General features: G+C 62.7%; 89 protein-coding genes (1 of these 89 running past the window's edge). 38 read left to right on the top strand and 51 right to left on the bottom strand.

What is annotated here, in order from left to right:
- Positions 1-459: 459 nt before the first annotated feature.
- From ACIP02_RS10910 to mcpP, 11 genes are all read right to left on the bottom strand, one after another.
- Positions 460-1,188, bottom strand: coding sequence for a DUF899 domain-containing protein (locus tag ACIP02_RS10910; RefSeq protein ID WP_400616134.1), 729 nt, complete (start codon positions 1,186-1,188; stop codon positions 460-462).
- 253 nt (positions 1,189-1,441) lie between these two features.
- Positions 1,442-3,643: an LTA synthase family protein gene (locus ACIP02_RS10905; RefSeq protein ID WP_400616131.1), complete on the bottom strand. Its 2,202-nt coding sequence runs from the start codon at positions 3,641-3,643 to the stop codon at positions 1,442-1,444.
- A 135-nt stretch (positions 3,644-3,778) separates the two neighbouring features.
- On the bottom strand, positions 3,779-5,059 hold the full coding sequence (locus ACIP02_RS10900; RefSeq protein WP_400616128.1) for a hypothetical protein: 1,281 nt from the start codon (positions 5,057-5,059) through the stop codon (positions 3,779-3,781).
- A 46-nt stretch (positions 5,060-5,105) separates the two neighbouring features.
- Positions 5,106-5,864 carry a hypothetical protein gene (locus ACIP02_RS10895; protein WP_400616126.1) on the bottom strand — a complete coding sequence of 253 codons (759 nt, stop codon included), beginning with the start codon at positions 5,862-5,864 and terminating at the stop codon, positions 5,106-5,108.
- 45 nt (positions 5,865-5,909) lie between these two features.
- Positions 5,910-6,590 carry a C39 family peptidase gene (locus tag ACIP02_RS10890; RefSeq protein WP_400616123.1) on the bottom strand — a complete coding sequence of 227 codons (681 nt, stop codon included), beginning with the start codon at positions 6,588-6,590 and terminating at the stop codon, positions 5,910-5,912.
- A 62-nt stretch (positions 6,591-6,652) separates the two neighbouring features.
- Positions 6,653-8,182, bottom strand: coding sequence for a heme utilization protein (locus tag ACIP02_RS10885; protein ID WP_400616121.1), 1,530 nt, complete (start codon positions 8,180-8,182; stop codon positions 6,653-6,655).
- A 51-nt stretch (positions 8,183-8,233) separates the two neighbouring features.
- Positions 8,234-8,812, bottom strand: a complete 579-nt coding sequence (locus tag ACIP02_RS10880; protein WP_400616119.1) for an adhesin — start codon at positions 8,810-8,812, stop codon at positions 8,234-8,236.
- Position 8,813: 1 nt separating this feature from the next.
- On the bottom strand, positions 8,814-9,254 hold the full coding sequence (locus tag ACIP02_RS10875) for a hypothetical protein (RefSeq protein ID WP_400616117.1): 441 nt from the start codon (positions 9,252-9,254) through the stop codon (positions 8,814-8,816).
- A gap of 297 nt (positions 9,255-9,551) precedes the next feature.
- Complete coding sequence (locus ACIP02_RS10870) at positions 9,552-10,121, bottom strand: AAA family ATPase (RefSeq protein WP_400616114.1); 570 nt, start codon at positions 10,119-10,121, stop codon at positions 9,552-9,554.
- Positions 10,118-10,684: a nicotinamide riboside transporter PnuC gene (gene pnuC, locus ACIP02_RS10865; RefSeq protein WP_400616112.1), complete on the bottom strand. Its 567-nt coding sequence runs from the start codon at positions 10,682-10,684 to the stop codon at positions 10,118-10,120. Before pnuC ends, ACIP02_RS10870 begins: the two co-directional genes overlap by 4 nt.
- 279 nt (positions 10,685-10,963) lie before the next feature.
- Positions 10,964-12,598, bottom strand: coding sequence for a methyl-accepting chemotaxis protein McpP (gene mcpP / locus ACIP02_RS10860; RefSeq protein ID WP_400616109.1), 1,635 nt, complete (start codon positions 12,596-12,598; stop codon positions 10,964-10,966).
- Between the two features lie 299 nt (positions 12,599-12,897).
- On the opposite strand from mcpP, the gene ACIP02_RS10855 reads away from it, so the two are divergent.
- Together ACIP02_RS10855 and ACIP02_RS10850 are read left to right on the top strand one after the other, a co-directional pair.
- Positions 12,898-13,728 (top strand): undecaprenyl-diphosphate phosphatase, encoded by an 831-nt coding sequence (locus ACIP02_RS10855; RefSeq protein ID WP_400616107.1) that lies wholly within the window; start codon positions 12,898-12,900, stop codon positions 13,726-13,728.
- Positions 13,721-14,134, top strand: a complete 414-nt coding sequence (locus ACIP02_RS10850; protein ID WP_400616105.1) for a DUF1294 domain-containing protein — start codon at positions 13,721-13,723, stop codon at positions 14,132-14,134. Before ACIP02_RS10855 ends, ACIP02_RS10850 begins: the two co-directional genes overlap by 8 nt.
- Positions 14,135-14,258: 124 nt before the next feature.
- Here ACIP02_RS10850 and ACIP02_RS10845 read toward each other — a convergent pair whose 3' ends face one another.
- The gene (locus tag ACIP02_RS10845) at positions 14,259-14,618 is read right to left on the bottom strand and encodes an MmcQ/YjbR family DNA-binding protein (protein WP_400616103.1); all 360 of its coding nucleotides are present in this window, start codon (positions 14,616-14,618) and stop codon (positions 14,259-14,261) included.
- Positions 14,611-15,513 carry a LysR substrate-binding domain-containing protein gene (locus tag ACIP02_RS10840; protein WP_400616101.1) on the bottom strand — a complete coding sequence of 301 codons (903 nt, stop codon included), beginning with the start codon at positions 15,511-15,513 and terminating at the stop codon, positions 14,611-14,613. Before ACIP02_RS10840 ends, ACIP02_RS10845 begins: the two co-directional genes overlap by 8 nt.
- Before the next feature lie 133 nt (positions 15,514-15,646).
- Here ACIP02_RS10840 and ACIP02_RS10835 point away from each other — a divergent pair, with 133 nt between their 5' ends.
- Positions 15,647-16,258 (top strand): FMN-dependent NADH-azoreductase, encoded by a 612-nt coding sequence (locus ACIP02_RS10835; protein ID WP_400616099.1) that lies wholly within the window; start codon positions 15,647-15,649, stop codon positions 16,256-16,258.
- A gap of 195 nt (positions 16,259-16,453) precedes the next feature.
- On the opposite strand, the gene ACIP02_RS10830 is transcribed toward ACIP02_RS10835, so the two are convergent.
- Both ACIP02_RS10830 and ACIP02_RS10825 read right to left on the bottom strand, forming a co-directional pair.
- Positions 16,454-17,053, bottom strand: a complete 600-nt coding sequence (locus ACIP02_RS10830) for a helix-turn-helix domain-containing protein (RefSeq protein WP_400616096.1) — start codon at positions 17,051-17,053, stop codon at positions 16,454-16,456.
- 39 nt (positions 17,054-17,092) lie between these two features.
- A complete protein-coding gene (locus ACIP02_RS10825) occupies positions 17,093-19,045 on the bottom strand; it encodes an FAD-dependent oxidoreductase (protein ID WP_400616094.1) in 1,953 nt (650 codons plus the stop codon).
- 177 nt (positions 19,046-19,222) lie between these two features.
- Between ACIP02_RS10825 and ACIP02_RS10820 the strand changes: the two genes are divergently transcribed.
- From ACIP02_RS10820 to ACIP02_RS10795, 6 genes are all read left to right on the top strand, one after another.
- A complete protein-coding gene (locus ACIP02_RS10820) occupies positions 19,223-20,266 on the top strand; it encodes an ABC transporter substrate-binding protein (RefSeq protein ID WP_400616092.1) in 1,044 nt (347 codons plus the stop codon).
- 23 nt (positions 20,267-20,289) lie between these two features.
- Positions 20,290-21,045, top strand: coding sequence for a class II aldolase/adducin family protein (locus tag ACIP02_RS10815; RefSeq protein ID WP_400616089.1), 756 nt, complete (start codon positions 20,290-20,292; stop codon positions 21,043-21,045).
- A gap of 241 nt (positions 21,046-21,286) precedes the next feature.
- Entirely contained in the window at positions 21,287-22,171 is an 885-nt protein-coding gene (locus tag ACIP02_RS10810; RefSeq protein WP_400616087.1) for an EamA family transporter, read from the top strand.
- A gap of 194 nt (positions 22,172-22,365) precedes the next feature.
- Positions 22,366-22,686, top strand: coding sequence for a YbjQ family protein (locus ACIP02_RS10805; RefSeq protein WP_400616084.1), 321 nt, complete (start codon positions 22,366-22,368; stop codon positions 22,684-22,686).
- Between the two features lie 138 nt (positions 22,687-22,824).
- The gene (locus ACIP02_RS10800) at positions 22,825-23,013 is read left to right on the top strand and encodes a hypothetical protein (RefSeq protein ID WP_003253897.1); all 189 of its coding nucleotides are present in this window, start codon (positions 22,825-22,827) and stop codon (positions 23,011-23,013) included.
- Positions 23,014-23,153: 140 nt separating this feature from the next.
- Positions 23,154-23,465: a hypothetical protein gene (locus ACIP02_RS10795; protein WP_400616081.1), complete on the top strand. Its 312-nt coding sequence runs from the start codon at positions 23,154-23,156 to the stop codon at positions 23,463-23,465.
- Between the two features lie 46 nt (positions 23,466-23,511).
- On the opposite strand, the gene ACIP02_RS10790 is transcribed toward ACIP02_RS10795, so the two are convergent.
- Positions 23,512-23,844 carry a hypothetical protein gene (locus ACIP02_RS10790; RefSeq protein ID WP_284353762.1) on the bottom strand — a complete coding sequence of 111 codons (333 nt, stop codon included), beginning with the start codon at positions 23,842-23,844 and terminating at the stop codon, positions 23,512-23,514.
- Positions 23,845-24,143: 299 nt separating this feature from the next.
- Positions 24,144-25,286 (bottom strand): class C beta-lactamase, encoded by a 1,143-nt coding sequence (gene ampC, locus ACIP02_RS10785; RefSeq protein WP_400616078.1) that lies wholly within the window; start codon positions 25,284-25,286, stop codon positions 24,144-24,146.
- A gap of 119 nt (positions 25,287-25,405) precedes the next feature.
- Here ampC and ACIP02_RS10780 point away from each other — a divergent pair, with 119 nt between their 5' ends.
- Positions 25,406-26,398 (top strand): bile acid:sodium symporter family protein, encoded by a 993-nt coding sequence (locus ACIP02_RS10780; protein ID WP_400616075.1) that lies wholly within the window; start codon positions 25,406-25,408, stop codon positions 26,396-26,398.
- A 166-nt stretch (positions 26,399-26,564) separates the two neighbouring features.
- Here ACIP02_RS10780 and ACIP02_RS10775 read toward each other — a convergent pair whose 3' ends face one another.
- A complete protein-coding gene (locus ACIP02_RS10775; protein WP_400616073.1) occupies positions 26,565-27,158 on the bottom strand; it encodes a DUF4157 domain-containing protein in 594 nt (197 codons plus the stop codon).
- A complete protein-coding gene (locus tag ACIP02_RS10770; RefSeq protein ID WP_400616071.1) occupies positions 27,145-27,708 on the bottom strand; it encodes a TetR/AcrR family transcriptional regulator in 564 nt (187 codons plus the stop codon). Before ACIP02_RS10770 ends, ACIP02_RS10775 begins: the two co-directional genes overlap by 14 nt.
- A gap of 89 nt (positions 27,709-27,797) precedes the next feature.
- Between ACIP02_RS10770 and ACIP02_RS10765 the strand changes: the two genes are divergently transcribed.
- Both ACIP02_RS10765 and ACIP02_RS10760 read left to right on the top strand, forming a co-directional pair.
- On the top strand, positions 27,798-28,529 hold the full coding sequence (locus tag ACIP02_RS10765; protein ID WP_400616069.1) for an SDR family oxidoreductase: 732 nt from the start codon (positions 27,798-27,800) through the stop codon (positions 28,527-28,529).
- Between the two features lie 29 nt (positions 28,530-28,558).
- Entirely contained in the window at positions 28,559-29,173 is a 615-nt protein-coding gene (locus ACIP02_RS10760) for a 2-hydroxychromene-2-carboxylate isomerase (protein WP_400616066.1), read from the top strand.
- An 88-nt stretch (positions 29,174-29,261) separates the two neighbouring features.
- Here ACIP02_RS10760 and ACIP02_RS10755 read toward each other — a convergent pair whose 3' ends face one another.
- The 4 genes from ACIP02_RS10755 to ACIP02_RS10740 form a co-directional block, all read right to left on the bottom strand.
- On the bottom strand, positions 29,262-29,807 hold the full coding sequence (locus tag ACIP02_RS10755) for a cupin domain-containing protein (RefSeq protein ID WP_003248033.1): 546 nt from the start codon (positions 29,805-29,807) through the stop codon (positions 29,262-29,264).
- A gap of 81 nt (positions 29,808-29,888) precedes the next feature.
- Positions 29,889-31,094: an MFS transporter gene (locus ACIP02_RS10750; RefSeq protein WP_400616062.1), complete on the bottom strand. Its 1,206-nt coding sequence runs from the start codon at positions 31,092-31,094 to the stop codon at positions 29,889-29,891.
- 85 nt (positions 31,095-31,179) lie between these two features.
- On the bottom strand, positions 31,180-31,713 hold the full coding sequence (locus ACIP02_RS10745) for a cytochrome b (RefSeq protein WP_400616060.1): 534 nt from the start codon (positions 31,711-31,713) through the stop codon (positions 31,180-31,182).
- Complete coding sequence (locus tag ACIP02_RS10740) at positions 31,710-32,762, bottom strand: catalase family peroxidase (RefSeq protein WP_400616437.1); 1,053 nt, start codon at positions 32,760-32,762, stop codon at positions 31,710-31,712. The genes ACIP02_RS10745 and ACIP02_RS10740 overlap by 4 nt, the downstream gene beginning before the upstream one ends.
- Before the next feature lie 123 nt (positions 32,763-32,885).
- On the opposite strand from ACIP02_RS10740, the gene ACIP02_RS10735 reads away from it, so the two are divergent.
- Positions 32,886-33,407 (top strand): sigma-70 family RNA polymerase sigma factor, encoded by a 522-nt coding sequence (locus ACIP02_RS10735; RefSeq protein WP_201203885.1) that lies wholly within the window; start codon positions 32,886-32,888, stop codon positions 33,405-33,407.
- Positions 33,404-34,156 carry an anti-sigma factor family protein gene (locus ACIP02_RS10730; RefSeq protein ID WP_400616058.1) on the top strand — a complete coding sequence of 251 codons (753 nt, stop codon included), beginning with the start codon at positions 33,404-33,406 and terminating at the stop codon, positions 34,154-34,156. The genes ACIP02_RS10735 and ACIP02_RS10730 overlap by 4 nt, the downstream gene beginning before the upstream one ends.
- Positions 34,157-34,499: 343 nt before the next feature.
- Here the strand turns inward: ACIP02_RS10730 and xthA are convergent, their stop codons facing one another.
- Positions 34,500-35,312, bottom strand: coding sequence for an exodeoxyribonuclease III (gene xthA / locus ACIP02_RS10725; protein WP_400616056.1), 813 nt, complete (start codon positions 35,310-35,312; stop codon positions 34,500-34,502).
- A 305-nt stretch (positions 35,313-35,617) separates the two neighbouring features.
- Here xthA and ACIP02_RS10720 point away from each other — a divergent pair, with 305 nt between their 5' ends.
- The 3 genes from ACIP02_RS10720 to ACIP02_RS10710 are packed head-to-tail and all read left to right on the top strand — an operon-like array spanning position 35,618 to position 41,734.
- A complete protein-coding gene (locus ACIP02_RS10720; RefSeq protein ID WP_400616054.1) occupies positions 35,618-36,268 on the top strand; it encodes a GNAT family N-acetyltransferase in 651 nt (216 codons plus the stop codon).
- Positions 36,269-36,320: 52 nt separating this feature from the next.
- Positions 36,321-38,063, top strand: a complete 1,743-nt coding sequence (locus ACIP02_RS10715) for an autotransporter assembly complex family protein (RefSeq protein WP_400616052.1) — start codon at positions 36,321-36,323, stop codon at positions 38,061-38,063.
- A complete protein-coding gene (locus tag ACIP02_RS10710) occupies positions 38,060-41,734 on the top strand; it encodes a translocation/assembly module TamB domain-containing protein (RefSeq protein WP_400616050.1) in 3,675 nt (1,224 codons plus the stop codon). Before ACIP02_RS10715 ends, ACIP02_RS10710 begins: the two co-directional genes overlap by 4 nt.
- A gap of 19 nt (positions 41,735-41,753) precedes the next feature.
- Here the strand turns inward: ACIP02_RS10710 and ACIP02_RS10705 are convergent, their stop codons facing one another.
- The 4 genes from ACIP02_RS10705 to ACIP02_RS10690 all read right to left on the bottom strand — a co-directional run bounded on the left by ACIP02_RS10705 (position 41,754) and on the right by ACIP02_RS10690 (position 44,181).
- The gene (locus ACIP02_RS10705; protein ID WP_400616048.1) at positions 41,754-42,308 is read right to left on the bottom strand and encodes a DUF2589 domain-containing protein; all 555 of its coding nucleotides are present in this window, start codon (positions 42,306-42,308) and stop codon (positions 41,754-41,756) included.
- A gap of 75 nt (positions 42,309-42,383) precedes the next feature.
- Entirely contained in the window at positions 42,384-43,031 is a 648-nt protein-coding gene (locus ACIP02_RS10700) for a DUF2589 domain-containing protein (protein ID WP_400616045.1), read from the bottom strand.
- Positions 43,032-43,090: 59 nt separating this feature from the next.
- Positions 43,091-43,471, bottom strand: a complete 381-nt coding sequence (locus ACIP02_RS10695) for a Mor transcription activator family protein (RefSeq protein WP_400616043.1) — start codon at positions 43,469-43,471, stop codon at positions 43,091-43,093.
- A 251-nt stretch (positions 43,472-43,722) separates the two neighbouring features.
- The gene (locus ACIP02_RS10690; RefSeq protein WP_400616040.1) at positions 43,723-44,181 is read right to left on the bottom strand and encodes a hypothetical protein; all 459 of its coding nucleotides are present in this window, start codon (positions 44,179-44,181) and stop codon (positions 43,723-43,725) included.
- Between the two features lie 151 nt (positions 44,182-44,332).
- Between ACIP02_RS10690 and ACIP02_RS10685 the strand changes: the two genes are divergently transcribed.
- On the top strand, positions 44,333-44,521 hold the full coding sequence (locus tag ACIP02_RS10685) for a hypothetical protein (protein ID WP_003248064.1): 189 nt from the start codon (positions 44,333-44,335) through the stop codon (positions 44,519-44,521).
- A gap of 36 nt (positions 44,522-44,557) precedes the next feature.
- On the opposite strand, the gene ACIP02_RS10680 is transcribed toward ACIP02_RS10685, so the two are convergent.
- On the bottom strand, positions 44,558-44,932 hold the full coding sequence (locus ACIP02_RS10680) for a fe2+ zn2+ uptake regulation protein (protein WP_400616036.1): 375 nt from the start codon (positions 44,930-44,932) through the stop codon (positions 44,558-44,560).
- A gap of 217 nt (positions 44,933-45,149) precedes the next feature.
- On the opposite strand from ACIP02_RS10680, the gene ACIP02_RS10675 reads away from it, so the two are divergent.
- The gene (locus tag ACIP02_RS10675; RefSeq protein WP_400616435.1) at positions 45,150-47,438 is read left to right on the top strand and encodes an acylase; all 2,289 of its coding nucleotides are present in this window, start codon (positions 45,150-45,152) and stop codon (positions 47,436-47,438) included.
- Between the two features lie 122 nt (positions 47,439-47,560).
- Here the strand turns inward: ACIP02_RS10675 and ACIP02_RS10670 are convergent, their stop codons facing one another.
- Together ACIP02_RS10670 and ACIP02_RS10665 are read right to left on the bottom strand one after the other, a co-directional pair.
- Positions 47,561-48,283 (bottom strand): UDP-2,3-diacylglucosamine diphosphatase, encoded by a 723-nt coding sequence (locus ACIP02_RS10670; RefSeq protein ID WP_400616034.1) that lies wholly within the window; start codon positions 48,281-48,283, stop codon positions 47,561-47,563.
- Positions 48,280-48,783 carry a peptidylprolyl isomerase gene (locus ACIP02_RS10665; RefSeq protein WP_400616032.1) on the bottom strand — a complete coding sequence of 168 codons (504 nt, stop codon included), beginning with the start codon at positions 48,781-48,783 and terminating at the stop codon, positions 48,280-48,282. Before ACIP02_RS10665 ends, ACIP02_RS10670 begins: the two co-directional genes overlap by 4 nt.
- A 248-nt stretch (positions 48,784-49,031) precedes the next feature.
- Between ACIP02_RS10665 and ACIP02_RS10660 the strand changes: the two genes are divergently transcribed.
- Positions 49,032-50,735, top strand: coding sequence for a glutamine--tRNA ligase/YqeY domain fusion protein (locus ACIP02_RS10660; protein WP_400616030.1), 1,704 nt, complete (start codon positions 49,032-49,034; stop codon positions 50,733-50,735).
- Between the two features lie 9 nt (positions 50,736-50,744).
- A complete protein-coding gene (cysS, locus tag ACIP02_RS10655) occupies positions 50,745-52,127 on the top strand; it encodes a cysteine--tRNA ligase (RefSeq protein ID WP_400616028.1) in 1,383 nt (460 codons plus the stop codon).
- Between the two features lie 137 nt (positions 52,128-52,264).
- Here cysS and ACIP02_RS10650 read toward each other — a convergent pair whose 3' ends face one another.
- The 3 genes from ACIP02_RS10650 to csiR form a co-directional block, all read right to left on the bottom strand.
- A complete protein-coding gene (locus ACIP02_RS10650; protein WP_400616026.1) occupies positions 52,265-53,656 on the bottom strand; it encodes a sensor histidine kinase in 1,392 nt (463 codons plus the stop codon).
- Positions 53,634-54,314 carry a response regulator transcription factor gene (locus ACIP02_RS10645; RefSeq protein WP_012272507.1) on the bottom strand — a complete coding sequence of 227 codons (681 nt, stop codon included), beginning with the start codon at positions 54,312-54,314 and terminating at the stop codon, positions 53,634-53,636. Before ACIP02_RS10645 ends, ACIP02_RS10650 begins: the two co-directional genes overlap by 23 nt.
- A gap of 199 nt (positions 54,315-54,513) precedes the next feature.
- On the bottom strand, positions 54,514-55,209 hold the full coding sequence (gene csiR / locus ACIP02_RS10640) for a DNA-binding transcriptional regulator CsiR (RefSeq protein ID WP_400616022.1): 696 nt from the start codon (positions 55,207-55,209) through the stop codon (positions 54,514-54,516).
- Between the two features lie 196 nt (positions 55,210-55,405).
- Here csiR and glaH point away from each other — a divergent pair, with 196 nt between their 5' ends.
- The 6 genes from glaH to proP all read left to right on the top strand — a co-directional run bounded on the left by glaH (position 55,406) and on the right by proP (position 63,301).
- Positions 55,406-56,383 carry a glutarate dioxygenase GlaH gene (glaH, locus tag ACIP02_RS10635; RefSeq protein ID WP_400616020.1) on the top strand — a complete coding sequence of 326 codons (978 nt, stop codon included), beginning with the start codon at positions 55,406-55,408 and terminating at the stop codon, positions 56,381-56,383.
- A gap of 113 nt (positions 56,384-56,496) precedes the next feature.
- Complete coding sequence (gene lhgO, locus ACIP02_RS10630) at positions 56,497-57,747, top strand: L-2-hydroxyglutarate oxidase (RefSeq protein WP_400616018.1); 1,251 nt, start codon at positions 56,497-56,499, stop codon at positions 57,745-57,747.
- A 283-nt stretch (positions 57,748-58,030) separates the two neighbouring features.
- Positions 58,031-59,422, top strand: a complete 1,392-nt coding sequence (gene gabP, locus ACIP02_RS10625) for a GABA permease (protein ID WP_400616016.1) — start codon at positions 58,031-58,033, stop codon at positions 59,420-59,422.
- A gap of 73 nt (positions 59,423-59,495) precedes the next feature.
- Positions 59,496-60,389: a PA4780 family RIO1-like protein kinase gene (locus ACIP02_RS10620; protein WP_400616014.1), complete on the top strand. Its 894-nt coding sequence runs from the start codon at positions 59,496-59,498 to the stop codon at positions 60,387-60,389.
- A 215-nt stretch (positions 60,390-60,604) separates the two neighbouring features.
- Positions 60,605-61,579, top strand: coding sequence for a porphobilinogen synthase (gene hemB / locus ACIP02_RS10615; RefSeq protein ID WP_013972900.1), 975 nt, complete (start codon positions 60,605-60,607; stop codon positions 61,577-61,579).
- Positions 61,580-61,798: 219 nt separating this feature from the next.
- Positions 61,799-63,301, top strand: coding sequence for a glycine betaine/L-proline transporter ProP (proP, locus tag ACIP02_RS10610; protein WP_400616010.1), 1,503 nt, complete (start codon positions 61,799-61,801; stop codon positions 63,299-63,301).
- Here proP and ACIP02_RS10605 read toward each other — a convergent pair whose 3' ends face one another.
- The 4 genes from ACIP02_RS10605 to ACIP02_RS10590 all read right to left on the bottom strand — a co-directional run bounded on the left by ACIP02_RS10605 (position 63,302) and on the right by ACIP02_RS10590 (position 68,117).
- Positions 63,302-64,003, bottom strand: a complete 702-nt coding sequence (locus ACIP02_RS10605; RefSeq protein WP_400616008.1) for a YoaK family protein — start codon at positions 64,001-64,003, stop codon at positions 63,302-63,304.
- Positions 64,004-64,012: 9 nt separating this feature from the next.
- Entirely contained in the window at positions 64,013-64,642 is a 630-nt protein-coding gene (locus ACIP02_RS10600; RefSeq protein WP_400616006.1) for a riboflavin synthase subunit alpha, read from the bottom strand.
- 299 nt (positions 64,643-64,941) lie between these two features.
- Positions 64,942-67,008: a maltose alpha-D-glucosyltransferase gene (gene treS / locus ACIP02_RS10595; protein WP_400616004.1), complete on the bottom strand. Its 2,067-nt coding sequence runs from the start codon at positions 67,006-67,008 to the stop codon at positions 64,942-64,944.
- 191 nt (positions 67,009-67,199) lie between these two features.
- A complete protein-coding gene (locus tag ACIP02_RS10590; protein WP_400616002.1) occupies positions 67,200-68,117 on the bottom strand; it encodes a LysR family transcriptional regulator in 918 nt (305 codons plus the stop codon).
- A 120-nt stretch (positions 68,118-68,237) separates the two neighbouring features.
- On the opposite strand from ACIP02_RS10590, the gene ACIP02_RS10585 reads away from it, so the two are divergent.
- The 9 genes from ACIP02_RS10585 to ACIP02_RS10545 all read left to right on the top strand — a co-directional run bounded on the left by ACIP02_RS10585 (position 68,238) and on the right by ACIP02_RS10545 (position 79,428).
- Positions 68,238-68,996, top strand: a complete 759-nt coding sequence (locus ACIP02_RS10585) for a 5-oxoprolinase subunit PxpA (protein WP_400615999.1) — start codon at positions 68,238-68,240, stop codon at positions 68,994-68,996.
- A gap of 86 nt (positions 68,997-69,082) precedes the next feature.
- On the top strand, positions 69,083-69,970 hold the full coding sequence (locus tag ACIP02_RS10580) for an allophanate hydrolase subunit 1 (RefSeq protein WP_400615996.1): 888 nt from the start codon (positions 69,083-69,085) through the stop codon (positions 69,968-69,970).
- Positions 69,967-70,938, top strand: a complete 972-nt coding sequence (locus ACIP02_RS10575) for a biotin-dependent carboxyltransferase family protein (protein ID WP_400615994.1) — start codon at positions 69,967-69,969, stop codon at positions 70,936-70,938. Before ACIP02_RS10580 ends, ACIP02_RS10575 begins: the two co-directional genes overlap by 4 nt.
- 309 nt (positions 70,939-71,247) lie before the next feature.
- Entirely contained in the window at positions 71,248-72,123 is an 876-nt protein-coding gene (icmH, locus tag ACIP02_RS10570) for a type IVB secretion system protein IcmH/DotU (RefSeq protein ID WP_400615991.1), read from the top strand.
- A 13-nt stretch (positions 72,124-72,136) separates the two neighbouring features.
- Positions 72,137-74,215, top strand: coding sequence for a type VI secretion system Vgr family protein (locus tag ACIP02_RS10565; RefSeq protein WP_400615989.1), 2,079 nt, complete (start codon positions 72,137-72,139; stop codon positions 74,213-74,215).
- On the top strand, positions 74,215-75,138 hold the full coding sequence (locus ACIP02_RS10560; protein WP_400615987.1) for a hypothetical protein: 924 nt from the start codon (positions 74,215-74,217) through the stop codon (positions 75,136-75,138). Before ACIP02_RS10565 ends, ACIP02_RS10560 begins: the two co-directional genes overlap by 1 nt.
- On the top strand, positions 75,135-78,362 hold the full coding sequence (locus ACIP02_RS10555) for a T6SS effector BTH_I2691 family protein (protein WP_400615984.1): 3,228 nt from the start codon (positions 75,135-75,137) through the stop codon (positions 78,360-78,362). Before ACIP02_RS10560 ends, ACIP02_RS10555 begins: the two co-directional genes overlap by 4 nt.
- Entirely contained in the window at positions 78,359-79,174 is an 816-nt protein-coding gene (locus tag ACIP02_RS10550; RefSeq protein ID WP_400615982.1) for a DUF6708 domain-containing protein, read from the top strand. The genes ACIP02_RS10555 and ACIP02_RS10550 overlap by 4 nt, the downstream gene beginning before the upstream one ends.
- Entirely contained in the window at positions 79,171-79,428 is a 258-nt protein-coding gene (locus ACIP02_RS10545; protein WP_400615980.1) for a PAAR domain-containing protein, read from the top strand. Before ACIP02_RS10550 ends, ACIP02_RS10545 begins: the two co-directional genes overlap by 4 nt.
- Positions 79,429-79,455: 27 nt before the next feature.
- Here ACIP02_RS10545 and ACIP02_RS10540 read toward each other — a convergent pair whose 3' ends face one another.
- Together ACIP02_RS10540 and ACIP02_RS10535 are read right to left on the bottom strand one after the other, a co-directional pair.
- A complete protein-coding gene (locus ACIP02_RS10540; protein ID WP_400615978.1) occupies positions 79,456-80,304 on the bottom strand; it encodes a TIGR03915 family putative DNA repair protein in 849 nt (282 codons plus the stop codon).
- Positions 80,295-81,515 (bottom strand): putative DNA modification/repair radical SAM protein, encoded by a 1,221-nt coding sequence (locus ACIP02_RS10535; RefSeq protein ID WP_201201468.1) that lies wholly within the window; start codon positions 81,513-81,515, stop codon positions 80,295-80,297. The genes ACIP02_RS10540 and ACIP02_RS10535 overlap by 10 nt, the downstream gene beginning before the upstream one ends.
- A 144-nt stretch (positions 81,516-81,659) precedes the next feature.
- On the opposite strand from ACIP02_RS10535, the gene mqo reads away from it, so the two are divergent.
- Positions 81,660-83,225: a malate dehydrogenase (quinone) gene (gene mqo / locus ACIP02_RS10530; RefSeq protein ID WP_400615976.1), complete on the top strand. Its 1,566-nt coding sequence runs from the start codon at positions 81,660-81,662 to the stop codon at positions 83,223-83,225.
- A 128-nt stretch (positions 83,226-83,353) separates the two neighbouring features.
- On the opposite strand, the gene ACIP02_RS10525 is transcribed toward mqo, so the two are convergent.
- From ACIP02_RS10525 to yghU, 11 genes are all read right to left on the bottom strand, one after another.
- Complete coding sequence (locus ACIP02_RS10525) at positions 83,354-84,907, bottom strand: ArnT family glycosyltransferase (RefSeq protein WP_400615973.1); 1,554 nt, start codon at positions 84,905-84,907, stop codon at positions 83,354-83,356.
- Positions 84,908-84,911: 4 nt separating this feature from the next.
- Positions 84,912-85,184 carry a lipid-A-disaccharide synthase N-terminal domain-containing protein gene (locus ACIP02_RS10520; RefSeq protein WP_400615971.1) on the bottom strand — a complete coding sequence of 91 codons (273 nt, stop codon included), beginning with the start codon at positions 85,182-85,184 and terminating at the stop codon, positions 84,912-84,914.
- Entirely contained in the window at positions 85,181-85,924 is a 744-nt protein-coding gene (locus tag ACIP02_RS10515) for a glycosyltransferase family 2 protein (protein WP_400615969.1), read from the bottom strand. The genes ACIP02_RS10520 and ACIP02_RS10515 overlap by 4 nt, the downstream gene beginning before the upstream one ends.
- A 34-nt stretch (positions 85,925-85,958) precedes the next feature.
- Positions 85,959-86,933 carry an NAD-dependent epimerase/dehydratase family protein gene (locus ACIP02_RS10510; RefSeq protein WP_400615966.1) on the bottom strand — a complete coding sequence of 325 codons (975 nt, stop codon included), beginning with the start codon at positions 86,931-86,933 and terminating at the stop codon, positions 85,959-85,961.
- Complete coding sequence (locus tag ACIP02_RS10505; RefSeq protein ID WP_400615964.1) at positions 86,921-88,258, bottom strand: UDP-glucose dehydrogenase family protein; 1,338 nt, start codon at positions 88,256-88,258, stop codon at positions 86,921-86,923. Before ACIP02_RS10505 ends, ACIP02_RS10510 begins: the two co-directional genes overlap by 13 nt.
- Positions 88,259-88,500: 242 nt before the next feature.
- Positions 88,501-89,745 carry a saccharopine dehydrogenase family protein gene (locus ACIP02_RS10500; protein WP_016394970.1) on the bottom strand — a complete coding sequence of 415 codons (1,245 nt, stop codon included), beginning with the start codon at positions 89,743-89,745 and terminating at the stop codon, positions 88,501-88,503.
- A 33-nt stretch (positions 89,746-89,778) separates the two neighbouring features.
- Complete coding sequence (locus ACIP02_RS10495) at positions 89,779-90,876, bottom strand: carboxynorspermidine decarboxylase (RefSeq protein ID WP_400615962.1); 1,098 nt, start codon at positions 90,874-90,876, stop codon at positions 89,779-89,781.
- Between the two features lie 322 nt (positions 90,877-91,198).
- Positions 91,199-92,116: a pyridoxal-phosphate dependent enzyme gene (locus ACIP02_RS10490; protein ID WP_400615960.1), complete on the bottom strand. Its 918-nt coding sequence runs from the start codon at positions 92,114-92,116 to the stop codon at positions 91,199-91,201.
- A complete protein-coding gene (locus ACIP02_RS10485; RefSeq protein ID WP_400615958.1) occupies positions 92,113-92,787 on the bottom strand; it encodes a transcriptional regulator in 675 nt (224 codons plus the stop codon). The genes ACIP02_RS10490 and ACIP02_RS10485 overlap by 4 nt, the downstream gene beginning before the upstream one ends.
- Before the next feature lie 185 nt (positions 92,788-92,972).
- The gene (locus ACIP02_RS10480) at positions 92,973-94,676 is read right to left on the bottom strand and encodes an amidase (RefSeq protein ID WP_400615955.1); all 1,704 of its coding nucleotides are present in this window, start codon (positions 94,674-94,676) and stop codon (positions 92,973-92,975) included.
- A gap of 294 nt (positions 94,677-94,970) precedes the next feature.
- The gene (gene yghU / locus ACIP02_RS10475; RefSeq protein WP_400615952.1) at positions 94,971-95,810 is read right to left on the bottom strand and encodes a glutathione-dependent disulfide-bond oxidoreductase; all 840 of its coding nucleotides are present in this window, start codon (positions 95,808-95,810) and stop codon (positions 94,971-94,973) included.
- 200 nt (positions 95,811-96,010) lie between these two features.
- Here yghU and ACIP02_RS10470 point away from each other — a divergent pair, with 200 nt between their 5' ends.
- Positions 96,011-96,438 carry the 5' portion of an alpha/beta hydrolase family protein gene (locus ACIP02_RS10470; RefSeq protein ID WP_400615949.1) on the top strand. It continues 610 nt past the right edge of the window, so 428 of the gene's 1,038 nt are visible here — the first part of the coding sequence; its start codon is at positions 96,011-96,013; its stop codon lies off the right edge, out of view.

Raw genomic sequence — 96,438 nt, 5'->3', positions numbered from 1 at the left:
CGTTCACCCGCGAAGAGGCCGAGCCTGCGGGCCAACAATCACCGGTCCGACACCGCCCATTGTAGGAGCGGGTTCACCCGCGAAGAGGCCGAGCCTGCGGACCAACAATCACCGGTCCGCCACCGCCCATTGTAGGAGCGGGTTCACCCGCGAAGAGGCCGAGCCTGCGGGCCAACAATCGCCGGTCCGACACCGCCCCTTGTAGGAGCGGGTTCACCCGCGAAGAGGCCGAGCCTGCGGGCCAATAATCACCGGTCCGACACCGCCCATTGTAGGAGCGGGTTCACCCGCGAAGAGGCCGTGCCTGCGGGCCAATAATCACCGCTTTGACACCTTCCATTGCAGGAGCGCGTTCATCGAGGCGTCGAACCGCCGCGAACACCGGCGCAGTCGGTGCCATGCATCGCGTGAGATTCTTCGCGGGTGAACCCGCTCCCACAGGGAACATTGCTGCCCGCTTCATTCATGGCAGCAATGGGGCTTGCCCGGCTGCCCTTCATACCGGTCATGGTGCCGCACCCAATCCATGGTCCCGCCTTCGTTGCGCCCTAGTGGCGCAATGTCGAGGAAGTTGTAGGTATTGACCAGAATGTCCAGCCCGCGGGCATAGGTCGAGTAGGTGTGGTACACGCTGCCGTCCGCTTCGCGGTAGAACGCACTCAGGCCAGGCAGCTCGCTTTCATTGCCGCTGTAGGGTTCATAGTTGTACTGCCGCTCGCCCTCAGTAGCCACACTCACACCAAAGTCCTCGTTGAAACCGCTGCCATTCGAGGAATACCAGGGGAACTGCCAACCCATGCGCCGGCGAAACGCCTGAAACTGGGCATACGGCGCCCGTGACACCGCCACCAGCGATACGTCGTGGTGGGCCAGGTGCAGGTTGGCACCGTCAAAGTGGTCGGCCAGGAACGAGCAACCGGGGCAGCCCTCGCTCCAGCCTTCGGCGAACATGAAGTGGTAAAGCAGTAACTGGCTGCGGCCGGCGAACAGCTCGGCCAGGCCCAGCTCGCCGTCCGGCCCGTGAAAGCGATAGTCGTGCTCGACCTTGACCCATGGCAGGTCGCGACGGGCTGCAGCCAGTGCGTCGCGATGGTGGGTAAAGGCTTTTTCGTGCAGCCACAATTGCCGGCGGGCCGCCAGCCACTGGCTACGGGAAACCGCCGGGTGCCTGCTTTCGCTGGTGCTCATGGTGCTGTCTCCACATTAGGGGATTCACACACTAGGGTTTGTACGAAAAGTGCCTGCGCGACGATCATGCTGCGTTGAAAACAGGCTCGGAATGCTCATTTGCAACCAGCAAAGTCGGGCGCGACCCCGGCCGTTCCTCGCCTGTTTTCGCCTTGCCTGATCACCGCTCGGCGACTTTTCGTACAAACCCTAGTCGAGCATGCTCACAACGAATCGACAGGCACCGATGGCGGGGCGATGAGCGGTAGGGCGCTCAGCCCGAATGGGCGATCTGGCCCTCGGCCAGATCCTCGCCGGCATCATCCTCGCCCGGCAGCGCCGTGATCACGCTGAAGTCGCTGACTTCCACCTTGCCGCCGCCATAGCCCAGCAAGTGGAAGGAAAACGCCTTGCGCTCGGTGGGGTTTTCGAAACTGAAGTCCATCTCCAGCGGCTGGTCGGCGGTGACTTTAACCTCGGCAGGCAGGCCCAGGGGTACGTCCTGCTCCAGTTGCTTGGCCTTGAGCTGGATATAAGCCGCGTGTCGCGGGTCCAGCGAGCGCACCTTGATGCGTACACGCGTATGCGAGCCCCCGGGCATTTCCAGGTACTGGGCGCCAATCAGGTTGTCGGCCCAGTCATCATGAATGCGCTTGCGCAACTTGATCGGCGCAGGGCCACCGAACTGGTAGCGCAGGTTGAGCGGCGTTTGCAGCAGCGACTGGTCGAGCACCCCGGCCAGGGTGCCGATCTGCTGCCCGAGCATGCTGTCGCCGCTGCCAAGGTAGCGGGCCTGCTCGGCAATGAAGCCTTCGCTGGCGTAACGGCGGCAGCGCTGCTGGAAGTCGCACTCGGTAAACACCCCCTGGCCGTTGTGGTAACGCAGCATGCCGTTGGTGTAGGCGATCATTTCGCGGCCGGTATCGTAGTCGCGGTACAGCGAGCGACCGCCCAGCGCAACGGGAATCGGCAGCGCGAAGTAGTCGAGCAGCGAGGTGGCCAGGTCGATGTGGCCGTAGGTACCGCGCTTGATGTGCGGCAACTGGGCCTGTTCCGGGGCCAGGGTCAGGTTGAAGCCCCACGACGACGCCAGGCGCACGCCGTCAATGCCATGGGATTCGTCCGAGGTCAGCACCACCAGTGTGTCCTTCAGCACGCCCTGGCGCTCGAGGTTGTCGAGGAAGGCCCCGACCGCGTCGTCCAGGTACGCCACCGCCGCCTGTTTCGGTGTGTCAAAACGTTCGAGGTATTCGGCCGGTGCCGAGTAGGGTTGGTGAGTGCCCACGGTGAGCAGGGTCAGCATCCACGGCTTGTCCTGCTTCTGCAGCTGGCTGACGTAGCCCAGGGCGCCCTCGAAGAAGGCGCGGTCATCCTTACCCCAGGGGAAGTCGAGGTAGTTCTTGTTGCGGAACCACTCCAGGCCATGCACCGAGTCATAACCGATGTGCGGCATGATGCGGTCCTTGGCCATGAAGCGCAGGCCCGCGCCCTGCAGGTAATGGGTGGTGAAGCCGGCCTGGCGCAGTTGCGCCGGCAGGCAGGCCTGGTTGCGTTCGTTCTGGGTCAGCAGTTCCACGCCCTTGGGCGTGCCGTTGGCCAGCTTGTCGTAGTCACCGCACAGCATCGCGTACAGGCCACGGATGGTCTGGTGGGTATGCAGCACGTAATCGGGCGTGTTCATGCCGCGTTCGGCCCACTTGCCGAGCCTGGGCATCAGGTCTTCGTCGAAGTGGCTGTGCAGCGCCTGGCGATTAGGCCGCAGGTACGCGCCTGGGATGCCTTCGAGGGTGATGACCAACAGGTTGCGGGCGCTGCCCGGGCCGGCAAGCAGCCGCTGCCCATGCAGGTCGGATTGGGTCAGGCCGGCGCTGGGCAGCGGGGTGAAGGGCTGCGTATGGCCCATCCAGCCTTCGACCTGGCGTTCCAGGTTGCCGACCCCGGCAGACATCAACTGGTGGGTCAGGTTGTATTGCCGCCACTGGTCGGCGTCGGACGGCAGCAACTGCTGGCTGCCCCAATGGGCGCTAAACAGCATTACCGGTATGGCCCAAGCCTTGCGCGGCAGCGGCTGGCCACGTTGCGACCGGCTGCGCCAGGCACAGGCCAGCCAGGCCAGCAGGCCGGCGCCCATGACCACGGGCAGCCAGGCATGGGCCAGCCCACCGCCAGTGGAGTTCTCCATGAACTGCGGGTCGACCAGGTACGCCAGGTCGGCGCTGGTGGGCAAGCGGCCCACGGCGCTGACCAGCTCGGCCGAGGCCACCCACAGGGCCGCCCAGGCCAGCAGTACAGGCAAGGCCAGCCACCATGGCCGGCGGTGCAAAAGCAACAGCAGCAGGCTGCCGAGGGCGAGGTCGGACAGATAACCGAGCGGGTTGGACCAACCCAGCATGGCGCGCGCACCCAGTGGGATCACCAACACCAGGCCTGCCAGTGCGGCAAGCCGGGTACGTGGGTGGTCGGACAGGTTCTTCACAAAAACTTCCCTTTTGCCATTAAATCGTCATGCATCTATGCATGATGATAACAGGCCATGGCAGGGAAGGCGGTCGGGTACAAAGCCGGTAACCAAAAGCCCGGCCCTCGAGGGGGGCCGGGCCAATAGCAAGTATCAGAAGTAGTAGGGGAATTTCAGGCTGAAGGAGAAGTCCGGCGCATCATCGGTCAGACCAATGGACAAGTTGGGCACGATGGTCAGGTTGTTGGTGGCAGCGAAGGTCAGGCCAATGTTGAAGTTGGCGGCGTTGTAGTCACTGTTGGAGATCGACTGCCAGTCGCCGCCATCCGGCTTGATCTTGCTCTTGCGGGCAAACTGGTCGGACACCGAGAACGACATACTCATTTTCTCGTTCAGGGCGAAGGCGATACCGCCGCCGATCTGCCACGAGTCACCCAGCTTGACGTCACCCGGCACCTTGCTATTGACCTGTGGGCTGATGTCGCTGAACGAGTCCTGCATGTTGTAGGTGTAGGACAGGCTGCCGAACAGCACGGCGGGGTCGAAGGTCTTGACCAGCGAGATGCCCGGCGTGATCGACCAGACGCCGTTGCCCGTCGGCAGGCTTTCCGGTACCGACAGGTTGCTGTTGCCGTCGACCTCGCGCAGCTTGATGCCATACGGGTCCTTGCCGGTCGGTGCCTTGATGCGCAAGGTGGCCACGGCGTCAGGCCAGGTTTCGTCCTCGTCGAGGAACTTGTAGGCCACCCCGACGTTGACGTCGCCGATCTCCGGGTCGCGCGTCACCGACGCATCGGAACTGGCCGCCCCGGCGCCGCCTGCGCCACCAGACGAATAGGTGGATTCGCGGTAGACCACGGGCACGTTGATGTCGAATTGCCAACGCTGCGCCAGGTTATAGCGTGCGGTCAGGTCCAGAGTCCAGTTATCAGCCTTGATCCTGTCCAGGTTGATGTTGCCGAGAAAAATGGAATCCAGCGCGAGGAAGCCGTTGAGGGTCAGCGCACGGGTGTCGTAGTGGGTATAGGTAACGCCGGTTTCCAGGCTGAACTTGCCGCCACCAAAGAAACCGCTGGCTTCGTCGTACAGGTTGGACACGCTCTGTGCTGGCTCCGCATCAGCAGCCAGTGCCTGGCCATACGAGCTGCCGGTGGTGCCCGGGGCGCCAGAGGCCACAGTCTGTGCGCCCTTGACCCCTTCGGCAGGGGATTTGACCAGGCGTTTAGGCTGCGGCGCGGCGGGCGTCTCCTCGACCTGCCGCACACGTTGCTCCAATACCATCAACGCTTGCTGCTGCGCTGCATACTGGCGCTTGAGCTCGATCAGCTCCTGTTTCAGGGCCTCCACTTGAGGGTCGGCGGCTGCGTATAGCGAGGTGGCGGGTGCCAGGGTGGTCAAACATACAAAAGCTCTGAGCGATAAAGATCGGTGCATGGAGTTGCCGTCCCTTCCGACTACTTTTGATGAGACTGAGCGTAGATCAGTATCCGAGAGTGCGAAGACCTTTGAGCTGGTCCAGATTGCCGTTGAGCGAAGCGGCTGTCGGCACGCTTTCACGCATGACCACGTTGAGCGAGGTGATGTTATTGATGTGGTTACCGTTGCCAAGCAATGTGGTGTTCTGCATCAGCCCGCCCTGAGCCAGGCGCTGTACGCTGCTGCCTTGGTTGTCACTGGCATTGATGTTGAGCTGTACGCCCACACCGGTGGATGACACGCTGAGCGCGCCGGCGCCGTTCGCTGCGGTCAAGGTCTGGCCGGCCGCCAGCACCTGGCCTTGTGGCTGGACTACAGGCGCTTCGTTGGCCTTGGTGACGTTGATGTCGACGTTGTTGTAGGCGCTGTTGTTATCGCCGGCCGCCCGGACAACCTGCGTCACACCCTCGGTGCTGCCAAGCCCCGCACCGCCGGTCACGGTGCCGGTGCCTGCGGTCGGGGCTGCGCCGCTGGCTGACGGCGAGCCAGTACCCTTTTCGTCGATCATGGATACGTAGAATTGCGGTTGGGGCGTGGACTGTTGCACGTGCAGGGTGCTAGTGGCACCGATCACGTCCCCCTTGGCATTCTGCCAGGTGCTGCTCATGACAATGCCGAAACTCACGATACGCCCGGGCATCACGTAGCGACCCCGCAAGTTAGCCAACTCTTGATCCTTCAGCTCGATCGGTTTGAAGGTCTCTGCTTGCGTAGGCAGGCTGGAAGCCAGGCAAACCATAGCCAGCCAAAAAGGGGTCTTCATGAAATGCTCCCCGGCGCCTCATGCGCCCTGTCATTGGAAGAGTCGTTAGAAGAAGTCGCTTTTGATAAAACCGAAGTCCAGCAGGTCTGTGTCCTTGACCGGGGTAAAGCCGTTTACACGGCCCTTGGCGGTCAGGGGCAACGGAGGGTCGAGCAACACGTTGCCTTTGTCGTAGCCTTGGCCGATCACCGCAAAGATGATGCCGTTCCAGCCTTTCAGGAAGTCTGCGAGCTTGTAGCGTTTGTGGCCCAATACCGGGTCACCGATATACACCCAGCCGTTGTCGACTTTCTGCATGACCACGAAGTGCTTGTAGCCACGGATATCCATCAGCACCACAACCGGGATGCGCACATTGTGCAAGGTGTCCGGAGCCACCCGGTAGCCGCGGGCACGCATGCCCAGGCTTTCCACATAGCGTTTCATGTCGAGCATCGAAAAACCCTGGGTGCGTACCAGGTCCTGATCGGCGTGGGCCAGCATGCCTTCGATGATCTGGTGTTCGTCGACATCCAGCCAGTAAGCCTGGCGCAGGATGGTCGCCAGTGCGGCGGCGCCGCAACTGAAGTCGGTTTTCTGCTGCACCAGGTCGGCGAACTTGCGTTCGCGCACGCTCTGGATCGGCTTGAATACCACGCCGCCACCCGGCAGTACGGACAGCGGCATTTGTGCAGCTTCGCTCACGCTGGCCAGGCACAGCAAAAACGCCAGGGCAATAATGCGCATGATCGGATGCCTTCCGGTTCTGTTGAAGAAAGGCCCCCCGAAGGGGGCCTTACGTGCAACGCTTAGAACGAGGTGTTGGAGATGGCCAGCGAGTTGCTCTGCTGGTTGCCTACACCGGCCGCCACGTTCACGCCCAGGTTGCCGCTGCCACCGTTCACCGAACCGCTAAGGGTTGCAGTGTTGGTAACAGGGTTGGCCCAGCCGGTCGGGGTCAGCACTTGGAAGGACACGGTGTTGCTCAAGTCGTAGGCGCTGCTTTCGCTGTAGCTCTTCGAAACGTCGTTCGAGGACTGCGACGATTGCTCGCCAGACTTTTCATACGCCGATTCCGAAGCGTTGGCGTAAGTCGACTCGTGAGCTTTCTCATACGACGAGTCGCGAGACTTGTCATACGAAGAATCACGGGTCCGGTCGTAGGACGATTCGCGACTGCGGTCGTATGCCGATTCACGCGAGGTGTCGAAGGACGAATCGAAGGCCTTTTCGAACGATGCGTCATACGCACTGTTGCTAGAGCGGTCCACATCAACATCGAGCGAGGCATTGAGCGAACCGTCGAAGCTGTCGGTGCGGGTGCGTTCGCGGCGGCCATCATCACTGGTGATGGTACGGGTAGCATCGGCTGCGGCCGCCAGCGTTGCGGTCAGGCTAGAGCTGCTGGACGAGCTGGCAGTGCCGCCAACCGAGCCGCTGGCGTTCCAGCTGTTGGAGCCGCTGGCACTGGCGCTGTTGCTGCCACTGGCACTGGAGCTATTGGAGCCGCTGGCGCTCGAGCTGTTCGAGCCGCTGGCGTTCGAGCTGCTGGAACCGCTGGAGGTCCAGCCGTTCGAGCCGCTGGAGCTTGCGCTTTGCGAGCCAGCCAGGTTGAAGCTTGACGACGAGCTGCGGTCATCGGTCGAGTCGAACGTGCCTTCGCGCGAGCTAGACCCGGTTCTGGTCGTGGTGAAGGTCAGCGTATCCACGCGGTAGGTGCGATCAGCGGCGTTGTTGACCACCAGGCCTGGGCCGTTCTGGTCAGCAGTGGCAGAGGCGGTGGAATTACCCAGGCCGGCGTTCGCATTGGCGATGGCCATGCTGTTTTTCTGCTGGTTCAGGTCGCCGCCAGCAATGTTGATACCGACGTTACCCGAGCTGCCTTCGCCCGACCCGCTCATGACCGCGGAGGACTGGGTGGACCAGTTGTCGACCCGGTTGCGGTTGCTGACCTGGCTGACTTCGGCATTGGCCTCGGCGTCACCGAAGACAAAGCTGTTGTCCAGCGTCGTATCTGCGGCCGCGTTGGCAATTGCCGATGCGTTGCCCTGCTGGTTGCCATTACCGGCCGCCACGTTGACGCCGACGTTGCCGCTGGCACCGGTAGCCGAGCTGCTCATCTCGGCTTCGTTGATGGTGCCTTGGTTGGTGATGGCATTGTCTACGCTGCGCTGGGTATCCAGGGCATTGGCAGTGGCCGAGATCGGGATCCGGGTCTGGTTGTTGTTACCGTTGTTGTTGTGACCGCCGCGGCGGTCGTTCTGGTCAGCTTGTACAGCAACAGCCATGACCGCAGCAATTGCGAACACAAGAGGCTTGATTGCCATCGAGGGTTTCATGGTGATTCTCCGTACTCTAGTTTGGTTAAGTGTCGTTCTTAACTGAAAGGGTCAGTCCGCGACCCGGATGCTCAAGGTGTTGGCCATGCGGTTTCCCACCCCGGCACTCTGGTTCAACTGGATCACCCCACGGCTACCGGTGAAGGCCTGGTCACTGGTAGTGACCTGGCGGTAGCCGGCCGGGATGTCAGTTGCGCCGGAGTTGTTGAGCAGCGTCACGTTCTGTTGCATGAGGACGCTGTCGTCGATGCTTTGCGGTTGTGCACCAATGCTGATGCTCATGGCGTTGGCTTGCTGGGTATTGGCGCCAGCGCTCTGGTTGACGCCCAGGGCGCCGCTACCGTTGCTGAAGGCGTTGCCCTGAATGGTCGCGCGGGCGTCCATTCTGGGGTCGGTGGGGGTATTGAGCCGTTGCCGGATCTGGGTGTTGGCGTTGGCTTCGGGGCCAACGGCGATAGCGCGGGCATTGGCCTGCTGTTGCTGGTCGCCGGCAGCCTGGTTGACGGTGAGGTTGCCTTGGTAGCGGCTGCCGGAGTTGTCGATATCGGCACTGTTTATGACGGGAACGGGGGACTGGGCAAGGGCCGGAACACTGCACAGGGCAGCCAGCATCAGCAGCGTGTGCTTCATCTCACTTGCCCCCGCCGGTCAGGATCTGCAGCGGCGCCAGGCCGCGTTGCACGCTCGAATTGACCATGTTGGAGATACCATTGCCCGCTCCACCGGTGCCACGGCCGCCCGACAGGTTGGGTAACTGGTTCTGGTTGACGAGGTTGCCGCCCAGATTGTTGGTCTGCTGGGTAATCATGTTGCTGATGCCAGCACCGCTGCTGATACTGGCGAAGTCGCCGTCACTGAGCTCGCTGGTCTGTTTCAGCACTTGGGCAGAAGGGTTGGCATTGACGGTGGTGGGGTTAGGGTCAGGCCTTAGCGGCGGAATCGTCGCGTTGCGCACCTGTACGTCGCGGGTGATGATGATAATCCCGTTGTCTGCTTGCGCCGTGAGGCTCAGCGTCCCCAGTACGCACCCCAGCAGCAAGACGTGATAAAGGCGTTTGTCTGTTTTCCTCACGACGGCAATTCCTTCTCTGTGCGCTGGCCCTGATCAGCGATGCGAAGGACAGAGCAGAAGCTGTGCCGCTTTTAAGAAGGGTTTTCAGATCAAGCGGTTAGGGCAGGGGGCTGACAAATGGCGGCGTCTTTTGTCTCAGCGCTGAAACAGTCAGGCGCATGCATTGCCGGCCAAGCCAGCACTGGCCTTGATTGGAAGGGTTTTTGCAGGGGTGTTTCATGCATTTGACACTGGGCCATAACCGGGGGAAACCCCCGCAATTCCGGGGGCTTTGCCCCACCGGGGTGTGTCAGTGGCTTAACACTCGGTAGGGCAGGATGGCGTATCGCTATCAATGAGCCTAGCCACTGTTTGCAGTGCCAGCAACTGGCGCTGTGGCCAATTTCCCTCAATTATTGTGTGCGCTTGGCCATGCTGCTTCAGCCAGCGCAGGCTGTCGTCGAAAAAGCGCTGGCGGTCTTCAAGTGCGGGTTGGCTGCGCTGGCCATCGGCAACCCAGTCCACGCCTTGCGGGCTTAGCAGCAGGTGCAGGTCGTAGCGCCGGGCCAGCAGTGCCTGCTCCAGCCATGCGGGGCTATCGTTGAACAGCGCGCGGCTCCAGAGCATGTTGCTGAGCAGGTGGGTGTCGAGAATCAGCAGGGGCGGTGCCTGCTCGCGGGCGTGGTCCTCCCACGTCAGTTGGCCGCGGGCGATGGTCGGGATGTCGGCGTAGCAAGTATCACGACATTCCTGGTCGATGAAATGACGCACGTACTCGCCCACCAACACGCCACCGAAATGCGCCTGGATTACCCCGCTGAGCCAGCTTTTGCCGCTGGATTCGGGGCCGCACAGGACCAGCACTTTCATCGCCTGCTGCCCGCTCATGCTTGCACCAACGCCGGGTCACGGCGCCATTCCAGCCAGCCGCGCACGGCAATCAGGGTCAGTACGATGAAGAAGCCCGCCGTGAAATACAGTTGTTGCTGCAAGTACTGGCCCACATAGATGATGTCGACCACCACCCACAGCGGCCAGCATTGCAGGCGCTTCTGCGCCATCCACAGTTGCGCGACCAGGCTGAAGCCGGTCAGGGTCGCGTCCAGCCAGGGCAGGGCGGCATCGGTCCAGTTGGCCATGGCCGCGCCGAGGGCGACGCTCAGCAGCCCCCCGGCCGCCAGGCCGGAGAACAGCGCCGGGCGTTGCAGGCGGGAAACCTGGCGGGCGTCTTCAGCGTGGCCGGGACGCTTCCATTGCCACCAGCCGTAAAGCTGCAGGACGGCATAGGCCAGTTGCAGCAACATGCCCGAGTACAGCTTTACCTCGTAGAACAGCCAGCCATAAATAAGCACCATGACCAGGCCGATCGGCCAGCACCAGGCATTCTGCTTGACCGTAAGCCAGACAGCGGTGACGCCGAGGACGGCGGCGATGAGTTCAAGGCCGGACATCGGCGATCCTTGGAGACTGCGGGGGAGGGCGCGATTGTAGCTGTTCAGTGGGGGAACGTGTAGCACGCTAGCGGCAGCATGCATATCTCTCCTGACCAGCACTGGCCCTTGTAGGAGCGGCCTTGCGTCGCGATGGGCTGCGCAGCAGCCCCAGGGTTTGCGCAGAGAGGCACAAATTGCAGGGGCTGCTGCGCAGCCCATCGCGACGCAAGGCCGCTCCTACAAGTATTGTGCCTGCCTTGAGGGTGATGCAGGCCAGGTGGAAGCCATGTTTTGGATCTACACCCGGAACTGGCGCAGCAGCTGTTCCAGCTCCTCGCTCAACCGCCCCAGCGCCACCCCGGCATCGCTGGACTGGCGCGCGGCATCGGCGGTCTGCTGGGACAGCCCGGCGGTGTCCAGCACATTGCGGTTGATTTCCTCGACCACATGCGACTGCTGCAAGGTGGCGCTGGCGATGGAGGCATTCAAGGCGGTCAGGTTGTTCAGCGCCTGGTTGATGGCGTCCAGGCTGGCGCCGGCCTCGCGTGCTTGCTCGACGGTCTGGCGCGATGCCTCGCTGCTGGTGTCGATCGCCCTCACAGCAGCGTCCGACTGGCTCTGCAGGTGCTCGATCATGGTGTGGATCTCGGCCGTGGACTGCGCTGTACGCTGGGCCAGCAGGCGTACCTCGTCGGCGACCACGGCAAACCCGCGGCCTTGTTCGCCGGCCCGGGCCGCCTCGATGGCTGCGTTCAGCGCCAGCAGGTTGGTCTGTTCGGCGATGGAGCGGATGACATCGAGCACGCCACCGATGCGCGTGCTATGCCCGGCCAGGTCGCGGATCACCTGCACGGCCTGGTCGATGGTCAACGACAACCGGTCAATCTGCACCAGGCTCCCGTGAATGGCCTGCTGGCCGTGCGTTACCTGCTGCTGTGCACTGCGCATTTCGCCGGCGGCCTGTTCGGCGGTCTTGGCCACGTCCTGTACGGCATAGGTCACTTCGTTGACGGCGGTGGCCACCTGGTCCATCTGCAGTGATTGCTGAGCACTGCGCTGTTGCGCGGCGCCGGCATTGTCGCCAACGTGCCCGGCCGACTGTGCCAGGGCATGCGCCGCCCCTTGCAGCTGGCCGACCACCCCTTGCAGCTTGCCATTGAAGCGGTTGAAGTGCTCGCCCAGGTGGGTGATTTCATCGCGACCATGAGTGTCCAGGCGCCGGGTCAGGTCACTTTCGCCACTGGCAATGTTGCCCATGGCCTGCACCGCCTCCTGCAACGGGCGAGCGATGCTGCGGGCAATCAGCATGACCACCAGCGCCATCAGCAAGGCAATGGCCAGGCCGACCAGCGAGGCGTCGCGCAGCTGGCGGGCGAATTCGGCCTGCACGTCATCGATGTACACCCCCGAACCGATGATCCAGCCCCATGGCTTGAACAACTGTATATAGGAGGTCTTGGCTACCGGCTCGCTGGCGCCGGGCTTGGGCCAGCGGTAATTGACCGGGCCAGCGTCCTGCTGACGGGCCAGGGCGACCATTTCGTTGAATACGGCAAAGCCGTCGGGGTCGCGCACGGCTGACAAGTCCTGGCCATCAAGCTTGGGGTTGGCCGGATGCATGATCATCTTCGGACCCAGGTCGTTGATCCAGAAGTAGTCGTCATGGTCGTAGCGCAGCGCCCGCACCACCTGCAGCGCCTGTTGCTGGGCAGCTTCGCGGCTCAGCGTGCCGGCCGCTTCCAGGCCTTGGTAATAGGCCAGTACCCCGGCTGCGGTCTGCACCACGTGGCGGGTCTTTTCCGCCTTGGCCTGGTACAGGTCACCGTGGATCTGGCGCAGCATCAGCAGCCCCAGCACCACCAGCATGGCCACTGCCACCACAAGGATCAGCCACAGTCGGCGGCTGATCGACATCGATCTCAGCGTCTTCATCCAGGAGCTCCCGCATTGTTCTTTTTATTCAGATGCATCCAAGCATGCTTTGCACGCACGCCCCACACGACTAATGGCTAAGTGCTATGTTTGTAACAGTCTGCAGCAAGCCGTGTAAGGCGATTGCAAAGGCGCTCTGCTAGGATTTCGGCCGCGCAAGATGAAACCTTTAGCCGACGTGAACTTTTCCACTGGCGCTGGTCCCAACAGTCGCTGTAAAACTGCCGGGCCGCGTGCGGCAATCATAAGCAAATCAAGAACAAGGGGCCTGCCACGAGCAGCGCTCCATCGGGGGAATGATGGATTTTTGGACTGCCTTCCAGGCAATCATCTTGGGCGTGGTGGAAGGGCTGACGGAGTTTTTGCCGATCTCCAGTACCGGCCACCAGATAATCGTCGCCGACCTGATAGGTTTTGGTGGTGAACGGGCCATGGCTTTCAACATCATCATTCAGCTGGCGGCAATCCTGGCGGTAGTGTGGGAGTTTCGCAGCAAGATTCTCGAGGTGGTGTTCGGCCTGGCCAGCCAGCCCAAGGCACGGCGTTTCACCGGCAACCTGCTGTTGGCGTTCATGCCGGCGGTGGTGCTGGGTGTGCTGTTTGCCGACCTGATTCACGAATACCTGTTCAACCCGATCACCGTGGCGGCTGCCCTGGTGGTGGGCGGTGTGATCATGCTCTGGGCCGAGCGCCGCGATCACCCTGTGCAGGTGGACCATGTGGATGACATGCGCTGGAGCCACGCGCTGAAGATCGGTTTCGTTCAGTGCCTGGCGATGATCCCGGGGACTTCGCGTTCCGGCTCGACCATCATCGGCGGCCTGCTGTTTGGCCTGTCGCGCAAGGCCGCAACCGAGTTTTCGTTCTTCCTGGCGATGCCGACGATGGTCGGCGCAGCGGTGTACTCAGGCTACAAGTACCGCGACCTGTTCCAGCCCAGCGACCTGCCGGTGTTTGCGCTTGGCTTCGTGACCTCGTTCATCTTTGCCATGATCGCTGTGCGGGCGCTGCTCAAGTTCATTGCCAACCACAGCTACGCGGCGTTTGCCTGGTATCGCATCGTGTTCGGCCTGCTGATTCTGGCGACTTGGCAGTTTGGCTGGGTTGACTGGTCGACCGCCCATGGCTGAGGCGCTGCGCGGGCAACGGGTGGAAGGCGTGCGCAATGTGCGGCTGAAGGCGCTGCTGTTGGCTGTGCTGTGCCTGCTGCCGGTTATGGGGGCTGCGCGCATGGCCTGGAACGACCAGGCCTGGTGGCCGTTGGCGCTGTACCCGGCGATGAGCCTGATCAGCCTGTTGCTGTATTGGCAGGATAAACAGCAGGCGCGCACGCAGGCCTGGCGCACGCCCGAAAAAGTGCTGCATGCCAGTGAGCTGCTGGGTGGCTGGCCGGGGGCGCTGCTGGCGCAGCAGCTGTTCCGGCACAAGACCCGCAAGGTTTCGTACCAGTTGGTGTTCTGGGGGATTGTGCTGGTGCACCAGGTGTTCTGGGCGGATTGGCTTTTTTTTGATGGGCTTTATCTGCCTGTAGGTTGATCGGTTGCTGTGCCGGCCCTGTGGGAGCGGGCTTGTCCCGCGAACACCGGCATAGCCGGTGCCCAAGCAACGCGTCGTTTGCTTCGCGGGACAAGCCCGCTCCCACAGGCCGGCACAGGCTGGCTCAAACCAACAACCCCACCTGCATCCGCTTCGGCAAGCGCCGCACCACCAACTGGTGCGAGCGTTGCAACAAGTCACACAACTCATCCCGCCCCATGGGGTAGGGCAGCGCCATACTGATCCACCGCGCCCTTGCCAGATAAGGCGCCGGCCGTACCCCGGGGCGGTCGCAATAACCCAGAAACAAATCGTCGGCCACTTTAAACGACAACCCCGCACCCGCCAGGTCAAGCACCGCGAACATCTTGTTGCCTGCCACCGAGAACACCCGGATGCCACCCCACTTGTAGTCTTCCCGCGCCCCCGGCAGGCTCAGGCAAAACGCCGCCACTTCGGCTTCGCTCATCTTCCTTTCAGACATATCGCTCTCCACACGCCTCGAACGACGCCGCCAGGTGATCGATCCACACCCGCACTGCCGGCAGCAAGCCGCGCCGGTGCGGATACACCGCCTGCAGGTAGCCACCCGGCAGTGACCAGTCTGGCAGCAGGCGCACCAATTCGCCGCGTTCCAGTTCTTCTTCACAGAACATGCTGGGCAAGGCGGTAAAGCCCAGGCCGGCCCGTACAGCAGCATTACGTACTACGAAATCATCGATGGCCAGGCGTGGTTCCAAGGCTATTTCCTGCTGCTTGCCGTTGGGGCCGAGCAGGCGGAAGTGGACCAGCCGGTCTGCCTCGGCGGCGCCCAGCACAGGCAACGACGCCAACTCGGCCGGTTCGCGAATGTGGTCGGCAAAGCCCGGGGCAGCCACCAACTGCATTTGGGCCTGGCGCAGGCGGCGGGTGACCAGGGCCGGGTCTTCATCCCCCAGGTCGCGCACACGCAACGCTACGTCGATCCCTTCGGAAATCAAGTCGACACGGCGGTTGAGCAGTACCATGTCCAGTTGCACCAGCGGGTACTGCTCAAGAAAGCGGCTGATCACATCCGGCAAGAAGGCATGGGCCAACGCCACCGGGCACGACACCCGCAAGCGCCCGCGCGGTTCGCTGCTCATGCTGGCCACGGTTTCATCGGCGGCTTCAGCCTCCAACAACATGGCCTGGCAATGATGCAGGTAGCGCTCGCCCACGGCGGTGAGCTTGAGCTGCCGTGTGGTGCGTTGCAGCAGGCGGGTGCCCAGGCGCTCTTCGAGCTCGGCGATACGCCGCGACAGGCGTGACTTGGGGATGCCCAACTGGCGCCCGGCGGCAGCGAAACCGCCGGCTTCGACCACGCGGGCAAAATAGAAAAGGTCGTTGAGGTCTTGCATGGGAATGTCTCACTGTTCCACTCGTGGGACAAACTAACGCATTTTTACCGGCTTATCAGTCATTAATCATCCCGGTAGGATTCTCCCCATCGTGACCGCCCACAGATGCGGTCTTCAATCACAGGAGAGTCCCATGAAACTGTTGCACATCGATTCGAGCATCCTGGGCGACAATTCCGCCTCCCGCCAATTGAGCCGCGAAGTGGTTGAAGCCTGGAAAGCCGCAGAGCCAACCGTAGAGGTGGTGTACCGCGACCTGGCCGCCGACGCCATCGCCCACTTCTCTGCCGCTACCTTGGTAGCTGCAGGCACGCCGGAAGACATGCGTGACGCCGCCCAGGCCTTCGAGGCCAAGTTGAGCGCCGAAACCCTGGAAGAATTCCTGGCTGCCGATGCTGTGGTGATTGGCGCGCCGATGTACAACTTCACCGTGCCGACCCAGCTCAAGGCCTGGATCGACCGCGTGGCCGTGGCCGGCAAGACGTTCCGCTACACCGAAGCGGGCCCGGAAGGCCTGTGCGGCAACAAGAAGGTGGTGCTGGTTTCGACTGCCGGCGGCCTGCACGCTGGCCAACCGACTGGCGCCGGGCATGAAGACTTCCTGAAAGTGTTCCTTGGTTTCATCGGTGTAACCGACCTGGAAATCGTCCGCGCCCATGGCCTGGCCTATGGCCCAGAGCAGCGCACCCAGGCGATTGATGCTGCCCAGGCGCAGATTGCCAACGCGCTGTTTGTTGCTGCCTGATCCCCAGCGATAAGCCTGAAACGGCCTCATCGCCGGCAAGCCAACTCCCACATCGACCGCATCGACTTCAAGTCATGTGCAGTAACTATGGGAGCTGGCTTGCCGGCGATGAGGCCGTTTCAGGCTACCGGGATTGTTGCATCAGCCGTACGTTGATGGCACCGCAACGGTGTTACGCAGGCCTGCAGGCGTGCTTCAGAATGTTGGCGGCGTGATCACCCAGATCACCACGGCATCAACCTCGCCCGGGTTGCCATAACGGTGCGGCTCCTGGCTCGAGAAGCTGAAACTGTCGCCTTCGCCCAACTGGAAGTGCCGCTCGCCCACCCACAGCTCAAAGACGCCGCTGAGGATGTAACCGGCCTCTTCACCGTCATGGCTATAGCTTTGCTGGCTATAGGTGCCCGGGGGAAAGCGTGAGTGCAGGATCTCGAGCTGTCGATTGGGCTGTGGGGTCAGCAACTGATCGACAATGCCGTCTTCGTAATGCACGCTCAGGCGGCTGTTGCGCCGCACCACGTAGCCCTGGTCCTCGGGTGCCGTGGTGGCTTCGCTGGCGAAGAACCACTGGATGGTCACGCCCAGGCTGCGGGCAATGTTGAAGAGCGCCGGAATCGACGGGTAGGAGAGGTTGCGCTCCAGCTGGCTGATGTAGCCAGCGGTCAGTTCACTGTGTGCGGCCAGCTCCGCCAGGGTCATGCCGCGGCGCTTGCGCAGGCCGCGGATGCGGGTGCCGAGAAACTGCGGCGCGGCGGCCCCGGTTTCAGGGGCGGGGGACAGGGGGAGTTGGCTCATGCACGTCGGTCCATCGTAAAAGGCGCAGTATGTACAGCCTCAAAGCGCCCAGGCAACCGTCAGGCCATCGTGAATCGCTTCTTCGGCGGTACGCGGTGCCAAGCAGTCGCCAATCCGCCGTACCTCTACCAGGCCTGCCAGTTCGCTGGCCAGGCGGTCTTCCGGCTGATGGCCCAGGCACAGCACCAAGGTGTCGATGCCTTCGAAGATCATCGGTTCGCCGCTGGCGGTGTGCTGCAGGTACACCGTGTTGTCGTCGCTGCCATACAGGCGGGCATAGGGGGTGATGGGTATGCCCAGGCGATGCAGTTCACCGGCCAGTTGGTCGCGCACATACAGCGGCAGGCTTTCGCCGCAATGCGTACCGTTGACCGCCAACTGCACCTGATGGCCCTCGCGAACCAGCCTTTCGGCGATACCGGGGCCGATCCAGTCACAGCGCCAGTCGACCACCAGCACCGAGCGGCCCAGCTTCACTTCATTGCGTAGCACTTGCCAGGCATCTACTACCTGCAGCTCGCCGGTGCGCTCGAATGCCGGCCAGTAGGGTGTGGCGCCCGTCGCGGCAATGACCAGGTCGGGGCGTTCGCGTTCGACCAGGGCGCGGTCGACGCGGGTGTTGCGCACGACTTCCACACCGGCCAGGGCCATTTCCCGCTGCAGGTTGGTGCTAGCCCCGCCGAACTCGCTGCGCCGTGGCAGCAACTGCGCCAGCAACACCTGCCCACCCAGTTGCGGGCCGGCCTCGTACAGCGTCACCTGGTGCCCGCGTGCGGCAGCCACGGCGGCAGCCTTCATGCCGGCCGGGCCGCCGCCGGCGACCAGGATGCGCTTGGGCGATTCAGTGCGCTTTAGCTGCCCGTACTGCAGTTCACGTCCGGTTTCCGGGCGCTGGATGCAGGAGATGGCCAGGCCACGATGGAAATGACCGATACATGCCTGGTTGCAGGCGATGCAGGCCCGTATGTCCTCGACCTGGCCCCGCTCGGTCTTGTTCGGCATTGACGGGTCGCAGATCAGCGCCCGGGTCATGCCGCATACATCGGCCTGGCCGCGCGCCAGGATCAGTTCGGCTTCCTGGGGCTGGTTGATGCGCCCGGTAACGAATAGCGGGATATCCAGTTGCTGCTTGAAGGTACCCGCCTCGCGGGCCAGGTAGGCGGGCTCGATGGCCATGGGCGGGACGATATGCACGGCGCCGCCGAGCGAAGCCGAGGTGCCGGCGACGATGTGCAGGTAGTCGAGCTGGCCCTGCAAGGCAACGGCGGCAGCCAGCGACTCGTCTTCGCTCAGGCCCTGGCTATCGCGCTCGTCGGCGCTGATGCGCAGGCCGATGATGAACTGCTCGTCGGTGGCGGCGCGCACAGCGGCCAGCACTTCGCGCAAGAACCGCAGGCGTTGTTCGAGGCCGCCGTTGTAGCCATCTGTGCGCAGGTTGACCCGTGGGTTGAGGAACTGCGCCGGCAGGTAGCCATGGCTGGCGACCACTTCAACGCCGTCCAGCCCGGCCTGGTGCAGGCGGCGGGCCGCACCGGCATAGCCCTGGACGATCTCGTCAATCATGGCCTGGTCGAGGGCGCGTGGCATGACCCGGAAGCGCTCGTTGGGTACCGCAGAGGCCGAGTAAGCCACTGCTAGCAGGCCGTCAGCCGATTCCATGATCTCCCGCCCGGGGTGAAACAATTGCGACAGCACCACGGTGCCGTGTTCATGGCAGGCCTCGGCAAGCTGGCGATAGCCTTCGATGCAGGCATCATCGGTGGCCATCAGCACATGCGAGGTGTAGCGGGCGCTGTCGTGTACCCCGGCAACCTGCAGCACGATCAGGCCAACGCCACCCGCTGCGCGATCGCGCTGGTAGGCGATCAACTTGTCGTTGACCAGGTTGTCGGTGGGCAGGCAGGTGTCGTGGCCGGTGGACATGATGCGGTTCTTCAAGCGCTTGCCGCGGATCTGCAAGTGTTCAAACAGGTGGGGGAAGGCGTTCTGCATACAGGCGGCTCCGGTGCGCTGTTGTTCTTGTTTTGTTTATGAAAGTGTAGCTTCAGTAAAAAATCAACTTGTTTTTTTACTGTTGCCCGACTAGGTTTTCTTCACCCTCACCGCGAGGGCGTGACCTCACAACAACAAGAAAACGGGCCTACCCGGCACCGTCAGGAGGAAACCCGCATGCAATTATTTCCACGTGTGACCGGCCTTTTTGCAGCCTTGCTGGCCCTTGGCCTGGGCAATGCGCAAGCTGCGCCACAGATGGTCGTGGTCGGTTACGGCGGCGCCGGCCAGAAGGCCCAGGACGAGGCGATCTTCAAACCCTTCAGTGCCCAGGACGGCAGCAAGCTGATCCAGAGCGAGTACAACGGAGAAATGGCGCGGATCCAGGTCATGGCCGATACCGGCAATGTCGACTGGGACGTCGTGCAGATCGAAGGCCCCGACCTGATGCGTGGCTGTGACGAAGGTATCTACGAGCATTTGGATTGGCAGCGCCTGGGCCATGTAGGCGAACTGGTGCCTGATGCCGCACAGGATTGTGGGTCGGCGGCGCTGGTGTGGAGCGTGGCCATTGCCTATGACCGCAACAAGCTGGCCCAGGCGCCGGCTTCGTGGGCCGACTTCTGGGACGTCAGCAAATACCCGGGCAAGCGTGGCCTGCGCAAGCGTGCGGTGTACAACCTGGAGTTCGCCCTGCTGGCTGACGGGGTCAAGGTCGAGGACGTTTACCAGGTGCTGTCGACGCCGGCCGGCGTCGAGCGGGCCTTTGCCAAACTCACGGAACTCAAGCCCTACATCCAGTGGTGGGATGCCGGCGCGCAGCCCGCACAATGGCTGACCGCTGGCGACGTGGTGATGACTTCGACCTACAGCGGGCGGATCGCCGTGGCTGCGCAGCAGGGTAGCCCGTTGGCAGTGGTTTGGCCGGGTAGCCTGTATGGCATGGACTACTGGGCCATCATCAAGGGCTCGAAGCATGTCGACCAGGCCAAGCGGCTGATCGCCTATGCCAACCAGCCGGACACCCAGGTGCGTTATGTGCAGCAGATTCCCTATGGGCCAACCAACACCCAGGCAGCGGCAAAGCTTGACCCTGCGCTGGCCAGTTGGGTGCCCACATCGCCGCAAAACCTGCGGGGGGCACTGGCGATGAATGTAGAGTTCTGGGTCGACCATGGTGAAGAACTGGAGCAACGCTTCAATGCCTGGGCTACCAAGTAGCCATCAGCACAGGGACATCGACAATGACTGCAAGCGAACAATGCCTGCGCCAGGAACTGGCAGCCTGCTACCGGCTGATTGCCCATTTCCGCATGAGTGACCTGATCTTCACCCATATCTCCCTGCGCCTGCCGGGGCCGGAGCATCACTTCCTGATCAACCCGTATGGCCTGCTGTTCGACGAGATCACCGCCTCGAGCCTGGTGAAGATCGACCTGCAGGGGAGGCCGGTCGAACCCACGCCGCACCCGGTCAACCCGGCCGGGTTCGTCATTCACAGCGCAATCCACGCCGCCCGTGAAGATGCCCAGTGTGTGCTGCACACGCATACCCGCGCGGGTTGTGCGGTGGCGGCGCTGGAGTGTGGGTTGTTGCCAGCCAACCAGATGTCCATGGAGTTTTACGGCAAGGTGGCTTACCACACCTACGAAGGCATCGCGCTGGACATGGATGAACGGCAGCGACTGGTGGCCGACCTGGGAGACAAGCCGGTGATGATCCTGCGTAACCATGGCCTGCTGACCACCGGGCGCAGTGTTGCCGAAGCGTTCCTGCGCATGTTTTACCTGGAGAAGGCGTGCGAGATTCAGCTGGCGGCGCAGAGTGCCGGGCAGTTGGTACTCCCCGCTGTTGAGGTATGCGCGCATACCGAGCAGCAGTTCAACGCGCCGGGGAGGGGGTTGAAGCAGGGTGAGCTGGCCGATCCGGATGCGTTGCCGTTGGCGTGGGCGGCGTTGTTGCGGCTGTTGGGGCGGGTGGCGCCTGGTTACAGGGACTGACCCGTTCCACCATGCTAGCGCGGTCCCTTGTAGGAGCGGCCTTGTGTCGCGAAAGGGCCGCGCAGCGGCCCCGGCTCTTTATGCGGCGAAGCTGAGATCCTGGGGCCGCTGCGCGACCCTTTCGCGACACAAGGCCGCTCCTACATGCAACCCTTGGCCACAACTGTGCTGGTCCCCACGAAAGGAATAGCCTTATGCTGTAACGAAATATGTCTATAAAAGCCTGCAGAAGGAAGTCGCAATGCCGCTCAAGGACCTGCTCATCGCCCTGGTGGTGATTGTCGCCTGGGGAGTCAACTTCGTGGTCATCAAGGTTGGCCTCGACGGTTTGCCGCCGATGTTGCTGGGGGCATTGCGCTTCTTGCTGGTGGCGTTCCCGGCGATTTTGCTGGTCAAACGGCCGAAACTGCCGTGGCGCTGGCTGATCGCCTATGGCGCGACTATCTCGCTGGGTCAGTTCGCCTTCCTGTTCCAGGCCATGTACAGCGGCATGCCGCCCGGGCTGGCCTCGCTGATTCTGCAATCACAAGCATTTTTCACCCTCGGTTTTGCTGCATTGTTCCTGGGTGAGCGGTTGCGCCTGGCCAGCGTACTGGGGTTGCTGGTTGCGGCCAGTGGCCTGGCCCTGATCGGCAGCGAAGACGGCGGCCATGTGCCGATGCTGGCGCTGGTGTTGACGTTGTGTGGCGGCGCCATGTGGGGAATGGGCAACATCATTACCCGGCGCTTTGGCTCAGTTGACCTGGTGGCGCTGGTGATCTGGGGCGGGCTGATCCCGCCGCTGCCGTTCCTGGCGTTGTCCTGGTGGCTGGAAGGGCCGGAGCGGATAGGCCATGCCCTGGCCAATATCAGTTGGAGCTCGGTGCTGGCGCTGGCCTACTTGGCTTTTGTTGCCACCATGCTGGGCTACAGCCTGTGGAGCAAGCTGCTGTCACGCCACCCGGCAGGCAAAGTGGCACCGTTTTCGTTACTGGTGCCCGTGATCGGCTTGAGCTCGTCGGCACTGCTGCTGGGCGAACGGCTGACTGCAACCCAGGGCTGGGGCGCCTTGCTGGTGATGGCCGGTTTGTTGGTGAACGTGTTTGGCGCACGTATCGGCCAGCGTTTGCGGGCAGCCAGCGCCTGAGTAAACGCGCATTCAGACGCTGACGCAGTTCCATGTAGGAGCGGCTTTAGCCGCGAACACCGGCGAAGCAGGTGCCATCCACCGCGTTGGATTCTTCGCGGGTGAACCCGCTCCCACAGTGGAGAGGCATATCCGCCGGAATTAGGCGCTCTGTTAGAATCCGCCTCTTTTGTCACCAGGCCAACGGAGCACCCATGATCATTTCCACCACCAGCCAGCTCGAAGGCCGCCCGATTGCCGAATACCTGGGCGTAGTCAGCTCCGAATCGGTGCAGGGCATCAACTTCGTGCGCGATTTCTTCACACGTGTTCGCGATGTCTTCGGTGGCCGTTCGCAAACCCTGGAAAGCGCGCTGCGCGAGGCCCGCGAGCAAGCCACCGAAGAGCTCAAGGCGCGGGCACGCCAGTTGCAAGCCGATGCAGTAGTGGGCGTGGATTTTGAGATCAGCATGCCGTCCGTTCAGGGCGGCATGGTCGTGGTATTTGCCACTGGCACAGCTGTGCGCCTGAAGTAGGGCACTTTGCCACTGGTCGGCTATCTGGTTCTTGTCCGGGTGGTCTGCAAATGACCGGCTAGTCTCAGTCTCAGGAGGCGCGTTTGTTGGGCAACTCTTCTGGTTGCCGGCGCGACCGCCACTGGAGGGACACAGGGCATGAGCGAATCCTTTTTCGAAGACCTGAACGATGCGTTCCCGATCAACAGCCAGGTGCGTTGCGGCCAGGCGGCATTCCGCCTTGGGTTCGCCCACATGACGCTGGATGATTCTGAACAGCTCCAGCCTGCACACCTGCAGCGCAGCAAAAAGGGCCGCTTCATGCCGCGGGTACCGCTGAAGAAGTGATCCCGCCCCAACATCACCCCGCCCAATGGCGGGGTTTTTATTGCCATTCGTTGATCCGCCTCATGGTAATGCCGGGTAGCACTCGCCGAATGGGCGAGGCTGTGGTTTTCTGGCGCGGCATTCCTGCAACGGAGGATTGAATGCTCATGCGAGTCAGGGAAGAGACCTATTGGCAATGGGCTGACGCCCATTTGCACAGCCGCAGCCACGACGAAGCCCTCAGCGACGGCACCACACTGGATGTACAGGTGCGCTTGTCGCGGCTGGGTGCAACGCAGTTGTTCCTGGGGCTGTATGGCGGGGATGGGCGGGCATTGCTGGAGGAGTATTACCCCGCACGACCAGGCGAGACCATGACCCGTGCGCTGGTGTGGGGCGTCGACCGCGCCCGGGCCATGGCGACGGGCGCCTTGCCCTTGCCGGAAAGCCGCTTGCGGCGGCGCCAGGCATGAAAAAGCCCGGCCTATACAGGCCGGGCTCTGGTAAGGGTGCGAACCCTCAGTTCAGCGGCTCGATCACCTTGACTGCCTGCTGCTCACGGGCAGCGGGCCATTCTTGTTGCAGGGTCTGCAGCACGCGGCCAACGAACTCGGTGTCGGCGGCGGCTTTCTTGCCGACGTAGCCCTGGCCACGGCGGTAGACCTTGAAGCGGGCACGCATGCTGGGCAGGTGCTCTTCAAATTCATCTTCGATGGTATTCGGTGGCAGGCGGTCCAGGCGCACTTCACCGGTTTGGCTAACCCACAGCAAATGGTCGTCAAGGCTGTCCTTGCGTACGGCGAACAGCTGGGCCAATTGGTCGATAGTCGGATTGTTGTTCAAGTTCATCATAAAGCCCCCATTACCCATTCGTAGGTGATTTTCGTAGTTGGCGCTACCACGGTGTAGCGCACTACCAAGGCTGCTACAGCAGCATCGCAACAGGGGCTTTCTCACGCTGCCTTTTGGACAGTTCCCTCTCCACGGACGGCCTGCGTTACCGCGCAGGCCGTCTGGAACACCCTTGCCACCGCTCCCGATCAGGGAGACGGCTTCATCATGCACAAGGGCGATGAACGGCGTCAACCATTTTGTAGTGAATATTTTTTGGCACTACAAAGTGTTGTTTTGTTCGACAATCAGCCTGCGCACTACAAGCCCGAGAGGATGTCGAAGGCCGCACGTACGCGTGCTTCGTTGGGGTAGTTTCGATTGGCCAGCAGTACCACGGCCAGTTGTTCATTGGGCACAAAGGCGGCATAGGCGCCGAAGCCGTTGGTTGAGCCGGTCTTGTTGTACCAGGCCGCCGCCAGCGCTGGCAGGGCAGGTTGCAGGCGTGTGGTTGCCTGCGGCTCACGGGTCAGCCGTGGGCTGTTGCCATCGACCAGCGTGCTCAGCGTGACCGGGTAGGGGTAGCGCTCCCAGCCCAGGCCTTGAGCCATGGCGCCGACCTGGAAGTAGCCTTGCCGGGTAATGGCCGTGGCTTTTACCAGCGCCGCTGGCAGGCCCTGCGGCTGCATGTGCAGGCGCACGTAGCGCAGCAGGTCGCTGGCGCTGGTCTTGATGCCGTAGGCCTCGTCGGCGTAAGGGCCGGGGCCTACGCGCACTGGCTTGTCGGCGGCGTCGTAGCCCTGGGCATAAAGCCCTTGGGCGCTGGCTGGAACCTGCAGGTAAGTGTTTTCCAGGCCCATTTGCGCCAGCAGCCCGTCGGTCATCAGCGTGGCAAACGGTTGGTGCTGCGCGCGGGCTGCCAAGTCACCGAACAGGCCCAGGCTGGGGTTCGAGTAGCAACGCTGGGTGCCGGGTTTGGCGCGAGGTTGCCAGTGGCGGAAAAAATCGACCACCTGTTGCGGTGTCTGCACCGCATCCGGGAACTGCAACGGCAGGCAGTCGGCGCTGTAGGCGCCCAGTTCCAGAACGGTCGCATCGCCGATCGGAGTCCCGGCCAGTGCCGGGTGATAGCGCTTGGCCGGGGCTTCAAGGTCCAGCTTGCCTTCTGCACTGGCCAGCGCGGCCAAGGTGGCGGTGTAGGTCTTGCTCAGCGAACCGATCTCGAACAGCGTGTCACGGCTTACCGGCACCTGGTCGGCCTTGCTGGCCACGCCATAACTGAAGTAGTGCGCGTGATCGCGGGCATAGATGGCCACGGCCATGCCGGTGATGCCTTGTTCCTGCATTAACGGGCGGATGATCTGGTCGACCTTGGCCTGCAACTGGTCATCGGCCTGCGCGCTGGCATGGCCCAAGGTGAGGGTGATGGCGGCTGCAACTGCGGCCAGGCGAAAGAGGGGCATGGGCGAGTCCTTGTATGAATCGTGTCCGTTGGGCGATACCGCCGGGGCTTCCGGCGTTAGCGGCGTAAAGCCGAAAACCTTATCGTCTGCCTTTGCACAATGACAAGACGGAAACTCTGATGAAGTATTTGCGCATGTTATTCGACAACTTCACCCTGGCCTTGCTCGGGGTGGTCTTTATCGCCACCGTGCTGCCTTGCTCGGGCGACGGCGCGGTGTATTTCGGCTGGCTGACCAACCTGGCCATCGGCCTGCTGTTCTTCCTGCACGGCGCCAAGCTGTCGCGCGAAGCGATCATCGCCGGTGCCGGGCACTGGCGCCTGCACCTGCTGGTGTTCTCTTGCACCTTTGTGCTGTTCCCGCTGCTGGGCCTGGCGTTCAAGCCGTTGTTCGTGCCGCTGGTGGGCAATGAGCTGTACCTAGGGGTGCTCTATCTGTGCGCCTTGCCGGCTACCGTGCAATCGGCCATTGCCTTTACCTCGCTGGCCCGCGGTAACGTCCCGGCAGCTATCTGCAGTGCGGCGGCCTCCAGCCTGCTGGGGATCTTCCTCACCCCGTTGCTGGTGATGATGTTGCTGGGTGCCAGTGGCGACACCGGCTCTGGTCTGGATGCGGTACTGAAGATCACCCTGCAATTGCTGGTGCCGTTCGTGGCCGGGCAGATTGCGCGGCGCTGGATTGGCGCCTGGGTCAAGCGCAACGCCCGCTGGCTCAAGGTGGTGGACCAAGGCTCGATCCTGCTGGTGGTGTATACCGCTTTCAGCGAGGCGGTGGTGACCGGGCTGTGGCACACGGTGTCGCCACAGCACCTGGCCGGGCTGTTCGTGGTGTGCGGCGTCCTGCTGGCGGTGGTGCTGTTTGGCACTCGTTGGCTGAGCAAGGCGCTGGGCTTCGACCTTGAGGACCGCATCACCATCCTGTTTGCCGGCTCCAAGAAAAGCCTGGCGACGGGGGTGCCGATGGCCCAGGTGTTGTTCGTGGGCAGTGGCATTGGCGCAGTGATCCTGCCGCTGATGCTGTTCCATCAGATTCAGCTGATGGTTTGTGCGGTGCTGGCGCAGCGTTATGCCAGCCGCGAGCAGGTGACAGAAGAGGCTTCGGCGGCGTCCTGATAACGCCAGTGGCCACTGGCGCGGTCCCTGTGTAGGAGCGGCCTTGCGTCGCGATGGGCTGCGAAGCAGCCCCGGCATTTTTGCATCTGTGCGGAAACTCTGGGGCTGCTGTGCAGCCCATCGCGACACAAGGCCGCTCCTACACGGGATTGCGCAATGGCTGGGATTAGCGGGCCTGCCCAGAACCCCGCTCGCGCAACGCCTTGCCCACTTCGGCCTCGATCTTGTAGGCCGGTCCTTCCAGGTCGTCGTAGTTGCGCGTATAGCGCCGGGCGAATTCCTCTACGCCCAACTGCTGATACTGCTGCACATGCTTGAGCTCATGCGCCCACAAGGCCACGTTGTCCTCGGCATCACTGCTGCGCCGGAAGATGATCGTGTCGATCAGCGTCACGGCGTTCACGTCAGGGTTCTGCAGCAGTGCATTGGCTGCGCTCATCTGCTGTTCGTCACCCACCCGAAAGCGAGCCGCATCCAGCACGGCAAAGTCATACCAGGGTTCGAGCTGCGCGCGGATATGCAACGGGATCGGCTGCACACCGCTGGCCCTCGCTTCGTCACGGGCCTGGCGCAAGGCATAGGTGAGGCTGGAAGAGGCCATGACCTCGACATCCTTGAGGATCTGCCCGGCCTGGCCGGGGTCGATCGGGGCGCAAAAACAGCCCATCAGGCACACCTGGTATTGCCCGGGCGGGCAGGCTTGCTCGGCTAATGCCGGTACAGCCAACAGTAACCCCAGCAAGGCACTAATCCGCTTCATGCAGCGCCTGTTCGACAAACGCGCGGCTAGCACCCAGCACCTGTGCTTGCACGCTTTCGCTGGCGAGCATGCGCCCCACCAGCAATGCCCCTACGCACTGGCTGATCAGCACCCAGGCCAGTTGCTCATCCTCCAGGGTGGTGCTCCAGGCCTGGTGCAGTTGCAGTAACCAGTGCTCGGCCACTTCGCGCACCGGCGCTTCGGCGCGGGCAATTTCCACCCCAAGGGGCGGCAGCGGGCAGCCATGCTCGGCATTGTGCAGATGCGCCAGGCTCAGGTACTGCTGCAGGCAGCGGGCCAAGCGCTCGCGGCTGGCACCCTGGCTGGCCAGGCGCGCCAGCGGGCTGTTGCAGAGCTCCTGGCGCACCACCTCGGTAAACAGGTCGTCCTTGGACGGGAAGTGGTTGTAGAAAGCACCGCCGGTCAGGCCGATCGCCTTCATCAGCCCGGCCACCCCGGTGCTGGCGAAGCCCCCACGCTTGGCCAGCGCGCCGCTGCTGGCCAGCAACCGTTCGCGGGTTTGCTGCTTGTGTTCGTTCGAGTAGCGCATTCACATGCCTCTGCAGGCGGGCTTGACGATGACCGCGATCATAACATAGCGTTCGTTTACTAAACGATCATTCACCAATGGGGGCAGGCATGGCAGAACAACAAAAAGTGGTGCTGGTGATTGGTGCAGGGGATGCAACCGGCGGCGAGATAGCCAAGCGCTTTGCCCGCGAGGGCTACATCGCCTGTGTAACCCGGCGCCAGGCGGACAAGCTGCAGCCGTTGCTGGAAGAGATACGCGCCGCTGGCGGCCAGGCCCATGGTTTTGGCTCTGATGCACGCAAGGAAGACGAGGTGGCCGAGCTGGTGGAAACCATCGAGCGCGATATCGGCCCGATCGAAGCGTTTGTCTTCAATATCGGCGCCAATGTGCCATGCAGCATCCTTGATGAAACCCCGCGCAAATACTTCAAGATCTGGGAAATGGCTTGCTTTGCCGGCTTTCTCACTGCCCAGGCGGTGGCCCGGCGCATGGTCCAGCGTGAGCGCGGCACGCTTTTGTTCACCGGGGCGACTGCCGGCACCCGTGGTGCAGCCGGTTTTGCCGCCTTCGCGGGGGCCAAGCACGGCTTGCGCGCTTTGGCCCAGAGCATGGCGCGCGAGTTGGGGCCACGCAACATCCATGTTGCCCATGTGGTGGTAGACGGCGCTATCGACACTGCCTTCATACGTGACAGCTTCCCCGAGCGCTATGCCCTCAAGGCGCAGGATGGCATCCTCCATCCGGCGCACATTGCCGACAGCTACTGGTATCTGCACACCCAGCCCCGAGACGCCTGGACGTTCGAGCTGGACCTGCGCCCCTGGATGGAACGCTGGTAAACCCTCATCACCACGCAAGGACCACGAGCATGCACAAGACTGTCGACTTCCATTTTGACCTGGGCAGCCCTGCCAGTTACCTGGCCTGGACCCAACTGCCTGCGCTGTGTGCCCGAGAGGGTGCCACGCTGCGTTACCGTCCCATGTTGCTGGGTGGTGTGTTCCAGGCAACCGGCAACGCCTCACCGGCAATGATCCCGGCCAAGGGGCGCTACCTGTTTACCGACTTGGCGCGCTTTGCGGCGCGCTATGGTGTGCCGTACGGTTTGCCGCCAGGCTTCCCGGTCAATACCTTGGCCCTGATGCGCGGTGTGGTGGGTACCCAGCTGCGCTCGCCGGAGCGCTTCGAGCCGTTGTTGGCAGTGTTGTTCAATGGCCTGTTTGCGCAGCGCCGCAACCTGAGCGATAGCGCCGTGCTTGACCAGACGCTTGTTGAAGGCGGCTTCGATCCCCAGCTATTTCACGCCTTGGCGGCGGATGACGAAGTAAAAGCAGCACTCAGGCAGGCGACCGAGGCGGCCGTGGCGCGCGGAGTATTTGGCGCACCCACCTGTTTTGTGGGCGATGAGATGTTCTTTGGCCAGGACCGCCTGGACTTTGTCGAGGCAGCACTGCGTCAGGGCGCCCGCAGCGTTTCCAGCTGAGTGCGTTCCCACAGGCTGTGCTGTTCGGGGCCGCTGTGCGGCCCTTCGCGGGCGTGCCCGCGAAGGGCTGCAAAGCAGCCCCATTCAATCAGAAATTCGCCGGTGTATTGGCGCTGATGATCTCGGCCTCATCCGGGCCGATATTCTTGAAACTGTGCGGCAGGGTGGTGGGGATATAGTAACCATCGCCCGAGTTGAGCACGCTGACTTGGCCATCGACCCACAACTCGACTGTGCCACGGGTGACCAGGCCGCATTCTTCACCTTCGGCATGCACGATCGGCTCGCCCGAGTCGGCACCCGGTGCATACAGTTCACGCAGCATGCGCATCTGCCTGCCTTCGACGCTGGCACCTACCAGCAACATGCGCAGGCCGTTGCGGCCCAGGTCCGGCTGCTCGCCGCCACGGAACACGTAGCGCTCTTCGCGCACCGGCTCGTCGAAGCTGAAAAACTCCGCCAGGCTCATGGGAATGCCTTCGAGCAGTTTTTTCAGGGAGCTGACCGAAGGGCTGACGCGATTCTGTTCGATCTGCGAAATCGTCGAATTGGTCAGCCCGCTGCGGCGGGCCAGTTCCCGTTGGGAGAGGTTGTTGCGTTCACGCACCAGTTTGAGTCGCGTCCCCGTGTCCATAGCCGCCTTGTAATCAGAGGTGTTTAAAATAATGAGCGATGCGCATTAAAACACACTCTGCACGGTTACGCGCTGTGCATCTCAAACCCTTTGTTCACGCGGCATTGGCCACAGCCCGACCAGCAGCAACAGTGCCGCTACGGCCAGGAATGGCAGGCGCGGATCAACGGCGTACACCAGGGTGCCGGCCAGTGGGCCGATCACCGCACCCATGCCCTGGGCTGCCCCAATGGAGCCGGCGGTAGCGCCTTGCTCGGAAGCCTGCATGGCATTGGCCGCCAGTGCCGAGAACGCCGGGAACACAAAACCCATGCCAGCAGCCGCCACAAAGTAGCAAGCCCATAGCCAAGGCGCCGTGGTGGCCAGCGAGCCGCAAGCAAAGCCCAGCGCCGAGACCGTCGCGCCAACCCGTATCATCTTCAGCGGTGGCCATTCCAGCTGGCGCAATATCACCTGCGCCAGTATCAGCGCCACGCCCACCGTGGTCAGGGCAATGCCGGCAGTCTGAGCGGCCTCGGCCGGCCCCAGGTGCAGGCGGTCAAGGGCGAAGAAACCGACGATGATCTGCGACACGGTTACGCTCAGCATGGCGCTGAATGCCACCAGCAATGGCCGGCGCAGGCGTGGGTCGTTCAGCCGTACCAGGCTCGGCGCATGGCTGTGGGGGAGCGCTTGGGGTTTCAGGGTGAACAGCAGCACAACGAAGGCGCAGGCCGGCAGCAGCGACATGATATGGAACGGCAGGCTCAGGCTGTGCCGCGCCAACAGCGCAGCCAGGGCAGGGCCAACCACCAGGCCGATGGCGTTGGCCGCCCCGAGCGAGGCCATGGCCCGCGCGCGGCGTTGGGGTTCGACATGGTCGGCGATCAGCGCGTTGCAGCCCACCGGGATGGCGGCGTAAAAGGCGCCGATGCAGCCGCGTGCGACCATCATGCCGATAAACGCCAGGGTCGCCCCCGGCATCCAGCGCAACGCCCCCTCGATGAACAGGCACAGCAGCCAGTAGGCCAGGGTGAAACCGGCGCTGCCCAGCAGCAGGATACGCCGTCGGCCCAGGCGGTCTGCCGCACGGCCCCAAGGGCGGGCCAGCAGCACCCAGACCACGCCGGCCACGGTAACGGCAGCGCCCGCTTGCCAGGTGGCCATGCCAAGCAGGCGGGCGATCGGGCCGATGAGGGCGACGAAGGCCATCATCGACATGGTACAGGCCATGTTGGCCAGCAGCAGTGGGCGCAAGTCCAGGGTGCTGGCGGGTAGAAGGGTTGCAGGATCCTTTGCGACGTTCATTGGGTAGTCCAGGGCAGTTCGGCAAATAGAAAACCGATCTTATTAAGCATTATTATCGATTGTCGAACCCCTGGGCTGCTGCAGGTCATTCACTGCGGCGAAAAGGGCCAGGCCACATGCTACGCAACACGCCGTCCCGGCGCACCCATGCGTGCATCAATGCCGCGCCCACATGCACCAGCACGGTAGCGAACAACAGATAGCCGGCCCAGCCATGCGCCTGGCGCAACACCGCATACAGCTGCAGGTTGTGCGGGACGATGGCGGGCAAGCCCAGCGGGCGTGGGTAATCGCCGGCCGACAGCATGGCCCAGCCCAGCAGCGGCATGGCCAGCATCAGGCCGTAGAGCACCAGGTGCGAGGCGCCGGCGGCCCTGCGTTGCAGCGCTGGCAGGTCTTGCGGCAGGGGTGGGTGGGGCACGGCCAGGCGCACGCCAATGCGCAGCACCACCAGCAGCAGCAGGGCCAGGCCAGTGGCCTTGTGCAGGCTAATCAGCACGGGGTGGCGCGTTGACAGGTCGGCCACCATGCTCACGCCAATGAAAAGCATGGCCAGAATCAGTACTGCCATCAGCCAGTGCAGCAGGCGGGCGAAGGGGTGGAAGGCTTCGGGCTTCATGGGCGGGCTCCGGTGCTGAGCGATTCACGGCTGCGGCGGTTGAAGGATTCCGAATAGGCGGCGGAACGGGCGGCAAGGATGGGGTCGCCGGAGGCTTCGATGCCTTTTGGCAGGATCAGCGGGTCGAAATTGATGTCGCGGCAGGCCCCTTGCTCAGGGGCGTCGACCTGCTCCAGCACCAGGGTGCCGGCGTCGACGCTGCGCCGCTCGGCAGGCCAAGGGCGGGCAGGGTCATCCACGGCATCGCCCGGCTCGGCCAATACCAGGCGCAGGGTCCAGCGCAACGGGCCCTGCGCCAGGCGTTGCTGCAGGTCGTGTTGCAGGAACTGCTTGTCATCCACCTGGCCAGGTAACGCGGCAAACGTGGTTTGTGGCTCAAGCTGCCAGCGCACCGGGTGGGCTGCGCCGGTGGCATCGATCAGGCGGAACGCATTGATGCTGTGGTACTGCGTGCTGGCGAAGCTGTCGCTGGGCTTGTAGCTCGCTGCCCACTGGCGGAACGCCGCGCTTTCCGGGTGGGCGGCGAAAAATGCTTGCATCTTGGCTGGGTCCGGCTTGCCGGTGGCCGGCACCGGGGCGCCGGCCAGCACCTGCTCGTAGAACCCTTGCGGCGTGCTGACCGCGAGCACTGGCGGGTTGTTCATGCCGGTGCGCCAGACCTGGCCATCGTCGGTGCTTAGTTCAATGGCCAGGCTACGTACCGGTATGCCGGTGTCCGGGGCGAACGGGTTGGCGCCACCGATGGCGAAACGGCCGATAACGGGCACCCGTTGCTGGCTGAAAGCGCGTGCCGTGGACAGGTTGGCGGCCTGGCCGCTGGGTTGGAAGTAACCGCTGACACACAGGCCCTTGGCGTGGTTCTTGCGATAGCCCGGGTAGTGCCCGGCCTGGGCTTCGAAGGTATCGATGATGCGCTGTGGCGTCAGCCGTGGTTCACCGAGCCAGCCGGCGGCATAGGCAAAGCCGGCGCCTGCGGCCAGCATCACGGCGCCGATGGCGGCCAGGCGCAAGGCCTTGGCCGGGCCGTGCAGAGGTGGGTTCATGGTTATGGTCCGGTTCAGTGAAGGTGCCTGTACGACGCAGCAGGGAAAAATTTATTCCCTCAGCGGGAATAGAATGTGTTCACAGGCGTCTGCCCCTTACACTGACAACCCAAAAGCCGGGACCTAGCCATGCACGACCTGGACGACCACCAATGGCGCGAACTGCTTGCGCGCCTGCGCCGCTTTGCCGTGTGGTTGACCCGCGAGCCAGGCAGTGCCGACGACCTGGTGCAGGCCACCGTCGAGCGGGCGCTCAGCCGGCGCGATCAGCAGCGCGACGTGGATGCACTGCGCGCCTGGCTGTTCACCATTCTTTATCGGTTGTTTCTCGACGGTAAGCGCCGCGAGCGCCTGCATGCCCGCTGGTTGTCCTGGTTCGGCCGTGCCGAGCGCGACGACGAGCCGGTTGGCGACAACCTCGAAGCCATCGTTTTGGCCCAGGCCGACCTGCAGGCGTTTGCCCGATTGACGGCCGAGCAGCGGGCCTTGCTGCTGCTGGTCAGCATCGAAGGTTTGAGCTACAAGGAGGCCGCCCAGGCCCTGGGTATTCCCATCGGCACTGTGATGTCGCGCCTGTCGCGCGCGCGCAATGCCTTGCGCGAACTGACCGAGGGCAACCCCCAGCCACCGGCCTTGCGGAGACTTAAATGACGCGCCTGATCCCCAGCGAAGACGAACTGCACGCTTACGTCGATGAGCGCCTGGAACCTGTGCGCCGTGCCGAGGTGCAGGCCTGGCTGGCCGCCAACCCGCAGGCAGCGGCGCGGGTGGAGGGCTGGCGCGCCGATGCCCGCCGGCTGCGTGCGGCATTGGCCGGGTTTGGCGAACAGCCCGGCGCCACGCCACTGGAGCTGGGCCCGTTGCGCCGGCAGTTGCGCCAGCGCCGTCAGCGGCGCTGGGCAACCGCTGCGGTGTTGCTGCTGGCGGTAGGCATCGGTGGCCTGGGCGGCTGGCAAATGCGCGGTGCGACGCTGGCGCGGGTTGATCTGCCGATGGCCGATGCTGTGCAGGCGCACCGGCTGTTTGCTGCCAGCCAGGCGCTGGACATCCAGGCCAGCGACCCGGGGCAGTTGCGCGACTGGTTGGGGCGGCATTTCAGCCGTGTGGGCCAGTTGCCGGACCTGGCGGGCTATGGGTTCAAACCGGTGGGTGCGCGTTTACTCAGCAACGAACAAGGGCCGGCGGCGTTGCTGGTTTTTGAAGATGGCCAGGGCCAGCGGATCAGCCTGTTCATGCGCTCACCCAGCGAGCAGTACCAGCGCATGCCGGACGGGCAGCGAGTCGATGGCCAGCTGGAGGCGCGCTATTGGTCGCATGGGGCCTACAATTTTGCGTTGGTCAGCGCAGCGGATGATGCGCGCGGGGCAGGGCTGGGGCAGGCGTTGCGGTTGGGGCTGTGAGTAGGGGGGCAAGGTGCATGTCTTGGGGTTTGTGGTGCCAGGGAGATCGAGCGCCGCCCGCGCGGCGCTTCGCGGGGCAAGCCCGCTCCCACATCTGTTTCGGGCCAATTACTCCTGTGAGGTCACCTCTGCCCGCCTTGTTTGTTCCATTCGATATCGGCTGCGCCACTGCTCTTCATCAATCTCAAGCCATGCACCCAGGGTGCGCGCGCCAAGGCACAGGAATAATTGGCCCGAAACAGATGTGGGAGCGGGCTTGCCCCGCGATGCGCCGCGCGGGCGGCGCTCGATCTCACTGGCACCACAAACCCCAAGGCAAGCACCTCAGACCCCACCATTAACCTCAGCTCAATTCCAACCAGATCGGCGCATGGTCCGAAGGCTTTTCCATCCCGCGCAGTTCATAGTCCACACCCGCCGCCTTGATCCGCGGCACCAGCGCCTGCGAGGCCATGATCAGGTCGATGCGCAGGCCGCGTTTTGGGTCGTCTTCAAAGCCGCGGCTGCGGTAATCGAACCAGCTGAAACGGTCGCTCACGTCCGGGTACAGGTGGCGGAAGCTGTCCACCAAACCCCAGCCCTTCAAGCGTTCCATCCACTCGCGCTCTTCCGGCAGGAAGCTGCACTTGCCGGTCTTCAGCCAGCGCTTGGCATTGTCCGGCCCGATGCCGATGTCGCAGTCCTGCGGCGAGATGTTCATGTCGCCCATCACCAGCACCGGCTGATCATTGCGGAACTGGCCCTCCAGCAGTGCTTGCAGGTCGCTGTAGAAGCGTTGCTTGGCCGGGAACTTGGTGGGGTGGTCGCGGCTTTCACCTTGGGGGAAATAGCCGTTCATGATAGTGATCGGGTTGCCCTGGGCATCGGCGAAGGTGCCCCAGATGAAGCGGCGCTGGGCGTCTTCTTCATCACTGGCAAAACCCTTGTGCAGGCTCAACGGCGCCTGGCGCGAGAGCAGGGCGACGCCGTAATGGCCTTTCTGGCCGTGATAGTGCACGTGGTAACCCAGTGCCTGCACATCGGCCAGTGGGAACTGATCGTCGCTGACCTTGGTTTCCTGCAGGCCGATAACGTCTGGCTGGTGCTTTTCGATCAGCGCCGCCAACTGGTGCGGGCGGGCACGCAGGCCGTTGATGTTGAAACAGACGATCTTCATGGAAAGACAATCCCGGTAAAAGGCGCGATGCTAGCCGACATTGCCCTGCATCACCAGCGTGGCGGGTTGGCGAGCTGGCTGCTAGGGTTTGTACGAAAAGTCGCCGAGCGGCGATCAGGCAAGGCGAAAACAGGCGAGGAAGCGGAGTTTGCTAGTTGCAAATGAGCATTCCGAGCCTGTTTTCAACGCAGCATGATCGTCGCGCAGGCACTTTTCGTACAAAGCCTAACGTGCTGTGGGGGGGAACGAAGCGCGGTGGTGAACCTCCAAGGCACAGTACGCCCATTCCAGGAGGTCTGCCCGCAATGCCCGAAACCACAGCCGCCCCGGCCCGTGTCTGCCTGCTCGATGACGGCTACAGCCGCGAGGCGCGTTCGCTGCTGTACAACGCCTACCGCCACGAGCCTACCTTTGCCTATATCTTCGAGGCCCAGCGCCCTGGCTACGAGCGGCGCTTGCGGGTAATGGTGCGCGAATGGGTGCGGCAGCACTTCTACCTGCAATTGCCTGCCATCGGCCTGTTGCTGGACGATCGCCTGATCGCTGTGGCCCTGATCGTGCCGCCGCTGCGCCGTTTGGGTGTGGCTGACAGCTGGGCCTGGCGCCTGCGCATGATCCTCGGTACCGGCCCGCGCTGTACCCGGCGTTACATGGACTACCAGGCTGCCCTCGCCACCTGCCTGCCTACCGATCAGGTACACGTTCTGCCGTTACTAGGTGTGCATCCGCAGTTTCAGGGCAAGCACTACGGCGAGCAATTGTTACAAGCTGTGCACGACTGGTGCGCGGAAGACCCAGGTACCCAAGGGGTGGTGCTGGACACTGGCAATGAGCACTATCTGGCGTTCTACCAACGTCAAGGCTATGAGGAAATTGGCGAGGTCGCTGTAGGACCAATCCGGGAGAGGGTGTTCTTTCATCCCAATCCGGTCTCTTCGAATTCCGCTTTTGCCTGAACAGGCCGCAAGGCGGCTCCCTTGAGCGTTCGGGTCTGGTAGCATTTGCCGCATGACGTATTCAGGAAGATTGACCTGGGGCCTGGTTTTCTGGGTCGCCAGTTTTGCAGCATGGGGCCAGAGCGAGTTGCTGGTGAAGGTTAAACCGGCCAACAAGGCGCTCAAAGCCAATGTCGAAGGCTATATAGGCACTTTGGGGGACCGCGATGAAGAAGCGCTGCTGCGCTTCAGTCGCGGGGCAGAGGAGCAGGCGCGCAAAGCCGTGCAGGCACTGGGCTACTATCAGGCGCAGATCGATACCGAGGTCAAGCCTGCCAAGGACGCCGAGCATTCCCCCCAACTGATCATCAACATCAACCCGGGCGAGCCCATTCGCCTGCGCAATGTGGCCGTGCGCATCGAAGGCCCGGCCAGCGAAATGAAGGCCTTTCGCCTCCCCGACAGCAAGGCGCTGCGTGCCGGCGAGCAACTCAACCACGGCCTGTACGAAGATGCCAAGCGGCTGATCCAGAACCAGGCATCGCGCTACGGCTTCTTCAGTGGCCGCTTCAGCAGCCAGCGCCTGGCGGTCGACCCTCAGGCGGGCGTGGCCGATATCGAACTGGTTTACCAAAGCGGCCCACGCTATCGCCTGGGCGCTGTCACTTTCAGTGGCGACACGCCACTGGATGACGACCTGCTGCAGCGCATGGTGTCGTTCAAGCCGGGTACCCCCTACGACTCGGAACTGATCGCTGAACTGAACAATGACCTGCAGTCGAGCGGCTATTTCGAAGGTGTGCGCGTCGATGCAGCACCCACTGCCGCTGTCGGTGAAGAAGTACCGGTGGATGTCCACCTGGAAACCCGCAAACCCCGCACCATGGGCCTGGGCCTGGGTTTCTCGACCGACGTCGGGCCGCGCGGCAAGGCCAACTGGACGCGCCACTGGGTCAACCCGCAGGGCCACAGCTATGGCTGGGAGACCGAACTGTCGGCGCCGCGGCAAAACGTCGGCCTGTGGTATGACATCCCCCTCGACCCGCCGCTGACCGACAAGCTGCGCTTTGCCGGCGGCTACCAGAATGAGGAGCTTGCCGGTACCGACACCCTCAGCAAGCTGCTGACGGTTGGCCCCGAGTGGCACAGCAAGCTGCCCAGCGGCTGGCAGCGGGTCATTTCGCTCAAGTACCAGCGCGAAGAGTATCGGCTGGGTGATGACGCCGGGTTGAGCAACCTGCTGATGCCCGGCATCAGTTACTCGTTCCTGCGCAGTGACAACCGTATCGACCCGCACAACGGCTACCGCCTGCAGTTCGACGCACAGGTGGCCAAGGAAGGGCTGGTCTCCGATACCAACCTGTTGCACGGCAACGTATTGCTCAAGGGCCTGACCACGCTCGGCCACAACCACCGCTTGCTTGGCCGCGTGCAGTTTGGTGGCAGCGCGACCAATGGCTTCAAGAACAACATTCCGCCGTCGCTGCGTTTCTTCGCCGGTGGCGACCAGAGCGTGCGCGGTTACGACTACCAGACCCTGTCGCCGAAGAACAGCGACGGCGACCGCATTGGCGGGCGCTACCTGGTGGCCGGGAGTGTCGAGTACCAGTATTCGCTGACCGAAAAGTGGCGGGTTGCAACGTTCGTTGACCAAGGCAACTCGTTCAACGACCTGGAACTGCCCACCCTCAAGACCGGCGTCGGCTTTGGTGTGCGCTGGGTATCGCCGGTCGGGCCGCTGCGCCTCGACCTGGCCAAGGCACTGGACGACGACGGGGGCATTCGCCTGCACTTTTCCATGGGGCCTGAGCTGTGAAACGCGTGATCAAATACATTCTGCTGGGCCTGCTTGGGGTTGTCGCGAGCCTGGGCCTGGCACTCGGCCTGCTACTGGGCACAGAGGCCGGCAGCCGCTGGGCACTGGGCAAGGTGCCCGGGCTTGAGGTAACCGACTTCCAGGGGCGTCTGGCGGGCAGTTGGCAAGCCAGTCGGCTGAGCTGGGCCGATGCTGGCAGCAAGGTCGAGGTGCAGGCACCCCTGTTGGCCTGGTCGCCTGCCTGCCTGCTGCGCGCCACCTTGTGCATCGACCGCTTGCAGGCACAACGCATCGACATGGCGTTTGCCCCGAGTACCGAGCCGGCCGACAATAGCCCGCTGCAATTGCCGAGTCTGCGCCTGCCCCTGGCCATCGAACTGGGCGAGGTACAGATTGGCCAACTGCGCCTGGATGGCAGCGACCTGCTGGGCGACGTGCAGCTCGCGGCGCATTGGACCAACAGCGGCATGCGCATCGACAGCTTGCACCTGCAGCGCGACGACCTGCAGCTGAACCTTCAGGGCGATATCCAACCTGAAGGTGACTGGCCGGTAAAGCTCCAGGCTCAACTGCAACTGCCCGCGGTAGAGGGCAAACCCTGGCAGTTGGCGTTGAATGCCGACGGCGAACTGCAAAAGACCCTGACACTTGCCGGTACCAGCAGCGGTTACCTAGACGCCACGCTGAGCGGGCAATTGCAGGCGTTGGCCGAGCACCTGCCAGCGACCTTGCAGATCCGCGCGGAAACCTTCAAACCGGCCGGCTCCTTGCCTGATACTTTGCAGCTGAACCAGCTCAAGCTCGACGCCAAAGGCGACTTGCTCAAGGGCTACCAGCTGTCGGGCACGGCCAGCCTGCCGGCAGAACAATCGCCGATCGCCTTGGCGTTGTCCGGCCTGGTCGACAGCAAGGGCGCAAAGCTCGATGCCCTGGACCTCGCTGCCAGCGACACCCAGCGCGTCAAGCTGCAAGCCACGGTCGACTGGCAGCAAGGCCTGGCTGCTGATGCACAACTGGACTGGCAAGACTTTCCGTGGCTGCGCCTGTATCCTCTGGAAACCCCGCCCGAGGTCACCCTCAAACACTTCAATACCCAGGTGCATTATCGCGATGGCAAGTACACGGGCACCTTCAACGGTGACCTGGACGGCCCGGCCGGGGCGTTCAGCCTGGCCAGCCCGTTCGAAGGCGACCTCAGCCAGGTGGAACTGCCACAACTGGCGCTGACGGCAGGCCAGGGCAAGGCTGCCGGTAGCGTTGCCGTACGTTTTGCCGACAACCTGGCCTGGGATGTCGACCTGCAGCTCTCCGCACTCGACCCGGCCTACTGGCTGGCTGAATTGCCTGGCACGCTGGCAGGGCCGCTGCGCAGCAAAGGCGAAATGAACGGTGACGTACTCACGCTTGAAGCCAAGCTTGACCTCAAGGGGCGCCTGCGCGGCCAGCCGGCCGTACTCAAGGCCGAGGCCCAAGGGGCAGGGCAGAGCTGGACCTTGGGCGCTCTGGCGATTCAGCTGGGTGACAATCGCATCAACGGCAGTGGCAGCCTGCAGCAGCGCCTGGCCGGGCGAATCGACCTCGACCTGCCCCGCCTGGGCCAGCTGTGGCCACGCCTGCAAGGCCAGGTCAAGGGCCGGCTGGATGTTGCCGGCACCTTGCAGGCGCCACAAGGCACGTTCACCTTGCAGGGCCAGCGCCTGGCCCAGGCGGAAAACCGCCTGCAGCAGCTGGACCTGGATGCCCGCCTGGACAGCGCCCAACGCGGCGTGATCGACCTCAAGGCTACCGGTATCCACCTGGGTGACACGGCGCTGGGCACGTTGCAGGCCAATGGCAAAGGCGACATCCGCCAACAGGCACTGAACCTGGCGCTGGATGGCCCGCAACTCAAGCTCGACCTCGGCCTGGACGGCCAGTTGAACAGGGGCGACTGGCGCGGGCGACTGGCCAGTGGGCGAATCCAGGCCGGCGGCCAGGACTGGCAGTTGCAGGCGCCGGCGCGGCTGCAGCGGCTGGCCAGCGGGCAGCTCGACTTCGGTGCCCACTGCTGGCGCTCGGGCCAGGCCAGCCTGTGTGGTGACGACCAGCGCCTGGCGCCCGAGCCGCGCCTGCGCTACCACCTCAAGCAGTTCCCGCTGGAAAGCCTGGCGCAATGGTTGCCGAAGGACTTTGCCTGGCAAGGCCTGCTCAATGCCGACATCAACCTCGACATCCCGGCCAGTGGCCCCAAGGGTACTGTGGTGGTCGATGCCAGTGGTGGCACCCTGCGTGTGCGCGACAAAGGCCGTTGGGTCGACTTCCCGTACCAGGCCCTGCGCCTGGACAGTACGCTGGCTCCGCGGCGCATCGATACGCGCCTGGCGTTTCGGGGTGAGCGCCTGGGCGAGTTGAACGTCAACGCCCGGCTCGATCCACTGGGCAAGAACAAACCGCTGTCGGGTGATTTCCGCCTGGCCGGGTTGGACCTGTCGGTGGCCAGGCCATTTGTGCCGATGGTCGAGCGCCTGGCCGGGCAGCTCAATGGCAGTGGTCAGCTGTCGGGCACGTTGCTGGCGCCGCAGGTCAACGGCAACCTGATGCTCAGCGGTGGCGAAGTCAGCGGCGCCGAATTGCCTGCCAGCCTGCAGGACTTGTCATTGCAGGCGCAGATTGCCGGCGAGCAAGTGCAACTTAATGGTAATTGGCGCAGTGGCGAGGCCGGGCGTGGCCAGTTGAGTGGCAACCTCACCTGGGGCCAGGCGCTGGGCATGGACGTGCGCGTGCAAGGCCAGCAACTGCCGGTCACGGTCGAACCCTATGCCACGCTGGAAGTTGCCCCGGACCTGACCTTGCGCCTGATCGACGACAAACTGGCGGTCACCGGCAAGGTACAGGTGCCCAAAGGCAAGATCACCGTGCGCGAGCTGCCGCCATCCACCGTCAAGGTGTCGGATGACACGGTAATCGTTGGTCACCAGACCGAAGAGGGCAAGCCACCCATGGCGATGGCCATGGATATCGACGTCGAAGTGGGCCGCGACAAGCTGTCGTTCAGTGGCTTTGGCCTTACCGCCAACCTGCTTGGCCATGTGCACATTGGCGATAACCTCGACACCCGCGGTGAACTGAGCCTGGCCGATGGCCGCTACCGTGCCTACGGCCAGCGCCTGACCATCCGCCGGGCGCGGTTGCTGTTTGCCGGGCCGATCGACCAGCCGTACCTGGACATCGAAGCGATTCGCCAGGTGGATGATGTGATTGCCGGTATTCGCCTGAGCGGCAGCGCCGAACAGCCGACCACCAAGGTGTTCTCGGAGCCGGCCATGAGCCAGGAGCAGGCGTTGTCGTACCTGGTATTGGGGCGGCCTCTGGGCACCTCTGGAGAGGACAACAACATGCTCGCCGAAGCGGCATTGGGCCTGGGCCTGGCCGGTAGTGCCGGTATTACCGGCAGCCTGGCGTCGAGCCTGGGCATCGACGACTTCCAGCTCGATACCGAAGGCTCGGGCAATACCACCAGTGTGGTCGCCAGTGGCAACCTCACCGAGAAGTTGAGCCTGCGTTACGGGGTAGGGGTGTTCGAACCGGCAAACACCATCGCGTTGCGCTACAAGCTGAGCAAGAAGGTCTACCTGGAGGCGGCCAGCGGGCTGGCCAGCTCACTGGATATCTTCTACAAACGCGACTTCTAGATCGCCAGCGGGGTGGCGGTCAACGGACGGTAGCCGCCTCGATGAACTCATTGGTATCGGGCGAGGGTGGCGTGGCGGGGGCACGTACGGGGACGATCAGGCTGGTGTACTCCTCGATCAGCCGGTTCAGTGCTTCGGGTGGTTCACTGGCCTGGAACTGCATACGGATCTGGACTTCGTCAGGGTCACGGCTGTCACCCTGGCGGCCCTGGCCTCCGATAGTAACCTTGAAGCTGGCGGCCTTGTTCTCGCTGGCCGTCAGCAGCGCCTGCTGCGCTTCGGTGCCTTTGACCCGCACCGACAGGTCGACCTGCATGCGCTCCAGGGCCAGGCCCTTGGGCGACACCAGGGCGAACAGGGGTACACGCATGATGTGCTGGCCGTCCATGGCCACCTCGACCATCTTGGCTTTCATGGGCGCGCCCAAGGCTTCGGCGTCACACTCGAAGAACTGATCGAACAGGTTGATGTACTGCTGCGCGATCAGGCTGTTGGTGGCACTCGCGGCCTCTTGCAGGCCGCGGGTGATTTCACGCAGGTCGATGGAAGTCATGGGCGCGGGGGACTTGTCCATTGATTTGATTCCTCAGTCCGGCGGGGCCCCTCAAGCTGCTGGCTTGAAGGGCTGTTTCGAGAAGGGCGAATCAGCTCAAGGCCCGGTTGGCGGCGCGTCGGCTGCCGGGCCTTTCAAAGTGTCTTTCTGCGAAATCTCGTCCGGGCTCTCGAGTGTAGCGGAGCTGACGACGGTTGGCTTTGTCGCCGCGTCGGTCAGGAACTCAATCACGCGCATGATCGCTTCAGGTGGTTCCTGGCGACGCAAGGTCGTATTGAAGGCGTAACGTGCGCGGGTATCGCTCTTGCGGGTTTGCGTGGACTTGTGGCTGACGCTGCCTTTCACGTTCAGTTTGAAGGGGCCCCAACCCAGCGACCCGGTGGCTTCTGCGCTCATGTCCTTGCTGGATACATCTTCCGACATCTGGTTGATGATCAGCTCGAATTCGACATTGCCTTCATCGATGGAGATGTTCGGGTGGGTGATAGCCGCCAGCAGCGGCACTTTCATGGTCTTGCTGACCACACCCTTGTACTCGCCCTGTTCATCGACGATGGTCTCGTCGTAGTCGAACTGGATGGCGACTGCCTTGCCATCCTGCACGCACACCTGCATGAGGAAGTCGGCATACGATTTACTGGCGGTAACCTGTGCCTGGACCATGGCCTGCAACGGGCCGGCGATCATGCGGTCCATTGGCAGGGCATTGATGACGGAGCCAATAAGGCTGTTGTCTATTGACATATAGGTATGTTCTCTCTAGTGGATAAGGGGCCGCCAATGGCGGCCAAGGTGCCCGGGTGTCAGCGAGCGCAAGGCTCCTGGCGCCGGATGTTGCCGATCTGGCGCAGGCTCAGGCCGTACTTGTTGGCCAACAGGCTGCGGGACAAGCCGTTGGCGCTTTCTTTCTGGATCTGCTGGTTGCGCAGCTGGCGCATGAAGTGGTCAGCCTTGGGGATCTCAAGGGCGACGCCGGCATAGCGCTTGATCAATGCATCGAGTGCTTCGGCCGGTAGCACGTCGGCGAGCTTGGTACGCTCGCGGTGCTTGGGGATGTACTTGGGCCTGCCGCCGAAAGCGCAGGTCAACTGGTAGGCGTTGTCGATGCCGATGCAGTCGATCAGTGCCTGCAGCGAGTGGGGCAGTTGGCTGATATCGATCTGGCTCAAATCTGGCAGTTGCATATGGCGCTCCTTCGGGATGGGTGGGATGTGCGACCCGATCACCCGCGGCGTTATGTCGAAGGTGTGATCAAATTCTGGGCGACAGCCAAGGCCTGTCGCTAGGCGGCATATGGGTTGGGAGCTGTAGCTTCGGTGAACAGGTTTTGCAGGCAACGATATCCGGGGGTGTAGGAAACGGCGTCGACAACTGGCTGCACCGGGTGATTTCTCATCTGTTCACGCCCATTTTTGCGGTCAGGGTCCTGAAACCCTTAATCGCACGGATAACTGCTCAGCAGGCTGGCGCTGTGCAGGTAGGCTTGGGGCGTGGTGCGCATGCCTTGCGGCAATGTGCGCCAATCGACCAGCAGGCACAGGGTATGCAGGGGTTGCCCGTTACGCTGGCCGATGACCTGGCCGGCGAAGCTGCGCCGATACAGGGCCTGGGTCTGGCGCAATGCGTCTACCTGGTCAGCCTGGGCCAGGGTTTGTTTGGCCAGGTCAGGCAACCGGGCCGCAGACACGGTGAAGCTCACTGGGGCTCCACTGGCTTGCAGGTAGCCGGCCTGGCGTACGCGCTGCCACAATTGTTGCCACTGGCTGCTGCCGGCATGGGCCGCCAGCTCGCCGCCCAGTTCGAGTAAGTGCTCGGCAGGTGTCTGTTGGGTATCCAGTGCATGGGCGGTGAAGGGGGACAGGATCAGCGATGCGAATAGCAGGGGTTTGTACATGGTGCCTCCGGCATGGGTGCTTGGAAGCCCCATGCTTTCAGGCTGATGTCGCCGCACCCAGCAGGAAATGCAGCGCCGGGGCCAGTGGCCGTTGTATCATTGCCGCGGCTCGTTGCGAGCCATTTGCCCCTGATGTTGCAAGGAACCCTCGATGACACACGTGCAGCGCCTCAAATATTCACTTCTGATCATCCTGGTCGTACTGGGCCTGATGCTGGGCCTGTCCCACCTGCAGAAGCAGGGCACGATCAGCGAACAGACTTTCCAGATGCTGGCCATTGCCATCGCAGTGGTGGTCGTGGTGATCAACGGCATTCTGCGGCGCAAGGTCAAGCCCTGACCTGTGCGGGCCGGCCAGGCATGGCCGGCCATGCGCTCAGCGCGAAGGGGCCTGGTCCAGTATCGCGCGCGCCTGCGGGTCGAGGCTGTAACACTTGTCGCTACCCAGCTGGATAACGCCTTCGGTGCACAGGCGTTTGAGTACTTCGCGCACGCTAAGGAAGGACAGCGGAATGTCCAGCTGTTCCAGCTGTGCATGCACGCCGCGCACGCCAATGCTGCGACCCTTGCGGTCGGCGGCGTGCAGGGCGTCGATCACCTTGAGGCGGATCAGGCTGGTGCGCAGGCCGAAGGTGCGCAGCAGTTCGCGGATTTGCTCGTTGCCGATGCGTTCGTCAGCAAAAACGTCCTGTCCCTTGGGCGCTTTGCCTGGGGCACGCCCAGCCTGGGTTGAGGGTTGCGGGTTGTACATGTGAATGCTCCTTTTCGTGGACGAACCCGAAATGTGGGTGCCTCACTTACTAGGACGAATGAGAACGCAAAAACTGCAACCCACTCGTAAAAATTATGCCTGTTTCACTTCAAGACGTTCCATCGCCGTGTAAACCGTAAAATTTTCATCTGGCCGTTCGTCTGATCGGGATAACCCCCGAAGCCGAGGAGTGCCCGTGTTTCCATTTTCCCGTCCTATGTCTTGCGCCGGTCTGGCCGCTGCCTTGGCGGCCTTCAGCGCCGGCGTACAGGCGCAGCCCGCCGATGGCGATGCCAGCGCACAGATTCGCCGCACCAGTTACGGGGTGCCGCATATCGTCGCCAAGGATGAGCGCGGCCTGGGCTATGGCATCGGCTACGCCTACGCGCAAGACAACCTGTGCTTGCTGGCCAATGAAGTGCTGACCGTGAGCGGTGAGCGCTCACGCCACTTCGGTGCCAAGGGCAAGACCCTGGAGCAGCGCGACAACCTGGCCAGCGACCTGTTCTTCACCTGGCTCAACAGCCCCGCGGCGGTCGATGCGTTCCTGCAGGCGCAGCCGGCACCGGTGCAGGCGCTGCTGGCCGGTTACGCCAGCGGCTACAACCGGGCGTTGGCCGAGCGTCGCAGCCAAGGGTTGCCCGCGGAGTGCGGCAACGGTGAGTGGGTGCGGCCCATCAGCAGCCAGGACCTGGTCAAGCTGACGCGCCGCTTGCTGGCTGAAGGCGGTGTCGGGCAGTTCGTCGAGGCGCTGGCAGGCGCGCGACCGCCAGCGCTGACTGGCCAGCGCTCGACGGCTGGCTTTGCCACCGCGCTGGCCCGGCAGGAGCGCTTCGCTTCGGAGCGTGGCAGCAATGCCGTGGCCGTAGGCGCGCAACGCTCGGCCAATGGCCGCGGCCTGTTGCTGGCCAACCCGCACTTCCCATGGATGGGCGGCATGCGCTTTTACCAGATGCAATTGACGATACCCGGCCAGCTCAATGTGATGGGCGCGGCGTTACCGGGCCTGCCAATGGTCAATATCGGATTCAACCAGCACTTGGCCTGGACCCACACCGTCGACACCTCGAACCACTTCACCCTCTACCGCCTGCAACTCGACCCCAAGGACCCGACGCGTTACCTGCTCGATGGCAAGTCGCTGCCGCTGGCCCGTCAAACCGTCAGCGTCACGGTCAAGGCCGAGGATGGCAGCCTGAGCCAGGTGCAGCGCCAGGTCTACAGTTCGCCGTTCGGCCCGGTGGTGCAATGGCCGGGCCGCCTGGACTGGGACACGCGTGCCGCCTACAGCCTGCGTGACGCCAACCTGGACAACACCCGGGTGTTGCAGCAGTGGTACCAGATCAACCGGGCCGACAGCCTGGCGGCATTGAAGGGCTCGGTGGAGCAGTTGCAGGGTATTCCCTGGGTCAACACGCTGGCGGTCGACCAGGCTGGCAAGGCCTTGTACCTGAACCAGTCGGTAGTGCCTTATGTCGACCAGCAACTGCTCGACAGCTGCAGTAACCCAGAGGCGCGAGGGCGCCTGGTGGTGCTGGATGGCTCGCGCAGCGCCTGCCAGTGGAAGGTCGATGCGCAGGCGGCGCAAGCCGGTATCTTCCCGGCACGGTTGCTGCCAAGCCTTGAGCGCGAAGACTTCGTGCAGAACTCCAACGACCCGGCCTGGATGGCCAACCCGGCACAGCCGCTGACCGGTTACTCGCCCCTGGTCAGCCGCAATGACCAGCCGTTGGGGATGCGCGGCCGTTTTGCCCTGCAGCGCCTGCAGGGGGCGGCGCGGTTGGGTGTCGATGACCTGCAGCGTATGGTTACGGATGACGAGGTGTACCTGGCCAGCCTGGTGCTGCCGGACCTGCTGCAGTGGTGCCAGGGCGCTGAGGCCGATGTGCAGGACGTGTGCGTCAGCCTGGCCGCCTGGAATGGCAAGGCCGACCTCGACAGCGGGATTGGCCTGGTGCATTTCCTGAACCTGTTCAATGCCCTGGCCGAGCACCCGCAAAGCTGGCGGGTAGCGTTCGACCCGGCCGACCCGCAACACACCCCGCGCGGCCTGGCGGTCGAGCAAGCGTCGGTAAGCAAGCTTGTACACGCGGCGGCGCTCGCCTCGCTCAAGCAGGTTGCTGGCAGCGGTGTAGCGGGGGAGGTGAAGTGGGGGCAAGTGCAGCAGGCGCTTGATGGCACACCGGTCCCGGGCGGCCCGCAGGCATTGGGCGTGTACAACGCGATCTACAGCGTGCCGCACGGGCAGGGCAAGCGGCTGGTGGTCAGTGGTACCAGCTACCTGCAACTGGTCAGTTTTACCGACAAAGGGCCGCAAGCGCGTGGGTTGCTGGCGTTCTCGCAGTCGAGCGAAGCGGCATCGGCGCATGCCAGTGACCAGACCAAGGCCTTTGCGGCCAAGCAGCTGGCGGTGATTCCGTTTACCGAGGCACAGATCAAGGCTGACCCGGAGTACCGGGAGGTGGTGATCAGTGAAGGGGACAAGAGGGTAGTGGCACAGCAGTAGGTAATTCTGGCCTATTCGCGGGTAAACCCGCTCCCACAGGTACGCCACAGAGACGGGCCTTGTGGTGTTCGTGTAGGAGCGGGTTTACCCGCGAAGAGGCCGGTCCTGCAAGTGCAAAACCTTCAGGAAAACTCGAACGGTGCCAATTGAAACCCTTGCTCGTCAACCTGCAAAGCCCAACCCCGGCGGTCCCAGTCACCCAGCACAATGCGCCGTGCCGGTTGCCCGTCAACCACCAGCTTGTGAATCGCCGGCCGATGGGTATGGCCATGCACCAGAGTGCGCACGCCATGCGCCGCCATCACCTTCGGTACTTCCTCCGGCGTCACGTCGACAATTTCGGTGGACTTCATCCGCGTTTGCGTGCGGCTTTCGCTGCGCAGCTTGCGTGCCAGCTTGTAGCGGGCCGACAGCGGCAGGTGGCGCAAAATCCACAAGCTCAGCGGGTTGCGCAGCAGGCGGCGCATCTTCATGTATCCGACGTCGCGGGTGCACAGGGTGTCGCCATGCATCAGCAGCACCTGTTCACCGCCCAGCTCGATCACACAGGGGTCGTTCAACAGCGTGCAACCGGCAGCGTCGCAAAACGCCTGGCCTATCAGGAAGTCACGGTTGCCATGCATCAGGTAGATGGCCGTGCCGCTGTCGCTCAGCCGGCGCAGGGCCTGGCAGATCGACTGCTGGAAGGGCGTCATGGCGTCGTCGCCAATCCACGCCTCGAAAAAGTCGCCAAGAATGTACAGCGCCTTGGCGTGGCGTGCCCGGCCATCGAGCAGATCAAGAAACGCCCGGGAAATATCCGGGCGTTCTTCTTGCAGGTGCAGATCAGAGATCAGCAGAATCACTCAATGATCTCGGCTTTCTCGATGATCACGTCGTCTTTCGGTACGTCCTGGTGGCCAGCCTTGGAACCGGTGGCAACCTTTTCGATGGCATCGACCACTTCACGGCCTTCGATCACTTCGCCGAATACCGCGTAACCCCAGCCCTGCACGTTCTTGCCGCTGTGGTTGAGGAAGTCGTTGTCGGAGGCGTTGATGAAGAACTGTGCCGAGGCAGAGTGCGGCTCCATGGTGCGGGCCATGGCGATGCTGTACTTGGTGTTCTTCAGGCCGTTGTCAGCTTCGTTCTGGATGCTGGCACGCTTGTCACGCTTTTCGTTCATGCCTGGCTCGAAACCGCCGCCCTGAATCATGAAGCCCTTGATCACACGGTGGAACACGGTGTTGGTGTAATGGCCTGCGTTGACGTATTCGATGAAGTTGGCCACGGTAATAGGGGCTTTTTCAGCGTTCAGTTGAATGACGATGTCGCCGTGGTTGGTGCTCAGTTTGACTTTGGACATGCTGAAATTCGCTCTTTCAAGGCATACGGAAATTAGGGTGCGCTGGGCGCGTGTTATTCCCTGACGCAGGATCAGGCGATCGCGACACATGGCGCGCACCGGCCATTTTGCCAGGCTGCGGCAAAAAGCCGTGATAAATCACGCCAGTTTGTCCGGGCCCGACTGTCAGCAGCTTGACTGCTTCGGCTATGATAGGCCCTTTGATTCAATCGGCCTACCCAGGCTGGACACATGCATTCAAGGATCCTATGAGCAAGCCCACTGCCGACAACGCGCCCAACGCCGCTGCCAAAGGCGCCCCCGCTGTCCCTGCGAACTTCCTGCGGCCGATCATCCAGGCCGACCTGGACTCGGGCAAGCACAGCAGCATCGTCACCCGTTTCCCGCCGGAGCCCAATGGTTACCTGCACATTGGCCACGCCAAGTCGATCTGCGTCAACTTCGGCCTGGCCAAGGAATTCGGTGGTGTCTGTCACCTGCGTTTCGACGACACCAACCCGGCCAAGGAAGACCAGGAGTACATCGATGCCATCCAGAGCGATGTCAAGTGGCTGGGCTTCGACTGGGCCGGCGACGTGCGCTACGCCTCCGACTATTTCGACCAGTTGCACGACTGGGCAGTCGAGCTGATCAAGCGCGGCAAGGCCTATGTCTGTGACCTTACCCCTGAGCAGGCCAAGGAGTACCGTGGCAACCTCAAGGAGCCGGGCAAGAACAGCCCGTTCCGCGAGCGCAGCGTGGAAGAAAACCTCGAGCTGTTCGCTCGCATGAAGGCCGGCGAGTTCCAGGACGGTGAGCGCGTGCTGCGGGCCAAGATCGACATGGCCTCGCCGAACATGAACCTGCGCGACCCTATCCTGTATCGCATTCGTCATGCCCACCACCACCAGACCGGTGACAAGTGGTGCATCTACCCCAACTATGACTTTACCCACGGCCAGTCGGATGCCATCGAGGGTATTACCCACTCGATCTGCACCCTGGAGTTCGAAGGGCATCGTCCGCTGTACGACTGGTTCCTCGACAACCTGCCGGTGCCGGCTCACCCGCGCCAGTACGAGTTCAGCCGCCTGAACCTTAACTACACCATCACCTCCAAGCGCAAGCTCAAGCAGCTGGTGGACGAGAAGCATGTCGATGCCTGGGATGACCCGCGCATGTCGACCCTGTCCGGCTTCCGTCGTCGCGGCTACACCCCGGCTTCGATCCGCAACTTCTGCGAAATGATCGGCACCAACCGCTCCGACGGCGTGGTCGACATGTCGATGCTCGAGTTCAGCATCCGTGACGATCTCGACCGTACCGCACCGCGTGCCATGTGCGTGCTGCGGCCGCTGAAAGTGGTCATTACCAACTACCCGGAAGGCCAGGTCGAGCAGCTTGAACTGCCGCGCCACCCGAAGGAAGACATGGGCGTGCGCGTGCTGCCGTTCTCACGCGAGCTGTATATCGACCGTGACGACTTCATGGAAGAGCCGCCAAAGGGTTACAAGCGCCTGGAGCCGGCCGGTGAAGTACGCCTGCGTGGCAGCTACGTGATCCGCGCCGACGAGGCCATCAAGGACGCCGACGGCAACATCGTCGAACTGCGTTGCTCGTACGACCCGGACACCCTCGGCAAGAACCCGGAAGGCCGCAAGGTCAAGGGCGTGATCCACTGGGTACCGGCCGAAGGCAGCGTCGAGTGTGAAGTGCGCCTGTACGACCGCCTGTTCCGCTCCGCCAACCCGGAAAAAACCGAAGACGGCGGCAGCTTCCTCGACAACATCAACCCCGATTCGCTGCAAGTGCTGACCGGTTGCCGCGCCGAACCGTCGCTGGCCCAGGCGCAGCCTGAAGACCGCTTCCAGTTCGAGCGCGAAGGCTACTTCTGCGCCGACCTGAAAGACAGCCAGCCGGGTCGCCCGGTGTTCAACCGAACTGTCACCCTGCGTGACTCCTGGGGCAGCTAAGGAACCGCCGTGCTTAACATTTACAACACGCTGAGCAAAACCAAGGAAGCCTTCAAGCCGCTGGATGGCAACAAGGTGCGCATGTACGTGTGCGGCATGACCGTGTACGACTACTGCCACCTTGGCCACGGCCGCAGCATGGTGGCGTTCGACCTGGTCACCCGCTGGCTGCGTAAAAGCGGCTACGAGCTGACCTATGTGCGCAACATCACCGACATCGATGACAAGATCATCAACCGGGCCAACGAGAACGGCGAAACCTTCGACGCACTCACGGCCCGCATGATCGACGCGATGCACGAAGACGAGCGCCGCCTGAACATTCTGCCGCCGGACCAGGAGCCGCGTGCCACCGACCATATCGCGGGCATGCACGCGATGATCCAGACCCTGATCGACAAGGGTTACGCCTACGCCCCGGGCAACGGTGACGTTTACTACCGTGTCGGCAAGTTCGTCGGCTACGGCAAGCTGTCGCGCAAGAAGATCGAAGACTTGCGCATCGGTGCCCGTATCGAGGTCGACGAAGCCAAGCAGGACCCGCTGGACTTCGTGCTGTGGAAAGGCGTCAAGCCGGGCGAGCCAAGCTGGGAGTCGCCATGGGGTCCGGGCCGTCCGGGCTGGCACATCGAGTGCTCGGTGATGTCGACCTGCTGCCTGGGTGACAGCTTCGACATCCACGGTGGCGGCAGCGACCTGGAGTTCCCGCACCACGAGAACGAGATTGCCCAGAGCGAGGCGGCCACCGGCAAGCAGTACGCCAACGCCTGGATGCACTGCGGCATGATCCGTATCAATGGCGAGAAGATGTCCAAGTCGTTGAACAACTTCTTCACCATCCGCGACGTGCTCGAAAAGTACCACCCGGAAGTGGTGCGCTACCTGCTGGTGGCCAGCCACTACCGCAGTGCGATCAATTACTCGGAAGACAGCCTGCGCGACGCCAAGGGTGCACTGGAGCGCTTCTACCACGCCCTGCGCGGCTTGCCACGGGTGGCGGCCAAGGGCGGCGAGGCGTTTGTCGAGCGTTTCAGCGTTGCGATGAACGACGACTTCGGTACCCCCGAAGCCTGCGCCGTACTGTTCGACCTGGTGCGCGAGATCAACCGCCTGCGCGACAGTGACGTGGAGGCGGCTGCCGGCCTGGCCGGGCGCCTGCGTGAGCTGGGTGACGTGCTGGGTGTGCTGCAGCTGGAAGCCGATGACTTCCTGCGTGCCGGTGCCGAAGGCAAGGTTGATGCGGCAGAGGTCGAGGGCTTGATCCAGGCGCGCCTGCAGGCGCGTGCGGACAAGAATTGGGCCGAGTCGGACCGCATTCGCGACCAACTGACCGCCATGGGCGTGGTGCTGGAAGACAGCAAGGGCACAACCACCTGGCGTCTGGCTGACTGATCGGCTTGATGAGGGCTGGATGTAGGAGCGGGTTTACCCGCGAACCAGGCACCACGGTGGCTGGCACCGGCTTTGCCGGTGTTCGCGGGTAAACCCGCTCCTACAAATGTAATAGGGCCGCAACGCGGCCCCATTTTCTACTTGGCCAGCCCGGCCAATGGGCAGTGCAAAACCAGCTTCGCCCCACCCAACGGGCTCTCGCCAATCTCCAGCCCAAACCCATGCAAGTCGACGATCGCCGCAACGATCGACAGCCCCAGCCCGAACCCGGCATGGCGGTGGCCTTCATCGCTGCGATAAAAGCGCTTCATCACTGCGGTTCGTTCTTCTTCCGGGATACCCGGCCCACTGTCCTCGATCGCTACATGCACGCCGTTTTCGTCCTGCGTGGCGGTTACCTGCACCTGCCCGCCCTCGGGCGTGAACTTGATGGCGTTGCCCACCAGGTTGGCCAGTGCTTCGAACAGCAGCTCGCGGTCGCCGTGCAGCGCCGGTAACTGAGCGGGTTGGTGCAATTCCAGATGGATGCCGACGTCTTCGGCCAACGGCAGGTAGAAATCGTGCAGTTCCACCAGCAGCCCATGCGGGTCGAGCTGGACGAAACCGGCCCGTCGCTGACGGTCTTCCAGTTCGCTGATGCGCAACAAGCCACGAAAACGCGCCATCAGTGTGTCGGTTTCACCAATGGCCTGGTCCAGCGCCTCGGCCTGCGCAGAATCCACATCACTTTGCTGGCGAATGCGGTACAGCTGTGCACGCAGGCGGGTCAGCGGGGTGCGCAGGTCATGGGCAATGTTGTCGCATACGCCCTTGACCTCGTGCATCAGCCGCTCGATGCGGTCGAGCATGGCGTTGACGATGGCGGCCAGCATGTCCAGTTCGTCGCGCCGGGCCGACAGCGGCAGGCGGTGGGTGAGGTCGCCAGCTACGATCAGCTCGGCCTGGGCCTGGATGGCGCGGATACGCTTGAGTGGCCGACGGCGCAACAGGTACCAGCCGGCAAAACCCGGGATCAACGTCAAGGAAATACCCCAGAGCAGGGCATCGAGAATGATCCGGGTTACCACGAACAGCGAGCCGTTATCGCGGAACAGCACCAGCCAGCGGCCGTCCTGCACCTTGATCGCCACGGCATCGCAGCTGTCACGGGGCATGTGCGGGTCGTCGGCATCCAGGCAGTGCTTCAATTCATGGATCTTGCCGTCCAGCCGCAGTTCCGGGGGCAGGGCGCGCACGCTGCCGCCAAGCGGGTTGAGCTGGGCGTCGAACAAACCATAGGCGTCGAAGCTGCGTTCTTCGAAAGCCTGGCTGGCGATCAGGGCGTCGTCCAGCTGCTTGCCGCTCATGTGTGCGAACAGGTGCTGGCGCTGCAGCATGGAGTGGCGGGTGAGCTTGTTCAGGTAGCTGGACACCTCGAAGTACAGCACCCCCATGAGGATGCTGCTCCAGGCCACGAACAGAAAGCTGTACAGCGCCAGCAGGCGGCTGGTCGATGAACTCCAGCCTTTAGACGGGTTCAGCAATGGCATAGCCCGAACCCCGTACCGTACGGATCAGCGGCGACTGGCCGGGGGAGTCGATTTTCTTGCGCAGGCGTCCGATGTGCACGTCGATCAGGTTGGTGCCCGGGTCAAAGTGGTAGCCCCAGACTTCCTCGAAGATCATCATCCGGGTGATCACTTGGCCGCTGTGGCGCATCAGGTACTCCAGCAGTTTGTATTCGGTGGGCAGCAGGTTGAGGGTGTTGTCACCGCGGCGTGCTTCGTGGCTGATCAGGTCCAGTTGCAGGTCGGCGACCTGCAGGCGGGTCTGGGTCATGGGCACGCTGTTGCGGCGCAGCAGCACTTCGACACGCGCGGCCATTTCGTCGGAGGCGAACGGCTTGGTCAGGTAGTCGTCACCGCCGGCCCGCAGGCCGCGCACCCGTTCGTCGACGTCGGAGAGGGCGCTGATCATCAGGATCGGCGTGGCGATTTTGAGGCTGCGCAGGGTAGTGACGATGGTCAGGCCATCGACCTCGGGCAGCATGCGGTCCAGGGTAATCAGGTCGTAACCGCCGGCAATGGCCTTTGCCAGGCCTTCGCGGCCATTGTCGGCCCAATCCACCTCAAGGCCGTGGCTGGTAAGTTCGGCGACGATTTCCTGGCCGGTGACGGCGTCGTCTTCGATGGTCAGTACGCGAGGCATGCTGGTTCCTGGGCATCTAATAGAGATTTGATTGTGCCAAAGAATAGACAACCGGCGATTTAAGAAAAATTCATCTAGGGTGTTTTGGCTGATCTGGCCTCTTCGCGGGTAAACCCGCTCCCACAGGAACAGCGACATCCTCAGGGCAGCGAGATCCCTGTGGGAGCGGGTTTACCCGCGAAGCAGGCGCCACGGTGTATCAGCGGGCCCCAATCCCCTCGGCATGCATGATCTGGGCAATGATCGGCACTGGCGTCATCAGGTGCGAGCGCATCATCGCGCTGGCGCGCTTGGCGTCGCGGGCCAGAATCACCTCGACCAGTGCCGCATGTTCCTGGCGCTTCAATTCAAGCGCCTGTTCCGAAAACACCGTCTGCGTCAGCCACAGGTGGCGATAGCGTTCGGCCTGGTCAAACAGGTAGGTGCGCGCCTGCAGCAGATGCTTGGAGCCGCAGCCCGAAGCAATGGCGGTATGAAAGGCCTTGTGCCGCTCATCCCACACATCCAGGCGCTGCTCGCGGGTTTTGACTTCCACCACCTTGGCCAGCGTGTGCGAGTGGGCCAGCACCGACGCCTCCCAGGCGTCGTCGCCGCGCTCGATGGCCAGGGCGATGATCATCGCCTCTAGGTGGGCGCGGGCGTCGTAGATGTCGTTCATCTCGTCCAGCGACATGGGTGCCACCCGGTAGCCTTTCTGGCTGATGGCGTTCACCAAGTGCTCGGCCACCAGTTGCGACAGGGCCTCGCGCAGCGGGCCAACGCCCAGGTCGTAGCGTTCCTTCAGGGCACTCATCAGCAGCTTTTCGCCGGGCTTGAACACGCCGCGGATGATGTCCTTCTTGAGCCTCTCATACCCGCTGAATGCTGAGTTTTGTCGGGGGGCGAGCGCGTCCAAGATCCTGTTCCTCAAAACGTTTTGCCGATCATACCGAAACCACCCGCTGACGAAAAACAATGGACAATTCGATAAACTATCGCTGAAACATAAAAATGTAGACATTCTGAGTCAGTGGCGATATTTTTACCTCGCCCGCACTGATCCAGGTCACTACCGGACGGCGCCACCCAACTTTCTAGCCAGGGAAACTGCCATGAACGCCTTTACGCAGATCGACGAACTTGTCATGCCGCTGCCGCTCGAGCCGCGTGGTTACACCATCGCCCCTTCGAAGCAGTCGCCGCGCCTGCTGGAACTGACCTTCGCCCGGGAAACCGTCGAGGCGTTCGTCCAGGCCGTTGCCGAGTGGCCGGTGCAGGCGCTGGAATACAAGTCGTTCTTGCGTTTTCGCGTAGGTGAAATCCTTGACGAGCTGTGCCAGGGCACCCTGCGCCCGGTGCTGCTCAACACCATCCTCGACCGCGCCACCGGCGGTATGCTGATCACCCCGGTCGGCCTGGACGACGTGAGCCAGGCCGAGGACATGGTCAAGTTCACCACGGCCTGTGCGCACCTGATCGGCCGCTCCAACTACGACGCCATGAGCGGCCAGTTCTATGCGCGCTTCGTGGTGGTCAACAGCGACAACTCCGACAGCTACCTGCGCCAGCCGCACCGGGTCATGGAGCTGCACAACGACGGCACCTTCGTCAACCAGATCACCGACTACGTGCTGATGCTGAAAATCGACGAAAAGAACATGGAAGGCGGCAACTCGCTGCTGCTGCACCTGGATGACTGGGAGCAGTGCGAGGCATTCTTCCGTCACCCGATGGCGCGCCGTGAAATGCGCTGGACCGCGCCGCCAAGCAAGAAAGTGGCCGAAGATGTGTTCCACTCGGTGTTCGATACCGATGGCGAAGGGCGCCCGACCATGCGCTACATTGACCAGTTCGTGCAGCCGGAAAACTACGAGGAAGGCATCTGGCTGAATGCGCTGTCCGATTCGCTGGAAGGCAGCGAGAATAAGGTTTCGGTACCGGTGGGTGTCGGCAGCTTCTTACTGATCAACAACCTGTTCTGGCTGCATGGCCGCGACCGTTTCACGCCGCACGACGGCCTGCGCCGCGAGCTGATGCGCCAGCGCGGTTACGTCGCCTTCCCCAAACCGCTGTACCAGCGCGGGCAATAATGACAGGACACGGGGCGACGCCCGCCCACGCGTCTTTGCACAAAACGATGCCACCAGGGTCCGCGCGGGCCTTGGTGAGCCAGCCAGGCAATGCCTGCGTGTGAGGTAAGGCTGTGTACGATTTCATCATTATTGGCGGTGGCATTGTGGGAATGTCCACGGCCATGCACCTGGTCAAGGTCTACCCGGACGCGAAGATTCTCTTGTTGGAAAAAGAGTCCGGCCCTGCCCGCCACCAGACCGGCCACAACAGCGGCGTGATTCACGCCGGCGTGTATTACACCCCCGGCAGCCTCAAGGCGCGCTTCTGCCTCGAAGGCAACAAGGCCACCAAGGCCTTTTGCACCGAGCAGGGCATTCGCTTCGATGAGTGCGGCAAACTGCTGGTCGCCACCAATGACCTGGAAATGCAGCGCATGAAGGCGCTGTGGGAGCGCACCGAGGCCAATGGCCTGGAGCGCTACTGGCTGTCGGCTGACGAGCTGCGCGAGCGCGAACCCAATATCGTTGGCATGGGTGGCATTTTTGTGCCGTCCAGTGGCATCGTCAATTACGCACAGGTGACGGCGGCCATGGGCGCCGAATTCCAGCGTGCCGGTGGCGAAATCCGCTATGGCGCCGAGGTGGTCGGCCTGCAGGAGCAGGCCAGCGAAGTGATCGTACGTACGCAACGTGACGAGTTCCGCAGCCGTTTCCTGGTGACCTGTTCGGGGCTGATGGCCGACCGCGTGGTCAGCATGCTGGGCCTGCGCACCGAGTTCGTCATCTGCCCGTTCCGTGGCGAGTACTACCTGCTGCCCAAGCAGCACAACCAGATCGTCAACCACCTGATCTACCCGATCCCCGACCCTTCGATGCCGTTCCTGGGGGTGCACCTGACCCGCATGATCGACGGCACCGTCACCGTTGGCCCGAACGCGGTACTGGCGATGAAACGCGAAGGCTACCGCAAGACCGACGTCAGCCCCGGCGACCTGCTGCAGACCCTGACCACCCCCGGTATTCTCAAGGTGCTGGCGAAAAACTTCCGCCCGGGCCTGATCGAGATGAAGAACTCGCTGTTCAAGGGCGGCTACCTCAAGCAAGTGCAGAAATACTGCCCGAGCATCACCAAGGCGGACCTCACGCCTTACCCGGCCGGCGTGCGTGCCCAGGCGGTGTCGCGCGACGGCAAGCTGATCGACGACTTCCTGTTCGTCAACACCGCGCGCAGCGTCAACGTGTGCAACGCACCGTCGCCGGCCGCCACCTCGGCCATTCCGATCGGCGCCTACATCGTCGACAAGGTGCGTGAGCAAGTCAGCCTGCAGGGCGGTAGCTTCCCCAAGGCAGACCTGGCGGCCAACCAGCGGGTGGCCAGCTGACACCCTCGTAACACCTTCTGCGGTTTCGCTTTACTCAACCCGAACTGCCCTACTCACCATTTAGGGTTTGTACAAAAAGCCGCCGAGCGGCGATCAGGCAAGGCGAAAACAGGCGAGGAAGCGGAGTTTGCTGGTTGCAAATGAGCATTCCGAGCCTGTTTTCAACGCAGCATGATCGTCGCGCAGGCACTTTTCGTACAAAGCCTAGGGCAGGGCGGGTTTTTTCGCGCCCGCGTCGGTGACGTGCAGCCCGCGGGCATGACAAAAACAACAAGGTAGTGCCATGCAAACCCACAAGAACAATTTGAGTCATGGATTGAAATCACGGCATGTAACCATGCTGTCCATTGCCGGCGTGATCGGCGCCGGCCTGTTTGTCGGCTCTGGTCGCGCCATCGCCGAAGCCGGGCCGGCCACCATCCTGGCCTATATCCTCGCGGGTGGCCTAGTGGTGCTGGTGATGCGCATGCTGGCGGAAATGGCCGTCGCCTCACCGGATACCGGTTCGTTTTCCACCTACGCCGACCTCGCCATCGGCAAGTGGGCCGGCTACACCATCGGCTGGCTGTACTGGTGGTTCTGGGTCTTGATCATTCCGATCGAGGCCAATATTGCCGCAACCATCATCAATTCCTGGGTGCCGCAGTTGGAGATCTGGGTCTTGTCGCTGGTGATCACTTTGCTGCTGACCGCCACCAACCTGTTCAGCGTGAAGAACTACGGTGAATTCGAGTTCTGGCTGGCCCTGGTCAAGGTGGTGGCCATCGTCAGCTTCATCGCCCTGGGCGCCTGTGCCATTTTCGGCCTGTTGCCAGGCTCTGGCGTCAGCGGCGTTTCGCGGCTGTGGGATACCGGCGGTTTCATGCCCAACGGCTTTGGTGCGGTACTTAGCGCTATGCTGATCACCATGTTTTCGTTCCTTGGGGCTGAAGTGGTGACCATTGCGGCGGCCGAGTCGGACGAGGCCGGCAAGCATATTTCCAAGGCCACCAATTCGGTGATCTGGCGGATTGCGCTGTTCTATATCCTGTCGATCTTCATCGTCATTGCGCTGGTACCGTGGACCGACCCGCGTCTGGCTACCGAAGGCTCCTATGTCACGGTACTGGATACCCTCGGCGTGGCCAACGCCAAGGCGATCATCGATTTCGTGGTGTTGACCTCGGTCACCAGCTGCCTCAACTCGTCGCTATACACCGCCTCGCGCATGGTCTATTCGCTGAGCCGGCGTGGTGATGCCCCTGCCTGTGCCCAGGTCACCAGCCGCAGTGGTACGCCGGTGGTGGCAGTTTTGCTGTCTACCGGTGCGGCATTCCTGGCGGTGATCGCCAATTACCTGGTGCCGGCCCAGGTGTTCGGCTTCCTCATGGCCAGCTCAGGCGCCATTGCCCTGCTGGTGTACCTGGTGATTGCCATTAGCCAGCTGCGTCTGCGTCAGCGTCTGACCGCACAGGGCAAGACCTTGAGTTACCGCATGTGGCTGTTCCCGTGGCTGACCTGGGCGGTGATCCTGTTCATCAGTAGTGTGCTGGTGCTGATGCTGTTCCGCCCGGATCACCGCATTGAAGTGGTGTCGACCATGGTGCTGGCGGTGCTGGTGGTGTGTTCCGGCCTGCTGGTCACCCGCCGCCGCGCGCGAGGGGTCTCGATTGGTAGTGTAGGGCAGGGCGCCTGAAGACAGACGAGCAAGTCGCATCAGGCTGTGAGAGGATGTCCACCATCACAGCCAGGACCCTGAACGCAGCCTGATGAAGACACCCAAAAGAATCGAACCCCTGATCGAGGACGGCCTGGTCGACGAAGTACTGCGACCGTTGATGAGTGGCAAGGAAGCCGCCGTGTATGTGGTGCGCTGCGGCAGCCAGGTGCGCTGCGCCAAGGTCTATAAAGAAGCCAACAAGCGCAGTTTCCGCCAGGCCGCCGAATACCAGGAAGGCCGCAAGGTACGTAACAGCCGCCAGGCCCGGGCCATGGCCAAGGGCAGCAAGTACGGCCGCAAAGAAGCCGAAGATGCCTGGCAAAACGCCGAAGTGGCGGCACTGTTCCGCTTGGCCGGTGCTGGTGTACGGGTACCCAAACCCTACGATTTCCAGGACGGCGTATTGCTGATGGAGCTGGTGACCGACGCCGACGGCGATGCGGCCCCGCGCCTGAACGACGTGCACCTCGAAGCCGAGGAGGCCCGCACGTTCCACGCCTTTGTCATTCGCCAGATCGTGCTGATGCTGTGTGCCGGGCTGGTGCATGGCGACCTGTCCGAGTTCAACGTGCTACTCGGCCCGGACGGGCCGGTGATCATCGACTTGCCACAGGCGGTGGATGCCGCAGCCAACAACCATGCCTTCAGCATGCTGCAGCGCGACGTGGACAACATGGCCCACTATTTCGGGCGTTTTGCCCCCGAGCTGAAAAGCACGCGGTTTGCGCAGGAAATGTGGGCGTTGTATGAGGCCGGCAAGTTGCTGCCGGATACCGCGTTGACTGGGGTGTTCGAGGAAGACGAGCATGAGGCTGACGTGGGTGGGGTGATGCGCGAGATCGATGCCGCTCGGCTGGATGACGCCCGCCGCCGTGCGGCCAAGGCCGAAGCCGAGCATGGCCCGGCCAAGGCAGAGGAGCCTACGCCGCCCTGGCTGCAGTAATGCGCCGCCTGTACTGGCCTCTTCGCGGGTGAACCCGCTCCTACAACCTGCGTTAACCCTGTAGGAGCGGGTTTACCCGCGAAGAGGCCGGAACAGGAGAACCATGCCTCATGCCAGTCATTGCCTTTGACGCAAGACAATATCTCGCCAATTAGCCTTTTCACTGGCGCCTGACAGGCATAAGGTATACGCCGTTCAAATGCCCTGGAGCAGTCATGTCCAACCAATTCCCGTCCGTTCGTCCTCGCCGCCTGCGCCAGAACGAGTCCCTGCGCACGATCTTCCAGGAAACCGAGTTCCGCCTTGAAGACCTGATCCTGCCGATCTTCGTCGAAGAAGGTATCGATGACTTCGTGCCGATCACCAGCATGCCGGGTGTCAACCGTATTCCCGAGAAGTTGCTGGCCCAGGAAATCGAGCGCTATGCCCGCGCCGGTATCAAGTCGGTGATGACCTTTGGCGTCTCGCACAACCTGGACGCCGTGGGCAGCGACACCTGGAACGAAAATGGCCTGGTGGCGCGCATGTCGCGTATCTGCAAGGACACCGTGCCGGAAATGGTGGTGATGTCCGACACCTGTTTCTGCGAATACACCAGCCATGGCCACTGCGGTGTGCTGCATGACCACGGTGTGGACAACGACGCGACCCTGGCCAACCTGGGCAAGCAGGCGGTGATTGCCGCTGCTGCCGGTGCCGATTTCATTGCCCCGTCGGCAGCGATGGACGGCCAGGTGCAGGCGATCCGCAGCGCGCTGGATGGCGCTGGCTTCCACGACACCGCCATCATGGCCTATTCCACCAAGTTTGCCTCGTCGCTGTACGGCCCGTTTCGTGAAGCCGGCGGCACTGCCCTGAAGGGCGACCGCAAGAGCTACCAGATGAACCCGATGAACCGCCGCGAAGCCGTGCGCGAGTCGCTGCTCGACGAGCAGGAAGGGGCGGACGTGTTGATGGTCAAGCCGGCCGGTGCCTACCTGGACGTGATCGCCGACATTCGCGCTGCCTCGCGCCTGCCGCTGGCGGCGTACCAGGTAAGTGGCGAGTACGCGATGATCAAGTTCGGTGGCTTGGCCGGTGCCATCGATGAAGGCCGCGTGGTGCGCGAAAGCATTGGCGCGATCAAGCGTGCCGGTGCCGACCTGATCCTGACCTACTTCGCCATGGACCTCGCCCGCGAAGGTATCTGATGCGAAGGGCGCCGCTGTCGCGGCGCATCCCTGTAGCGGCTTTAGCCGCGCAGAATCCAACACGGTGCATGGCACCGGCTACGCCGGTGTTCGCGGCTAAAGCCGCGCCTACAGGGCACCTCAAAGCTCGTCCAATACACAAAAATTTCGTAAGCGCTGAATTATTTAGTGTCCCGTTGTATCTGATCCCTTAGAGCATTCAGCGACAAGGACACGGGCATGAAATCTCGCAAGAAAAGCGTCAAACCAATCGGCCTCAAAGACATCACCATCGTCGATGACGCCAAGATGAAAAAGGCGATCACCGCCGCCGCCTTGGGTAACGCCATGGAGTGGTTCGACTTCGGCGTGTATGGCTTCGTCGCCTACGCCTTGGGCAAGGTGTTCTTCCCCAATGCCGACCCCAGCGTGCAAATGATCGCGGCATTGGCCACGTTCTCGGTGCCGTTCCTGATCCGGCCTTTGGGCGGGCTGTTCTTCGGCGCGTTGGGCGACAAGTTTGGGCGGCAGAAGATTCTCGCTGCCACCATTGTCATCATGTCGCTCAGCACCTTCGCCATCGGCCTGATACCGTCCTATGCCAGCATCGGCATCTGGGCGCCGATCCTGTTGCTGCTGGCGAAAATGGCCCAGGGCTTCTCGGTGGGTGGCGAGTACACCGGCGCGTCGATATTCGTCGCCGAATACGCCCCCGACCGCAAGCGCGGTTTTCTCGGCAGCTGGCTGGACTTCGGCTCGATCGCCGGCTTTGTGCTGGGCGCCGGGGTAGTGGTGATGATTTCCACCCTCCTCGGTGAAGAGAAGTTTCTTGAATGGGGCTGGCGCCTGCCGTTCTTTCTGGCCTTGCCATTAGGCATCATCGGCCTCTACCTGCGCCACGCACTGGAGGAAACCCCCGCGTTCCAGCAGCATGTCGACAAGATGGAGCAGGGCGACCGCGAAGGCCTGGCCTCGGGGCCGAAGGTGTCATTCAAGGAGGTGGCCACCCAGCATTGGCGCAGCCTGGTGACCTGCATTGGCGTGGTGATCGCAACCAACGTCACCTACTACATGCTGCTGACCTACATGCCCAGCTACCTGTCGCACAACCTGCACTACAGCGAAGACCATGGCGTGCTGATCATCATCGCGATCATGGTCGGCATGCTGTTCGTGCAGCCGATCATCGGCCTGATGAGCGACAAGTATGGCCGTCGCCCCTTCATCGTGGTCGGCAGTGTCGGGCTGTTTGCGCTGGCGATCCCGGCGTTCATGCTGATCAACAGCGGGGCGCTTGGGCTGATTTTCTCGGGGCTGCTGATCATCGCCGTGCTGCTGAATTTCTTCATTGGCGTGATGGCATCGACCCTGCCAGCGATGTTCCCCACTCACATCCGCTACAGCGCACTGGCCAGTGCCTTCAACATTTCGGTGCTGATCGCCGGCCTGACCCCGACCATCGCCGCCTGGCTGGTGGAGAGCAGCGGCAACCTGTACATGCCGGCCTATTACCTGATGGTGATCGCCGCGGTTGGCCTGGTCACCGGCCTGACCATGAAGGAAACCGCCAACAAGCCGTTGCGCGGTGCTGCCCCGGCGGCATCGGATATTGAAGAAGCGCGCGAACTGCTGCAGGAGCACCACGACAACATCGAGCAGAAGATCGAGGACATCGATGAGCAGATCGCGGAGCTGGAGGCCAAGCGCAAGCTGCTGGCGCAGCAGCACCCGCGCATCGATTGATCAGCGTGGCATGTAGCCACGCTGCCAGGCGCGCGGAATGAACCGCGACACCAGGGCCAGCACGCAAGCCAGCGCGCAGCTGGCGGCCAGCGCCTGCAGGCCCAGGTGTTGTTGCAGCCAGGCGCCCAGTGCGGCGCCCAGCAGCATGCCGGCCCAGGGCACCAGCTGTACACGCCAGCCATTGCGCCGTTCGCCCAGCAACCAGCGCCCCAGACCACGGCCGAAACGCGACAGGGCACCGGTAACATACGTCAGGCCGATGGGCAGGCCATTCACCTGCTCGACCACGGCGTTGATCATGCCCATGGCCAGGGTAGCGGCCAGCAATGCAGGGAAGGTGACCCCCAGCGGCCATGCCGCAGCGAACGCCAGCAGTGCGGCCACTACCAGCAACACGGGCCAGGCCCGGCGCCGGAAGCCGCGTGCGAGCAGTATGCCTAGCATATTCCCGGCAACAAACCCCAGCAGCGCGCCGCTCAGGCGTAGCACCAAGGCCAGGTCTGCTTCACTGATGGCCACCGCCAGGCGCGTGGTGTTGCCGCTCATGAACGACACGAAATCGCCCAGCGCCAGCAACCCAATGGCATCGGTCATTCCCGCCAGCACTGACAGGGCAGCCACCAGGCCGAGACCAACGCGGCCACGCAGCACTTGCAGGCGCAACCGCCTGGTCGAACGTGCTGGGAAGGCGTCAGGCAGCATGTGCAGGCCTCAGGGCAGCAGTTTTTCGCGAGCCAGGGTGCCCTTGATGGTGCGCTCCACCACGTCGACCAGCACCATGGTCTGGTGATCGACCTCGATGTTTAGCAGCTCGCCGACGTTGTAGCTGGCAAAGGTGGTTTGGCGCAGCGTTTCCGGGATCAGGTTGATCGTGACCACGTTATCTTCGACATCGGCAACGGTCAGGCTGCAGCCGTTGACCCCGATGAAGCCACGCGGGAACACGTACTTGCCCCATTGCGCGGGCATGCGGAAGGTAATGAACGCGCCGGTTTCCTTGATTGACAGCTCGACGATTTCGCCGGTGGTGGCGATGTGACCAGCCATCAGGTGGCCACCGACTTCGGCGTTCATCTTCGCCGAGCGTTCGATGTTGACGCCCTGGCCAGCCTTGAAATTGCGCAGGTTGGTGCGTTCGAGGGTGGCGGTCATGGCGTCGAACCTGACCTCGGAGCCGTTAATTTCGGTAACCGACAGGCAGGTGCCTTCGACACTGACGCTGGCGCCGATCTTCAGCTCATCGAGCAGTTCCGGGGTGAGGTCGATGGTGAACTGGTTGTGGCCCGGGTAGCTGGTCACATCAAGCAGAGGGCGGACGGCCTGGACGATGCCGGTGTACATGGTGTTGCTCCTGGGCACAGAAAAGAAAGCTAGCGAACGCTATGCTCGTAGAGCAGTAAAAGCAAGAGCCGCTTCTTTTCAAGCCCACGCGATCCCTGTAGGAGCGGCCTTGTGTCGCGAAAGGGGCGCGCAGCGGCCCCTCGATCGCAGCTTCGCCGCCGACATTGCCGGGACCGCTCTGCGGTCCTTTCGCGACACAAGGCCGCTCCTACAGGGGTAGGTGGGTGCTGGTCAGAACTTCAACTGCCACTGCCCAACCACGGTATGGTTGCGGCTGTTGCTGCCCAGCACTCAGCGCCTCAGACATGCCCACTGCTGTTGACGATCCGCAGGCACAGCGCCTCATAAGGGTCCAGGTTGACCAGCAAGCGGCCGTCCTCGGTCAGGTCGCCTTCGACGGTTTCGTTGATCATGTCCACCACCGGCCCCGGCGTGAACCCACTCAACAGCAGCTCCTCGGCAATCACTTCCTGGCCAAAGTTCAGCGCACTGATCTGGATCCCGCGCCCGGCCGGCAGTTCATGCACCATCACCAGCAACCCCGGGCTGTTGACCTCGGGCACCAGCACCTGACGACTGGTGGCAATGCCATAGGCCTGGCGCACGGCAAGCAGCTTCTTCACCTTGCAGGCGAACGAGTCGCCGTTCTCCAGCTGGCTGTCGAGGCTGCCATACAGCGCCCGGGCACGCGGCATGCCGCGCACCGACATATCGGCGTGCGGATCAAGCCCGGCCAGGTCATAGCCGCCACGGTGAATCCAGCGGGTATCGCCGTCCAGCATGCGTTCGGCCACCGCCTCGGCGGGCAAGGGCAGGGCGCCGACCAGGTCCCAGCCGGACAACGCGACCACCCCGGGCTGCATGGCGTTGAACATGACCAGCAGCAGGTGCACCTTCTGGATCAGCTCGATATCAGCCGCAGCAATCTGTTCGAGGTCACGAATACCCAGTGCGGCAGCGATGAGGCTGGCAGTGGTGCAGGCGATGCCGTTGGTGACGAAACGCAGGTTGTACGGCGCATGCTCGCCCGACAGCCGCTCGTAGATTTCCTCGCGGATATGTTCGCGCAAGATCCCGCCAGGTAGCGTCTGCCCCTTGTACAGGTACATGTCATGGGCGTGCAGGGTCCAGAAATGCACCAGCTCCACGGTCAGCTCGTCGTGGTTCTGCAGGGCGTGGATCAACGAAGCCGGGTCGATACCGAAGGCATGCATTTCCTTCAGCATCAGGCGCAGGAATTCGGTATCGCCGGTCAGCAGCGCATGCTGGTAGGCCGGGCGGGTGATGAAATCGTAGGACAGGTCGGCGCCGCCCTTGGACATCTGCGCGATGTCGTCGAGGGTCAGGTTCAGCTCCTGGAAGCTGAAACCGCCGGCCTTGCGGATCATGCCGCCGATCAGCTGGTTGCCGACGATCGACAGCGGGTGGCTTTCCGACCAGGCAGTGCCGCTGGCGCGGGTTTCCACGCCCAGAAAGCCGTTGGCGTCCAGGCGCAGGCCGCGCGCACCCAGGCAATCCAGAGCGTGCAACGCGTCGCCGATGATCATCTGCTGGGCGGCGAAGGTCGGGTCCAGCCAGTTCAGCGATGGCTGGCCTTCCTTGAAATAGTGCAAGTAGACCCAGCGCCGGGTCTTGCCGTCGACGCCCGTGATCGGTGGCGTGGCGCTCCAGTCGGTTTCTTTTACCCCCGGCTCGAAGAAGATCACCCGCTGCAATTGGCCGACGATGTAGTGGCGGGCCTTGAGCTCGTCGCACTGGGCCGGCAGCAGGTTGACCGCATCGCGGCCGGTCGGCACTTCGGGCAGCAATGGCCAGTCTTCCTCGCGAATCTCGACCATGTGATACAGCCCCGGGTAGGGCCCGTAGGCCATCTCGGCCAGGCGGAAATCGGCGCCCTTGCCGGTGTGCGACGGGATCAGGTCGTCGATGGTTACCGCATTGTGCGCGGCGGCCATGCGGCTCATCTGGATCAGCTCCGGCTCGCTGCCGTACAGCGGGTCGATGTCGAAGCTGATGCGGTCGAAGTTGCCGTCGATGCTGGGGGTAAGCTCGCGGCCAAGAATACCGCCAGAGCGCTTGATCGGGCCGGTGTGCAGGCCCTGGATGCCGATGTCCGACAGGCGCTTCCACAGCGCTTCATGGGCCAGGGCGCCGAGTACAGAGCAACCCTCGGGGGCGATGATGGCGTCGGGGTAGACGGTCAGCCAGACCGAGGCGATTTCCGTGGCCCGGCGGGGCTGGGCTTCGGCGTAGGGTTGTTGCCACAGTCGCGACTGGCCTGAGTACAGGCTGGTACGGTCCTGGGAGGCCTTGAGCATGGCGCGGTCTTCGAGCCATTTGACGTATGACGGGTCGGGCTGGGTCATTTCGCGTCCTCTTTGCGTGTCGGCACCGGCTCAGGTTATGACGGTATTGCGGTCTGATCGTTCGGTGGAGAACTCTAAGGGCCTCTTCGCGGGTGAACCCGCTCCTACAGGGATTACCACAAGTCTGAAAATTGTGGGGGCCTGTGGGAGCGGGTTTACCCGCGAAGAGGCCTGACCTGCAAACCCACCCCTCAGCGCCGGGCCGACAACTGCTGCGGCGCCAGAAACGCATCATGGAAGTAATTGCGCACCGCCTGCATCGCCGGGCTGAACGCCCGTTCCCGGTGCCAGGCCAACCCCACGCTCATCGGCGTCACCGGGTCGCTGATGGTCACCGTCTCGATGCGCTTGCCTTCCAGCGACCACGGCCGGTGTACCAGGTCTGACAGGATCGCCACACCACTGCCATTGGCGACCATGCTGCGCACGGCTTCCACCGAACTGGTCCGCACCCGCACGCTTGGCCGTTGTCCGGCCTGTTCCCAGTAGCGCATGGCACTCTGCTCGGCCTCATCGACGGTCAACAGGATGAAGGGCTCACACGCCACATCGGCCAGGCTCACCGCCGAGCGCTCGCACAGGGGGTGATGCCCGGGCAACCACAGCCGGCGCTCGGAGTTGAACAGGGTTTCCGAAACAATATCCGGGTGGGTGAGGTTGGCGGTGAGCACCACCGCCATGTCGAAGCGCCCCTCCAGCAGGCCCTGTTCAATGGCGCTGCGCTCCTGCTCGTACAGCGCCAGGGTTACGTCCGGATGCCAGTGTTCCAGGCGCTGCAAATGGTGCGGCAGAAAGTAGCCGATCACCGTATAGCTGGCAGCCAGGCGCAGCAAGCCACTGGCGCGCAGGTCCGGCAGCGGGCTGTTGAGGGCATCGTCGACGCTGCGCAGGATGACGTAAGCACGGTTCAGAAAGTGCCGGCCAGCCTCGGTCAGGCTCATTCCCTGGGCCGAGCGCTGGAACAGCAGCACGCCGAGCATTGCCTCAAGTTCCTTGATTGCGGTGGTAACCGCCGACTGGGAAATGTTCAGGTGGATCGCTGCCTGGGAAATCTGGCCGATTTCGGCAGTGGCGACGAAGTAGCGGACCTGGCGCAGGGTCAGTGACACGGTAGGCTCCCAAGGTATCTGTTTTTCCGAAGACACCCTATCTGTTTATAGATCTTCCCAAGGGGGTGCGGAGAATCTAACGTGGCTTGCATGCAGCCACAAGTGCCAGGAGATGCCGCAATGCAAGCAGTGGATTTCAACTCTGACATGGGTGAGGGCTTTGGCCCATGGACGATTGGCGACGGCGTCGACAACGAGCTGATGGGCTACATCAGCAGCGCCAACATTGCCACCGGCTTCCATGCCGGCGACCCCGGCACCATGCGCCGTACCGTCGAGCGGGCCAAGGCCCTGGGGGTTGCCGTGGGTGCACACCCGGGCTTCCGTGACCTGGTCGGCTTCGGCCGGCGGCACATCAATGCGCCGGCCCAGGAACTGGTCGACGACATGCTCTACCAACTGGGCGCCCTGCGTGAAATTGCCCGTGCCCAAGGCGTACGCCTGCAGCACATCAAGCCGCACGGCGCGCTGTACATGCACCTGGCGCGCGATGAGGAGGCCGCGCGTTTGCTGGTGGAAAACTTGCGCGTCGTCGAGCCTGAATTGCTGCTGTTCTGCATGCCAGGGTCGGTGATCTGCCGCATTGCCCAGGAACTGGGCCAGCCGGTGGTTCGCGAGTTCTATGCCGACCGCGAGTACGACTTGAGCGGCTCGATCGTGTTTACCCGCAATGTGCGGGGCTACCAGCCACAGGCGGTAGCCGAGCGTGTGTTGCGCGCTTGTCAGCAAGGTGTGGTGCGCACGGTCGAAGGCCAGGACCTGGCCATCGCGTTCGACTCCATCTGCCTGCACAGTGACACCCCGGGCGCGCTTGACCTGGTCGAGGCCACGCGCAAGGCGCTGGATACGGCCGGCATCGAGGTGCGTGCACCGCGCTGAGTGAGGCATTTGGCGGATACAAGCCGGAGCCTGTGTATGTTGTTTTTGCCTGTCTTTCTATAAAGATTCCAAGAAAAGGAATAGTCATGGCCGAATCGCTTGCTACAACCCCCATCCGCTACAGCTTCGGCGCAGACGAACACCTGTTTGCCGAAGTCAGCGAGAGCATGTCACTGGAAGCGTTCTTCAAGGGCATGGCCGTCACCCGCGCGGTGGAGCGGTTGGCCCTGGACGGCGTGCTCGATGTATGCCTGGCCAACGCCTCGTTCCAGATCCGCTTCGACCCTGACCGCATTGCCCCCGAAGCCCTGCTAAACGCCGTGCGCGGCGCCGAAGCGCAGGCGGTGGCCGAGCGTTCGTTGCACACGAGGATCATCGAGATCCCGGTGCTGTACAACGACCCTTGGACCCACGAAACGCTGATGCGCTTTCGCGATCGCCACCAGGACCCGACCAGCACCGACCTGGAGTACGCCGCACGCATCAATGGCCTGGCCGATGTCGAGGCGTTCATTGCCGCGCACAGCGGCGCGCCGTGGTTCGTGTCGATGGTCGGCTTCGTCGCCGGCCTGCCGTTCATGTTCCAGATGGTCGAGCGCGAGCGGCAGTTGCAGGTGCCCAAGTACCTGCGCCCGCGCACCGACACGCCCAAGCTCACCCTCGGCCATGGTGGTTGCTTCGGTTGCATCTACTCGGTGCGCGGGGCAGGCGGCTACCAGATGTTCGGCGTTACCCCGGCGCCGATCTACGACCCGCAGCAGACCTTGAATTACCTCAAGGAGCACATGGTGTTCTTCCGCCCCGGCGACATCGTGCAGTTCAAGCCCATTGATCGCCGCGCCTATGACCAGGCGGTGGCAGAGGTGGAAGAAGGCCGTTTCGACCTGCGTATTCGCCCGGTGGAGTTTTCCCTGGACGCCTTCCTCGCCGACCCGGTCGGCTACCCGAAATCGCTGCAGGAGGTGCTGGCATGATCAAGGTACTTAAACCGGGCCTGGCGACTTCTGTGCAGGACCTTGGCCGTGAAGGCTATTACCACTTGGGCATTCCGCCGTCTGGCGCACTCGACCAGTATGCCTTGAGCGCGGCCAACCACCTGGTGGGCAACCCGGCGGGTGCTGCCGGGCTGGAATGCGCATTGGTAGGGCCGGAGCTGGAGTTCCAGCAGGATACGCTGGTGGCCGTGTGCGGTGCGCAGATGCCGGCACTGCTCGATGGCCGCGAACAGCGCCCGGACACGGCGTTTGCCGTGCGTGCCGGGCAAGTGCTGCGCTTTGGCTTCCCCACGGCAGGCGCCCGGGCCTATCTGGCCGTGGCTGGCGGCATTGATGTGCCTGAGGTGCTGGGCAGCCGTTCGACTTACGCGCTGGGGGCCTTGGGTGGCTTTCAGGGCCGCAAGTTGATGGCAGGCGACCTGTTACCGGTAGGTGTACCCAGCGGCAAAAGCCGCGCTGGCGCCAGTCTACCGATGGCCTTGCGCCAGGCCCTGGGCGGCGAAGTCGTGCTGCGGGTGGTGCCGGGGTTGTATTTTCACCGCTTGAGCGAAGCGGCGGCGCAGCGCTTTTTCACCGAGGCCTGGACTGTTGGCTCTGAAGCGGACCGGATTGGCTACCGCTACAAGGGCGGCAGCGCCTTGGGCTTCCAGCCGCGGGAACAGCCATTCGGTGCCGGCTCGGACCCCTCGAACATCGTCGACAGCTGCTACCCGATCGGTTCGATCCAGGTGCCGGCGGGGCTGGAGCCGATCATCCTCCACCGCGATGCCGTGTCGGGGGGTGGTTACGCCATGATTGGCACGGTGATCAGCGCCGACCTCGACCTGGTCGGGCAGATGCAACCGAACCAGCCGGCGCGGTTCCTGAAAGTGAGCATGGAGCAGGCGCTGGAAGCGCGGCGCTCGTACAAGAAGAAACTTGGTTGCCTAGGCAGGTTGTTCAGTTGACCTTCTACAGGTTATTCAAGACCTGAAAGCGAGAGCAGTCCCTGTAGGAGCGGGCGCGCCCGCGAAGAATCCTGCGCGGTGGATGGCACCGGCTTCGCCGGTGTTCGCGGGCACGCCCGCTCCCACAAGTACAGCGTGATGCAGAAACTTTTGGCAGCACGTGGGAGGGTTTTCTTCTGTTTCAAGAACAGTAGATCAGTCGACTTTTCCTACAGCGTATCAGGAAGTGCCAGACTCCCCACAGAATGGCTTCCCCGGTAGGTTCGTGTCTTCAGTTAGTTGGAAGACAAGGACCCGTTCATCCCGTTCATGCCTCGCCCACCCTCTACTTCCCCCAAGAAAAGCGGGGACGGCAATGATAGCCATGACGCATCGGACAACAGCATGCTCGCCATGCTCGAAGTCCAGGCAGAGGGCGACTCGCCTTATCCGGCCGGTCAAGGCGTGCACACCGACGAGGCGGGCTACCTGGCGGATCCCGAATTCCGACTGCGCGGCGGTTACGACAACCTGATGCTCGACGCGGCCGCGCAACTGTTCGGCCTTGTCATCCGCCTGCGCACCCTGGACGAGCTGCCCAACATCGCGTTCGTGCACCAGCGCGTGCAAACGCAGATCCACGCCATCCGTGAAGAGATGCAGCACCACGGTTATCCGCCCATGCATCTGGAAGCCTATTCCTACGCCCTGTGCCTGTACATCGACGAAGCCGTAATGAGTCGCCCTTGGGGCAACAATTCGTGCTGGAGCCAGGAACCATTGCTGAGCATCTTCCACGACGAAACCCACGGTGGCGAAAAGATCTTCCTGTTGCTGGAACGGATAATGCTGTCGCCCAAGGAATTCCAGGATGTACTGGAACTCCTGTACTTCTGCCTTTGCCTGGGGCTGCGGGGCAAGTACGCCCTCGACCCCAAGGGCGACGAAATCATCAACGCCCTGATCACGCGGATGCACAAGGCCATTCGCGAGCTGCGCGGCCCCACGCCGGGACAGCTGTGCGACCCCGCTATCAATGTTGCCGATCGCCCCTACCGCAGGCCACGCCGGTATTGGCCCGGATGGAGCCCGCTGGTGATTTCGGCCATCGCCATGGCCTGTGCCTACTGCTACTACAGCTACCGCCTTAGCCTGACCACCGCCGAAGTTCTTCAGTCGCTCGACAGCATCATGTCAAGGCCGTAGCAGGGAAATCCGCATGCCTACTCAATCCGATTTGCGCTTTACCTTTGAGCCTCTGGTCGGCCAGCTTGAGTTCGAAGTGGTGTCGTTCACACTTGACGAAGCGATCAGCTCACCGTTCCAGCTGAAGCTGGAGTTGGTCAGTTTCGAAGGCGATGTCGACTTCGGCCAGTTGCTCGACAAGCCGGTGCTCTTCACCCTCTGGCGCGGTATGCGAATACTGCGTCACGTACACGGCCTGGTCAGCAGTTTCAGCCAGGGCGAAACCGGCCATCATCGCACCCGCTACCGTGCGCTGGTCGAACCGCAGTTGGCCCGGGCCGCGTTGCGTTCCAACTGGCGCATTTTCCAGCACAAGACCGTGCCGCAAATCATCGAACTGATGCTGCAGGGCCAAGGCATAAACCGATTCGAAATCAAGAGCCTCGGCGAGCACCAGGTGCGCGAATTCTGCGTGCAGGCCGGCGAAACCGACCTCGACTTCATCGCCCGTCTGGCTGGCGAGGAGGGTTTTGTCTACCGCTTCGAACACACGCCCAAACACCATCAACTGATCATTACCGACCGCCTGCTGGCGCTGGGGCCGATCAGCCGGGGTGCGATCAAGGCCGACGACGATGATGAAGGCTTATTCGACGAGGACGACGTCGGGCCCGACCAGGTGCTTTACCGCGCCAACAGCGGTGGCGATCAGGCCAGGCCGTGCCTGCGCCGCTTGCGTTACAGCGAGCAGGTGCGCACCGCCAGGCAGGTGCAGCGGGACTACACCTTCACCAACCCGCAATACCGCCAGGAACACCGCGCGATTGATGGCAACATCACTCACCAGTCGCAGCACTACGAGCGCTTCGACTACCCCGGGCGCTACAAGCGTGATGCGGTCGGCGTCCCGTTCACCGCCACCCGCCTCACGGGCTTGCGCCACGATGCGTGCATTGCCGAGGTAGAAGGCGATGATGTACGCCTGCAACCGGGGCTGAGCTTCACCCTCATCGAACACCCGCGTGAAGACCTCAACGTGCATTGGCGCACGATCAGCTTGCACCACGAAGGCATCCAGTTCACCAGCCTGCTGGAAGAGGCCGCCGGTGCCGATCAGGGTACCCGTTACACGCAGAAAGCCGTGCTGGTGCCCGGCCGGGGTGAATGGCGCCCGGCACCGTTGGCCAAACCGCGTATCGATGGCCCGCACATGGCGACTGTCGTTGGCCCGCCCGGCGAGGAGATCTATTGCGATGAGTGGGGCCGGGTCAAGGTCAGCTTCCCCTGGGACCGGGAAAGCAACAACAACGAATTCAGCTCCTGCTGGGTGCGGGTATCCCAAGGTTGGGCGGGCGGCAGCTGGGGCACGATGGCGATTCCACGGATTGGCCAGGACGTGATCATCCAGTATGTCAACGCCGACCCGGACCAGCCGATGATTACCGGGCGCACCTACTGCGGCGATCAGCTTCCGCCGTATGACCTGCCGGAGCACAAGACACGCATGACCATCAAGAGTCAGACCCACAAGGGGGATGGTTTCAACGAGCTGCGTTTCGAGGACGAGCTTGGCAAGGAGGAAGTATTCATTCATGCCCAGCGGGACCAGAACAATGTGGTCGGCCATGATGAGACCACGCGGGTCGGGCGCAACCGGGTCGAGCAGGTTGGCAATGACGAGCAACTGAGCGTTGGTAACCACTACAGCCAGGCAACAGGCGGCAACCATACACAGTTCATCGGGCAACACTGCCAGGTGGAGATCAGACAGGACCTGACAGAGAAAGTCGGCAACAATCGCAGCGAATCTACCGCCGGCAATCAGCATGTCTTCGTCGGCAACGACAGCGGGCTGGTCGTCAAAGGTGCGCAAAGGGTCAGCGTCGGAAACGGCATGGAGCAACTCACGACGGTCTATCAGTTACGGGCTAGTGAGCGCATCGAGCTGCAAACCCCAGGTGGCAGCATCGTGCTGGATCAGCGGGGCATCACCATCAACGGGTTGACACTTGACCTGCAGGGGCAGACCCGGGCAGCTGCGCAAGGGGCAGGCAGCAACCAGTCGCTGGCACTGACGGCGAATGCCAGTACCCAGTGTGAGGTCAACGTCTGATGGGCACTGAAAGCCTGGTAAGCCAAATTGAAAAACACCACGCAGTAAACGTGTACTGCCATGTGCTGATCGACCCGCTTGCGAGCGCCGGCAAGGGTGACCATGCCTTGCTGGCCCGGCTGCGCGAGGCCTTGGGTGAACACGCATTGACGCGTGTGCCCCGGGCCGACCTGCTCCATGCACCCCACTTGCACCCCGTGCTGGTTTGTCTGTCCTCCCCGGGAACCTCGCCATGCCGTTCATTGCTGGAACTGGCGGCCCGGGCCGCGCAGCGCGGGCTGTATCAGCGCCGGCGCCACGTGTGCGGCTGGCTGTTCAGTGAGGCGCCATCGGCAGCCGTTGCTTCGCACCTCAAGGGGCTGTGCCGGGTGCCCGATACGAAACGGGAATCCAGTTTCTATCCGGTCTATGAACCCGTACGGCTGGAGCTGCTTGCGGCGACGTTCAAGCAGGTGGAACAAGGCCCATGGTGGCCGATCGGCAACTGGGTGTTTTTGAGTAGCGGAGGGAGGCTGGCCAACCTGAAAGGCCAGAGTGGTCGACAGTACCCGTTACCGGTGGCGGCGCTGCGCATTCAGCAAGATGTGCCTGTGATTGAGCGCGTGCTGGCCAGCTGGAGAGTGTTGCGGGCAGGCTCGACCGATGCCCGCCAGTGCCAGATTCCGCCGTTTGCAGCCGTCCGTGTGTCCAACCACATCGATGATGCGCGCAGCCTTGGATTGAATGACACGGAAGACATCGCCGTTCTCGCCCTGCATCAACTGTGCATCCATCCCCGGATGCACACGCTTGCCGAAGTGCGCAGCATGATCGACGCGGTCGTTAGGGGCCAGCTTGCGCTCGCGCCATTGCTCGCCCGTTACTCCGAGGCGCATTGGCGCCGCCTGAGCGAATCCTTGCCAAAGTCGGAGAGCCGCTTGTGACCATCAGCCAACGTATTGCCCTTGCCGTCGCTGAAGCCGGGCTCCCGCACGACCAGTGCATGTCTTGCGAACGCCAGGGGCTGCCGATTTTACCCCTGCGCCGCGCTCTGGTGCCGGATACCCGGCCGCAGTGCATCACTACCGTCGCAGGTAGCCTGCACATTTCGACCCGGATCGGCCTGCGCACCCTGCGCATGGGCTACCTGTATGTGCTGCTCGACCAGCAGGTCTGGCATGCCTACGAAGTCAGCGAACAGGGGCATCTGCGTCGCTTCAACCCTTACGAGCCACCCGACGGCCTGCCCAGGCCGTTGCCGGAAAAGTGCGTGCATGAAAACCACGACATTCCTTCGTCCTTCCTCAACATCGATACTGCTAAATACAACAGCGCCTGGTTGGCCTTTTCCAGCGATGCCTGGCCAGCCAGTGTGCTGAATGCCTACAAGAAAGGCGTGGCGCCAGCGCACCGTTTTGAAGGCCTGGACCTGACCCAGGCGCGCAACAACCCTGAACTGCTGGGCATGGCCATGACGCCCGACAGCTTGCAGGTCGACACGCAGGTGTTCGAATACACCCAGCAGGCTTGCTCACCCTTCGACAGCGCGCATGGCTTCCACAGCCGCTGGCTGCGCCGGTTCGCCCTGCGTGGTCATGTGATCAATGCGATGAACCGGCACAAGCTGGAAAACGGCGTGCTGGCAGTGGTGCTCGACGATACGGTGGGCCTGATTCAGGAGTACAACCACCAGCGGCTGAACTGGGTAGTGAAGCGCCAGGTCTGGCGCGAAGAGCCCATGCGGGCCTATCAGCTGCAGACCTCGCAGATTTTGCAGGTCATCCGTGCCACGCACAGGGAATGGGCGGGGCAGAAGGTGCCGTCGATGGCGCCAACGACGGGAGACGGGCCACCGGTGTTCGTGGACCCGGCAGTGGAGCGTCAGCGCCTGGTCGAGCGTGCGCAACTGGAAAGCGACGAGAGGCTCGAAGAGCGCTACCACGAGCCGCAGCGGGCCGCGTTTCAGGCCGATTACGACCGTCAGGAAATCGAATTTCAACGCTATATCGACAAAGATGCGCAAGCCTACGTTGCGTTGTTCGACACCCCGATGTTCAAGGTGGCCGAGCAATACGACTATGACGGTCACAATCGCGAATCCGGTGTGGCCTACGCGAAGACCATGGCCCTGTGCCTGGGCGGTGGTGTCACGGACGCGGTTGTATCCAGCCTGGAACCACGCAGCCCCGCTTCCGGAACCAGCGAACTACTCTGGTTGAAATGGCTGCAGGCCCCTGACAGTCCTCCCTACCGCGCCTTGCTGATGCGTGACCGCGCACTGCTGGCCGCGCTGCTGCCCAGTTTCTCCGCCAGCGAAGCCGTCAACTGGAACGACAGCGACAGGCTCTACAGCGTGCTGAGCAAGATCATCGCTAGCGACGACGCCGGTTTGCGTATGCGCAATACCCTCAAGCAGGCCATTGCCGAGACGCAGAGCGCGCTCAATGCCGCCAGCCAGCGACTGACGCCAAACCTTGCGCCTGGCATTCAGAATGCTGTGCGGCACCTGAACAGCGCGACGCAGTTTCTGTACAACGGCGTACACCTGATCGAGATGGAAGTGAAGATGAAGCTGGGCGAGTACTACGCCCTGCAGAGCGCCCACCTGCGCGAATTACAGCACAAGGCCAACGCCACGATCGCCGAGGCGCGCGACCGGATGCATCGCAGCATTGATGACTTCGAGTTCGGCTCGATGAAGTCGCTGCAGAAGGTGCGGCCGATCATCCAGCACGGCCTGATGAGCCTGGCAGTGCTCGACCCGCGGTTCACCCACATGATGATCAGTGTGACGGTGTGGGTCGAGGGAAAGGCAGAGGACGTGCATGGCCGGTTGTTTGAGGAGGCCGACATGAAGGTGACCCAGGCAAGCAGTGCGGCGCAGATTGCCTTGGTAGACATTTCGGTGGCAGCAGGAACGCTCGATAGCAATGCGCGCAAGTTGCTTGAGGGGATGCGGATCACTTCGGCGCAGGCAGGTAAGTTGGTGCGGACCGGCTTCTCGGGTTTACGGGGAGTGGCTGGGAGTTGGGAGGTGCTGCTGGCGATAGGTGGGTTGTATTTGCAGCAAGACAGTTTGGCCCGGAATCTGGAGAAGGCGGAGGCTGAGATTGGACCGGGAGCGCATGAGGCCAAGTTGGCGCTGCAGGGGTCTCAAATGGGATTATTAGGAGGGCAGATCGAATTCGTTGGGCTTCTGTTAAGATCAAGTGCAGAAAAAATTGGTAAGCCGTGGGCTAAGCGCACATCAGGAACTGCAGTGACGCTAATAAAGCTCGGCGCCATAATCAGTGCGGTAGCAGGAGTTTTTGACACGGTGCAAGCGCATTCTGCCGGAAAGCGCGCATCAGCAAAGGGGGATACTAAAGCGGGAAAGCTATATTCCATTACGAGCTTCGCTTATGGGGTTTCAACCGGGCTATTCGCCTATGCGGTGTTTAACTCTTTCGTTTTAGGATCTTTGGGTTTGGCTGTGTTGCTGGCGCTTAGTGCATATGCACTTAGCAAGTGGGCCGAAGAAAGCGAGTCTACCGCCCTTGAGCGTTGGGCGAGTCGATGCTGTTTTGGTAAGGCTGATGAAAAGCTGGCGGTGGTTTGGCGTGTTCCTGAATATGCAGACATTGCGTTTGCAGAGCTTAATGCGGCCACGCTCGGTGTACGTGCGGCGATTAATTTTGAGACCAAGCGCTCAAGCGAACCGACTGCTTCCAAGATTGGTGGACTTGTCAGCTTGGAGTTAGAGCATGAACTTAAGTTCTTAGTTTACTTGCCTGGGTATACTGATGGACGATCAGCTTTTCGTTGGACCCTGGTAGTACATCGTAATGGCGACGGTGTTTTCCCCGATTTCGTGGGCGGAGAGACCCTGATTGTTGATGAGCATCAAGCCTATCCAGTCAAGGCTCTCACCAAGACCTCCAATTTCTCTGGCTTCTCTCCGCCCAGGGTGCCTGACCACAAAAGTGATTTTTTAGTGAATAGAAAGCGTAAGTCATCAGGTACAGATGATTTATCTACTATTTGGTTGGAAATTACAGGTGCTGTAGACCTCATGGCGACTATTGGGCAACATACCATTAACGCTGCGACCCTGGTAGTGATGTATTGGCCAGATAGAAACATGCCGGAGGCTTATGTAGAGATTGGCGTCAAGGAGGTCAATGAGTGAAAAACAAATCCAAGGCCCTTTGGGGGCGGGCGTTAAGTTGGAGCTATGACCTGCCTGATGTAAGCTCAGAGACAATCCCGCGCTTTAGTTTTGAGGATATAGATCCATCGCCAAATTATTTGGATGAGGTTTGCCTAGAGATTCCGCGGTCTACTGTTAGCTTGCGCGGGCTTGCAGTATTGCTTGGGCTTCCAGGTCTGGTGTTGGCCCTTTGGGTGCTTATTCCATTGTACTGGAGCATGCTGGATGACAATTGGTCGCGTGATTGGCATGTTGCTCTTGTAGCGGTTGTAATGCCGCTGGTTGGTTTGTGGGCTGTTGCATCCTTTGTAAAAATGGACTTGATGCTCCCAAGAGATGAACCCATCCGCTTCAATCGCCTACGCCGAAAAATCTACCTCTATCAATTCAGATTACACTACATCTACCTGTTCAGCCGCAAACACTGGGGCGTCAAACCCGTCGCCTACAACTGGGACGACGTAACCGCCGAAGTCTACCGAGTCTACGCCCCCGGCCACGGCGGCCTGATCGAAAACGTCATGCTGTCAGTCCGCAACCCGGAAACCAACGAAGTCATCGACCGAGTGTTCTTCACCCACGACCTCTACCACGGCGAGGCATACTGGGCCATCGCCCGGCTATTCATGCAGCAAGGCCCCGAGGCCCTGCCGAAGTTCGTACACCCGCCCCGTGACTGGAACGATGACGATGGCCTCAGCCATATGCACTGCCTGGCGCCGAAGGTTCATTGGCCAGAGGCGATGGATCGAGAATCTCGCACCGCGCCGTCTGAAGGAGAAGCCCAATGAACCCTGTTGTACTGGTAGGGCATCGACATGTATGCCCGTTGCATGGTGTCAACCAGGTCGAAAGCGGCAGTGCTGCGTATACGTTCAATGGCAGAGCGGTTGCCAGGGTGGGTGACCGTACTACCTGTGGTGCTGTAATCGAAAGTGGCGCTGAGCATTTCCTGATCGAGGGGGCGGCGGTGGCGCGCAAGGGTGACCAGACTGATCACGGTGGCGTGCTGGACGAGGGCGATGCCGGGTGGTTGCTGGATTGATGAGCGAACGGATGCCTTAAGCTACACCTACACCGATCGCGCAGGCTTGCTGATTTGCTTGCCGATCTGCGAGGCCACTTCCTGGGCTTGGCCATCCCGTTGCTTGCCTTGGCGTGCCAGGCTTTCAAGCTGGGGGATCAACATGCCTTCCGGCAAGTGGCGCCAGAACCGCCCGGGCATGTGCAGGCGCAGGGCGTCGGGGTTGAGGCGGGCAGGGTTGAAGGTGTGGCGATAGTAGGTGCGCCATAGCTCGGCACCCGGGTCTTCGGCGTTGCGCGACCACTGGCGCCAAGGCTCGGGGCACTGTCGCTGGTAATCGAAAACCTGGCCGTCGAAGCGAATGCCATCCTGGGGGGTGGCGATCAGCCAGCGCAACCGCCCCAGGCGATCGGCAAAGTGCGGGCTGGCGCTCTGCAGAATGTCATGCGCCGGTTCGTGATAGGCCACCAGATCAAGCTGCAGATGTTCAACCAGTTGTTCAGGCAACGGCACGAAACGCACAAAGGCATGCAGGTGATGGGCTTCTCGGCTCACTTGCTTGATGCGCCGCTGCAACTCACTGCCCAGACGGTCCCCCGCCAGCATCGCCGTGCGGTCGCCGTGGGCCACGCGCCACAGCACTTCGTACAGCAGGTTCCAGCGTTGCTCGCCACGGTAGCACGAGGCCTGTTCCAACTGGCTCAACAAGGCTGCCGGGACCTTGGCCCGGAAAGGGCCGGGGCCATCAGGCAGCGCTGTCGGCACCGCCAGCAGGTCTGCCATCGGGCCTTGCGACCAGGTGACCTGCGAGGGGTCGATGCCATGCCCCAACAACACCCGGGCCTGTTCGCGCCAGGTGGTGAACAGGTCGTCGCAATCGAGCGCAATCACCCCCACAACCCCATCTGCACCGGCGCCTGCGGTTCACGCAAACGCGCCCGCAGCAGGCCACTGCGCAATTCGGCCTGGGCCGGGCGGTAGTCGCTGGTGACGATGAACGGGCGCGCCTTGTCCAGCACGCAGCGCAGCTGGATCAGGTCGTCATAGCGGATGCGCCGCTCCCGCCGCAGGGCCACCAGGCGCTGCACGCTGCGCAGGCCAATGCCGGGGATGCGCGCCAGCAGCGCAGGTTCGGCGCGGTTCACGTCCAGCGGGAAGACGTCGCGGTTGGCCAGCGCCCAGGCCAGCTTGGGGTCGATGTCCAGTGCCAGGTTGCCGCTCTGGCCCAGCAGCTCGCCGGCTTTGTAGCCATAACCACGCAACAGGAAGTCGGCCTGGTACAGGCGGTGCTCGCGCAGCAGCGGTGGCGCGGCCAGCGGCACGCTGCCGGGGCTGTCGGGGATCGGGCTGAAGGCGGAGTAGTACACGCGCTTGAGGCCAAAGCCTTGATACAGCGATTCGGCATTGCGCAGCAACGTGCTGTCGTCTGTACTGTCGGCACCGACGATGACCTGTGTGCTTTGCCCGGCCGGGGTAAACCGCGGCGCCCTGGGCTCGTTGGCCACGGCCTGCTGGCCCTGGTGAATCACGCCCATGGCCTGGCGAATGGTGTGCGCCTGTTTCTCGGGTGCCAGGCGCTTGAGGCTGGCGTCAGTCGGCAGTTCGATGTTGACGCTGAGCCGGTCGGCCAAGCGCCCGGCCTCTTCGATCAGCAGCGGGTCGGCATCGGGGATGGTCTTGAGGTGGATATAGCCACGGAAGTTGTGTTCCTCGCGCAACAGCCGGGCCACGCGAATAAGCTGCTCCATGGTGTAGTCCGCCGAACGGATGATGCCAGAGCTGAGGAACAGGCCGCTGATGCAATTGCGCCGGTAGAAGTCCAGGGTCAGGCGCACCACTTCCTCGGGGCTGAAGCGCGCGCGCGGCACGTTGCTGGAGCGGCGGTTCACGCAGTACTGGCAGTCGTACAGGCAGAAGTTGGTCAGCAGCACTTTCAGCAGCGATACGCAGCGGCCGTCGGGCGTATAGCTGTGACAGATCCCCATGCCATTGGTGGCACCCAGGCCCTCGGCGCCACGCGAATTGCGCTTGGGCGCGCCGCTGCTGGCGCAGGAAGCGTCGTACTTGGCGGCGTCGGCGAGGATGCCGAGTTTGGCGATGAGTTGCATGGGGCTGACCTGCGATACTGAATATTCATACAGTATTTTGAGAAGTGCCTGAATGCAAGTGTTTATGTGCCCGTCATACCTGACTAAATCCGTCAGCTAAGCTTGTGGCTTAACTTACGGATAGCACGAGGCGCGGGAGAGGTTATGAAGATCACCATCAAGCCCAAACTGGCGTTGGCCGGGCTGGCGTTGGCCATCGGCACGCTCAACGCCCAGGCAGCGGAAACCAGGAAGGTCGATGTGCTGCTGGTGGGCGGCGGCATCATGAGTTCCACCCTGGCGGTGTGGCTCAACGAACTGGAGCCGGGCTGGTCGATGGAAATGGTCGAACGACTGGACAAGGTGGCCGAGGAAAGCTCCAACGGCTGGAACAACGCGGGCACCGGTCACTCGGCCTTGGCAGAACTGAACTACACGCCGGAAAAGGACGGCAAGATCGACATCAGCAAGGCGGTGGAGATCAACGAGTCGTTCCAGGTAACCCGCCAGTTCCTGGCCTGGCAGGTCAAGCAGGGTGTGCTGAAGAACCCGCACTCGTTCATCAACACCACCCCGCACATGAGCTTTGTCTGGGGCGATGACAACATCCGCTTCCTGAAAAAACGCTACGAGGCGCTGCAGGCCAGCCCATTGTTCAAGCCCATGCAGTACTCCGAAGACTACGCGCAGATCAGCAAGTGGGTACCGCTGATGATGGAAGGTCGCGACCCCAATCAGAAACTGGCCGTGACCTGGACGCCGATCGGCACGGACGTCAACTTTGGCGAGATTACCCGGCAATACGTAGGGTACCTGCAGACCCGGCCGAATTTCGACCTCAAGCTGTCAACCGAGGTGCAGGACATTACCCGTAACGGTGACGGCTCCTGGCACGTCGAGTACAAGAACCTGAAGGACGGCAGCAAGGCGGCCACCGACGCCAAGTTCCTGTTCGTCGGCGCTGGCGGTGCGGCATTACCCTTGCTGCAGAAGTCTGGGATAGACGAAGCCAAGGATTATGCCGGCTTCCCGGTGGGTGGTTCGTTCCTGGTCACCGACAACCCGGCCATCGCCCAGCGCCACATGGCCAAGGCCTATGGCATCGCCGCCACTGGCGCACCGCCTATGTCGGTGCCGCACCTGGATACCCGGGTGCTCGATGGCAAACGCATGATCCTGTTCGGCCCGTTCGCCACCTTCTCGACCAAGTTCCTCAAGCAGGGCTCTTTGCTGGATCTGCTGGCCAGCACCAGTGTGCACAACGCCTGGCCGATGGTGCGGGTCGGGGTGCGCGAGTTCGACCTGGTGCAGTACCTGATCGGCCAGGTGCTGCAATCCGACAATGACCGTTTCGAGGCGTTGCGCACCTACTTCCCCGAGGCGAAGAAGGAGGACTGGCGGCTGTGGCAGGCGGGCCAGCGGGTGCAGATCATCAAGAAAGATGAGGCATTGGGTGGCGTGCTCAAACTCGGTACCGAAGTGGTGGTGTCCAAGGATGGCAGTATCGCCGGCTTGTTGGGTGCTTCGCCGGGCGCCTCGACCGCGCCGCCGATCATGCTCGATGTGCTGAACAGGGTGTTCAAGGACAAGGTGGCTTCGCCAGAGTGGCAGGCGAAGTTCAGGCAGATCATTCCATCGTATGGCATGCGCCTGAATGACCACCCGGACGAGGTGCAGAAGGAGTGGGCGTATACCAACGAGGTATTGCAGCTCAACCCGCCAGCGCCGTAATTCCAGGCTATACACGGTCCTTGTAGGAGCGGGTTTACCCGCGAAACAGACGACTCGCTGCCTGTCACCGGCTTCGCCAGCGTTCGCGGGTAAACCCGCTCCTACGTGGCCCTGATTTCCCGACAGGCTCAGGGCTTGCGCTGCGCAACGGCCTGCAGGTTGCCGGGAACATCACCCCAGCTGAAACGGTAGACATGGCTGGGGGCCGTGGCCTGGCACTGGCCGTTGTCGGCATCGGCGCCCACCACGAACCATTCGGCCCGCGAAGTCTCGCCCAGCTTGCGTGCCTTGTCGGCGCTGAAGCAGCGGCCCAGTTCGGTGGCCGGTATCAGGGCGAAGGCGGCAGGGTGCTGGCGCAACCAATAGGCTGCCGTGTCGGCCTTGGACTGCCCGGTGAAACCGAAGTGCACGATGGGTTGCCGGGCAAACAGCCAATGCCCCTCCCGCCAGTTCACCAGCACCAGCTCGGCACCGCCCGTAGCCCGCGCGGCGTCGCTCATCAATGTGTCATGCGGGTTGCGGCCCTCTTTGAGCGGTTCGACGAAGCCACGGGCAAACCACAGGGCAAACCAGACCATGGCCACGCCGGTGAAGGCCTTGCGCCAACCTGGCCGGCGCTGCCACCAGCGCTTGAGCAACCAAGGCACCAGCGGCGCCATCGCCAGCACCAGGCCGGGCAGCGCCGGAAAGATGTACAGCTTGCGTTTGCCGCTGCTGAGGCTGAAGAACAGCAGCACCAGTGCCACCCAGCCAAGCAATAACAGGAAGCGGCCATCGCGTTTTTGCAGCTGCCGGCGCCAGGCCGGCACCAGCCAGGGCAGGGCCAGTATCAGCGGTAGCCAGTACTTGGGGATGACCTGGACGAAGAAGTACCAGAACGGCTCGCGATGGTCCCAGGCATTGGCATAGCGGCTGGCAGTCTGGCGCAGCAGGATTTCCTTCAGGTAGGCCAGTTCCGCCGCGCCACCGTCATGGGCAATCGACACCAGCAATGGCAGCAGCCACACCGCGCAACCGGCCAGCAAACACACCAGCCCCAGGCTCCAGCGCCAACCGTGGCCGGGCATGGCTACCACGCCGTACCAGCGCTGGCGCACCGCCCAGGCGTAGGGCAGCAGCATCAATGCCGGGATAAAACCCACGCCCTTGCTGATGATGCCTAGGCCCATGGCTGCACAGGCCAGGTAAAACCAGCCCCAGGCCGGCCCCAGCAGCAAGTGACGGACCACGCCGTAAAAGCCCAGCGCCACCCACAGGCACAAGAAACTGTCGATCTGCCCGGTACGCAAGATGCTGTAGCTCTGGTAGGTGGCCAGGAACAGCAGCGCGGCAATCACGCCGATGCGCCGGTTCCACAGGCGCCGGCCAAGGTCGTGCAGCACCCAGGTGATGGTCGCTGCCGACAGCAACCCGGGCAGGTACAGGGCAACCTTGGGTGAGCCGGTCAGGTAACTGAACAGTGCCACCGTCCACATGAACAGCGGCGGCTTGTCGCCGTAGATTTCTGCAGCCCGGTGCGGGATGAACCAGTGGCCGCTTTGCAGCATTTCCAGGGCCACGCCGAGAAAGCGTTCCTCATCGACGTTCATCGGCTGACGCCAGCCGATGCCTGCACCGACCAGCACCAGGGCCAGCGCGATCAGGGCCAGGCGTTCGGCGCCAAGGGTCTTGAACGTGGGCACAGGGCTATTCCTTCTGTTCCTGTTGACGGGCAATCAGCTGCAGGTTGCGCAGGTAGACAAGGAAGCCGAAGCTTTGGCCGATGATGAACACCGGGTCCTGGCGGTAGATGGCGTAGGTCAGCAGCAGCGCGCTGCCGAGCATGCTCAGGTACCAGAAGCCCACCGGTATCACGCTGCGGCGCTTTAACTCGCTGTACAGCCACTGCAGCACAAAGCGCCCGGTGAACACCGCCTGGCCGGCAAAGCCGATGATCAGCCACAGGGTTTCGCGGGTCATCCCTCAAGCTCCTGCGGTTGGCTGTGCAGGCGGGTGCGACGGATCAGCCACCACACCCCGAACAGGTCGAGGATGCCGACCAGTGCGCGGTCGAGGTTGCCATACTTGGACACCCCGGCGTGGCGTGGCCGGTGGTTGACGGGGTGTACCAGCATGCGGCCGTTGTGGCGCAGGATCAGCGCCGGAATGTAGCGGTGCATGTGGTCGAAGTAGGGCAGGCGCAAGAAGGCAGCGCGTTCGATCAGCTTCAGCCCGCAGCCGGTGTCGGGCGTGGCGTCCTTGAGCAGGCGGCTGCGCAGGCCGTTGGCAAAGCGCGAGGCCCAGCGTTTGCTGGTGCTGTCGCGGCGGTCGACGCGGTGCCCGGCCACCAGCTTGATACCGCCAGTCAGGTCCTGGCTGGTGCGTACCAGGGCGAGCATGCCGGGGATGTCGGCCGGGTCGTTCTGGCCGTCGCCGTCCAGGGTCGCCAGCCAGTGGCCGCGGGCTGCCTGGGCGGCATGCCACAGCGAGGTGCTCTGGCCCAGGGAGCGGTCGTGGCGCAGGATGCGCAGCTGCGTGTAGCCTTGGCTTTTCAGTTGCTGCAGTACGCTCAGGGTACGGTCGCTGCTGCCGTCGTCGACCACGAGCACTTCAAAGTTTTCGGCCGCCAGTGCGGCGCGTATTTCCATCAACAGCGACGGCAGGTTGTCGGCCTCGTTCTTGGCGGGGATCAGTACCGAGAGGTCCAGTGCGTCTGTCATTAGGTTACCTGTGGTCTTGTTGTGTTTGCGCGGTTCAAACCCGGTAGAAGTCCCGGTACCAGCCAACGAAAGCCGTTACGCCGTGCGCCAGCGATGTGCCAGGGGTGAAGTCGATCCAGCGCGCCAGCGAGCCGACATCGGCCCAGGTTTCCAGCACGTCACCTGCTTGCAGCGGCAGGTAGTTGCGCTGGGCCTTGATGCCCAAGGTGTCCTCCAGGCACTCGACAAAATGCAGCAGCCTCACCGGCTGGCCACGGCCGATGTTGAACAGCTGGCAGGGCGCTTGCCCCTCGGCGGGCCGGGGCGGCTTCAGGCGCAGGCGCACGATGCTCTCGACGATGTCGTCGATGTAGGTGAAGTCGCGGCCCATCAGGCCGTTGTTGTAGACCTCGATCGGCCGGCCTTCGAGCATGGCGCGGGTAAATTTGAACAGTGCCATGTCGGGGCGGCCCCATGGGCCGTAGACGGTGAAGAAACGCAGGCCAGTGGTGGGCAGCCGGTACAGGTGCGCGTAGCTGTGCGCCATCAGTTCATTGGCGCGTTTGCTGGCGGCGTACAGTGATACCGGCTGTTCGACCGGGTCGTCGATGCTGAACGGCAGCTTGGCATTGGCGCCGTACACCGAACTGCTGGAGGCATAGATCAGGTGGCGCGGCGGCTGCTGGCGGCAGGCTTCGAGGATGTTGAGAAAACCCACCAGGTTGGCCTGGCCGTAGGCGCCCGGGTTGTCCAGCGAGTAGCGCACCCCGGCCTGGGCTGCCAGATGGATTACCTCGCTGAACGCCTGGCCGGCGAACAGCTGTTGCAGGTCGTCGAGGTTGGCGATGTCGAGGGTGCGAAACCGGAAATGAGCAAAGCCGCGCAGTTCTCGCAGGCGTGCCATTTTCAGTTCGACGCTGTAGTAGGCATTGAGGCTGTCGATGCCGACCACCTCAATGCCGGCTTCGCACAGCCGGCGTGCGAGGTGAAAACCGATGAAACCGGCAACGCCTGTGATCAGTACGGGCATGCTGGCTGCACCTGGCCACGGCCGATGCCGTAGTAAGTCAGGCCGGCAGCGGCCATGTGTTCCGGCTCGAACAGGTTACGCCCGTCGAACACCACCCGGTCGGCCAGCAGCTGTGGCACCTTGTCCAGGTTGAGCACGCGGTAGTCCTGCCATTCGGTAACGATCACCAGGGCATCGGCGCCCTCCAGTGCATCGTCCTTGCAGGGCACCAATTGCAGGTCGGCACGGGCGCCGTAATGGCGCTGGATTTCTTCCATGGCTTGCGGGTCATGGGCTTGCACCCGTGCGCCAGCGGCCCACAGCGCTTCCAGCAGTACTCGGCTGGCAGCCTCGCGAATGTCATTGGTATTGGGTTTGAACGACAAGCCCCACAGGGCAAATACCTTGCCCCGCAGGCCACCGGGATAGTGGCGCTGAATCTTGCTAAACAGCCGGCCTTTCTGCCGCTCATTGACCGCCTCTACCGCGCGCAGCAGCTGCGCCTCGAAGCCTTCGGCCTCGGCACTGCGGCGCAGGGCTTGCAGGTCCTTGGGGAAGCACGAACCACCAAAACCGCAGCCGGCGTAAATGAAGTCGTACCCGATGCGCGAGTCCGAACCGATGCCGCGGCGCACCATTTCGATGTCGGCGCCCAGGTGCTCGGCCAGGTTGGCGATTTCGTTGATGAAGGAAATCTTGGTCGCCAGCATGCAGTTGGCGGCGTACTTGGTCAGTTCGGCGCTGCGCGCATCCATGACCATGAGTTTTTCGCGGTTGCGGCTGAATGGCAGGTAGAGTTCACGCAGCAGCTCCACTTCGGCCGGCTCGGCGCCACCGATGATGATGCGCTCCGGGCGCATGCAATCGTCCACGGCGGAGCCTTCCTTGAGGAACTCCGGGTTGCTGATAACCTGAAAGCGGCTGCTATCGGCCACGGCCTGGGCGATGCGCGCCTTGATGCGGTGTACCGTACCTACCGGCACTGTGGACTTGTTGACGATTACCTTGGGCCCGTCAGCATGTTCGAGGATGCTGTCGACCACGGCAAACACGTGTTTCAGGTCGGCGCTGCCATCGGCCTGTGGCGGGGTGCCGACGGCGATGAACTGCAGCTTGGCGTAGTTGGCAGCCTGGCCGGCGTCGGTGGTAAAGCGCAGGCGGCCGCAGGCCAGGTTGCGCTCCAGCATCGGAGCCATGCCGGGCTCGAAGATCGGGCAATGCCCGGCGCTGAGGGCGGCGACCCGCTCGGCATCGACATCCATGCACAACACCGAATGCCCCACCTGGGCCAGGCACACTGCCTGGGTGAGGCCGACATAGCCGGTACCGAAAACCGTGACCTTCATTTGACAGCTCCTTGATAAGAAAGCTGAAAAAAAATGTCACATCGGTGTTTAGATATTGTTACTTGGGCGGGTTGTTATTGAATGTGGAAATGGGGCTAGCCTGGGCCGGCCTATTCGCGGGTGAACCCGCTCCTACATGGACTTCACAACACCCGAGACTGTGGGAGCGGGTTCACCCGCGAATAGGCCAGGGCTGCAAAAGCAGAGGGGGCGCCCAATTGGCGCCCCCTCTGTGTTACCGCTTAGGCTTCAGCGTCCCAAGGACGATCACCTTTTTCATCCTTGACGCGGGTCGGCAGGCCCATCACGTCCAGCGCCTTGAGGAACGGCTCGGCTGGCAGCTCCTCGACGTTGACCATGCGTTTGGCATCCCACTCGCCACGGGCAACCAGCAATGCTGCAGCCACTGGCGGTACGCCGGCGGTGTAGGAAATGCCCTGGCTGTCGGTCTCGGCGTAGGCTTCTTCGTGGTCGGCCACGTTGTAGATGAACACTTCGCGCGGCTGGCCATCTTTGGTGCCCTTGACCAGGTCACCGATGCAGGTCTTGCCGGTGTAGCCAGGGGCCAGCGAAGCTGGGTCCGGCAGCACGGCCTTGACCACTTTCAGCGGTACCACTTCCAGGCCTTCGGCAGTTTTTACCGGTTGCTCGCTGAGCAGGCCCAGGTTTTTAAGCACGGTGAACACATTGATGTAATGCTCACCGAAACTCATCCAGAAACGCACGTTCGGCACGTTGAGGTTCTTCGAAATCGAGTGAACTTCATCGTGGCCGGTCAGGTACAGGTTTTGCGAACCTACCACAGGCAGGTCGTCGGTACGCTTGACTTCGAACATGGTGTTGCTGGTCCACTGGCTGTTCTGCCAGCTCCAGACTTGCCCGGTGAACTCGCGGAAGTTGATTTCCGGGTCGAAGTTGGTGGCAAAGTACTTGCCATGCGAACCGGCATTGACGTCGAGGATGTCGATCGAATCAATGCTGTCGAAATACTGCTGCTGCGCAAGTTTTGCGTAGCTGTTCACCACACCCGGGTCGAAACCGACGCCGAGAATGGCGGTAATGTTCTTTTGTTGGCACTCTTCGAGGTGTTTCCACTCGTAGTTGCCGTACCACGGCGGGGTCTCGCAAATTTTGCCCGGCTCTTCGTGGATGGCGGTGTCCAGGTAGGCGACACCGGTATCGATGCAGGCACGCAGCACCGACATGTTGAGGAACGCAGAGCCCACGTTGATCACGATCTGCGATTCGGTCTCGCGGATCAGTGCCTTGGTTGCCTCGACATCGAGGGCGTTAAGCGAGAAGGCCTGGATGTCGGCGGGTACCTTGAGGCTACCCTTGGCCTTGACGCTGTCGATGATGGCCTGGCATTTGGAGATGTTCCGTGACGCGATAGCGATACGACCCAGTTCGTCGTTATGCTGTGCGCACTTGTGGGCCACCACCTTGGCGACACCTCCTGCACCAATGATAAGAACGTTCTTCTTCAATTTACCCTTTGCTCCTTACTAGGAAAGCCGGTCTTACGACAGGCTGGAAACGTAGTCTTCAAAACCGAACTCGCGGACCACTTCGACGCTGCCGTCGAGTTGCTTGACCACGATGGACGGCATTTTCAGACCGTTGAACCAGTTTTTCTTGACCATGGTGTAACCGGCCGTGTCGATGAACGACAGGCGATCGCCAATGGCCAAAGGACGGTCGAATTGGTACTCGCCGAAGATGTCGCCAGCCAGGCACGACTTGCCGCAGACCATGTAGGTGTGCTCGCCGTCGTTAGGGGCCATCTTGGCGTTGAGGCGGTAAATCAGCAGGTCGAGCAGGTGCGCTTCGATCGAGCTGTCGACCACGGCCAGGTGCTTGCCGTTGTACAGGGTGTCGAGCACGGTCACTTCCAGCGAGGCGCTGTTGGTGATGGCAGCTTCGCCGGGCTCCAGGTACACCTGCACGCCGTAGGTTTGCGAGAACGCCTTGAGGCGCGCACAGAAGGCGTCAACGGCATAGTCTTCTCCGGTGAAGTGGATGCCGCCACCCAGGCTGACCCACTCGACCTTGTGCAGCAAGTGGCCGAAGCGCTCTTCGATGTGCGTGAGCATCTTGTCGAACAGGCTGAAGTCACCGTTCTCGCAGTTGTTATGGAACATGAAGCCGGAGATCTGCTCGATCACTTGCTCGATCTTGGCCGGGTCCCATTCGCCCAGGCGGCTGAACGGGCGGGCCGGGTCGGCCAGCAGGTAGTCAGAGCTGCTGACCTGCGGGTTGACGCGCAGGCCACGCACTTTACCTTCGGACTGTTCGGCAAAGCGCTGCAGCTGGCCGATCGAGTTAAAGATGATCTTGTCGCAGTTCTCGAGCATTTCCTCGACCTCGTCGTCGGCCCAGGCCACGCTGTAGGCATGGGTTTCGCCGGCGAACTTCTGGCGGCCGAGCTTGAGCTCGAAGAGTGAGGACGAAGTGGTGCCGTCCATGTACTGCTGCATCAGGTCGAACACCGACCAGGTGGCGAAGCACTTGAGGGCGAGCAGCGCCTTGGCACCGGAGTGTTCACGCACGTAGGCGATCTTCTCCATGTTGCTGAGCAGCTTGGTTTTATCGATGAGGTAATACGGCGTCTTGATCAATTAAAGGCCCCCGGCCAGGCCGGCCAAAAAAAGGACACGCATTGTGCCTTCACTTGCTGCAGACCGAAAGGGCGCGAGGCGTTTTTCGTCTGCGTGGGTGCGGTTGCCGGTGAAATTTCCGGCTGTGCTGGGGGTAGTAGTACAGAGAGAAGGGAACAGTCTGATGACAGCCTGACCAATGGCAGGGTCGTGATCATCCCGTGTATTGCCTGTGCCGGCCTCTTCGCGGGTAAACCCGCTCCCACAGGAACCCACCGCCCTCAGGCCTGGTGATACCCCTGTAGGAGCGGGTTTACCCGCGAAGAGGCCGGCACAGCCAGAATCACTCGACCTGCTTCAACCAGGCCTGAATCTGTTCCAAAGTAGCGGTAGCGCCACCACAAACGACTACCAACACGTTTTGGTACCTGCCCAGTGTGTCGGCATCATAAGCCAATGCCAACGCCGCCCCACACGCCGGCTCCACCAACACACGATGATCAAGCAAAAACCGCTCGCAAGCCTCCAACGCCGCGCGGTCGCTGACCAGGTGGCTGTGCACCGGGTGCTGTTGCGTGCAGGCCAGCGCCTGTTCGGCCACCCGCTTGGCACCGAGTGAACTCGCGATCGAAGCAATGCGCGGCAACTCGACCGTGTGCCCGGCCTGCATGGCCGCGTACAGCGAGGCAGCACCCGTGGTCTCCACGGCCAGCACCGGCACATCTCCCCAGCCATTGCGCTGCAGCCCCTCGACCACACCGCTGAGCAGCCCGCCACCGCCTACTGACAGCACCACGGCATCGGGCTTGAACCCGGCCGCTGCCACTTCGTCGACCAGGCTGGCATGCCCGGCCCACAGCAACGGGTCGTCGAACGGGTGGATGAAAGCATCGCCAGCGCCGACCAGGGTCAGCGCCAGCTCGTTGGCCTCCTGCCAGGAGCTACCGTGCACCAGCACCTTGGCATCCTCCTGGCGCAGTAGCTCCTTGGCCCGTTCAGTGGTGGTCTCGGGCACGACTACGGTCACCGGTACCCCCAGCTTGCGCCCGGCATAGGCGACCGCCAGGCCGGCATTGCCCCCCGAAGACGACACGAAGTGCTTGGCGCCACGGGCCACATGTGCCTCGCAGGCGTGGCCCACACCGCGCAGCTTGAACGAGCCGCAGGGCTGCAGGGCATCGAGCTTGAGCCAGATGTTGCGACCGGCCGCCAGCGACAGTGGGCGCGATTCGATCAGGGGGGTAGGAATGTGCAAGGTCATTGGCTGGCTCCACGCAGTTGTTCGAGGTAGTTGTAGATGGTGTAGCGGGTGACGCCGAGGGCACTGGCAGCCTTCTCGACACCACCCTTGACGATGAACAGGCCACGTTCCTGCATCACCCGCACGGCTTCGACCTTGGCCTGCTTGTTCATCCGCCCCTGCCCGCAGCGTTGCAGCGAGGCCTGGATGATCTCGCTCATCAGCAATTCCATGTCGGCGGGCTCGTTGACGGCGGGCGTGGCGCCCAAGGGCTGGAACTGCTGAAGGAAGTTCATGGCAGCGTCCAGACCGGTGACATCGGTGTTGACGCACAGGCTGGCGAACGGGTGGCCGCTGCTGTCACGGAAGATGGCCGTGGCGCTGCGCAGGGTACGGCCCTTGAGCGTAGTGGGGTAGTCGGGCAGCACCACCGGCTCACAGCCGTGTTGGTCGGCCGAGGCCTGCATCAGCGCCTTGAAACCCTGGTCCTGCTCGGGTGCGGCGAGGATCGGGCTGCCGATACTGCGCCCGGAAAGATGGCCGTTGACGATCGCCACCACCGAGTGCTCGGGGTGATCGAGGTCGTGCAGGAGGATTTCCATGTTGCGCGCGGCAACGCTGCCCAAGGCCTGGATGGCGGCCTTGAGCACGGTGAGGGTGAGCTGGCGTTCTTCGATGGGGGGGATGGGCATGATGAGTCACAAAATCAACTATTTGTGTATTTTTACACATTAAGTTGAATTCGGCGATTTACTTTTTCCAGCCCCATTAGCGGGTAACCCGCTCCCACAGGTTCACCACAGGTTTTGAATACTGTGGGGTCCCTGTGGGAGCGGGTTCACCCGCGAATGGGCCGCAAAGCGGCCCCCTGGCAAACTCAGCCCAGCGCCGGCGTGCGCGGCGGGATCATGCGGCGCGAGCCGGTCGCTTCGAAGGCAGCGCCATAGCTCAGCAGCGCGTTGTCGCTATAAGCGCGCCCGGCAAAGGTCAGCCCCACCGGCATGCCGATGTCGGCCATCACGCCCATCGGCACGGTTACGGTCGGCACGCCCAGGTGACGGATCGCCAGGTTGCCGTTGGCCACCCAGATACCGTTGCTCCAGGCAATGTCTGCCGATGCCGGGTTGATGTCGGCATCCGCCGGCCCCACGTCGGCCACGGTCGGGAACAGCACGGCGTCCAGGCCCAGCTGGTCCATCCAGTCTTCCAGGTCCAGCTTGCGGGTCTGCTCCAGGCCACGCAGGCCGTCGGGCAGGGTTTCGATCTGGTCCCAGGTCTTCAGGCCGCGCTTGGCCATGTTGACGTATTCATCCATGCCGGCCGCCAGGTCGTCCTCACGGTTGGGCAGGGTGCCCGGGTCGTGCGGGAAGATCTGCGGGCCGTCGACGTCGGCCAGGCGGTTAAGCTTGGGGTCGCCGTTGGCGCGCAGGAAATCATCGAAGCCCCAGCCCGACAGTTCCCACAGCTCGTCATGCAGGAACGCCTTGCTGACGATGCCACGGTTGTACACCGTCGGCGCACCCGGGCGATCACCTTCGCAGTTGGATACCAGCGGGAAGTCCACTTCCAGCACTTCGGCGCCAGCCGCCTCCAGGGCCTGGCGGGCTTGCTGCCAGAGATCGATCACGGTAGCGCGGGTGTTGATGCGCTGACCGGTCGGGCCGCCGATGCCTGGCTTTTCGGAAGTGCCGGCTTCGCTGTCGGCATTGATGTACATGCGCGGTACGCCAAAGCGCTTGCCCTTGAGCGAGCCGGCATCCACCGCCAGGTCCAGGTACGAAGCCGGGCGCACCGTCGAGGCTGCCGGGATCGGCACCCACGGTTGCAGGCGCCACAGGTCGCCGCGCGGATCAGCGTCGTCAGCAACCACCACGTCGAGAATTTCCAGCAAGTCGGCCATGGTGCGCGCATACGGCACCACCACGTCCATGGTCGGCGTCAGCGGCCAGTTGCCACGCACCGAAATCACCCCACGCGACGGGGTGTAGGCGCACAGGCCGTTGTTGGACGCCGGGCCGCGGCCGCTGGACCAGGTTTCTTCGGCCAGGCCGAAGGCACTGAAGCTAGCTGCGGTGGCAGTGCCGGCACCGTTGGACGAGCCGGAGGCGAACGGCGCAGTCAGGTAGTCGGCGTTGTACGGGCTTTCGGCGCGGCCATACACGCCACGCTGCATCCCGCCGTTGGCCATTGGTGGCATGTTGGTCTTGCCCAGGCACACGGCACCGGCCGCGCGCAGGCGTTCGATGGTGAAGGCGTCGCGCTGGGCCACCAGGTCCTTGAAGGCCGGGCTGCCCGATGCAGCGGTCAGGCCCTTGACCAGGTAGCTGTCCTTGGCGGTGTAGGGAATACCGTCCAGCGGGCTCAGCACCTGGCCCTTGGCGCGGCGGGCGTCGGAGGCCTCGGCTTCTTTCAGCGCCTGTGGGTTGCGCACCACCACGGCGTTCAGCGCGGTGGCAGTGTCGGCGCCGTCGTAGGCGTCGATGCGTGCCAGGTAGGCCTTGACCAACTCGACCGCCGTCGTGCGGCCCGACTCGAGCGCGTCGCGCAGCTCGGCAATGGAAACCTCGGTTACCTCGATCATGCGTTCACCAAAAAAATGTGCAGGTGGGGGCTATTGCGAGGAGTGTACAAGAAGGGCATGGCGGACGCAGGTTTGCGCGGGGGCAAATGGTTTTGTGCAGGTGGGCATTGTCGGGGCCTGTACTGCTCCCTCCGCAAGGCGACGCGGTCCCCTGTAGGAGCGGCCTTGCGTCGCGATGGGCTGCAATGCAGCCCCAGGTTCTCAGCGTAAATACACAGATTGCCGGGGCTGCTTCGCAGCCCATCGCGACGCAAGGCCGCTCCTACAAGGGCTCGCGTCAGCCGGCTGAGAAGGTCAGTCCAGGTCCTGCGCGGAATGCCGCTCCGGCACCTGAGTGCCTTCATCCCCCCAGGTGCGGTTCACCCGGGTACCACGCTGCACCGCCGGGCGCAGGGCAATTTCCTCGGCCCAGCGCTGCACATGCGGGTACTCGTCCACTGCCAGAAACTCCGCCGCGCCATACAGGTTGCCGCGCACCAGCTGGCCATACCATGGCCACACGGCGATATCGGCGATACTGTATTCCTCGCCGCCCAGGTAGCGGTTTTCGGCCAAGCGGCGTTCAAGCACATCCAGCTGACGCTTGGCCTCCATGGTGAAACGGTTGATGGCGTACTCGATCTTTTCCGGCGCGTACACATAGAAGTGACCAAAGCCGCCACCCAGGTAAGGCGCCGCACCCATCTGCCAGAACAGCCAGTTCAGGCTTTCGGTGCGCGCCGCTGACGACTGGGGTAGCAAAGCGCCGAATTTGTCCGCGAGGTACAGCAGGATCGAGCCGGACTCGAACACCCGCACCGGCGGCTCGACGCTGCGGTCGAGCAAGGCGGGGATCTTCGAATTGGGGTTGATCTGCACGAAGCCGCTGGAAAACTGATCGCCTTCGCCGATGCGAATCAGCCAGGCATCGTACTCGGCACCGATATGGCCCAGGGCAAGCAACTCTTCAAGGGCGATGGTCACCTTGACGCCATTGGGCGTGGCCAGCGAATACAGTTGCAGCGGGTGCTTGCCCTGCGGCAGGTCCTTGTCGTGGGTCGGGCCGGCAACCGGGCGGTTGATGCTGGCGAACTGGCCGCCGGAGGCTGCGTCATTGCGCCAGACTTTGGGTGGCACGTAGGCGGGCTTGCTCATGCATGAAACTCCTTCAATGGCGCTAAAACGGTCACGTAAAGACGTTGACCTGCATCTATGCCACGGGTTCGCCGTCACGCGCAAATGCATAGGGCGCACGCACACCGTGCATGACGTGGGTTTCATCCAGTTTTCATCCGGCGCACGCCGTGCCGCTCCTATGCTGGCATATCGCTTCACCCGCAAGGAGCTGCCGGCCGATGACTATCCCCCGTTGCGTGTTGGCGTTGGCCCTGCTCGGCGGCCTGCTGGGCCATGCCGAGGCTGCGCAGTGGGCAGCCGGCTTGCACCACATGACCTTGCCCGACCCGGTCGATAGCCGGCCCATGCAGGCACTGGCCTTCTACCCTGCGCTCGGCCAGGCCCGCAGTACCCGTATCGACGGTTACCCGATCGAGGTAGCCGAAGAAGCCCCCATTGCCACGGGCCGGTTCCCGCTGCTCGTGCTGTCGCATGGCAATACTGGCAGCCCATTGGCCCTGCATTACCTGGCCACCTCGCTGGCGCGCCAAGGGTTCGTGGTGGTGGCGGTGGTGCACCCCGGGGACAATGCCCGCGACCACAGCCGCCTCGGCACCTTGAGCAACCTTTATGGCCGGCCGCTGCAAGTCAGTGCCGCGATCACTGC

It is taken from the genome of Pseudomonas sp. NPDC089408, assembly GCF_044749445.1.
Classification (GTDB): Bacteria; Pseudomonadota; Gammaproteobacteria; order Pseudomonadales; family Pseudomonadaceae; genus Aquipseudomonas.
This window is presented reverse-complemented; position numbering and strand designations above follow the sequence as displayed.

Coding starts and splice junctions, on each gene's coding strand:
- ACIP02_RS10910 (WP_400616134.1), bottom strand. CDS start 1,188: ATGAGCACCAGCGAAAGCAGGCACCCGGCGGTTTCCCGTAGCCAGTGG.
- ACIP02_RS10900 (WP_400616128.1), bottom strand. CDS start 5,059: ATGCACCGATCTTTATCGCTCAGAGCTTTTGTATGTTTGACCACCCTG.
- ACIP02_RS10895 (WP_400616126.1), bottom strand. CDS start 5,864: ATGAAGACCCCTTTTTGGCTGGCTATGGTTTGCCTGGCTTCCAGCCTG.
- ACIP02_RS10890 (WP_400616123.1), bottom strand. CDS start 6,590: ATGCGCATTATTGCCCTGGCGTTTTTGCTGTGCCTGGCCAGCGTGAGC.
- ACIP02_RS10885 (WP_400616121.1), bottom strand. CDS start 8,182: ATGAAACCCTCGATGGCAATCAAGCCTCTTGTGTTCGCAATTGCTGCG.
- ACIP02_RS10880 (WP_400616119.1), bottom strand. CDS start 8,812: ATGAAGCACACGCTGCTGATGCTGGCTGCCCTGTGCAGTGTTCCGGCC.
- ACIP02_RS10870 (WP_400616114.1), bottom strand. CDS start 10,121: ATGAGCGGGCAGCAGGCGATGAAAGTGCTGGTCCTGTGCGGCCCCGAA.
- pnuC (WP_400616112.1), bottom strand. CDS start 10,684: ATGTCCGGCCTTGAACTCATCGCCGCCGTCCTCGGCGTCACCGCTGTC.
- mcpP (WP_400616109.1), bottom strand. CDS start 12,598: ATGAAGACGCTGAGATCGATGTCGATCAGCCGCCGACTGTGGCTGATC.
- ACIP02_RS10855 (WP_400616107.1), top strand. CDS start 12,898: ATGGATTTTTGGACTGCCTTCCAGGCAATCATCTTGGGCGTGGTGGAA.
- ACIP02_RS10850 (WP_400616105.1), top strand. CDS start 13,721: ATGGCTGAGGCGCTGCGCGGGCAACGGGTGGAAGGCGTGCGCAATGTG.
- ACIP02_RS10845 (WP_400616103.1), bottom strand. CDS start 14,618: ATGTCTGAAAGGAAGATGAGCGAAGCCGAAGTGGCGGCGTTTTGCCTG.
- ACIP02_RS10840 (WP_400616101.1), bottom strand. CDS start 15,513: ATGCAAGACCTCAACGACCTTTTCTATTTTGCCCGCGTGGTCGAAGCC.
- ACIP02_RS10835 (WP_400616099.1), top strand. CDS start 15,647: ATGAAACTGTTGCACATCGATTCGAGCATCCTGGGCGACAATTCCGCC.
- ACIP02_RS10830 (WP_400616096.1), bottom strand. CDS start 17,053: ATGAGCCAACTCCCCCTGTCCCCCGCCCCTGAAACCGGGGCCGCCGCG.
- ACIP02_RS10825 (WP_400616094.1), bottom strand. CDS start 19,045: ATGCAGAACGCCTTCCCCCACCTGTTTGAACACTTGCAGATCCGCGGC.
- ACIP02_RS10820 (WP_400616092.1), top strand. CDS start 19,223: ATGCAATTATTTCCACGTGTGACCGGCCTTTTTGCAGCCTTGCTGGCC.
- ACIP02_RS10815 (WP_400616089.1), top strand. CDS start 20,290: ATGACTGCAAGCGAACAATGCCTGCGCCAGGAACTGGCAGCCTGCTAC.
- ACIP02_RS10810 (WP_400616087.1), top strand. CDS start 21,287: ATGCCGCTCAAGGACCTGCTCATCGCCCTGGTGGTGATTGTCGCCTGG.
- ACIP02_RS10805 (WP_400616084.1), top strand. CDS start 22,366: ATGATCATTTCCACCACCAGCCAGCTCGAAGGCCGCCCGATTGCCGAA.
- ACIP02_RS10800 (WP_003253897.1), top strand. CDS start 22,825: ATGAGCGAATCCTTTTTCGAAGACCTGAACGATGCGTTCCCGATCAAC.
- ACIP02_RS10795 (WP_400616081.1), top strand. CDS start 23,154: ATGCTCATGCGAGTCAGGGAAGAGACCTATTGGCAATGGGCTGACGCC.
- ACIP02_RS10790 (WP_284353762.1), bottom strand. CDS start 23,844: ATGATGAACTTGAACAACAATCCGACTATCGACCAATTGGCCCAGCTG.
- ampC (WP_400616078.1), bottom strand. CDS start 25,286: ATGCCCCTCTTTCGCCTGGCCGCAGTTGCAGCCGCCATCACCCTCACC.
- ACIP02_RS10780 (WP_400616075.1), top strand. CDS start 25,406: ATGAAGTATTTGCGCATGTTATTCGACAACTTCACCCTGGCCTTGCTC.
- ACIP02_RS10775 (WP_400616073.1), bottom strand. CDS start 27,158: ATGAAGCGGATTAGTGCCTTGCTGGGGTTACTGTTGGCTGTACCGGCA.
- ACIP02_RS10770 (WP_400616071.1), bottom strand. CDS start 27,708: ATGCGCTACTCGAACGAACACAAGCAGCAAACCCGCGAACGGTTGCTG.
- ACIP02_RS10765 (WP_400616069.1), top strand. CDS start 27,798: ATGGCAGAACAACAAAAAGTGGTGCTGGTGATTGGTGCAGGGGATGCA.
- ACIP02_RS10760 (WP_400616066.1), top strand. CDS start 28,559: ATGCACAAGACTGTCGACTTCCATTTTGACCTGGGCAGCCCTGCCAGT.
- ACIP02_RS10755 (WP_003248033.1), bottom strand. CDS start 29,807: ATGGACACGGGGACGCGACTCAAACTGGTGCGTGAACGCAACAACCTC.
- ACIP02_RS10750 (WP_400616062.1), bottom strand. CDS start 31,094: ATGAACGTCGCAAAGGATCCTGCAACCCTTCTACCCGCCAGCACCCTG.
- ACIP02_RS10745 (WP_400616060.1), bottom strand. CDS start 31,713: ATGAAGCCCGAAGCCTTCCACCCCTTCGCCCGCCTGCTGCACTGGCTG.
- ACIP02_RS10735 (WP_201203885.1), top strand. CDS start 32,886: ATGCACGACCTGGACGACCACCAATGGCGCGAACTGCTTGCGCGCCTG.
- ACIP02_RS10730 (WP_400616058.1), top strand. CDS start 33,404: ATGACGCGCCTGATCCCCAGCGAAGACGAACTGCACGCTTACGTCGAT.
- xthA (WP_400616056.1), bottom strand. CDS start 35,312: ATGAAGATCGTCTGTTTCAACATCAACGGCCTGCGTGCCCGCCCGCAC.
- ACIP02_RS10720 (WP_400616054.1), top strand. CDS start 35,618: ATGCCCGAAACCACAGCCGCCCCGGCCCGTGTCTGCCTGCTCGATGAC.
- ACIP02_RS10715 (WP_400616052.1), top strand. CDS start 36,321: ATGACGTATTCAGGAAGATTGACCTGGGGCCTGGTTTTCTGGGTCGCC.
- ACIP02_RS10705 (WP_400616048.1), bottom strand. CDS start 42,308: ATGGACAAGTCCCCCGCGCCCATGACTTCCATCGACCTGCGTGAAATC.
- ACIP02_RS10700 (WP_400616045.1), bottom strand. CDS start 43,031: ATGTCAATAGACAACAGCCTTATTGGCTCCGTCATCAATGCCCTGCCA.
- ACIP02_RS10695 (WP_400616043.1), bottom strand. CDS start 43,471: ATGCAACTGCCAGATTTGAGCCAGATCGATATCAGCCAACTGCCCCAC.
- ACIP02_RS10690 (WP_400616040.1), bottom strand. CDS start 44,181: ATGTACAAACCCCTGCTATTCGCATCGCTGATCCTGTCCCCCTTCACC.
- ACIP02_RS10685 (WP_003248064.1), top strand. CDS start 44,333: ATGACACACGTGCAGCGCCTCAAATATTCACTTCTGATCATCCTGGTC.
- ACIP02_RS10680 (WP_400616036.1), bottom strand. CDS start 44,932: ATGTACAACCCGCAACCCTCAACCCAGGCTGGGCGTGCCCCAGGCAAA.
- ACIP02_RS10675 (WP_400616435.1), top strand. CDS start 45,150: ATGTCTTGCGCCGGTCTGGCCGCTGCCTTGGCGGCCTTCAGCGCCGGC.
- ACIP02_RS10665 (WP_400616032.1), bottom strand. CDS start 48,783: ATGTCCAAAGTCAAACTGAGCACCAACCACGGCGACATCGTCATTCAA.
- ACIP02_RS10660 (WP_400616030.1), top strand. CDS start 49,032: ATGAGCAAGCCCACTGCCGACAACGCGCCCAACGCCGCTGCCAAAGGC.
- ACIP02_RS10650 (WP_400616026.1), bottom strand. CDS start 53,656: ATGCCATTGCTGAACCCGTCTAAAGGCTGGAGTTCATCGACCAGCCGC.
- ACIP02_RS10645 (WP_012272507.1), bottom strand. CDS start 54,314: ATGCCTCGCGTACTGACCATCGAAGACGACGCCGTCACCGGCCAGGAA.
- glaH (WP_400616020.1), top strand. CDS start 55,406: ATGAACGCCTTTACGCAGATCGACGAACTTGTCATGCCGCTGCCGCTC.
- gabP (WP_400616016.1), top strand. CDS start 58,031: ATGCAAACCCACAAGAACAATTTGAGTCATGGATTGAAATCACGGCAT.
- ACIP02_RS10620 (WP_400616014.1), top strand. CDS start 59,496: ATGAAGACACCCAAAAGAATCGAACCCCTGATCGAGGACGGCCTGGTC.
- hemB (WP_013972900.1), top strand. CDS start 60,605: ATGTCCAACCAATTCCCGTCCGTTCGTCCTCGCCGCCTGCGCCAGAAC.
- proP (WP_400616010.1), top strand. CDS start 61,799: ATGAAATCTCGCAAGAAAAGCGTCAAACCAATCGGCCTCAAAGACATC.
- ACIP02_RS10605 (WP_400616008.1), bottom strand. CDS start 64,003: ATGCTGCCTGACGCCTTCCCAGCACGTTCGACCAGGCGGTTGCGCCTG.
- ACIP02_RS10600 (WP_400616006.1), bottom strand. CDS start 64,642: ATGTACACCGGCATCGTCCAGGCCGTCCGCCCTCTGCTTGATGTGACC.
- treS (WP_400616004.1), bottom strand. CDS start 67,008: ATGACCCAGCCCGACCCGTCATACGTCAAATGGCTCGAAGACCGCGCC.
- ACIP02_RS10585 (WP_400615999.1), top strand. CDS start 68,238: ATGCAAGCAGTGGATTTCAACTCTGACATGGGTGAGGGCTTTGGCCCA.
- ACIP02_RS10580 (WP_400615996.1), top strand. CDS start 69,083: ATGGCCGAATCGCTTGCTACAACCCCCATCCGCTACAGCTTCGGCGCA.
- ACIP02_RS10575 (WP_400615994.1), top strand. CDS start 69,967: ATGATCAAGGTACTTAAACCGGGCCTGGCGACTTCTGTGCAGGACCTT.
- icmH (WP_400615991.1), top strand. CDS start 71,248: ATGCCTCGCCCACCCTCTACTTCCCCCAAGAAAAGCGGGGACGGCAAT.
- ACIP02_RS10565 (WP_400615989.1), top strand. CDS start 72,137: ATGCCTACTCAATCCGATTTGCGCTTTACCTTTGAGCCTCTGGTCGGC.
- ACIP02_RS10560 (WP_400615987.1), top strand. CDS start 74,215: ATGGGCACTGAAAGCCTGGTAAGCCAAATTGAAAAACACCACGCAGTA.
- ACIP02_RS10545 (WP_400615980.1), top strand. CDS start 79,171: ATGAACCCTGTTGTACTGGTAGGGCATCGACATGTATGCCCGTTGCAT.
- ACIP02_RS10535 (WP_201201468.1), bottom strand. CDS start 81,515: ATGCAACTCATCGCCAAACTCGGCATCCTCGCCGACGCCGCCAAGTAC.
- mqo (WP_400615976.1), top strand. CDS start 81,660: ATGAAGATCACCATCAAGCCCAAACTGGCGTTGGCCGGGCTGGCGTTG.
- ACIP02_RS10520 (WP_400615971.1), bottom strand. CDS start 85,184: ATGACCCGCGAAACCCTGTGGCTGATCATCGGCTTTGCCGGCCAGGCG.
- ACIP02_RS10515 (WP_400615969.1), bottom strand. CDS start 85,924: ATGACAGACGCACTGGACCTCTCGGTACTGATCCCCGCCAAGAACGAG.
- ACIP02_RS10510 (WP_400615966.1), bottom strand. CDS start 86,933: ATGCCCGTACTGATCACAGGCGTTGCCGGTTTCATCGGTTTTCACCTC.
- ACIP02_RS10505 (WP_400615964.1), bottom strand. CDS start 88,258: ATGAAGGTCACGGTTTTCGGTACCGGCTATGTCGGCCTCACCCAGGCA.
- ACIP02_RS10490 (WP_400615960.1), bottom strand. CDS start 92,116: ATGACCTTGCACATTCCTACCCCCCTGATCGAATCGCGCCCACTGTCG.
- ACIP02_RS10485 (WP_400615958.1), bottom strand. CDS start 92,787: ATGCCCATCCCCCCCATCGAAGAACGCCAGCTCACCCTCACCGTGCTC.
- ACIP02_RS10480 (WP_400615955.1), bottom strand. CDS start 94,676: ATGATCGAGGTAACCGAGGTTTCCATTGCCGAGCTGCGCGACGCGCTC.
- yghU (WP_400615952.1), bottom strand. CDS start 95,810: ATGAGCAAGCCCGCCTACGTGCCACCCAAAGTCTGGCGCAATGACGCA.